The following is a 91,107-nucleotide window of genomic DNA, read 5'->3' as shown; positions in this document are numbered from 1 at the left end:
ACCGCATGCTTATTCTACAACAAAGGGAGTTTTTTTGTCCTTTTCAACGCTAAAGCTTTTTTCGCTCCACCGGCACAGCCGGTGGTTGTTTGAACAAAACAAAAGAAGGCATGGAGCAGGAATAAAACCTGTTCCATGCCTTCTTAATACGCTATTTTAGCAATACTTCTTCTTTAATTCTTCCAGTAAATTGAGATACGTTTCTTGTACATTAGCCTGCTGTGCCTCTTTTTCAAAAGCAACGACTCGTTCATCAACCGATTTTAGAATCTCTTCTGTCAAATTCTTCTCGGCATAAGTGTACACAATCTGATTCTCTTTATCAATATGGCGCTGAAGAAGATTGGCATAACCCATGGCTTCCGCAATAATATTGACCTTACCCATCGTATCCGAATTCTCTTTGTAGTGGTTCAAAGCATTTTCCAGCTCGGACATATGCAGCCTCCCAAGATCATGCTCAACTAGCATTCCATGTTGGATGAGGTTCACGCCAATCTGGCCCAGATGCTGTGTCATCTCCTGAAACAGAATCTGTTCTTCCTTGCCATGATGGTGCTTGTCAGCATAATTGCGGGCAAATGAAATCATATTACGAAAATCACCGTCGTTTACCTTCTGCCCCTCCAGAATACCGCAGCACGCTTTCCGGATGACCGTAAGCAGCTCTAAAATATGGTCGTGTTCCTCTACCATTAATTCTACGCTGTACATATCGTCAGTCCTTTCTTATTTCAAAACGTCCGTTCTCACCGGCAAATACCAAGCCGCTTTCGGCTAACAGCCCTTGTATCATGCGCTTACGAAGTGCATAGTATACAGCTGCGTCTCCCTCTGCCTGCTCCCAGAACTCACGGTGCAGGCACTGGGTTTGCTGCCAAACAACAATGTCCTTTTCGTTTTCGAGCAATTGATTGACATGGTCGCAGGGCATACCATCGAGTAAGGTATTGTTTAGAAGCTGAAACGCTTCTGAAGCATCCAGTCTTTCTTCCGGTGCATTATTCTTACCAAAGTGAAACGAAATTTCTTCCAACTGGGCGATACGGGTCGCATCCTCTTTAAGAAGCTCTGTGACCAATACGGCAAGCCTTGCTTCTTCTACATGGATTTTTTGCTGAAGCCAACCATGAATATTCCCTTGGTCAATGCTATCCTCGAGTGGGCGCAAATCGGCAGCGCCGCAGTCTGCATCCAGTTTTTCCGCTAAATCGCCCCAAGCATTTTCTTTTGCTGAGCTCAAAATGCTCTGAATCCATTTCTCCTGAAATTGAATTTTACCGTATAACCAATGATGAATTGGGCCTAAAAAAGCACTCATAAGATATCCTTTCTAAAAAAGAGGGCCGCGAACGAAACGCACTTCGCGATCTTTCACAGCCCCCTTGCTTATTGTATTATTTATCTGGAAATTCGCTCATTCAGCTGGCCAAGAACCATTTTGGGGTCCATACCATGCACCATGCAAGCATCTGCAAGGGATTCCATCTGCGAAGACGGGCAGCCCAGGCAGTGCATACCGCACTCCATAAGAACGGGAGCAGCATCGGGATACTGGCGGAGAATTTCACCGATGAGCATATCTTCTGTAACAGCGGGGCTGATTGCCGCACCCTCACCAAAGAACAGCTCCAAATCGTCCTCTACGCTGCCAATACCGGCAATGCCGAAGTTCTCAACTAGTACCTTTGCCACATTCGGGGAAAGGAAAGCCGGGAGCGTGGGTCCGAGGTGAATATCCTTAACACCAAGGTGCAGCAGAGCCAACAGTACGATAACCGCTTTCTGCTCGTACCAAGCAATGTTGTATACGATTGGCAGGTCGTTAATGTCATCCAGACCAAATACTTCTTTCAGCTTAAGTGCGATGACCGCCAACGAATAGGAGTCGTTGCACTGACCAGCGTCCAGCACGCGGGGAATACCGCCAATGTCGCCGAGAGCAAGCTTGTTGTATTTATATTTTGCACAGCCGGCAGTTAAAATAACGGCATCCTTCGGCAGTGCTCTGGCAAAATCGGTGTAGTAATTTCTGGATTTTGCACGACCGTCACAGCCCGCCATAACCACAAACTTCTTAATAGCACCAGATTTTACTGCGTCTACTACGGCGTCTGCCAATGCAAGCACCTGGTTGTGTGCAAAGCCGCCAATGATTTCGCCGCGCTCAATCTCAGCAGGGGATGCGCAGTTCTTAGCGTGCTCAATAATTGCGGAGAAATCCTTCTCCTCGCCAATCTCACCGCCAATGTGCTTACAACCCGGGAATCCGGCTGCACCAGTGGTGTAAAGGCGATCTTTGTAACTGTCCTTCGGCGGTACAATACAGTTGGTGGTCATCAGAATCGGGCCATTAAAGCTCTGGAATTCTTCGTTTTGCTTCCACCAGGCATTGCCGTAGTTGCCAACAAAGTGAGAGTATTTTTTAAATGCAGGGTAATAGTGAGCCGGAAGCATTTCGGAATGGGTGTAAACATCCACACCGGTGCCCTCGGTCTGCTTGAGAAGCATTTCTAAATCGCGCAGGTCATGGCCGGAGACCAAGATACCGGGACGCAATCCAACGCCAATGTTAACCTTGGTAATCTCAGGGTTGCCATAAGCAGAGGTGTTGGCTTCATCGAGAAGAGCCATACCCTTAACGCCGTACTCACCGGTTTCCAGTGTCAACGCAATCAAATCGTTTACGGACAAAGAATCGTCGAGCGTTTTTGCCAATGCTTTTTGCAGGAATCCGTCAACCTCACCGTCGTCCTTAAGCAGAACGTTAGCGTGCTTGCTGTAAGCAGAAAGACCCTTTAAGCCGTAGGTAATCAGCTCACGCAGACTGCGAACGTCTTCGTCCTTGGTAGACAAAACGCCAACCTCTGCAGCCTTTGCGGCAAACTCATCCCGGTTGGAAGAACTCCAGCTTGCTGCTGCCGGAAGAACCTCCGGATGTGTAACCTGACCCAACAGCTCCTGTTTTTTTGCCAATGTATTGAAAATGCGTTCAACAATCGCATCTTCGTCAAAGTTCGCATTGGTAATGGTTGCGAACAGATTGAGTGTAATTAAGTGGTTTACATCAGAAGAGACTTCTTTGCCCTCGGCACGAAGCTGTGTGGTAACAGCAGATATGCCCTTTGTTACATAAACCAAAAGATCCTGCATGCCAGAAACTTCTGCGTTTTTACCGCATACACCTACCTGAGTACACCCGGTGCAGCCAGCGGTCTCCTGACACTGATAACAAAACATTTTATTTTCCATGAAAGTAATCCTCCTTCATTCTCGCTCATAGCCTCTCGGCCTTTCGATGTACTCATCATACCAATCAATATAAAAAAAATCCGTAACCGTGGTTACGGATTTATAAATTTATAAATTATTTTGCAATTTTTCAAAATTAATAATTTTCATTCTTCGTTTTTCAATTTTTAATATGCCCTCATCCTGCATTTTCATCAGCTCTCTGGATAAAGACGGCCGCGCCGTATTCATAAAGTCTGCAAGTTCTTCCCGATTCATGGAGAGAGTCACCCAACCATCTGGGGATGAATTTTGCAGCAACACCCTCGCAATCTTCTGCCGAAGAGTGGCGCAGGAGACAATTTGCAGCTTGCGATTTAAAAAATATGCTTTTTGCGCAAGAATCGAGAGCATGTTTGAAATCATCTTCGTATGGTAATCGCAGTCTTTGCCACAGCTATGGTACATAAATTCTTTTGGTATATGAAGAACCTTAGCAGAACTCACTGCTTGTGCATAGTGGTCATACTCATGCTTGTTTAAAAACAAGAACACCTCACCAAACAAATCGCCGGGTTGGTCAAGTGTTGCAACTATACTGCGCTTCCCAGAGCTGGAATCATTGCCTACTACCACAGCACCCTCTACAAGAACTAAAAGCTTACGTGGTACATCGTGCTGGCGAAAAATAAGCTCGTCCTTTTCATAATGTACAATTTCAGAACCACTGCATTTCAGGCAGCTTTCAATATCACTTTCGGTCATTTCAAAAAATAAAGGGCTTTTTTTCAGTTGAGATATCATATGTCATCTCCTCTCCCTGTTCTATGAGATCGTCTTTTTTAAATTAAAGATGCGATACGGGTATTATAATTTAGTATAACAGAAATACCCTTCCTACAGAATCTGTTTTCACAATAATAACGTGCCACATCACAATGTAGATGTTCCCGCTTTTAAAAGATGCCCCCTCCCCTTACCAACTGGTATGGGGCGAAAGTATAAGTACATTGCAGATTCCTTTAAAATCAGATATGATGGAAAGGGGTGGTAAAATGGAAAAATTAGTAGAACAAATTAAGGAATTCTCTTTGTTTGATGGAATGATTCCCGAGGATATTGCGGCCGTTTTGCACTGCATTGGCCATAGTGTTAAAACGTATAACAAAGGAGAATTCATCTCCCTTACCAGCGAACAAGTGAAGTGGGTTGGGATTCCTTTGAATGGTTCTGTGCAAATGCTCAAAGAGGATTTATGGGGCGACCGGGTGATTCTGGCGTTTATTACGCCGGGGCAAATTTTCGGCGAAACCTTTGCCTGCAATAAAGATACCGTTTCTACCGTATCTTTTTTGTCAGCAGAAGCTACACGTATATTATTCCTGCCATTTCATCAGGTATTAACCTCCTGTGGTCGTTCCTGTGCTTACCACCATAGGCTGATTGAAAATATGGTTACATTGATTGCAGACAAAAATTTTCAACTGATGGAGAAAATCGAGATTATATCAAAGAAAAGTCTACGCGCAAAAATACTCACTTACCTTGGGCAAGAGGCACGCCGCCACGGTAGCCTGCAATTTCAAACGTCATTTGGGCGCGTTGCAATGGCAGAATACCTTGGAGCCGACCGAAGTGCGCTAACTCGTGAGTTGCTCAACATGAAGCGGGACGGGCTCATCGACTTTTATAAAAACTCTTTTCAGATACTTGAACCAAAAGCGTTTCACTAGTTTAAAACTATTGTTTTTGACTTATTCCTTTAATCTTTCTTGGTAGAGTCTAAGCATATCGGACATGCTATATTTTAATATCAGACCATGTCCGGGTGCGATAATCTGAATAGGCAGTTTTTTTATATCATTAATAACACTTTTTTCTTGGTATGAAGCTTTAGAAAACACTGCTTTGTAGTAATCCTCCGCTGCCTCTATCAGGCGGTCTAGAGGGTAATCACGGTCAATGGGCGGCTCTGCGGCAGCATACTGGCCAAACAAATCATTTGAAAACAATGTTCTATGATTCTCCCAAAAGGTAACTATATTATCGTCCCAATGGAGGCCCGGTGTTTCTTGAAAACGAAAATACTGTTCCCCTATTTGAATATTATCGCCAGTTTTTACAACATGGTAGTCTGCTTCAGGCAAAATTGCAAGTAGCCGCTCGCGGCATTTTTCAGAACAATAGATTGGCGTATGAGAGTGTGCTGCAAGCACTGCCGGCAATGCCCCGCTGTGATCCTCTTCGGAATGATTCATAATAATTGCATCCAGCTGTTTTTCGCCTATTGCGTGTTCGACTTCTTCCAAGAGCAAAGCAGCCGACCGTTCCGGTAGAGTATCAATTAGGATATTCTTGCTGCCGGTAATGAGGTAGGATAAAAAAGAAAACTCTTTGTCTGGCTTTATAATTGTTTTACCTATTGTACGGCATTGATTTGAGATTAAGTAATTCATTGATATTCCCTCCTTCTTTGTTTTAATTGAAACAGAAAATGTTATAACAAGATGTTGCGTGTGCAACATCTTCCAAAATATAACTTTAGTATAATTACATTATTCCAAACTCTAATTGACACAATACAAATCGAAAGGTAGACATTCACAAATGAACTGGAGGTACTCATATGGGAAAGAAATTAACGGAAAAAGTAAGCTGGGTTGGTAAGGTTGACTGGGAGCTAATGAAATTCCACGGTGATGAGTATTCCACACATAAAGGGTCATCCTACAACTCCTATTTGGTTCGTGACCAAAAAACGGTGTTGATAGACACCGTTTGGCAGCCCTTTGATAAAGAATTTGTTTCTCGCTTAAAACAGGAAATTGATTTAAATAAAATAGATTACATTGTAATGAACCATAATGAAGTAGACCACAGCGGTGCGCTGCCGGAGTTAATGCGGGAAATACCCAATACGCCAATCTACTGTACGGCAAACGGAGCTAAGATTATAAAAGGCCACTATCATCAAGAATGGAATTTTGTGATTGTAAAAACAGGCGATACGCTTGACATTGGCGACAGCAAGCTAGTTTTTGTTGAAGCGCCTATGCTCCATTGGCCAGACACCATGTTTACCTATATGACAGGCGAAAATATTTTATTTAGTAATGATGCATTTGGCCAGCACTACGCTACCGAGTCTTTATATAACGATACGGTAGATCAAGCAGAGCTGTTTAAGGAAGCTCTAAAGTACTATGCCAATATTCTTACTCCATTTAGTAAATTTGTTGCGAAAAAGATTCATGAGGTGTTGGATTTAAACCTTCCGATAAATTTAATCTGCCCCAGCCATGGTGTGATTTGGAAAACAAACCCCACCGGAATTGTGGAGCAGTACCTGAAATGGGCAGACAATTACCAAGAAAATCAGGTCACACTGGTATATGACAGCATGTGGAACTCTACCCGCAAAATGGCGGAGGCCATCGCGCTTGGTATTTGTGATACAGACCCAAGCATCACAGTAAAGCTTATGAACTCAGCAAAAGAAGATAAAAATGATATTCTTTCAGAAGTATTCCGTTCCAAAGCGATTTTAATTGGCTCTTCTACCATTAATAATGGTTATTTGTACTCCATTGGCGGCATACTGGAAATGATGAAAGGTCTAAAATTCAAAAACAAACGTGCTGCCGCTTTTGGCAGCTACGGTTGGAGCGGCGAGGCTGTAAAACAACTGACCGAAGGTCTTGAGAAATGTGGTTTCGAGGTAGTAAATCCCGGACACAGAGCATTATGGGTACCTGGTGAGGACGAGCTTGCAAGCTGTCGGGAATACGGCAGACAATTTACGGCATCTCTTTCCTAATTTCCTATTTTGCAACACATCCATTTTTCACTAAAGGAGGATTATTATGAGTGCTGAAATCAATAACAGGGAATACCGCCAAAAAGTGCTAAAGGAATTGATTACTCAGCTTCACGATGGCAAAAGTGTAGATGAGGTAAAAGACCAATTTGCTGAAGTGTTCGGTAATGTTTCTGCGGAAGAAATTGCTCAGGCAGAACAAGCTTTGATTCAAAACGGATTACCTGTGAGTGAAATACAGCGTCTGTGCGACGTTCACGCGGCTGTATTTAAAGGCTCTATTGAAGAAATTCACCAACCCTCCGATCCCGCTAAAATACCAGGTCATCCAGTGAATTTGTTATGGAGAGAAAATCGAGCTCTGGAAAAGTTGATGAAAGAAATGCGTACCAAACTTGCTTTCGGTAACACACCCAGTGACTTAAAGGAACTCCTTACAAAATTGATGGAAATTGATTTGCATTACAGCAAAAAGGAAAATCTACTGTTTCCCTATTTAGAACAGTATGGGATTACCGCTCCCCCAAAAGTAATGTGGGGTGTGGATGATGAAATTCGGGATGAGCTAAAGGATATTCGTAAGCAGCTTGATACCGCTTCTGCGGAGCAGCTAAAGCCCCGCTTAGAAGCCCTCTTTAACCGAGTGGAAGAAATGATTTTTAAAGAGGAAAACATCCTCTTCCCTATGCTCACAGAAAACCTGACGCAGGATGAGTGGAAAGTGATTGCGGGTGAAGTGCCTGAAATCGGGTTGTGCTTGATTGATAACGTTCCCATTTGGAAGCCTGCCGCAGAAAGCAAACCACAAGAAGAGCTAAAAAAGGAAGCTGGCCCCGGGGTTATTACCCTCCCCACGGGTGTGTTAAAAACAGAAGAGCTCGTACGTATGCTCGACACACTCCCAATCGACATTACCTTTGTGGATAAGGATGATACTGTAAAATACTTTTCACAGGGTTCGGAACGTGTTTTCCCACGTACTAAATCCATTATTGGCCGAAAGGTTTCGAACTGCCATCCCCCTGCCAGTGTTCATATTGTAGAACAGTTGGTAAAGGATTTTCGAGATGGACGTAAGGATCAAGAAGATTTTTGGATTAAGATGGGCGAGAAATATATTCTCATTCGTTATTTTGCTGTTCGCAGTGAAACAGGCGAATTTATGGGAGTTCTAGAGGTCACACAAAACATTCGCCCCATACAAGAAATAACCGGAGAAAAACGTCTGGTGGAAGACACCGCTAACCATTAATAGAAAGGCGGCTTATGATGAGCGCTTATTTAAAAAATATTGAATTTGAAAAAGCACTGGAGCTATCATCTTTGGTGCAATACCAGCAAGGACAAGTGGTGAGCAGAACCCTTGCGCAAAACCCAGCAGTGAGCATCACACTCTTCTCATTTGATAAGGGAGAGGAAATCAGCACCCATTCTTCTGACGGTGACGCTATGCTTACTGTATTGGAGGGTGATGCTCAAATTACCATTGGAGGTAAGGTGCATTCTGTTTCACAGGGACAAACAATCGTAATGCCTGCAGGAATCCCTCATGCTGTTGCAGCAGAAAATCCTTTTAAAATGCTGCTAACCGTAGTCTTTCCTTACCCAAGAGGCTAAAATTTTTAATAGCTTTCTTTTAATAGCTTTCTTAGTATAAAAAGGGGCGGTCAATGACCGCTCCTTTTTGCTGTTTCAGTTTAGAATTAATTATCTAATTAAATAACATAAAAACATGTAACCCATGTTGTAAAAGCAACCGACAAATATTCTTTTACCAATTACAATGATACCATAGTTTCCCAACTGGAGAGTTTAAGGAGGAAAAAGAATATGAGTAATTTAGATATGTTGGAAAAGCAGCATGAAGAAGTTTCGATTCTAATTCATAATATTAATCATCTGGCTTCAAAGGGTCTAGAAGATAGCGCAAAGGAGATAGCATTCCAAATCAATGCCTTATCCGGTAAATTAAAAATGCACTTGATGTCTGAGGACAAATTTTTATATCCGTCACTTACACAGAGCAGTAACTCAACGATTCGCAATATTGCAAATGCTTTTCAGAAAGAAATGGGAAGTCTTGCCGAACTGTTCTTAGTTTTTTCTCAAAAATATAATATTGCTATGAAAATAACGGAAAACAAAGTATCTTTTCTTTCGGAAAGCAAACAGATTTTTGAAAAGATTGAATCCAGAATGAAAAAGGAAGATATTCACCTTTACCCTCTTTTAAAATAATAAACGGGCATAAAAAACATCTCACGAGCAGCTTCGTACTGTTCTGTGAGATGTTTTCACTTATATATTCTTATCTAAAACATTTTTTTCAAGTACGCATCAGCTTTTTCATTCCCTCTTCAATTCCATCAATAGTAAGCGGGAACATTGGAAAAATGCTTGCAATCAAATCGTAGCTATGGCTCCAATACTCTCCCCACTCCGGTCGGTCACTGGGGTTAAGCCACACAGAGTATCGAAAGCGATTTTGAATCTGGTAGAGCCACTCCACACCACTGGAGGGCTTCTCTTCACCTCCATAATATTTGCCAACTATCTCATGAGGTGCCATTTGCGCATCCCCTACAAAAATCACTTTGTAGTCGCTCGAGAGATTTGATAAAACCCAATCTGTCGATACTGAATTTCTGGGGTCGATAATGGGTGTTGTGTAGAGCTTTGAATAAATACAATTGTGAAAATAGTACACCTTTAGGTCATGAAAATTGGTTTTGCTTACGGACTGAAACAAGGCTGACGTTAGTTGTGAATAGTAATCCATTGAGCCACCGGAATCTATAAAGAGTAGCACTTTTACTGCATTCTTGCGTGGTTTTCGGTAGCGCACAGTAAGCATACCCGCATGCTGCGCGGTATCTTCAATGGTGTTATCCACATCAAACTCCGTTTCAGCAGAGTTTACAATGCCGGTATACTGCCGCAAACGGCGAAGTGCAACTTGAAAATGGCGCAAATCCAGAGTCGTATCTTCACGAAAATCACGAAAACGTCGTTCACCCGCTACCCGTATTGCCGTTCGGTATTTACTGCTGCCGCCTACACGGATTCCCCTTGGGGAAAGACCGTTATTGCCGAAAACAGACATGCCGCGTGTACCAATCCAATATCTGCCGCCATTGTGCGCACTTGTTTGCTCATTCAATCGTTCCCGGAACATTTTCTCAATTTCTTCCTCTGACAGAGATTGGTTGAGCAATTCCTGTTCCTCATCAAACATCCCCGCGGGAATATCGCGGCTACTAAGCCAATCAAGGAGTTCTTGTGAGACCTCTTCTTCAAAAGGAACATCTTTAAAATACAAGAGGAAGAGCTGATCAAAACGGTCGAAGTCAGCTTCCGTTTTCACCAGCAATGCTCTGCAAAGATGATAAAAACCGGTAAATTCGGAACCGTGCAGGCCTTGATTTAGTGCCTCCATTAATGTCATCCATTCCGTGAGCGATACCTTTAAGCCATTGCTTCGCAACAGGTATAAAAAATCTGCAAACATGCACTCACCGCCAGTTCATACGTAGAGTGTCCATGTCTTCATTCTTTTTGAGAAGCACGCCCAAATACGGCATTTCTTTGACCAAGCGATCCGGGTTCATGCCGCCATGAATTAGTGCACGAATCCAATCGATTACCTCACTGGTAGAGGGCTTCTTTTTAATTTGGGGAAGGGAGCGAATACGGTAAAACGCTTTTAGAACTTGGGAGAGCAAATGCTCATCCAGCTCCGGGAAATGAACCCGAACAATTTCTGCTAACAGCTCTTGATTCGGGAATTCAATATAATGAAAGACGCAACGGCGCAGGAACGCATCCGGCAGTTCTTTTTCTGCATTAGAGGTAATAATCACGACTGGGCGGTGCTTTGCCTGAATCGTTTGTCCGGTCTCGGGAATATAGAACTCCATTCGGTCAAGCTCCCATAATAAATCGTTGGGGAACTCTAAGTCTGCCTTATCAATTTCATCAATGAGCAGAACAACCTGTTTATCAGACGAGAAGGCCTCACCCATTTTTCCCAGCTTTACATATTTTTCAATATGATCGACACCCTCATTGCCGAACTGGCTATCGTAAAGCCGCTGAACTACATCGTAAACATACAAGCCATCCTGCGCCTTGGTTGTTGACTTAATATTCCAAATAATCATTTCTTGGTTCAGTGCGTCGGATACGGCTTTAGCAAGCATCGTCTTACCAGTTCCCGGCTCCCCTTTGATGAGCAGTGGTTTTTCCAGTGCAACGGCAATGTTCACTGCCTGCATCAATTCCTCCGACGCAACATAATTCATGCTTCCTTTAAACTCTCTCATTTTTTACCTCTCTGTGATTTAGTATCGTTGCACGTATACAAAAATACGCTTTCAACAAATTTTTGTATACGGTAAAAGTGCTTGATTGCTCTTTTCCGTGTGCGGTTCGCTCTATCATACCATTTATTCAGACAAAAATCAGTAAACAAAAGCAAAATAGAGAAAATGCCACCATGAAGGTTTGATCCCTTCGATGGCGGCACTCCCCCTATGGACTTTTTAAAAGGACTTTGCCAATCAGCAATTATTGGCAAAAAGGAAATAACACTTATCTTCCGGATGAGTGATTTTTTATAGAGTAAAAGGATTCATAACAAAAACTGTAGGAGTTAGAATTATTCTTCGTCCATTCCATCTTTGAAGAACTCACCAAACAATTCTTTATTGCTCGGCATATCCTCCGGCAGCGGACGAGCAACCCAAGTGGTATTCATGTAATGCTTAAGGGCAATGTTCTCTGAAACAATGTTGCCTCCCCAAGTGCCGCAGCCCATGGAAGACGTTGGCGGCATACCGTTCGTGGCGGAACCCGAGTTACCCTTGTTGTTCGGCTGGCGAACCATAATACGGGAAACCGGTGCAGCCAAACCCAAACGGTGAATATGCTCATCGTTCCAAGAGTAAATTCCGCAAGAGTGACCTTTACCGCCAACCTCAAAAATAGCACGCATCATGTCCAGTGCGTTTTCAAACTCACCTTCATATTTAAACAGAGTAAGCAGTGTGGTTAATTTTTCACTGGAGAAGAAGTGTTCTTTGCCAATGTTTTCTTTTCCCCCGCCAACAACTGCAATTAATTTGCGGTCTTCGGGAATTTCAAATCCAGCAGCCTGAGCCAATTTCTGAGGGCTGATGGCAACTGTATTGGGCAGGCGATGGCCTACTTCATCCCACATCACATTCTTCAGCTTCTCTGTTTCTTCCGCATTGGCAATGTATGCGCCTTCTTCAACAAGTGCCTTCACAAAGCCATCATAAACAGACTCATGAATCACCAAGTTGCCGTCGCAGGAGCAGCCTGAGCCGAAGTCTGAGGTTTTGGAGATACGAGAATTTGTTGCGGCTTCTCTCTGGCGTTCCGGTGTGTTTGCTGTATCATCTATGATTACGGTAGCATTACCTGCACCTGAACCAAACGCAGGTACACCGGAGGAATAAGCGGATTTTACCATGGGACGGCCGCCAGTAGCAATTACCAAATCACAGCGTTTCATCAGTTCCTGTGTTAAGGCAATGCTGGGCTCCTGAATGCCCTGAATAATATCTGCAGGAGCACCCTCACGAACCAAGGCCTCACGGATAATATCAATACACTTATTGGTAACCTTCTTTGCACGGGGGTGGGGAGAGCAAATCAATACATCTCTCGCCTTAATTGCATAAACAATCTGACCCGCTGGAGTCAGGCAAGGGTTGGTGGTAGGTACCAGAGTTGCAATAACACCCACTGGCTTTGCATACTTTACCAAACCTTTTTCTGGAAGCTCTTCAATAATTCCCACGCTCTTGTTCCGCAGGCAATCACGAAGAATCAACTTGATTTTGTTGCGCTTATTTCTTTTACTTACCTTGTCGCCCAGCCCAGTCTCATCAACTGCTTCATCACAAATCGGTGCCCAAACCTTCATGTCGCAAACAGCAGCGGCTACTGCCTGGCACAGGCGGTCAACCCGCTCTTGGTCATAAGTAGCAATTACTTCTGCGGCCGCTCTTGCACGGGCAACCATTTCTTCTAACGCTTGAATTTGTTCAGTAGATACTTCTTTGGCCATTATTACAATCTCCTCACTAAACAGTTTTATTGTGTGGGAAAAGCTGTTTCTGTTTCTATTGTAAAACCCTTTCTGAGTGAAGTCCAATACCAGGTTTCTTTATTCTTATAGAAACCATCTATTAAATCTGCAAATAGAATCAAAAAACTACAAATTGCGCACAAATAAAGCGAATTTTCATTCGCTTTTTCTCAATCAGTCATGCTATAATAGAAAAAGGACTAAAACATTCGCCCGAGGCGAGTATTTTTTGTTGTACCTATTCAACTAGTTTATAAGAATTACAGATAAATGGAATGTTTTTATCATATCTTCCTTAAGAGGTTAGAAAGGATTGGTTCCAATGACACTGTTACAATTACAGTATTTTAAGGCTTTGGCGCAAATACTTCATTATACAAAAGCTGCCAAAGAGCTGCATATAGCCCAGCCCAGTTTAAGCTATTCCATCAATGAGTTGGAAAAAGAGCTTGGGGTAAAGCTATTTGATAAAGAGAATCGAAAGATTCGTTTAACGCCCTACGGAGAACAATTTCTTACCTATGTTGACCGCGTTCTCATGTTGTTAGATGAAGGTGTTCAAGTTCTGCACCAAATGGCGGGCTCCGCCTTACAGGTGGTTAAGCTCGGTTATTTTCATTCCATCTCAACTTCTTTAATACCTTCCATCATGTCGGGAATTTACAGTCAAGAAGAAAACCGAGGGGTGCGTTTTCAATTTTTGGAGGGTACTTCCTTTGATATTTTAAGTCAACTAAAAAAGGGAGAACTTGACTTAGCCTTCTGCATGCACCTTGATGAAGCAGTAGAGTCATTACCCATTCTAAAACAGCCGCTGTACTTAACCGTACCAAGCAACCATCCGCTTGCAGAACGAAGCTTTGTTACATTTGAAGATTTTGCACAAGAACCCATTGTTATGCTAGAAAAATCCAGCAGCTTAAGAGCGCAAATGGATCAAGTATACAGCCAGCACAGCCTTGTGCCAAACATTGTGTTCGAGGTTCGCGAATGCAATGCTGCACTGCAATATGTTGCACTTCGATTTGGTATTTCCGTACTTCCCCATGTACCGGCAATGGAAAACGAAAAGGTATCTGTGATACCGATTGCAGATGAAAAACAGGCCTTTGCTAGAACCGTTTACCTTTCATGGGCAAAAAACAGACCGCTCTCCCCCGCTGCCCAAAGGTCTAAAAACTACATTTTAGAGCATTACGCGCAATTGCAATCTTGAAATATAATATATACTTAAATTAGGGAACCGCTTCAACAGGCAGGTTCCCTAATCTTTTACTGTACGAAATAAGAAAATAGGCTTAATTATTTCTATTTATGCGATTTGGAATGGCTAGGTGCTACATACTGTCCATTTTCCTTGCGAATCAGCTTACCCTCGCGAACCAGTTCATTCGGTGTGTAAATATCGTTAATATTCCAGCAACCAGGAGTTGGAACAACAATATTTTCCATCGGAGCTTCAACGAGGAATGGTTTTTGTGCGGCGATTGCCTTTTCCAGAGCTGGCTTAAATTCTTCAGCAGATTTCACGCAAATGGATTCAACCCCATAAGCTTTTGCTACTTCAGCCCAGGAGGGACTGTACGATTCACCATCCGGAGTATAAAATACGGTTCCAAAGTTTGTTTGATAGTTTGCTTTCTCAAGGCCTGCAATCGTACCAAAGGCAGAGTTATTCATAACAACCCACACGCAGTTAATCCCTTTTTCTACCGCAGTAGCCAAACAGGAGGGATTCACACCAAACCCGCCATCACCGGTAAGTGTCAGGCAAACCTTATCCGGTGCAGCCAACTTACCACCAAGAACAGCGGAGGCACCAAAGCCCATATTGGCAAGCCCAGAGGTATGGTGGATGGTACCGGGCACGGTGATATCAAATTGCTGTGCCACACCATTCTTATTCCAGCCAACATCTGTAAAGATAACGGCATCTTCCGGCAGAACTTCCTTAACATCCTTTAAGATACGCTGTGGCGTCATCGGGAAGCGACTGTCGTTAGAGATTGTCTCGTTCTGCCGTTTAAACTCCGCTTTAGAGAGTGCAATGCTATCACGAAGCTCGGGGTGCTTTTTCCCCTCAGGGCAAATTTTGATTACTTCATCTAAAATCTGTATAAGACCCAGCTTTAAGTCGCCGACTGCTCCAATTTCAACCGGATAGTTGCGGCCGATTTCACTTGGTTCAATATCAATTTGCAGGAACGCGGTCTTATCCGGGTCAAAGGTAACACCCTGATACCAGCTTGAGCTATCCGCTTCTGCAAAACGAGTACCTAAGCCCAGAATAACATCGGCATTTGCCGTAAGAGAATGTGTAAATTCCATGCCCCAGAAACCCGTTTGCCCAACCATTAGCGGGTGCTGGTCAGAGATACAACCGTGTGCCATGAGTGTACGGGATACGGGAATGTCCAAATGCTCTGCCAAGGCAGCCAGTTCTTGGGATGCCTGCGCCAATAATATACCACCGCCTGCGTGCAGAATTGGGTGCTCCGCTTCTACCAGCTTTGCCGCAATCGCTTTCGCTGCATTGGGGTCAAGCGCGGGGCGCATGGTTAAATGATTGTCCTTATAGGTTCGAGCCCACAACTCCTCTTCCATTTCTCTGGAGAACATATCCATGGGGATATCAATTAGTACCGGGCCGGGCCGGCCTGTTTCAGCAAGGCGGAAAGCCTTATCGAGTATGTAAGGCAAAGCCTCTACATCATCTACACGCCAAGCTCGCTTAACCACTGGTTCCAAAATACGATATTGAGTTGCATCTCCGTGCATGTTTACTTCTTGATGGGGGTGCCTTCCAAAGTAATAGCTGGGAACGTCACCTGCGATGACAACCATAGGAATGGAATCAAACGCTGCGTTAGCCACGCCTGTAAGCACATTGGTAAGACCGGGCCCTAAGTGACACATAACAACAGACGCTTTATGGGTAATACGGGCATATCCGTCCGCTGCTGTGGACGCAATCGCCTCATGTCGGTTAGAGATAAACCGTATTTTCTCACTACGGGAGAGAGCATCCAGCATTCCAATAACGGTATGACCGCACAGACCAAATACATGTTCTACATCCCTGCGTTCCAAATAATTTACAATAAGGTCGGATACCAGCTTTTTACTCATAAAATATGCCTCCTTAAAGAATCGAGATTGTATTACGATCGTTGGAACATATCAATACATCTTTTCAGCTCATCAGGAACGGAAGCACAGACTCGTATGCAACTAAATCAAATAATACTTGGCCCATTGTGTGCCAAAAACTGGTCAAACATCTTCCCACTGCGAACGAGAAAATCGCGAAAATATTCCGCCGCCGGAGGGATGTACCGGTTTTTGTTCCACATTAAGTAAATATCTCTTTGATACAGTTTATTGGCAATAGGAATAATACTCGTATTGTTCGGCGTACCACCCAATGGATACGGTACAATTGCTACTCCTCTGTTTGCCGCCACCAAGCCGTATACGATTACGTCCTGAGGTGTTTCCATGACAATATTCGGGTGAATATTGAGCTCGTGAAAAACTTGTTTGTTATAATGATGTAATTGTGACAACTCATCGAAATCTATGAAATTTTCTTGATCCAACTCTTTTAAATCCACACTTTTTTGCCGTGCCAAACGGTGACCCGACGGCACCAGCAAAACAAGCTGGTGAGTACCCAGGTGAACGTGTTCCACCTGCGGATTATCAATTTTGGTAGCTAAAAGCAAATCTACTTTACCTGCTAAAAGCTGTTCTTGAAGATTAAAAAAGCTTTCTTGACCAAGTTGAAAGCGCACATTCAACCGGTTCGTGTCGGACAAATAGCGCACGATCAAATTTGGAACAAATTGCGCTAAAGAAGGAAAACTGGCAATTGTAACGGTTCCGGAATTGGGATTAATATAATCCTTTAGTGTAGAAATCCCGTTTTCTAGCGTTTCAATTGTCTTTTGTACATAAGGGAGAAACAGTTCTCCGTATTTTGTCAATTTAATACTGCGACCTTTGCGAACGAAAAGCTTTACATTCAGCTCTTCCTCTAATTCCTGTATCGCATGACTTAAATTCGATTGACTTACATATAGTTTTTCCGCCGCCCGTGTATAGTGTTCTAATTCTGCGATTGTTCGAAAATAGTACAGCTGCCTAAGGTTCATAACGCACCTCCTTCACTTTTAAATGAACCACAGCATTGTTATAAAAACTATTATCGGGTATGGCGTTGAAATTGTCTACTTGTTTTATGTGCAACTGGTCCTAATTACAGAACCTATCACTTTCTATTACATGTGTGAAGAAGCCGTAAAATCAAAGTCCGGGCGGGTGCAGGCAGATATGCACCCGCTCGGCTACTCGTATACAATAATCAAAAATTTGCTTCTATTTACTCTTCTTGTGATGTGTTATTTAATAATTCCAAATAGCTGTAAGAATGCGACCACACCTAGTGAAACCATTGTCACACTGCTTAGCAAAGTAAGTGTGAACCAAAGAGGCTTTAAGCGGTACTCTTTGGGAAGACTCTTTTTCTCTGTCCAAAGCATTAACAAACCAACCAGACCAATTCCAAATACGCTGCCAATCACTGTTGCAATCTGGAGAAGGAAGGTATAAGTAATGTTGGTCCATGCCAGAAGGATACCACCAAACACACAGAAAATTGCTACACCAATACGTGTTTTGAACTTATTCTCTTCTTTTTGAATCGCTGGGAAAGTGGGAGAGAAGCAAGCACGGAACGTTGCAGGATAAACCTGTGTGCTCAGTGCAATAATTCCACCGAAGAATGCGCAGAAAATGGCGAGTTTGTAAAGGGATACCAGAGCAGGTGAAATTACGGCAAAGAAGTTCGCCTGATTTTGAATGATTTGGTCATTGGAAGGAACAATCTGCATTCCATTTGTCCCCAATACTACGCTACCCAAAACCATAAAGATCGTTCCAACTAGCCAAACGGCTGTGAAAGAGGATATGTTATCAATTTTAACCGCCTTCAGCCAACCTTTGGCGTCCGAAACCGTAGCTTCGTCACTGGGCAATGGAACTTCTTCTTTACCAGAGAGGTTTTTCAACGTTTGCTGAATTTCGGAAATGTTTTCGTTACCATACATTCCCCATTTTTTCTCGCTAACAGTACCAATATATCCAAGGTAATCTTGGCATCCACCGCCGAGAATTCCAACTGCGCTAACAATTTCAAGCAGAATCGGGCTGGAAAGTGCCTGCGGTGCTTTTTCCTGAACCCAATCAGGATACTGAGAAGGAACGGTTGGAATAAGACCCTGCGCCATTGCAATCCAGTCCGGTCTTGAACCGAAAACTGCCAAAAGCGCAAACACAACCAAAATTAAAATTATGACTGTGGATACCTTCTCAATCTTTTCATAATCAAAAAACACAAAGAGGAAAGCTACAATAGACCATAGCGTACCACACAGAACGGTATAAGTAGTGTCTATTCCAAAAGTCCAGCAGGACCATTGGCCAAGAACCTTTATAAAGCCGCTGATAGAGGATGGGATGGCAATAGCGGCAACAATGCCAAGGAAGATTGCCATCCAGTTTTTCGGACCAGGGATGATTTGCCCCCAACGTACCGTTGGATGAACACCAGTTAAAGTTGCGTATTTGGAGCCCGTGTACACAACACAGCCTTTCATAAATGCGCACACTACAAAGGTCCATAAAAGGGAAAAACCAAATAAGGCACCTTCACGGCTCGCGAAAAAGATTTCTCCATTGCCAATGGATGCTGAAGCAACCACAATACCAGGCCCAAGGTAGCGAAGTAAATCCTTGAATTTACCCTCTTTTAGTTTTGAGTCGGCCACGGGCATTTCTAAGGCAACCGATTTGACTTTAGATTCTGTCATTCTAATACTCCTTTTCATGTACTGAAATATGCCTATCCTACACAGGCTTAGAAGCGAACTAACAATTATAAAATTTGAGATTCATTTTAGTTTTTCAATGTCAGTTCGTTTCTAATATCGAATTAATATCTCCATACTAACGAAATAAAAAGAGGTTTATCATGTGCTTCTTTAAATGAGTTTAGAAATCACTTTTCTATCACTCAGATTACAAGCACACCTGTTACCCAAGCGGTAAATACTACAACCAGATTTGATACCACCATGATTGGCACTCCCATTTTAATAAACCCATCTACATCGTCAATTTGCAGCAGGTTGCACCCTACATAAGTGGCGGAGTTAAACGGTGTAACGCTAGTTGCAAGTGCAAGGTTGCAGAGGAAGGGAGCGATCACGTATAGAGCCGGAATGCCAAAACTTGCACCAATGCTGATAAAGAGCGGGTACATGGCATTAAACACTTGGAATGGTACAAAACGGATGATGACAACACACAACAGTAAGAAGATGATATGTACGTACTTTAATAAGAACGAAGGCACAACACCTACCATTAGTCTTGCTAAATCACTTATCATACTTACGCCGCCTTCAGGAGTTGCATTGAAAATGGCAATGTAAACCGAAATGGCAGACAGCATAATTATGACATTCAGAAACATAAACGCCGTTTTATTCCATATTTCTCCAAAATTGTTTGGGTAATTTGTCATCGCCATTATGACAGAAGCCATAATAAATACGAGATAACCCGGATACTGCAACACGGTAAGCGCTAGCATCGCAACAAGAAAAATCACCAGATTCAACCAGAACAATTGAGGTCTTGCGTTCGGCTTTTCTTCGTTATGCGTAATTACTGCTTCACCAGAATCACTTACCTGTATACCCAGTGAGCCATATTCTTTTTTGTGCTTGTAAGCAAAATAAATCCATTGCAAAATAATTGCAGGAATAAAGCAAATTCCCCAGGGGATGGCTGCCTTACTTAACTCCATTGGGTCAAGGTTTGAAGCCGCCGCTGTGTAGATAACACCGATTCCCCATGGCAAAAAGCCAACTGCACCACAAGCGGTTTGGCATAATATAAATGCCGCGCCTTTATTAAACTTAAATTTACGATATAACGGCAGCATCAAAGGGAAGCAAAGAAGATAAACCGTGCTGAAATTGGCAGTAAGGTAACCAATCATGCCAATGATCGTTGTCATAATCATGATAATGGCAACATTCATTTTTTTACCGAGAATGGAAATCAGTTTGTTGATGATAATATCAAACATTCCGCTTTCATTGACCATGAAGAAATAGATGTTACCAAACAACAGCAGAAAACCAGCTGACTGCATGATAGAACCAAGCTGTTTTAGAATAATCCCACCTAAATCTTTTACAGAAATGCCTAATAGTAAGCCGCACACTACTGGAATCACAAACAGTGCAAAATTCATAGGAACCTTTTTAGTAAGAATTGCTGCTAGAACCAAAACAATCATAATGAGTGCTAGTATGCCTGGAGACATGGATTCTTCCTCCTTCAATATTGCGTAATAGCTATGTTTTTTTCGTCTATCTAAATAAAAAATAAAAGCAGCAATAAGAATAATAGCACCTATTTTGTTTTTCAGGATAACATTAAGCCATTACGCTTTGCAGTAGCTCCGCAGCCAAATAATCTACTGTTGTTTGCAGCCTCTTTTCGTTTGCGGGTAAAGAAGTAAAACTATGATTTCCCTCTTCAACCAAGATTAGCTCTGCTTTATCTCCATACACATTTAAATACTTTTCAGAATTTTCCACAGGGCATATTTCATCTTTATCTCCGTGAATCAACAACACCTTTTTGTCATATCCGCCCGCCAGCTTATAAAAATCAAGGTTCACTGCATCGTCGTAAAAGCATCTGCCAAGTTTCATACCACCAATGTCAGCATACCCTTTTACAAAAATATCCGAAATATCAATGCCTTTTACGCGCATTTTCTTCACGTCATCAATTGAATTGGTTGCCGGGCAGCAAAGGCATAAGGTCTGAATTAGGTCTTTTTTACGGGCGGCTACTGCACTGGCAATTGCGCCGCCAAGACTGATGCCGAACAAACCAATACGACTGGTGTCAACTTCATCTAAGCTGGCAGCAAAATCTACAATTGCGCAACCATCTTCAATATGATTCGAAATTGTAACATCTACAAATTCCCCGTCACTCTCTCCGCACCCATAAAAATCAAATCGCAGGCTGGCAATATTGTTTTTAGCCAGCATTCTTGAGAGCCTCGTTAAGGAGTAATTCATTGCATTTCGGTCCCCACCAAAGCCATGCAAGATTATTGCAATTGGTGGTTTTTCGCTGGTGTTGTCTGGCATGTGAAACATTCCGCGCAGTGTATAGCCGTCCTTTACAAACTCGACATATTTTTCCATCATTCTTCCTCCTTTTATATAATGATTTAATGACTACCCTATGCTTATGTTACTTTTCTAATTCCGACAATTTTCGCTTCTAAAAAATGAAATTAATCTTAACTTCATAAATTATTTAAAAAATTCCCGCAAGTAGGAGTTATTGTGACTACCTGCTTACTGCCGCAACTAGGGGAACTTTTTTTTCGGAAGTGATGCGAATCAATTCCTGTCGCATAGCATCCACTGGTGCTTTTACTCCGCTCCAAAGTTCAATTTGTGCGATGCCTTGATACAAAGACATCCCTAAGCCGTTGAGAATTCGGCACCCTTTTTCTTCCGCATCGAGAAGGAACTGTGTTTTCTCCGGGTTATAGCACGCATCAAAATAAAATTGACTTAGCTGTATGTATTCTGTCGGCATAGGGCTGCAGCCCACACTGTCCCCCATACCTACTCCGCTGGCGTTCATCACAACATCACAAGCAGAAAGCTTGGAGAAATCTTCATGGTGAACAAATTCTGCAACCGGTGCAAAGTTCGAGTTAATGTCTGCCACCAATGCTTTCGCGCAAGGCTCAAATGAATCGGTTATATAAATCTTTCTGGCACCATGGTAGGCTAACACCGAGCACATCGCACGGCCGGCTCCACCGCCACCAAAACAATAAAAAACACTTTGGTCTACCTTTATACCGCCTTCCTGCGTTAAGGAGGTATAAAATCCAATACCATCTGTGTTATAGCCAATAAGCTTACCTTCTGGCGTTTTTACAACGGTGTTGCAGGCTCCCATTTTCTGGCACAGCGGGTCTAATTCATCCAAATAGCGCAACACACGAACTTTATTTGGTTTCGTAACGGCAAACCCTGCAAAATTCATATACCGCAAACCATTCACAATATCGCCCAAATGCTCTTTATCCGCTTCGGTATAGAAATAAACCATATTTAGTCCTGCCGCTTGATACCCTACATTCTGCATTTGAGCTGCAAAGGACTGTGAAAGCGGAGTGCCGATGAGTGTAACCATTTTCGTATCGATGTTAATATTCATTCTTGAAACCTCATTTCTACTATGTATTCCACAGTCACACGTTCGTAAACAGTGCTTTCGCTGTTTGCAGACAGCGTGCAGCGTGCCCTTGTACACCCAAGTTTAGAATTTGATTCGTATTTGGTAATTCAATTGAGCAAGGATTTTCTGGCAGTGCTTTCAGCAGCCCTTTTAAATTAACCTCTCCCTCACCACAATAAGCGCGGCCTTCCCGTACCACTTCCACAATCTTGGATTGTTCTGGATTTTTAGGGCAGTCGCAAAGGTGGATTAAACCAAAGCGTTCGGGATTGATTTTTTCAATGTCTTCTGGGGTTACCCCATCCCAATGAACATAAATCATATCCATTAGAATTTTTAGATTTGCTGCATTTACTTGATCTTGAATTGCTATCGTATCTTTTAATGTTGTTAAGCTGGATACAATTGGGAACTCCAAATTAATCGTCATCCCATATTGTGCCGCTTGCTCACAAATCTTGCCGTAGCAATCTACCGCATAAGAAAAATCCTTCGTCCAAACGCTGGACAAAATCTGTGTGGCGCCAAGTTCGGCACCCTTTTCAAATGCTCCACGGTAGTCCGTAGGTAAATCTTCTCTTACACGAACCAGTTCTATATCCAAAAGGCCAATATCGTAATCTTTTAATGCCTGCCGAATCTTTTGGTATAACTGGTTATCTTTTTCCAAGCAAACTTGTGGTTCGCTACAGAGCCCCATCGGGATTGTTCTCAAACTTACAAAATCATACCCTGTAGCTTTTGCGACTTTAATTTGTTCCACGGGTTCAATACCCGGTATTGTAAGATAAGCAAGTGAAAACTGTACAGCCATTTATGAACCCCCTTCATTACGTCACGGTAATATATCTAAGTTTCCTATCATCTGTAATAGATTTTATATGCAAATCACTTATAAAGTCTAATGCTTAATATCTATTGAATCAGAAATATATTTCATAGTTCACAGCTCTTGACTTCTTTAGTTTTTGTTGAATTTTAATAACAAACGAACATACATACATACAAATTCAATAGTAAATCAATGCTATTTTATAAATTTATAGATAATTTATCATTTATAAATGTGCCTGTTTTTCATGATTGGCTTAAAGCTATTAATCCCTTCTATCATTTCATACAAATAATGTATTGGATTCTTCTGCTTGATTTCGATTAAGATAATGGAGGAAACTCTTTCAATTGATTTCAAACGTAATCACTTTCTTTTGAAATTAAGGGAAACAAATAATTAGGAGGTAGTAAAACATGATGAATTTACCTTCCTCTATTTCTTTGTGTGAGGTTGGACTGCGGGACGGTCTGCAAAATGAAAAAACAATTCTTACAATGGAAGAAAAACTGGAACTGCTCCGTGGGTTAGTCGACGCGGGGTTTAAAGTGATTGAGGTTGGCTCTTTTATGCACCCAAAAGCAGTGCCCCAAATGGCGGATACCGACGAACTGTATAAAGCCATAGGCACAGTACCCGGCGTGGAACTACGGGCTTTAATCCCCAATTTAAGAGGTGTACAGCGTGCCGTTTCATGTGGGTGTAAAAAGGTAAAGCTAAACGTTTCTGCTAGTCGGCAGCACAATTTAAAAAATCTCAATATGTTGCCGCAAGAGAGTGTGGCTGGGTTTGCTCCCTGTGTACAAGCCGCCAAGGAAAATGGAATTGAAATTTCAGGCTCCATCTCTATGCCTTTTGCATCTCCTTGGGAGGGGCGCATTCCTTTAGAGGATGTAGATGCAATTATTAAGGCATACTTAGCGGTTGGTATTACTGAAATTTCGTTGTCAGACACCTCTGGAATGGCTGTACCTAATCAGGTATATAACATGTGTTCATATGTAAAAGAGAAATACCCGCAACTTAGCTGGTGGCTTCACTTTCATAACACACGCGGCCTTGCTATGGCGAATATACTTGCGGCAATGGAAGCCGGTATGATCCAATTCGACAGCTCGTTCGGTGGTTTGGGTGGTTGTCCCTTTGTACCGGGAGCGGCCGGCAATATTTCGACTGAAGATGTGATTCATATGTGCGATGAATCTGGAATTTCCACCGGAATCGATATTGTTAAGGTAATAGAACTCTCACGAAAACTTCAACAGCTATTAAAGCACGATACAGACAGCTACATTCTGCGTGCTGGTCGTTCCAGTGACCTTCTCCAGTCTCAGGCGAATTAAAATACGCATTCCTTTACTTACCTATAAGTTTCACTTCCAATATAATCACTCATATGTGGATGTCGCTAAATAGCTAATGATAGTTATTAGCGGCATCTTCCCCATTCCCGTTAAAAAGAGGGTGCAGATCCACACAAGTGGATCTGCACCCTCTTTTTAACGTATCGGCTATACTGCATTAATCATTCCACTTACAACTAATCTCTTTTTTGCGCATAAAAATATAATTCTAGTAATTGTATGCTTGACATACAATATTAAATTTAATAAACTAGTAACAAAGTTAGATATAGCTAACATCAAACTAATAGATATTGCTTTTTATTCTAAAGGAATATGAATGGGAGAGATAAAACATGAATCACGCTTCTGAACCAGGCTATTTGCGGTATTATACCATGCTGGAGCAATACCAGCAGACTCAAATTCTATTTACTGCATTGCGGTTAAACCTTTTTACTCACATGAGTGATTGGATAAGTGCGCAGCAAATCGCCGCTAAAACTGGTTACAATGAATCTACATTAAAACATTTCTTATTGTCACTTAGTGCGCTAGGATTTTTAGAGGGAGATGGAGATTCCTACCGTAATACTTCCGATTCTCAAGATTTTTTTAGTAAAGACTCTCCCCATTTTATTGGAGAAACCTTACTGTTTCGGGAAAAAATGACCTCACTGGAACATTTAGACCAATTCATTACCGGGGAAATAAAACGCACTTCCAGCTATGATTTTGCAAAGCTGGCTCAGGTAACAGCACCTGAAATGTATGCAACCGGACGTGTAAATTCATTTTTAGAAGAAGTAAAACAATTATTTCCTGACCAGACAACTCCTGCAAAGGTACTTGATTTGGGCGGAGGCTCTGGAATTTTGGCTATGGAATTTGCAAAACTGTTCCCTAACAGCACCGCAGTCGTATTTGAGCACCCTGCTGTAGCGGTGGCGAGTAGAGAGATACTTCAAGAGCACAATGCGCCCGAAAACGTATCTGTAATAGAAGGGGATTTTAAACAAGATTCTTTTGGCGGCCCATACGATTTGCTGATTGCTTCCGGCGTATTGGATTTTGCAGCAGATAATCTATCGCAATTTCTCCAAAAAACAGCAGATGCTCTTTCTCCAAATGGCTATTTATTGATAATCGGGCAGCTTTCAAATAATCAGGAGCAGCCACCTCAGCGATTAGTTAGCTGGTTAACAGGCCGCCTCAATGGATTACAACTTGCACCTTCCGGTTCTGATGTTGAAAGCACACTAAAAAAAGCAGGGGTAATCAGGCTACGGGAAGTCAGTGCCGGAAGATTCCGAGGACTACTATACCAAAAGGGGAAATCCTGCAATGAATGAGCTACCAAATGAGATTGTTCAATCTTTCATAAACCTTACAGAAAAAATAGCAAACAGTAAAACCAATGTTTTAAACTTTGGCAGTGAGGATATGACTTTTTACCGCGGCGAAATTCATATCATACAAATGATCGGTGATTCCCCAGGCACTTTTAGCTCTGAAATCGCAAGGAAGTTTGGCATTACGAGAGCAGTAGTGCATAAAACACTTTTAAAGCTCGAGGAAGGCAAGCTTGTGCTTAAACAGCCGGATGATACCGACAAAAAGCGAGTACGCCTATTTCTATCAGAAAAGGGTATACAAGCTTATCACCTTCACCGAGAATACCATAATACACATGATAAAGCACTGTTCGAATATATCGACAATTTAGACCAAGCTCAATTAGAGGCAATTAACGGTTTTCTAATCCGTGCAAATCTATTGATTGAAAACCATGCATAGCGCATATTTAGGCAACAAATACATTCATATTTTACTAATACCCCTTCAAATTTAATTGTTATAAAAGCACAGGCTAGCCTTTGATAGAGCACAAGGCTAGCCTGTGTTTTTATGTTTATATCCCATGAAAAGTAGTGCAAAAACAGATCGTTTTCTTCTTCACATGCTTGTATAAAAGAACATAGTATATTTCATGTACCGACACCTGTGTAAAGGAGGCGATCTTTTGGTAACCTTAAGCTATCTTCACATTTTATACATTACACTATTATTCGTTATGCTCTGTCTCATGGCCTTTCGCAAAAGCATTGTACTACCTTGCATCGCTGGTATACTCATTGTAGGCAGCTTTGCAACCCAAAGTGTAATTGGCGGTGTACAATCACTGTTTCACTCTTTAGTCTGGACGGGCAAGGAGTTCTGGAGCATTATTGCTGTAATATCGATCGTAGTAGCAATGTCCAAATCCCTTTCCGCACTCGGAGCAGATTCCTTAATGGTTCGCCCGTTTGTCCGATACATGAAAAACAGGAGCGTCACCTTTCTTCTGCTCGGTTTTGCCATGTTTGCTGTTTCTATCTGTTTGTGGCCTTCGCCGGCAGTCGCTCTTGTAGGGGCTGTTATCCTACCTCTTGCGCTTGAAACGGGCATACCCGTTGTATGGGCTGCTGTGGCGATGAATCTATTCGGTCACGGTATGGCACTATCGGGAGATTTTTTCATACAGGGTGCACCAACCATAACTGCGAAAGCGGCAGATACAACCGTAGGTGCTTTAATTCAAGAAAGCTTTGTACTTTGGGCTGTGATGGCCGTTGTTACCGCCACAATAGCTTTTATTATGTTCCGGCGTGATATTCGAAATCTCCCACCGGTAACAGTCGATCGTTCTGCTATTCAAGTAGAAAAAGCAAAACCTGCGGCAGTGGTAATTGCTATCGCTACCCCTTCTATGTTTTTGTTAGACGTTGTACTCATGCTAATTTTTAAATTGCAGGGCAGCGATGCCACAGCACTCGTAGGTGGAACCGCACTTGTTATATTGGTTGCAGCCACTTGCCTGAACGGTGGTATTATAAACGCATTCGAAAAAGTCATAGACCACTTAAAAGAGGGCTTTGGCTTTGGTATTGATATATTTACTCCTGTCATCTTCATCGCAGGTTTCTTCTTTCTCGGTGGGGAAGACTGTGCAAAAGATGTACTGGGAGCTCAAACCGGCATTATGAACGACATTGGTCTCTATCTTGCTCAAAACGCTCCTATGTCTCGTATACCCGTTGTACTTGCGGAAGCACTTGCAGGATTTGTAACGGGGCTTGATGGCTCCGGATTCTCCGGCTTACCCATTGTTGGTACAACAGCGGCTACTTTTGCGCAGGCATTGCCTGTAAACAAAGAAATGCTTGCTGCTCTTGGTCAAATTGTCACTATTTGGGTGGACGGCGGTACACTCATACCGTGGGCGGTAATTCCCGTTGCGGCTATTTGCGGTGTACGTCCTGAAGAATTGGTTCAAAAAAATCTCATTCCTGTGTTTTCTGGCCTCGCTGCTACCATTATCGTTGCCTGCTTCCTTGTATAATAGTATGATATGTTTAATCAAAAAAGCCACCGATACATCGGTGGCTTTTTTCTATTAAGAAATGATTGTAATAAAGGAATCGATTCGACGCAAGTTAGTTACCGTGCTGTTTTTATGCGATGGATCCCCTATTCCATTTCATCAACGGCAGTCTGACCAGCAATTCGTCCGAACGTAAAAATATCCGTTAACGCATTTCCGCCAAGGCGGTTACCAGCATGAATCCCACCAGCAACTTCGCCAGCGGCATAAAGATGTTTAATCGGCTGGTCATTTTCGTCTAATACTCGAGCTTTGGTATCGATTTTAAGCCCACCCATAGTATGATGAACGGCCGGCTTTCTAGGGGTCGCATAGAACGGAGCCTTCTCCACTTTTAAGCTAAACGTATCCTTATGGAACTCCGGGTCAAAGCCTTTCTCAACATATGAATTGTATTTCTCTACGGTGTCTTTCAGGGTTGCAGGATCCATACCGACTTTAACTGCCAGTTCTTCAATGGTATCCGCTCTGAACAAGGTACCTGCTTCTACCTGACGGTCTATTTTTTCCTGACTTGTATTTGCCGCTGTTTTCTTGATTTCATCATCAGCGATTAAATAGAACAAACCGCCCTGATCAATTGCAGCCTTTGTTAAAACATCACGTCCAGAAAACTCATTAATAAATCGCTTTCCCTCTCGATTGACGATTACAAAGTTCTCAGGCGGTACCTGAAGTCCACTAAACAACTCGCCGGTTTCCGGGTCAGAAACGGGCATCATTTGAGTAAATCCCATGCCAACCAATGCTGCTCCTACTGTTTTACCAAGCACAATTCCATCACCTGTCATGGCGTAGGAATTGGTGGTTCTTATATTGTCATCAATATTACTCCAGTACGTGTTGTATTCTTTTAACATCTTAGTATTGGCACCAAAACCGCCACTCGCAAGAACCACAGATTTCGCATGAATCGTAATTTTCTGACCATTCACACCCGTTGCTATGACTCCTTTAATTTCACCGTTCTCTAGGATAAAATTCTTGACAGGGCTGTCGGTAATAATCTGACCGGAATGCTCTTCAACATATTTCGTAAGAGAAAGAATAAATGCAGTACCATAGCTTTTCACGGGTTTATGACCGCGGCGCCAAAGTGCACCAACCGGAGCGAAAACGATACTTTTATCGAACTCAACACCTATCTTCTCCAACCAATTTACGCTTTCTAAGGCTCTATCCGTCAGAATCTTTACCAGGTCATACTGACCATAGATGGTGTTCCCATTTAAGTCTGTTCGTTTGCCTCCAAAATAGGTCTGCATTCTGTGTAGGAGAGGCGAATCGAATAAATGACCCTTTTGAGCGCCAAACTTTTTTTGGTAGGCAGCAAATTCATCTTTCAGTGCGCGGAAGTCCTCCAGATATTCTGCATGAATCTCGCTCTCACCTATATCAAGCAACGCCTCAATCGTGTGTCTTTCTCCGGGATTCTCATCAAATTTGCTCTGCCACTCTGGGTCTGCGGCATTCACAGGACCGCCGGAACGAATGGTATTTCCACCCACTGCCGGATATTTTTCAAGAACAATTACACTAGAACCATTCTGTAACGCGGTGGCAGCTGCACTTAAGCCAGCACCGCCTCCGCCTACAACGACTATATCGCAAGTGTATTCTTCGTCTTTTCTAATACGGCTACTGGCAGGCTTCGGACGTCTTTTAAGAATATCAGGGTTCACGCCGGCAAGCTTCACTGCTTTGGCGACACCATCGATGACTGCATTGCTGGTTTCCGAAGCACCGGAGAGAGCATCCACATTTAAAGTCTGACCCTCCAATATTTTATCTGGTATTCTTACAAAAACCACATCGGCAATGCCTTCTGTTTCGCCCTCGGTATCTATCTTTATACTTTCGATTCTCTTCTCGCTAAACGATACTTTCATTGGAAGACTGCCGCTGTGACCGATTGCATTTACCTCATATTCACCCGGTTCAAAAGAAAATTCCTCTTCCTCATTCAGCTGATTTGCAAGTTTAGCAAAACGCATGAACCGCAGGAAGCATATTTCCAGAAAATCTATCGTTCCCTCATTGTTTAGATTTCCTGCTTCATCGAACGCCTGATTGGCACTGCTAAGTAAGAACTCATAACCCGGCATTACATTGGCGTCCACACCCGGTGCATCCAGAATCTGACGAAGATGCAGCTGTGCGCGAGAGGAACCCTGCGTGCCAAGGGAGGCACCAACAATCATAACCGGTTTACCGGCAAATGGATGAAGATCAAAGCTTAACCATTCAATCAGGCTTTTCAGACCGGATGGGATGGAATGGTTATATTCTGGAGTAGCTATAATCACACCATCACTTGCAGTAATCTTATCATTGAACAGCTGCAATACGTCACCGTAAGACTGATTATCAGACTGATTAAACATAGGAACATCTGTAATCTCAAGTATTTCAATCTCTGCCTTTGAATCAAATTTCTTTTTCATAAACTGAAGGAGTTTACGATTATAAGATTTTTTTGCATTTGTTCCAACAATCGCTATAAATTTCATAAATATTAGTCCTCCTTCTCTTGCCAAGCATATTTTTTAACTTTTTTATTCTGAACTTTTTCTTCCAGAAGCTTAGATGTGATATTGGTAAACAGAACAAATTCTCTGAAGGTTTCATCCAGCTCTGAAACCTTTTCCGAGTAAATAAGATTACCAGAATTATCGAATGCACTTTGTGATTTTTCTAAAAGAAACTCACTGCTTGGCATAATTCTAGCAGCAATCTCAGGAGAATCCAGAATTTGCCTAAGGTGCGCCTGTGCTCTGGAGGAACCTAGAATACCATAGGATGCTCCCACGATTAAAACCGGCTTATCCGTAAGTGCCTGACTGGTGTAACTAATCCATTCAAGAGCACTTTTTAATACTGCGGGTATCGCATGGTCGTATTCTGGGGTTGCTATGATGACTCCATCCGCTTTCAAAATTAGATTCGATAACTCTGCAACCTTTTCAGGAACCTCTGAATCTTCCGGTTCCATAAAGGCGGGTAAATCCTTAATTTCAAATAACTCGATCTCTGCCTCCTCTGAAAAATGCCTTTGCATAAATTGAAGCAGCATACGATTCGTTGACACATCTGAATTCGTGCCTACGATAGCTAAATATCTCATAGTAATCCCCTTCCTATTGATTAATTTCTCACAGTTGTCACAATATTTTTGATATTATTTTAACACGTAATATCTATTTTATCTAATAGTAATTTATTGAACTTCCATTACAGATTTGTTATAATCAGAAAAAACGAAACGTAATAAGCTTTTCTAAAGGATGGAATGAAATGTCTAAAATCGGTTCTCAGGAAATTTTATATTACATTGATGCTATTTTAAAATACAGCAATTATAGCAAAGCTGCGAAATCACTTTATATTTCTCAGCCATATTTAACGCAGATTATTAAAAGAGTCGAAAGTGAATTGGACTGCGAACTGATTACTCGTAATAAACTCCCTTATCGTTTAACGGAGCAAGGCAAGCTCTATTACCAGTATTTGACTTCCTTAGAAAACAACTATTCAAAGCTGCTAAAAAACCTATCTGATCTTTCTCATAGTGATACGGTTATAAAGATCGGTGTACTCCCTAGCCTTGGCACCTACCTTTTACCACTTTTTATACCGCAGTTTCTTGGCAGGCACCCAAACTGCAGAATTGAATTGACTGAGGTTTTGCCAGAGAAAAGCGAGAAACTCATTCAAAATAATGAACTGGACTTCTGGCTAGGACAAAACTCAAGAAACATTTCGCCATACTTAAGCTCGGTTAGCTGGGGAAGGCACCAGTATTGGGCTGTAATACCGCGCTGCTGCGATCTCTACCAGAAAGATGTCGCTATGATTCCTGAATCTACAATTGATATAAGTAAAATCTTATGTCAAAGATTGGTGCTCACATCGAAGGGTTCTGCAATAAGAAGACAGATTGACCATCTGCTTAATGTGTATAAGGTAGAGCCCAATATTATAATCGAAAGCACTGAAATCTATACTGCGCTTAATTTGGCCACCAATAATTTAGGCCTGACGATTATCCCCGAAAGTATCTATGTTAAGGAATGCCCGTCGGATTACAATATCTACCCCATTCCCATAGATGAACTGAGCTTAGATTATTTTATCGCATATCCCAGTGAAAGAACCCTATCCGATATTGATAATGACCTCATCCATACCTTCTTATCTCACGGGCAGAACCATACCGATATAGGAGATTTCAATGACTGAATTTACAAAGATCATTCATCTTATGGGAACAAAAATCACTCTTTATATCAAGGGAACAAATGCGGAAGAACTGGCGCAAAAAGCAGAAGACATGCTGGTTCATTACAATAAAATCTTTAGTGCCAACAGCGATCACTCACAGCTAGCCATTCTTAAAAAAATGGCTGCAATCGCTCCGCACAAGGTAGAGGATGAGCTGTACAACCTGATTAAAATAGGGAAGAAACATAGTTTATGTGAAAATTCTTATTTAAATATCGCAATAGGTCCCTTAATCAAGCTATGGAGCATTGGATTTAAAGAGGCACATGTGCCAGAGAAAGAAGCAATTGAAAACACATTGGAGCTTTTAAAACCAGAAAATATTCAGCTGGATGACGATAAAAAAACGATCTATCTTTCAAAAAAAGGAATGGAGATTGACCTTGGAGCCATAGCCAAAGGGTATTTCGCGGACAAAGTGATGGAGTTTTTTAAGAAACAGGGAGCTACCTCCGCTATGGTAGATATGGGTGGAAATGTTCTCGTTTTTGGAGAATCACCATCCGAAGGCGGCAACTGGAAAGTTGGAATACAAAATCCATTCTTACCAAGAGGAAATGCGGTAGCACTTGTCAAAATCAGAAATCAATCTGTTGTCACCTCGGGAATATATGAAAGAGTTCTTGCAAAAGGAGATCGGAAATACCACCATATATTCAATAGCAAAACAGGCTACCCAATTGAAAGCAACATTGCTTCTTTCACTGTAATTGCGGACAGCTCACTGGACTGCGATATTTATACCACTAAACTATTTGGATTGGATGCAACCTCAATCATTCAGAAAGTGAATAAAATGAAAGAAATGGGTGCTATTGTAATTACTGTGGATGGCAAATTAGCTTATACCGATAATCTCATCGGAAAAATAGCTCATCTGACTCACGGGTAATAAGCATGTAAGAAAGCCAGCATCGAAAGACGCTGGCTTTCTTATTTCTTTTTTCCCTGCCTGGATGAGACCCAAACGGCTCACATTGCTGCCACCAATGCCCTATTTCTGCGATGCCAACGTTGCACACTTTTGCGTTTCCGGTGACTATTATTTTAATATCGTTCACCGTTGCATTATAAAACAGTTCCATTTTTCTTATATTTTTATCTTCGTCTTTATCACTGAACAGTAACAACTCTTCCCTGTTAGCAATAATCGTAACAGAGCCCTTATATTCTTCGCCGTCAGGAATACCGCATTTGGCATAGATCCATGGATTATTCTAGACATAAACGAAGTGAGTGGAACCGCATCAATCACTGATGAATTGGTACCCTTTACCGTGCAAGGCGAAAAATAAACTCCTACTTTTAATTTGTTTAGCAGCAGAGGTGGTACAAGTAAGGAGTAACTATTCTATGTTGATTTTCAACAGGCCTTAAATCTGTTATATCTTAGATTTCTTGTTTGTTAAGAATAAAGTTGGAATGAATAATACAAAGCTATTGTGCGACTGCCCTTGTTCATGAAAAAAGCCACAGGGTATTAACCCTATGACTTTTCATCATTATTTATATATTTGTTTGTTCTGTTATATATATCCGACCAATTTAAATAGAAAAAAAGCCACAAGGCATTATCCTTGTGGCTTTTTCTAATGGTGGAGAATAGCGGGATCGAACCGCTGACCTCCTGCATGCCATGCAGGCGCTCTCCCAGCTGAGCTAATCCCCCATAGGCTGCTCTGCAAAAAACACTGTTTTTCGCTGAACTGCCTGACTATAATATCATGATATACCCAAAAATGCAAGTACTTTTTCAAAAATAATGTCTTTTTATGTATTCTTGATTATATCTAGGCTATATTAAAATTTACAAGAACAACTCCGGCTCAGCCCGACGAGTAAAGCCTTCTTCCAATTCATGCTGGTGATATAGATACCCTTCATCCGTATAGTACTTGGCACCTTGGGGGCATTTCTTAATACAAGCACCGCATTTAATACAGATGCCAGTAAATACGCTAACATCCTCAAAAGAAATTGAGCCCATCGGACATACCTGTGCACAAACCTTACAATCATTGCAAGCTGTACTGGTTTGAGGCTTCACTTTTCGAATATCTACCGGGGTGCCTTTTCTGTCTCTCGGCTGATAATACCCTCGATATGGGTACGCAACTCCCTCTACCTCAATGAGAGGCAACTCTTCTTTAGCAAGCAGTTTTTCAGCAATACGATGCCCAAAGTCCACTGCCAACGAATAATCTTGCGCGTCCGGTCTTCCGGCAGCCAACACACGAGAAAAAGAATGCTCACCAATAAAAGCGGCGGCTGCAATGGGATAAAAGCCTGCTTTATGTAACAAATCGCGAAGTTCAATCAAGGCATCATCATAATTACGGTTGCCATATAGCACCACTGGAACAGCCATGGCTTGATTCCCCTGCAACGTGTCCAAAAATTTTAATAGAACATTTGGCACTCGTCCTGCGTATACTGGAGTCCCGAAAATCACCAAATCGTCTTTTTCAAATACCAGGGGACACTCCCGGTCTTTGGGTAGGGTAAAATCTTCACAGCTTACAGGCAAGCCTAATTTCTCCCCCACTGCCTGCGCTATTTTCTTTACTGTTTTTTCTGTCGTACCCGTGGCACTAAAAAACACTGCCTTTATTTTTTTAACCTCACACATTTTCCTCGCTCCTTTTTATGTAAATTTTATCTTCCACACTCTCACGCCCATTATACCATATTTAATAATTGTGTTTTACCGAACTGTAAATTTTATATATTAAAAGCTTAATAAAATAATTATATCATACCATTTTAACTTTCTGCTTTTACCATTCGAATTAACTAATCTGTTTTTTGTAACTATTTTATTATTCTTTTCCAGTTCTAATTATTGAGTGATGAATAAGCCTATAAATTTCGGGGTAAAATTTTATACATACTATCTAAATAGTGAAAAGGAGGTTTTTGAATGGGTATACTTGCTTGGGTAATTATTGGTGCTTTAGCCGGTTGGATTGCAAGTAAATTTATGGATACAGATGCCTCAATGGGTGCATTTGCTAACATCGTAGTAGGTATTGTTGGCGCCATGATTGGCGGATTTATAATGAACATGCTCGGTGGAGTTGGAATTACCGGATTTAACCTGTGGAGCCTACTTGTCTCTGTCATTGGTTCCGTTATTCTATTGTGGATTTTAAGAATGTTCAAAAACCGTTAACACACAAGTAAAAACTTTGAATAAAGAGCAAGTAAGGAGCAAACGGAGGAATTCCGGATGCTCCTTACTTGTTTTATCTTAGCTTAATTTGTTAGTGAAACTCAAGTTTTTTATACATCATTCTAAATAATTAAGCTTCATTTTCTATGATAGAAGATTGGTTTTTATGCCAAATCATGGTAAGATAGAATTATTATTTTACTTATATTTTAGATTCATTATAGGAGGTATTAACATGTTTTCTGAACTGTTGAGGAAAAACCCGACTCTCTCCCTGTACCCAGTTACGCATGAATCTTTTTGTCAATATGGGCAAATTATTACTGAATACGATTTTTCTCCCTGGCTTCAAACAATGGAGGGAATCGCAGTTCCCGATTCCGGTAACGTCTATGTAGCGGATGAACCGAAGCTTTCACACACACCGTTGGCTGACTCTGTACAAGAAAGATTAAACGGCTCTATGCCAATTCAAGTTGGTTATTGCAATGGTAACGGCAGCCAGTTAAACGCATTGGAGTACCATAAAACACCGGAATTAAATCTTGCTGTAACCGATCTTGTTCTATTACTTGCAGATATACGTGATATTGAAAATAATACACTCAACACTGCTTCGGTAAAGGGTTATTATCTACCCGCAGGAACTGCATGTGAGCTCTATGGAACAACACTTCACTTTGCTCCCTGCAAGGTAAACGATGAAGGCTTTCAGTGCGTAGTGGTATTACCCAAAGGAATCAACCAACCCCTTGATCACCTGCCCGCAAACGCAGAAGGAGAAGAAAAACTGCTGTGGATGCAGGGAAAATGGCTTATCGCTCACCCAGAAAGTGAATTGGCTAAAAAAGGAGCGTTTGCCGGCTTAACCGGAGTGAATCTCTCAGTTCAATATTAAAAACTTTGTATTATTTTACATTTAGATTTTTTTTAAATCAGAGTTGAAAAACTATAACGTTATAGTTATCCATATAAAAACAAAGTGATAATAAGCGTCTAAAATAACAAAGAGAAGCCAGTGGCTTCTCTTTGTTATTTTGCATTTGAATGTACCGATCTGATAAAACTATAATCTCACACCTAATATCTAACAGCATGGTAACGCAACCAACGAGGCTATTATTAGGTAATCATTACATATACAAAGGCCGGTAATAGATATGCAGATATAATATCGTAAACTCCATGTGCAATAATGAGAGGAGTGATGCTCTTTCTCTTCGAAACAAAAAAATAGGTACATAGAATGATTGTATTCAATGTTATATTGAAGGCTTCACCAAACACAAAGCGAACTGGAGGCCAGTGAATCATATAGAAAATGATACCGTTTAAAAGAATTACAATTATTTTATGATTAGTAATCTCCAAGGATTTGTGTAGAATAAATCCACGCACCATAAGCTCTTCAGTAAATCCCACGCAAAAAATACAGTAAAGAGACATTATACCAATATGTATCCAATTGGGTGGTGATGCAAACATCTTGTAATCCATACCCATCAAAATCAGAGGAATTTGTTGAACAATAAACATTAATATTCCTATAAGAATACCAAATACAATTTCTTTTAAAGTTATACCTTTGAGTCCGATACTGCTCAACGGTCTCTTTTCTATTTTGACAACGTAGAAAAGAATTATGGAAGCGACTAAAAGATAAAATACAACTCCGGTCCATAATCCATCAATCTTTAATACTTGCCCCACCCAATTATTAGAAACACTCAGAAGCAAAACTATAAAATAGCAAGCTATTATTTCGATTCCTGCCCTCATTCTTGAGCTGTTTGAATCAGTCATATTCTTTTTTTATACCTCCTTTATTGTTTTCGATTATTATATTACCATATTATTCCTACCTCTGCCATGCTTGTTATTCTCCTCCCCTCTATTGAAAGGAAAAACGCTCGGTGTTTTATAGACTTAGCAATAGCAGAAGATCAATTGAACTATTATTTAAGTGTTTAACGGTTTACCCTTTTTATTCAATCTCTTGTTTATATTACGGGCGCTTTGCTACATAAAAATGCCGCCCTGGCACAATAGTGCCGGGGCGGTCAATTGTACTATAGAATTAGAACAAGCCGGAGATACGGCCGTTTTCATCTACATCAATGTTCTCAGAAGAGGGCTTCTTCGGCAAGCCGGGCATGGTCATTACATCGCCGGTAAGAGCAACGATAAAGCCTGCACCAGCGGAAACCTTTAGGTTTCTAACAATAATCTCAAAGCCTTCGGGAGCGCCCAGAGATTTTGCATCGTCAGTAAAGCTGTACTGCGTTTTTGCCATGCAAATCGGCAGGTTGCCAAAGCCAAGCTGCTCAAGCTGCTCTGCCTGCTTTGCAGCAGGTCCGGTCAGCACTGCACGGCTGCCGTGGTATACCTTCTGTACGATTGCATTGAGCTTATCTTTAATCGAAATATCAGCATCGTAAACATAGCTGAAGTTGTTGGGCTGCTCGCAAAGGCGAACCACTTCTTCTGCCAGCTCAACTGCACCAGCGCCACCCTTAGCCCATACTTCACTGAGAGCAACCTCAACACCTAGCTCTTTGCACTTGGTGCGAATCAGCTCTAGCTCAGCTTCGGTATCAGTGGGGAAACGGTTGATGGCAACTACGCAGGGCAGGCCATATACCTTAGTAACGTTTTCAACATGGCGAAGCAGGTTGGGCATACCATTCTCAAGAGCTACGAGGTTCTCGTTGTTCAGGTCAGCCTTAGCAACGCCACCGTGATGCTTCAGTGCACGAGCAGTTGCAACAATAACAACTGCACTGGGAGCAATACCAGCCATACGGCATTTAATATCGAGGAACTTCTCAGCGCCCAAGTCAGCACCGAAGCCTGCCTCAGTAACTGCGTACTCGCTGAGCTTCATTGCCATACGGGTAGCCATGAGAGAGTTGCAGCCATGAGCAATGTTCGCGAAGGGACCACCGTGGATAAAGGCAGGAGTGCCTTCCAGAGTCTGTACCAAGTTCGGCTTAACAGCATCCTTCAGCAGTGCGCACATTGCACCCTGTGCCTTAAGCTGGCCGGCGGTAACGGGCTCATTGTCATAGTTATAGCCAATAATCATTTTGCCAAGTCTATCTTTCATATCTGTAATGGAAGAAGAGAGGCACAGAACAGCCATAATCTCAGAAGCAACGGTGATGTCGTAGCTGTCTTCACGAGTAAAGCCGTTGGTGCGCGGGCCAAGGCCATTAATAATGCTGCGCAGCTGGCGGTCATTCATATCTACAACGCGCTTCCAAGTAATACGCTTGGGGTCAATGCGCAGCTCGTTGCCCTGGTAAATGTGGTTGTCAATCAAAGCAGCCATCAGGTTGTTTGCAGCGCCAATTGCGTGAAAATCGCCTGTAAAGTGCAGGTTGATGTCCTCCATAGGAACAACCTGAGCATATCCGCCGCCTGCCGCGCCGCCCTTAACACCGAAAACCGGGCCGAGGGAAGGCTCACGCAGAGCAACAATTGCCTTTTTGCCAATGCGGCGAAGGCCATCTGTAAGGCCAACGCTTGTAGTGGTTTTACCCTCACCAGCGGGGGTGGGGTTAATTGCGGTTACAAGAATCAACTTACCGTTCGGTTTGTCAGCCAAATCACTGAGAAGCTTATAATCTACCTTTGCCTTACCGCGACCATACACCTCTAAGTATTTCTCATCGACGCCTGCGGTTTTTGCAATTTCACGAATGTCTTTTGCTTCGTACTGCTGTGCAATTTCAATATCAGATAAAAAGCCCATTGTTATAATTCCTCCTGATTCTTAGTTAATTCGGCCACCGAACGCCTTCCTGCCCGCCACTCGCGACCCACCCAGTGTTCGAAACCAGTCTTTATTCCAAAATACCACACCGCTTACCACGTTACAATAAGCAAATTACCGTAAAGCGTCCAATTTGACGATTATAAGACGTAAAACCCCATCATTAACAGACGCTAAAGAGAGCAAATAACCAGCTGGAATGCAGCTTAAGCGATAAATCAGTGTGTTTGGCACCAATTGTTTGGTGCAGAACCCTTGCGTCGAAAACAAAAGAGTACTGCATTTATTTACTGCGCGAATAGGACGGAAAATAAATCCTTCCGGTTTGCTTAAAATAAAAAGATACCTAAATTTGAACTATTCAATGAATGAATCACAATTCAAAAGACACCTGCGCTACCATTATGCGTACAGCAGTATTTCCCACTCCTCGAATTTTTACTCGCAATGCTACATCTTCACCTGCAATTTCTACCCGTGCAGCATCAAACGAAGAAAGAGAGACGCTTTTTTCTTCTACCGATATATTAGCATCCCCTTGAATACACCAGCACAACCATATATTACGTGCACCTGCAGTATTTTCACAGCATATCTCAGCCGACTGCCCAGCACCAACAATGAGTGCATAGGAATTCCCGCAGCATACACCCTTACGTGTCATTAGGTTGTAGTCTATTACTTTCCCTTCGCTGCGAGTGTTCCACGCGCCGTCAAATGCGTCACATTCCAAGGCATGTAAAACCACCGGTATTTCATTTTCATTATAATATAGTTTTAGTTCCCCCTCAATGGGTGCGATAATACGCTCGTAATCCGGCAAAGAAGTAAAAACAGATTCCTCCAACTCCACAGTGGCAGAGCTTAAGCGAAAATGAAAATCACGGTCCGCATACAATGCTCCGGGCGGGTCAATAATAATTTGGGTCGTTTTTCCACCTGACCAATCACTTACAATATAGTCTTTCGATTTAATTTTTTCTAGTTTAGTCATATAAACTCACTCTCCTTCTAAAAAGCGCTTCAAATAAAGACGGTTTTCTTACACTATATCCGCTCTCTCGTCTAATAAACGTCATAAAGAGGTATACACCTCTTAAAAAAACGATTTGGGTGGTTGCACTTGCCGAAATCTTCTATTATGATTGTCATATAGCAGATTCCGCTGCCGGATTCCCGTTTTCAGCGCGGATACATCCAAACATAAAAATTCAAAATAAGAAACGGAGCCGATCATTATGATGAACAAAATTTTGGAATGTGTACCAAACTTCAGCGAAGGACGCGACCTGGATAAGGTTGAGAAAATCGTCTCCTCATTCCGCGGTAAAGAAAATGTTAAGCTGCTTGATTACAGCACCGATAAAGACCATAACCGCTGCGTTGTCACTGTAGTTGGCGAACCTGAAGCCCTGCGTGATGCAGTGATCGAGGCCATTGGCGTTGCCACCGAGCTAATCGACATGACCAAGCACGAGGGCCAACACCCCCGCATGGGCGCAACCGACGTTGTTCCCTTCATCCCTGTTCGCAACTGCACAGTTGACGAAGCAAGCGAAATTGCCAAACAGGTTGGCGCTGCAATTGCTGAGAAATTCGGCGTACCGAACTTCTTATATGAAAAGACTGCTTCTGCTCCCCACCGTGAAAACCTCTCCGAGATCCGCAAGGGCCAGTTCGAAGGAATGGCTGAGAAATTGAAGGATCCCAAATGGACTCCCGACTTTGGCCCTGCACAGATTCACCCCACCGCTGGTGTAACTGCTGTTGGCGCTCGTATGCCTCTAGTTGCTTTTAACATTAACCTCGACACCCCAAACCTTGAAATTGCTAACCAGATCGCTCGTAAGGTGCGCTTCATTGGCGGCGGTTTCCGTTATGTTAAGGCTATGGGCGTTATGCTCGAAGACCGCAACATCGCTCAGGTATCTATGAACCTGACTGACTACACCAAATCTGCTGTATACCGTGTATTTGAGACCGTTAAAATGGAAGCTCGCCGTTACGGTGTAAATGTGGTTGGCAGTGAAGTAATCGGTCTTGTTCCCATGGCTGCTCTGGTTGACTGCGCTGAGTATTACCTGCAGATTGAAAACTTTAACATGGAGCAGGTTCTTGAAACCCGCCTGTAAGCAATAACTGGGAGGTTACAAACCAATGGAAATGAAAGATATGACCCTTGAGGTCTTTTGTGCCACTACTGCATCTAACGAGCCTGCCCCCGGCGGCGGAAGTGTTGCCGCTCTAGCTGGCGCACTGGCTGCCTCTTTGTCTGAAATGGTTGCTCAGCTCACCATCGGCAAAAAAGGCTATGAAGAAGTTGTGGATGAAATGAAAGCAATTGTTCCCGAAGCCGCTGCTCTTCGCACCGCGCTTTTGGATGAAATCACCCGTGACAGTACTTCCTTTAACGCATATATGGAAGCAATGACTCTGCCGAAGGATACGGACGAGCAGAAAGAAGTACGCAGAAACGCAATGCAGGAAGCTTTGAAAAAAGCTGCTGAAGTACCGCTGCACGTAGCTGTAACTGCTGCTAAAATTATGCCGATGGCTGCAACGATGGTGAAAAAGGGTAACTCCAATGCTGTAACCGATGGCTTGGTTGCTGCAATGATGACCCGTACTGCAGTTTTGGGCGCACTGCTCAATGTGAAAATCAACTTAGGCTCCATTAAAGATGAAGCCTATGTGGCTCAGATGAATGTTAAAATTCATGAGATTGAAACTGCTATTATCCGTGACGAGGCCGCTGTTTTGGCGGAATCGCCTCTGAAATAAGTTTACTAGCACAATCCTTTACTTTTATCACATAAAGAAGCGGCCGGAATTTTTCCGGTCGCTTCTTCGCATATAAAATAAATTACAGCTAGAATCGACCTACCTTAACGCTATTTCTGTCATAGGAACTCAAAATTGAAATGAACCTAACTTCAATTGAATAGAATCGAGTTTAGTTTAACGTAATCCAGAAGAAATCGCAATCCCTCTTCTCATGTTCACATACTGCTCAAAGAGGATGAGAAGCCTTTTCTTCTTCCATTTATAATTGAATAAAATTGCTCTTATCATTATCTTTCTTTTTCGAAGTTCATTTTGTTAAACCATTCGTTTCTCAAGTAAGAACCTGTCACTATAAGTCTAGTTTTTGTGAAAGCTGCATGCTTTTCTAAGTCTTTCATCTCTCAAAAGGGGAAGCCAGCCTACCCTATTTATCTACCCTAGTTCCTGATTCATTTGAAATTTAGAAAGGAATTCATCAAAACATGTTGTGATCTACAATACCCAATAATTGGAAATAAGACTATCTTATCGCCATAAAAATCATTAAAACTTGCTGCTAAATCAATTTGTTTTTGACTGATATAATATAATTCTCTTAAATCACTATGTTATTATTTTAGCAGTTAATCGAGCATCACTTGCAAAAACCTAGATTATATGCAGTTTTTCATTAATGAGTTAGTTAATTATATACGCCCTTATTGATATTAAAAGCTTGTTTTTTTTAACCTGCTAACACCTCTTAATAGCCCTAACTTGTTTTATAGGTATATCCTCAATAAATCGCCAACATTCGCTTGTATTTTCTATTTTTTTGACGTATTTTGAATTTTGAGACGGAAATTTATGGCAATTTGTAACTTTTAAAAGACGCCATAATATGTTGATAAAAGATACTATTTGAATAAAACAAGACAAAAATTCAAGCATACTGCCATTTCTGCTGTTTGTTATCTTATTAGCATGATAAAATAACATCTTATTTCCGTCTTATAAAAATAGACAATTAAAGCCTAACTTCAAGTCTTGATTTAAGAAATATCTTATCTTAAAAACGACAAACTATATAACATAATGGTTATACAAATATCCAAATCGATTCATTCGCGATATGGAACATGGTTCTTTTTTCATATTTTTTTGCAGTTGATAGACTTCTAAAATTCATTTTATAATATTGTCATTTCACTTTATTAATTTAACGATTTAATTAGATGATTGAATGACAAAATAAACTATTAAAGCAATTTTAGAATATTTCCTCTATTTTTCTTCTATTAAAAAGTGCGTTTTTTGATTCTTAAGTAGAAGTAATCATCAGCTGCATAATTCTTCAGAGCCCGCATTCCATCTGGTATTTCTCTCATTTTTGGGGTGTAAAAAGTATGAAAGCAAAATAACAACTTCTTTCTGTTAATCAATATTTTCAATTTTTTTATATCAAACCTCTTCTCTTTTGTATCTTTTCCCCGTAAAATAGGAATGAAAGTATTTTAAAAGCTTTTCTTTATACCGTAATCTTGGTATCTTCTCGCTGAAACTTTCTCTGGTAGAATGCTTTTCATCATTTCTTGCCATCAGCATTATTTTAACTGAGATTACCTCTTTACTGGATTGCAGTCTAAATATAGCAATTTTTGCAGGCTGTTTATCGCAAAGGCAGAAGAACTTAGTTAGACGTTTCTTTGACATGCAAAGTTGTATAATCTGGTCAAAGTTCAGCAAGTGATTTGTGTGTGAGTTGCAAGTGAATCAAAATGGTAAAAGGAGATTGTACATTATGAAAACAGTAATTTTGACCGGCCAGGATTTGACCCTGGAAGAATTTGCGCTGGTTTGCCGCGAGGACGTGCCTGTTGCGTTATCTGAACAAGCAAAACAGAACATCATTGAATCCCGCAAGGTAGTAGACCAGATTCTTGATGAGAACCGCGTTGTATACGGCGTAACCACTGGCTTTGGTAAATTCAGCGATGTTGTCATCAGCAACGACGAATGCAAGCTGCTGCAAAAGAACCTTATTATTACCCATGCAGTTGGCGCTGGTAACCCCTTCCCCCGTGCTGCGGCTCGCGGAATGCTGCTGCTGCGTATCAATAATATGGCTAAGGGCTTTTCCGGCATCCGTATGGAAGTTGTTGATGTTCTGGTTGATATGCTCAATAAGGGTGTTACTCCTCAAATTCCAGAGAAAGGCTCTTTAGGCGCTTCTGGCGACTTGGCTCCTCTTTCCCACATGGTTCTACCCATGATTGGTCTTGGCAAAGCAGAATACAAGGGTGAGATCCTAGACGGTGCAGAAGCAATGAAGCGCGCTGGCATCAATGTAATTGAACTAAGCGCAAAAGAAGGCTTGGCACTAATCAACGGTACACAAGCTATGACCTCTACCGGCGCTTTGACCGTATACGATGCACTTGAGCTACTAAAGGTTGCAGACGTTGCCGCTGCTCTGAGCTTTGAAGCACACAACGGCGTAACCGATGCTTTGGATGAGCGTATCCACGTTATTCGCCCCCACAAAGGCCAGCTCGATACTGCCAAGATTCTCAAGCAGCTGCTCAAAGGCAGCAACAACACCACTCGCCAGGGCGAAATTCGCGTTCAGGATGCTTACTCCCTGCGCTGCGTACCGCAGATTCATGGAGCCAGCAAAGACGCGATTAACTTCATTAAGCAGAAGGTTGAAATTGAGATTAATTCCGTTACCGATAACCCAATCATTCTGAAGGATACCATGGAAGGCATTTCTGGTGGTAACTTCCACGGCCAGCCCATGGCTCTTCCCTTCGACTTCTTGGGAATTGCAGTCGCTGAGCTCGCTAACGTTTCTGAGCGCCGCATTGAACGTCTCGTAAACCCCGCATTGAGCGGCCTTCCCGCTTTCCTCACCAAAGATGGCGGCGTAAACTCTGGTTTTATGATTGTTCAGTACTCCGCTGCTGCTCTGGTTTCTGAAAATAAAGTTCTGGCTCACCCCGCCAGTGTTGACAGCATTCCTTCTTCCGCTAACCAGGAAGACCATGTTAGCATGGGTACCATCGCAGCTCGTAAAGCTCGCGATATTCTGTCTAACGCTCGCCGTGTATTGGCAATGGAGCTGATGTGCGCTTGCCAGGCAATCGATATGCGTGGCGATAAGGGCATGGGTGTAGGCACAAAGCCTGCTTACGAGACCATTCGTGCTTTGGTTTCTAAGCTGGAAGAAGACCGCCCGCTCTATGAGGATATTAACCTCTGCGAAAGCACCATTATCGATGGCAGCCTGATCGCTAACGTTGAGAAAGGCGCATCTGCAATCGAGCTGTAATTATTCGCTCTAGTTTCTTTAAAGATGGAACCGAACACCACTGTCATTCCGATTCTCTGCAAAAAGCCTCTTACAACAGAGACGGCGTACCCATTTTGAAGCGTGGAAGAAAATATGCGTTACGTTGCCTAAAACTATTTTGCCTTGGGAATCAACCTAGGGAATGAGCGGTGTTCGGTTTTTCTTAACCCCCCCACATATTCGTGCGGATGGCTCTTTGAGCAAAGCGATTTCATAGCATACACAAATAAACGCAACGAAAGGAGAAATGAAGCGCAATATTCCGCTGTGTTTGCTCTCCGGTACGTTTTCAGCAACACCGGACCTGAGAAAGCAATTTTTTCTCAGGTTGTGCTCTATGAATCGTGTTACCTGCTAATTGGGCTTGGCATAAAAGAGGGGATTAATAACTGTATGGTAATACAGGGTTTCCCTTACCCAAAACAAGAGGAGGTTATTTTATGGTATTAACAAACCCGGTACTTATTGCCGTTGTTGTTCTGCTTGTCCTGTGCTTTATGAGAGTTAACGTTTTACTTGCTCTGTTTGCTTCTGCTGTTACCGCTGGTGTAGTTGCAGGTATGGGCGTTCCCGCAACAATGACAACTTTTATTAAAGGTATTGGCGAAGACCCGGAAACAGCCCTGTCTTATGTGATGCTCGGCGGATTAGCCGCGACCATCAGCTACACAGGTGTTTCTGACATTTTGGCAGTTAAAATCGCCAAGCTGGTTAATGGTAAGTCACTGGTATTTGTATTTTTCCTTGGTTTTATTTCTTGCTTCTCGCAGAACCTGATTCCAGTTCACATTGCGTTCATTCCGATTCTGATCCCCCCGCTGCTAATCGTTATGAACAAAATGAAGATTGACAGAAGAGCCGTTGCTTGCGCACTTGCGTTTGGTCTGCGTGCTCCTTATGTTGCAATTCCTGCTGGTTTCGGTCTTATTTACCACGGTATTATTGCAAACAACGTAACTAAGAACGGCATGACTATTGATAAAATGGATGTGTGGCGTTATACATGGCCTCTCGGCATTGCAATGCTCATTGGCTTCGTGCTGGTTGTATTATTCCTATATCGCAAACCCAGAGAGTACAAGAACATTGAAGGTTTCGCGGTTGATCTGGATACTGTTGACACCAAAATGACCTTTAAGCACGTCTCTGCAATTGTTGCAGCTGTTGTTACTTTGGTTATTCAGCTGGTATTTGGTTCACTGCCTTTGGGCGCTCTGGTTGGTTTGGCTATCATGTTTATTACCAAAGCAGTTGCGTGGAAAGACATGGATAAGATCATGGACGAAGGCGTTCAGCTCATGGGCTTCATCGCATTCGTTATGCTGGCTTCCAACGGCTTTAGTGCCGTTCTCCGCGACAGCGGTGGTGTGGACCAGTTAATTCAGAGCTCCTTGGGCTTCATTGGCGACAACAAGTTCGTCGGCGCACTCATCATGATGCTCGTTGGTATGTTTATTGTTATGGGTACTGGTACTTCTTTTGGTACTGTTCCTGTTCTGGCGGTTCTGTATGTACCGCTTTGCGCATCACTGGGCTTCAGCATTGGCGCAACCACATTGTTGATTGCCGCTGCTGCTACCATCGGCGACACTGGCTCACCCGTTTCCGATACTACACTCGGACCGACGGCTGGACTCAACGCAGACGGACAGCACGATCATATTTGGGATACTTGTGTTCCAACGTTTATTGCATCCGATATTCCGATTTTCGCACTTGCACTTGTTGCACCTTTCATTATGTAATCGGAATTCATCTAAACAGAAGAGCCATGGAAGAATTCTTCCATGGCTCTTTTCTTTTTATAATTTTTAGACTTTTATTTTCAGAGTTGCTTTTAATTAATCTTTTCTTTATAATAACCTATCCATCTCTTCTAAAAATATAATATGTTAAAAGAGATAGATAATTACAGCCCGTAGAACGGAACGATTAACTGTATATCTGCAAACAGAAATCCACCGGTATAACTGGTGGATTTCTTATTAACTCTCTTTAAACTTCCGGCCTGAAATCATCAGCAATCATAAAAAAATAAAGTGAATTATTTCTTTTCCATCAGTTCAACGTCCAAACCTTCCAAAACACGGTTCATGGTGCGAACAGCACACATTTTACCGCACATGGAGCAGCTATGCTGGTCTTCCGGTGGAACACTCTCAAAATAGTCTCTTGCTTTTTCACCGTCGAGTGCCAGTTTAAAAGTTTCTTCCCAATCCAGCTTTCTTCTTGTTTCACTGATTTGAAAATCGGCCTCACGAGCATGTGGAATGCCTTTTGCAATATCTGCCGCATGAGCCGCAATTTTTGAGGCAACGATACCTTCCTTTACATCTGACAAATCGGGTAAACGCAAATGTTCTGCTGGCGTTACATAGCAGAGAAAATCCGCACCGTTGGCAGCTGCAATTGCTCCGCCAATCGCAGAGGTAATATGGTCGTATCCAGGTGCAATATCTGTTACAAGTGGGCCAAGCACATAAAACGGTGCACCGTGGCACAAGCGTTTTTCCAGCTTCATGTTTGCTGCAATTTCATCCATTGCCATGTGGCCAGGACCCTCTACCAAAACCTGCACACCACGCTCCCAAGCACGCTTGGTCAAATATCCCAGCTCAGTCAGCTCGGCAATCTGAGAAGCGTCTGTTGCGTCTGCAATGCTCCCTGGGCGCAGAGCGTCACCAAGGCTAATGGTTACATCATATTCGTGCAAAATCTCAAGCAGCTCGTCGTAGTGCTCGTAAAACGGGTTTTCGTTCCCCGTCATCTTCATCCATGCAAATAACAGCGAGCCACCGCGCGAAACTATATTCATCTGGCGCCGCTCCCGCATGAAAATTTCGACCGCACGGCGATTGAGCCCCGCGTGAATCGTCATAAAATCCACGCCCTCTTCCGCATGTGCACGAACCACTCTAAGAAAATCCTGTGCGGTTATTTCTTTCAGGTCTTTTTCTAAGTAACCTACTGCGTCATAAATCGGCACCGTGCCGATCATCGCGGGGGAGGTTTCAATCAGCTTCTGTCGAAAGGTATGTGTTTTGCCGTAATTGCTCAAATCCATAATCGCTTCTGCCCCAAAGCGTTCCGCAAGCCGAACCTTTTCCATTTCAACCTGATAATCCACGCAGTCTCCAGATACACCAAGGTTTACATTGATTTTTGTGCGAAGCCCTTGTCCTACACCATACGGATGCAAAGAGGTATGCCGAATATTCGCAGGAATAACTACCTTACCCTCTGCTACTAATGCTAAAAGCTCCTGTTCGCTTTTATACTCTTCCTGCGCCACCTGCCGCAGCTCTTTTGTGACAATACCTTGACGGGCAGATTCCATTTGCGTGTAATGATTCATTGATTTACCCTCTTTCTTCCTTTAATCCTTGTTGGTACAAATCGTAAAAATGGTGAGTTGGCCCACAGCCTTTCCCAATTTGCAGGGAATGACGGATTGCGGTTGTAACATACTCTTTGGCTCTTTTTACGGCTTCTTCCATGGAATAGCCCAAAGCCAAATTACTGGCAATTGCAGAAGAATAAGTACAGCCTGTACCATGGGTGTTTTTCGTATGGATTCGTTCCTCACAAAAGCGATAAAACTGTTCGCCATCAAACAAAATATCGAGCGCGTCCCCCTCTGCATGACCTCCCTTTATCAAAACATTTTTAGCGCCCATCGCATAGATTTCTTTGGCTGCTCTCTCCATATCTTCTGGTGTGCGAATTGCTGTACCTGTAATCGTCTCGGCCTCGGGGATATTCGGCGTAAGCAAGTCTGCCAGTGGCAAAATCTCACGAATCAGTGTACCCATGGAATCTGGCTGCATGAGTGGGCACCCGTTTTTTGCTAGCATCACCGGGTCAATTACCACGTTTTTCGGCTGGTATTCCCGCAGCTTTTTTCCAACTGCAAGCATACAGTCCGATTTAGACAACATCCCCACCTTTACGGCATCTGTTCCAATATCTTGGAATACGGCATCAATTTGTTTTGCAATCATATCTGGGGTAATGTCCTGCACGTCGATTACCTCGCTCGTGTTTTCAGCTACAACAGACACAATGACACTCATTCCAAAGGTACCATGGGCGGAAAACGTTTTCAGGTCTGCCTGAATTCCTGCTCCGCCACTGCAATCAGAGCCCGCTATGGTTAATAGCTTTTTCATTTTGTTCCCCTTTCTTTACATAAAAAGGGATGCCGCCAACTGGCAAGCATCCTTTAGATCGATGTTTCGCTTCCCTACGCCAGTGTTAACTAACAGGTTCAAAGGGTCAGGTTCTAACCTTCTCAACTCCAAAGAGTCCCCCCGCAACAGATTCAATTGTAAAATAAAAAGTGCTTTCCTTTGTGAGGAAAGCACAGATTCATTCATACTCCGTTTGCTTCCCTGCGCCAGTATTAACTGACAGGTTCAAAGGGTCAGGTTTTAACCTTCTCAACTCCGAAGAGTCCCCCCGCAATGTATTCGATTGCTATAACGTTAGCACGAAATTTCTTTTGTGTCAATACTACAAACATACTTGCTAAGAAAAACAGGAGGAATTAGCCCCATATTTCTTTTGCAATTTCTTGTACCAATTGCAGCTTTGCCCACTGTTCTTCTTCCGTAACCTTATTGCCCTCTTCGGTAGAAGCAAACCCGCACTGCGGGCTCAGGCACAAACGGTCAAGCGGCACAAACTGCTCTGCTTCGCGGATGCGCTTGATGATCGTTTCCTTGTCCTCTAGCTTGGGAGATTTGGTTGTAATAAGGCCTAGTACGACCAGCTTATTGGCACTAAGGTATTGCAGTGGCTCAAAACCGCCGGAGCGTTCATCATCAAATTCTAAATAATAGGCGTGTACGTTCTCATTTGCAAACAGCTCTTCGGCAACAGCCGCATAGCCACCGCTGGCTGCCCATGTGGAGTGATAATTACCGCGGCAAACATGAGTGGTAAGAATCAAATCTTCGGGCAAATTTGCGATTGCTGCATTATTGAGGCGAATATACAGCTTCTTTAGCTCGTCTGCGCTGGCAGTGCCGTTTGTTCTGGTAGCCCAATATTTTGCGTCGCAGAGCATGCCCCATGTGCAATCGTCAAGCTGAAGATTGCGGCATCCCTCTTTGTAAAGCGCCAAAATAAAGTCGTGATATGCTTGTGCCAAATCGCGATATAGGTCTTCACGATTTGGGTAAACAGCATTGAGGTGCTGTTCGTTTTCACCACGTACCAGCTCCGCTAAAAACTGCGCCGGAGCAGGAATGGTTTGACGAGCGATTGCTCTATCGCCTACCATTTCTTTTAAGAAATGGTAATGTGCTAAGAACGGATGATCTACAAAACGGATTTTACCAACCACTCTTGCCGAATCTGCTCTGGTTTCTTCCCCGTGGAACAGGTACCCACGCCCCATCGTTACACGGTCGATTCCATCAAAGCCCCACATAAAATCAAGGTGCCAATAACTGCGGCGGAATTCGCCGTCTGTAATCGCCAATAAACCAACCTCTAATTCTTTTTCAACGAGCTCACGAATACAACCGTTCTCTACCTCGGTTAGTGCTTCTTTGCTTAAGCTGCCCTCTTCAAACTGTTTTCTAGCATTTTTTAGGCGTTCTGGTCTCAAAAAGCTACCTACAATGTCAGCTCTAAAGGGTGCGTGCTTTCTCTCGGTAAGGCTCATTCGGAATCTCCCTTTCTTATGTGAAATGATGAATAATATATCAAAGTATTTTACTCTGGAATGCTGACAGTATAACACAGATTTTAGCATCTGAATAATTCATATGTTTTGTGACTGGATATAGAATAAAACTATAACCAATATTTTTATGTACGCAAAAATATTCACCGTACAATAAAATAGGCCTGCCAAGAGATGATTTTCACACTCACTTGGCAGGCAGGTCATATAAATTTTATAAATCAGGAAGCTCTACAACACACTCGTCAAAGAATTTAACTGGGCCGCCCATGCGGCATGCGGTAACTTTTCCGTTTGAAACAGTGGCGGACGCCTCAATCACACCGCCGGGCTGCTGCAGCGTGAATCGGCGTGTGCCCTCCCCCATTTGTAGTGCCAAAAAAACACCAACAGCCATGGAACCGCTCCCACAACTGCTTTCCCAAATCAGGGAATCGGTTTCACAAACATACACAACCGGAACCATCTTTTCTCCGTTTAGGAACATAATACCATATGCGCTGGCATCAGCGGCAGCACGCACCTCTTTTAACAGCCCGCGAACAAATTCTTCCTCTTTCTTTTCTCCCGGAACAATGGTATGAACGATACCATCAAAACAAACGACTGGGTACTCTTGGTCAAGATACGAAACCGAGCAGATGGAAACCGGAAGCGGCATTTCCGTTTCACATCGGCTTTCCTCTTGGTCTACCTGAACGGTAAGCGGATGCTGTGCCCCACTGATTTCTACCGTGACCGTTTCCGGATTTCCCGGCAGAAGCATACTAAGCAGGTACCCGTAGCTGCGGGTCGCGTTACCACAGAATTCGCCGCCCATCATTTGAATACGACCCTGTCCACCCATGCGCGGCGACACCTGAAAGGCTACCTGCTCGGCGTGGAATTTTTCCATAGACAAAAGCTTTGCTGCAATGGCAGCATACTGCTTTGATGGTACCTTGCTCATTACAAAAATCGTGATATTACCTGCGGGATCGGCTACTCTGATCGAAAGTTTCACTCAAAAGCTCCTTTCCTGCATACCAATATTTTACTGGTATGGTTTGTCTATTATAGCATATCACGATTACGTCTTATTTGCGTTTAAACTATCGCATCCGCAACCTCCAAAGGCAGGTGCAGCTCATAGGCTCCCGGCAAGTGACCCATGTATTTTTCCGCATTTTCGCAGCAGGCCTCAAAGCCCTCCGGTATCTCCTCTGCAAATTCTTCGGGGTAGTTTTTAATGAGTATCGCTTTAATGCGCTCCAAAATACCCAATGACATGGGAGAAGCCAACATTTGTGCATGGTGCACCGCTTCTGCAAGCAATACCTTCGAGTCCTTAAAGTTGCCTTCTGCCGCATACAAAAGCGCGCAATACGATTTCGTAATACCGCGTCCTACCAGAATGCTTGAAGAATCGTACAGTTTATTCGCGGTAAAGAAACGATCTGCCGCTTGCTCCTTTTTCCCCATCGCTAGCAGTGCGCGAGCCTGATTGGAATAAAACGTTGGGTTTTTGGGGAATTTACGGTCGCTGCAAATATCCAAAGCACGATCATAATACTCTAAAGAGCGTTCAAAATTCTGTTGCTTGCGCTCAACTTCACCCAAATAATTATAGCAGGCAGCCAGATTGAGTACATAGTTCTGCGCGTCCAAAGAAGCGGATTCAAAACGATTAATTGCTTGATTGAGCTGTTCGCGGCTCTCATCGTAACGGCCGCACATGAGTAGATACAACCCATACAGACGGCACTCAATCGCATACTCAATGCCAAAGCGGTTTGCCTTTGCAATCTCCATACTTTTTACAATGTTTTCGCGCATCAACTCGTTTTCCCCTACCTGAATCCCGTAGAAGGTAAGCTGGCGCAGGCAAGCAATATGAATTTGCGGGTGATCCTCCAAATAATCGGCATGTGTAAGGCTGCGATGGATTGCATCCAATCCCTTTTTGTACTGACCCTGCGAAATGCAGTACTTACCAATAACAAGGTATAGCCAAGTTTCCATCTCTGCAAAATCCAATACATTCGGCTGGTAATTGTAAAGGCGAATTAGCTCTGCTGTAAGTTCATCAAAATACTTGGTCAATTGCTTTGGTGCTTTCAGAGCAGAATCCTTCTGCAACTGCAAAATGGGGTACAGTTCATAATTAAAGCGGGAATAGTCAGATAGGCTTAAAATCTTATATTGCAATACCTTTGCGTCATTTCCAGCCTGCGCATAATGATAAATGACACGCTGGTACCAGCTATTGTTGCGAACCAGTTCCTGCGCTTGCTCATAATAATTGGCCACACGGGCATGAAGCAGCCTGCGCTTAGAGGGGGATAGCTGAGAATGTACAAAATCCTGCATTTTCGCATGGCGGAACTGAAAGCGAATCTGCCCATCCGAGACTCTTTCACGAATAAGGCTCTTTTGCTTAAGATCATCCGTCAATTCAATAATTTCAAGCGTGTTACGATTAAAAATATATTCAATGATGTCGAGCGTAATCGATTCCGGGCAAACGGAAATCGTATCCAGAAGCTGACGAGAATCAGTGGAAAGCTCTTCCAAACGCGCGAGTAGAATATCCTGCGGATTCGTTGGCATATGGCCTCCGGCGGCGGCAGAATCCTGGGTTAAATAACTCATTAGCAAATCGAGGAAAAAGCCGTTACCCTCTGAATCTTGATAAATATGGCGGATGATTTGGTCATTGAGCGCATCTGGCCCCAAACGATCCACTAAAATATCCTTTACTACTTGCTCGCTAAAGGGCTCGAGCAAAAGCTGAGTTGCAAATTTTTCACGCAGTAGCGCATTGAGCTGCTTTTGCAGCTGTGGCGTTTGCACATCTAGGCAGGTGCAAATGCACATAATATTGGGGTTTCTCTCTCGAATGATGAGTGAGAGAAGCTCCAGGCTAAGATTGTCCATAAACTGAATGTTATCAAAAAATAGGATAATAGGAGTCTCTTCCCCAACGAGAGAAAATAACTTGAGGACGCTGTTCCGCGTAGTGCGGTAGTTATAAGAAACCATAATATCTTCCGGTACTTGCACCGAAAGTGGATGGTTGCCAAACAGGGGGAAAAGCGTATTAATATGGTTCATGTAGTTCGCAGGAACCGAAATGTTATGGCTGCGGATATGTTGGTCTAATTGCAGCATAATGGTATTCCATGGCTGGAGGATAAATTCTCTCTCCTCCTGAAAGCAAATGGTTTTGAGTACTATGCAGGAATCCTCACCGATACTGTCAAAAAAGTGATTAATTAAGTACGTTTTTCCAACCCCGTTGTCTCCCAAAACAAAAATATCAGTAGGAGTGCCGAGCAAAAACGACCGGTACGATTTCATTAGATACTGCATTTCTTCCTTGCGGCCAATGACATGAACCATCGGCTGCTCGGGTTCTTCGGTGCTCGACTGCGTCCAGCCGCTGAGAAGGTCGCGGTGCAGCTGAGAAAGCTCGGCGCATGGCGCAATGCGAAGCTCCGTATTGAGTAACTTACTAATGTTTTGGTATACCTTAATTCCTTTATAATAAAGGCCATTTCTATGGTAACATTCCATCATAAGCTGATAGACACGCTCATCTAAGGGGTCTTTCTTCACATATTTCGCAAACAGCGTTTCCGTTTCCGAAACATCCTTGCCCGCAGCTTGAATCATACTGTCGAAAAGCTGGCGGAGATAATACTCCTTAAGCTCGGTTCGTTCCATATCCAGCCAGTTTTCAAATACATCTGCGTTTTTCAGGCTAAAGCCTTGCATCAGTTCACCGTCGCACAATGAAAAATCATGGTTTTTCATAAAATTATCGTAATCAATATCATAGCTTAACTCAGGGTTAAGCGTAAGAAGGTGTTTTTTAGGAGAAACTATTAACTCTAAATTAAATGTCTTTTTAATGGTATACAATGTGTGGCGCAAATTTTTCTTTGCCACCTGAGAGTCATCGGAATCCCACAGCAAATTTGCGGCCTGTTCCCTCGAAATCGTCTTCTTTAAAGCCAAGCAATACAGCAAGGCCTCTGCTTTTTTAAACGGTAGCAATACCTGCTGCCCGTCTAACAATACTCTGGGGGTCTGTAAAAGCTGAAAAGAAATAGTCGGCATAAGGAAAACCCTCTTTCTCATAATCAACAAAAAAACGGAGTGTATTGAATAATTTTTATACTATGAATTTTATTATACACGAACTTTCAAAAAAAAGCATCTATGAATTCACTTTTTTTTAAAAGATACCTGCCTATTATAGACGTTATTTAGACATTGCTGTGTTAGTATGTATTTGCAAAGGAGGTTCTACCATATGAACAATTTTGAGATCGGTAATGCTATGACAATCAAACTTGACCCGGTTCTTCCGGAATATCCCACCTTTAAAGAGGGAGTTCGCCGCGCACCGAAGCGTGAGTTGACCTTGAACGAAAGAGAGATCAAACTCGCGCTGAAGAATGCACTGCGTTATGTTCCTGAAGAGCTCCATGAGCAGCTTGCTCCTGAGTTTCTGGATGAACTGATGACACACGGCCGCATTTACGGCTATCGCTTCATGCCGAAGGAGCGCATCTACGGTAAGCCCATCGACGAATATAAGGGCAACTGTGTAGAGGGTAAAGCGTTCCAGGTAATGATCGACAACAACCTTGACCATGCTGTTTCTTTGTACCCCTATGAATTGGTCACCTATGGCGAGACCGGCCAGGTCTGCCAGAATTGGATGCAGTACCAGTTGATGAAAAAATATCTGGAAGCGCTGACTGACGAACAGACGCTTGTTATGATGTCTGGTCACCCGATGGGTCTGTTTAAATCTCACAAGACAAGCCCTCGCGTAATCATCACCAACGGACTAATGATCGGTATGTTCGACAACCCGCACGACTGGGCGAAAGCTACAGCGATGGGTGTTTCTAGCTACGGCCAGATGACTGCTGGCGGCTGGATGTATATTGGACCGCAAGGCATTGTTCACGGTACCTTCAATACCCTGCTCAACGCAGGCCGTAAGGTTCTGGGCATTGCACAGGACGGCGATTTGAGAGGCCACCTGTTTGTTACCTCCGGCCTTGGCGGCATGAGCGGCGCTCAGCCCAAAGCTATCGAGATTGCAGGCGGTGTTGGCATCGTAGCTGAGGTGGATGCTTCCCGTATTGAAACACGCCACAGCCAGGGCTGGGTAGGCAAGGTAGCCGAAACTCTGGAAGACGCTTTTGCCTGGGCACAGGAAGCGATGGAGAAGAAAGAAGTTCTTTCCATTGCATACCACGGCAATATTGTAGATTTGCTGCAATACGCTGTGGATAACAATATTAAGATTGAACTGCTGTCTGACCAAACCTCTTGCCACGTTCCTTACGACGGCGGCTACTGCCCGCAGGGTATGACCTTTGAGGAGCGTACCGAAATGCTTGACAAGGATAAGGATGCTTTCTGCAAGAAGGTTGACGAATCTTTGATTAAGCACTATCATTTAGTAAAAACGCTGGTAGAGCGCGGCTCTTACTTCTTCGATTACGGTAACGCATTTATGAAGGCTGTTTTCGATGCCGGCGCAAAAGATATTGCAAAAAATGGTGTAGACACAAGCGAAGGCTTTATCTTCCCCTCCTACGTGGAAGACATTATGGGCCCGATGCTGTTCGACTACGGTTATGGCCCGTTCCGCTGGTGCTGCCTCTCCGGCAAGCCGGAGGACCTGCATAAGACCGATTTGGCGGCTATGTCTGTTATTGACCCGAACCGCCGCGGCGCAGACCGTGATAACTATATTTGGATTCGTGACGCGGAGAAGAACAAGCTGGTTGTTGGTACGCAGTGCCGCATTCTGTACCAGGATGCTCTGGGCCGCCGAGACATCGCTCTGAAGTTTAACGAGATGGTTCGCAATGGCGAAATCGGCCCTGTTATGCTTGGCCGTGACCACCACGACACCGGCGGAACCGATTCTCCCTTCCGTGAGACCTCCAACATTTACGATGGCAGTAACGTAACCGCTGATATGGCGATTCATTGCTACGCCGGTAACGCAGCACGCGGCATGAGCCTCATTGCTCTGCACAACGGCGGCGGTGTTGGTATCAGCAAATCCATCAATGGTGGCTTTGGTATGGTGCTTGACGGCAGTGAGCGCGTAGATGCAATTCTGGAAGCTTCCATTCCGTGGGATACCATGATTGGTGTTGCCAGAAGAAGCTGGGCTCGTTGTGAGCACTCTATTGAAACCGTTGCGGAATACAACGAAATCCGTGAGGGTCAGGATTATATCACCATGCCCTTTATCGCTTCGGATGATTTAATAAATAAAGCTTACGATAAAATCGTGAAATAAGAAACCGGAGGAACCAATCATGAGCAAAAAACTGATCTGCCATGCTGCAGAGCTGGTCACTTGCGCCGGAAAAGGACCGAAATACGGAAAAGATATGTCCGATATCGGAATCATTCATGACGGTGCTGTATTCATCGATGGCGACAAAATCGTTGCTGTTGGTACAACCGAGCAGCTTAAGCAACAATTTAGCGGAGTTGACTACGAAATCATCGACGCAACAGGCAAAACGGTTTTGCCAGGATTTGTGGATTCTCACACTCACTTTGTTTTTGGCGGTTACCGCGCGGATGAATTTTCTTGGCGCTTAAAGGGCGACAGCTACATGTCCATTATGGAACGCGGCGGCGGAATTAATGCGTCTGTTACGAAAACCCGCGCGGCTACACTGGAAGAACTGGTAGAGGTTGGCCGTGATCGGCTGGACTGCATGCTGGAGTTCGGTGTAACCACTGTTGAAGGAAAAAGCGGATACGGCCTTGACAAAGATACGGAGATTAAACAGCTTCGTGCTATGAAAGAGCTGAATCGTTCCCATTGTGTGGATGTTGTCTCCACTTTTATGGGCCCGCACAGTGTTCTGCCGGAATACAAAGGCCGTGAGCGTGATTTCATTGATTTCCTGCTTCATGAAGTAATGCCTTTGGTCAAAGAAGAAAACCTTGCTGAATTTGCAGATATTTTCACAGAGCAGAACGTTTTCTCTGTTGAGGATTCCCGCTACTATATGACAGAGGCAAAGAAGATGGGCTTTAAGCTCAAGATTCATGCCGATGAAATTGTTCAGCTTGGTGGCGCAGAGCTTGCTGCCGAAATGGGCGCAATATCTGCTGAGCATCTTCTGCAAAGCTCAGACAAAGGCATTGCCGATATGGCAAAGGCTGGCGTAATCTGTAACGTTTTGCCCTGCACCGCGTTTTGCCTCAAAGAGCCCTACGCTAAGGCTCGCAAAATGATTGATGAAGGTGCAGCAGTAGCTCTGGGCAGCGACCTGAATCCTGGTAGCTGTTTTACCAATTCGATTCCTCTGATGATTGCTCTTGGCTGCATTTATATGGGTCTGTCGATTGAGGAGGTTATCACTGCTCTTACCATTAACGGCGCCGCCGCGGTAGACAGAGCAGACAAAATTGGTAGCATTCAGCCTGGCAAACAGGCCGATGTCATCTTCTTAAAATACCCTTCCATTCATTTTATGCCCTACCACACTGCTATTAACCTGGTCGAAACCGTTATAAAAAACGGTGAGATCGTCCATAAACGGTAACCCTCTCCTATAAAGTGAAAAACTCGGCGGAGCGACAATCTGCCTGCTGCTCCGCCGAACTTTTTCTCTAAATCCTCTTAAACTTTCTAAATTTGCTAATACGTTCATGCACAAATTGGTGCTTGACTTCTGCCATGGAGCAACATTTTCCCGGGTTTTTTGGCGGCCGGAATACCCGCCAAAGAACGGTAGTGATGTTGCTCCTCCTTTATACCTAGAACCCAATTCCCAAAATTGTATAGTAGCCTCTCCCCTGCTACATTTTTTAAACCGCCGGTAAAGCCGGTGTTTTTTAATATGTAGGAATAGCCAGCGCGTACTGTCGTGAACAAAACAACTACTTTAATGACAGCTCTTTCGTACTATAACGGAAAGATCATGCAATTTAGGATAGAAAAAGGCAGCCCCGCTGGTCTGCTGGCTGCCTTTTTCTGTGAGTTATTTTATGGTTTATGGTAAAAAGTTCTTGTACGCTAAATTAAATCATTCGTTTTCGCGGCTTTTCTTAATCTGCTCTTCAATATGACCCATGGTGTGCAGCATCATAAGTGCGCCGAGACGAACTGTAATTCCGGAAGGGTCAAACGAAGGAGCGATTTCTACCAAATCTGCCGCGACGATACGGCCCATTTTGGCCACCCCGGAAATGATGTCACACACCTGGTCAAACAGTAGGCCGCCGGGATACGGCGACGCCACGCCTGGAGCTATCGACATATCGAAACCATCAATGTCAACGGTAATATAATAATTTTTTGCTTTCGGCACTCTGGCAAGAACACCCTCTACACCAATATTATTGGCTTCACGAGAAGAGATAAGAACGCTGCCATAAGCCTTAGCATCCTCAAAATCCGTTTTTTTACTGCTGCCAATTCCACGCAGACCAATCTGAATCATGGGGCCAATGTGCTTCATTTCAGACAAACGGCGCATTGGGCTGCCGTTGCCGTAACGAAGCGGGCCTACATGGTCGTTCCAGTCTAAGTGCGCGTCAAACTGTACTACACAGATTTCTTCGCCAAGCTCTTCGAGTGCTTTACCTACCGGTGCACTAATCGAATGGTCGCCGCCAAGTATAATCGGCACTGCTCCACGCTTGACAATTCCACGCACACCGTCTACAATAGCGTCGAAAGTATGCTGCGGGTCTGCTTGCAAAATATCAGCGTCACCGCAATCCACAATCTTTAAAGGAGCAGCCAAACGCTGGCAATCGTGTTCAAAATCGTAATAACCAGTTTCGCCACGGCTATACTGAGTGGAAGCCTCTCGAATACGACGCGGGCCTAATCGGGCGCCGCTCATATACCCTACGGCGAAATCAACAGGTGCACCCATAACAGCAATGTCTGCATCTAGTTGCTCAAGATCAGTGCATATGGGGTATTTGCCAAATGAGCATATTCCGGTGATGGGAAGGTTTAAACGTTGCTGCATTAAGTGTTCCTCCTGTTAATCGTTCCAAATTTTAGTTGTTATTTTTGTAAGCTCTTCTGAACTTGTATTAATTATAGCATTAAAAATGAGAATCTGTACAGTGAGCTCGTTTTGTGTTATAATCCATTTGCTTAAATTTGTTCGGTAAAGTGTGTTTTTCACTTAACAAAATGTTTGCGCGAAAAAGGAGCCGGCTTCCATGGACCAAACCGATATAAAAATAATGAATATTCTACAGGTAGACTGCAAAACACCAATGCGAGAGATTGGGCGCCAGGTTGGCTTAACTGCACCCGCTGTTTCGGAACGTATCGCACAGCTGCGCGATTCCGGTGCGATTCGTGCCTTTCGTGCTAAACTGAATTTTGCAGCGGCGGGCAAAAAGCTTTCCGCCTATATAATGATAAACGTGCCGCCGGACACGTATACAAGGTTTTGTACTTTTACACAGGAGAACCCTGCCATTACAGAGCATCACCATATTATCGGGCCTTACAATGCACTGCTGAAGATACACGTTACCGATTCGGAAGAGCTGGAAAGTCAACTTACTGAAATTCGTGCTTTTGGCATGTCTCAAACCGCAGTGGTGCTGAAAAGTTATTTTGATCAAAAACCTTTGCCAGAATAAAAGATTCAATTTAAAAAGCGTAATTACCATGACTTTCTAGTGGTTCTTGCGCTTTTTTATTATTTTACCCTGTTTTAGACAAAATATCTGCTTATAATTCTTATAAGGATGGTTTAACCCAATTGCTCTGCGTTACAATTGCACCGAAAGCTGTGCCGAATTTAGGCGCCGTATCCACTGGAACGGCAGCTTGAATCACACACTTTCCATATTATAAGCGCATTTTGCGCAAATTTTTGCGCCGCATCCCCCAAAAGAGCGGCAGTAAGGAGAAAAAAATGCAAACAAGTACCAAAGCCCTATCCCAACCATCCTTTAGCGCACTACGGCTTACGTTGATGGGAATGATGATTGCCCTAACCGTCATTCTGCTCAACACACCACTGGGAGTCATCACACTCCCCATGATTCGCATTACAATCGCCCATATGCCAATCCTCATAACCGCAATACTCTTCGGTTTAACAGAAGGGTTAATTGTTGGCTTTGCGTTTGGCGCATGCACCCTATTCATCGCCTTAACTTCACCAGTATCTATTTTAGACCCCTTTTTCGTTAATCCGTTGGTTTCCATTCTTCCCCGTGTTCTTATCCCGGTTACTACATATTACTGCTATCAAGGGCTGCAAAAGCTGTTGCCAGCTTTCCGTGGAAAAGATACTATCTCGGTAACAGTTAGCTTGGCAATTGGCAATTTAACAAACACCTTTGGTGTTTATGCCATGTTGTACCTGTTATACGCTTCCCAAATACTGGAAAAGACCGGTACCCCTGCTCTCAATTTAATTCTTGGTCTAATTTCAACCTCTACCGTAATTAAATGCGTAGGTATTATGCTAATTGGCACTCCCTTGATTTTATCTTTGCAAAAAGCCATGAAGCACTTGCTACGCTAAACATAGAATCGCTATATAAAGACTTATATTTAAAAAAAGAAGAGATAAGGGCCGTGGATTCGTTTGTTCCACGGCTCTTATCTCTTCTTTCGCTTTAACATCGTTTTTGCTTGTTTAAATACATAAGATGGTCAATTTTAGTTAAAAAGGATGATGCTGTTAATTGATCATTCTTGGCAAAACACTCCGAGCCAATTGTGAGACTGATTTTATATGGTACCAATTTCTTTTCATTAAAAGAATCCACGTTTTGATACAGCCGCTGGAGTAAATCGTTCAGCTCTCGCGGGTTTAAAATTTCTAAAACAATTACAAATTCATCACCGCCATAGCGCGATATAAAATCGCGGCGACGAAAGGTTTTTCGTAGAATCTTTGCCACATGACGCAGTGCTTGGTCACCGCTGTCGTGCCCATAAACATCGTTAATTTTTTTGAAGGAGTCCAAGTCAATCATCATACCCGCCAGCAAATGCTTATCTCTGCTTTTCACTTTAACAGAAAGGTGATGGTCTAAATAGCGGCGGTTGAATAGCCCTGTTAAATAGTCAGTTCTAAGCTGGTCGTTCTGAATATTAATATACAAGAGTAAAATAGACAAGGTGGTAAACGCCCAAATTAATACCCCACTTGGCATAATAAGTTGAATGAACGCACCCACTGCGGGAAAAAAACCAAATAAAAAAAGATTAATGAACTCCTTACCATTTAAACGTTTACGGTGACCCGCTAACAGTATACTAGTAAGAACAACATAGAAAATACATATCAATAATAGGAGCAATACGTATTTCCCCCGATGATAAACATTGTACTCATCAAAAACAAAATAGATATTACCGAATATGCTAATAAAAGATAAAACAAAGTTTATAGCAATTGGAATTATCAAATATGGTAATAACTTTTGAATTCGAGGCCAGCTTCCATAAATATAAAAATCCACATACAAATACCAAATCAAACAGATGATAGGGTTGAGTGAATTATATATGACCATAATTAGAATAGATAAAAAGCGAAAGCTAAACCCTGGCCTTCCATCGAGAAGCCACATTAACGTATCTAAAAAAATCATAACTCCAACGGAACAAATAATGGTTAGAAAAAGCCTCTGATCCGGGTAATACTGGCGATCTTGCCGATATACATTTCGAAATACTAAAATCAATACAATAAGAGCATAACAATTTAGCTCAAGATATTGAACAATCAGATTCACTGGAATGACGACCCCTTCCAGGCAAATTCATACTGTTTTTTATCTCATATAAAAAACAGTAAAGCGTTTACTTTTTATAATATGATAATAACAGTTTCATACAAATATTGCAAATGAATTTGCGCAAATTATGTGAATAACATATAAAAAGTCAGTCTTAATAATGGTTTTTAAGAATTTATGCACAAAAATTTTAAACTTGCATGCCCTTAAAGTGCCTTTTTTGTTTTAGATTCATTAATGGCTTTGATATTTAAGGTTGACAAAAGCAGAGCTTACCACTATGATTTAAAACATACATGATTTATATGATATTGTTCTTTTCTTCGTCACTAATAAAAATCCAACCTATAATAAAATCCAAATGCTGAAAATAGCTAATCTAAAAAAGAGGTGTCACCATGCTTACAAACAAAGAACGCTTAATCCAGCAATTTACTGATCTCATCCACATTAACAGCCCTTCTCTAGGGGAACGGCAAATGGCCGATTACCTAACAAATGAGTTAATTACTTTGGGTCTTACCGTAGAGGAGGACGACGCAGGTAAACAATTAGGCGGTAACTGTGGAAATCTATATGCGTTTTTAGAGGGTGACAGCAGCTTACCTCCCATTTTACTTTGTTCTCATATGGATACCGTTGAACCCTCTACAGGGAAGAAAGCAATTTTAGAGGACGGCGTTTTCCACAGTGATGGAACTACCATTTTAGGAGCGGACGATTGCTCTGGAACTGCGGCTATTCTCGAAACACTCCGTGTTATTCAGGAGCAGAACCTAACGCATCGCCCCATAGAGGTTCTATTTACCATCGCAGAAGAAATTTACTGCAAGGGCTCAAAGCATTTTGATTTTTCAAAGATTCACTCCAAAGAAGCCTTTGTCCTCGATTATTCCGGCCCAACAGGCGTTGCTGCCTCAAAAGCTCCAACGATTCTCTTTTTCAATGTAGCGGTTCACGGGCTTGCATCTCATGCTGGCTTTGCTCCGCAGACGGGAATCCACGCCATACAGGCAGCATCAAAGGCGATTGCCTGCTTGAAGCTTGGGCAAATTGATTCTGAAACTACTCTGAATATTGGCACCATACATGGTGGAAGCGGGAACAATGTGATTCCCGATCTCTGCACAGTCACTGGTGAAATTCGAAGCTATTCCCATGAGACAGCAATCTCTTTGGCAGAAGAGGTACATAAACAGTTTGAGAATGCCGCCGTTGAAATTGGAGCAAAGGTAGAATTTGAAAAAAGCTTTGCATGCCGTGCCTATGAGGTTGCGAATCATCATCCCATTGTAAGTCATTTTAAAAAGGCTTGCCTAAAACTTAATGTAACTCCTGCCTTAGAAAAAACTTTTGGGGGCAGTGACAATAATGTCTTTGTCGAAAATGGAATCACGGGGCTGGTCGTGGCCAGCGCAATGTACCAGTGCCATTCGCTCAACGAATACGCACCTGTAAACGAATTGATTCAGCTGGCCGAGCTAACGCGGCTGCTAGTAACTCTAGAAGATTGAGAGAATCCTATTTATGAAAAATCCGCTGAATTACCAAACCACAGAATATGATTGCGGCCCTACTACACTGCTCAATGCCCTTAGCTATTTGTTCCGGCGGGAGGAAATCCCGCCGGATATTATAAAACATATTATGCTTTACTGCTTGGACTCCTACAATGGAAAAGGCGAATTCGGCAAAAACGGAACATCTCGCATGGCTATGATGTTTTTAAGCGACTGGCTGAACCAGTTTGGTAAGGTGAAGAAATTTCCCATCCATTGTGATTACCTAACTGGGCACGAAGTGTGCATTCACCAGAACAGCAAAATTGTTTCTGCTCTTCAGCAAGGTGGCGCAGTGGTTGTTCGGCTGCGATATGGCTACTGGCATTATGTACTTTTAACAGACGATAATAAAGATAGTATTTCTCTATTTGACCCTTACTACCGTAAAAAGCCCTTTCAAGTAGATGGCATTGATATAATAACGGACATGCCTTTTAGCCAAAATCGCCGTGTAGCCAATGTGCTTTTAAACAATTCTGGAAAAGGCCCCTATGCACTTGGCCCCATCGATACCAGAGAAGCTATCTTATTCTTTAATACCGAAACACAAAAAACGCCAACCAAAACCATTGAGTATTTTATTTGATATAATAAAAATCTGAGCTTCCTCTTCTCTATTTAATAATTGAAATGTATTCTTACTATATTATTCACCCACAAAAGAGCCTTGTTTCTTTTTTAGAAACAAGGCTCTTACATGTAGTATTCGGTTTTACAGATTTCTTCCATCCGAAGCCCATTCCGGCATAGCGGATTTTTGCTCCATTAACGTACGAATATGCCCCACATATACATAGCGGAACATCAGCAAACTTGCCGCTAGAGAAAATACTTCTGCTATTGGGAACGAATACCAAACGGATTCCAATGAAAAATGAGCCAGTAAATATGCTGCGGGCAACAGCACAATCATTTGGCGCAGCAAAGAAATCGCAAGGCTGTATATCCCTTTTCCCAGCGCCTGAAATACCGTACTAAATGTAATGCCAATGGCGGCAGGAATAAAGCAAAGGCTAATAATGCGCAAGGCAGGTACACCAATGTGTATCATTTCAGGGGATGCCTCAAAGATAAGGAGCAGCTGCTTTGGGTACACCCAGAAAAGGAATACACCCGCAGCCATAATCAGCGAGCTTACCACAAGGCCAATGCGAATGGCTTTTACCATTCTGTCTTTCTTTTTTGCACCATAATTATACCCTAAGATTGGCATCATACCCTGCATGAGGCCAAATACCGGCATAAACACAAACGATTGCAGCTTAAAATAAATGCCAAACAGCGTCACTGCCGTATCGGTAAAGCGAACAAGAATGAGGTTCATCCCCATTACCATGACCGATGCAATGGACTGCATAATAATTGTAGGAATACCCACAGCATAAATTTCACGTACTATTTTAAAATCAAAGTGAAACTTTCGAAAGCTCACTTTCACTTCATGTCTTTTCTTCAGCAAAACAGTCAAGGATACCATCATGGCAATGCACTGCGCAATTACGTTAGCAATTGCCGCACCCGGTACCCCCATTGCAGGAACACCAAACCAACCAAAGATGAAAATCGGGTCTAAAATCAGGCTGGTTAATGCACCAATTAGTTGGAATACCATGGGATAAATCATATTGCCGGTAGCCTGCAACGTTTTTTCTACATTGAATTCAACAAATACCCCAAAGGAAAAAATGCAAATGATTTGAACAAATCTTGTTCCGTCTTCTATTACCGTTTGGTCGGTTGAAAATCCTTCAATAAACTGGCGTGCAAAAAAGAAACCAAACAGTGCAAAGATAATCCAGTTTACGAAAGCAAGCAAAATGCCGTGTGTTGCTGCACTGCTTGCATCGTCCCTACGGCCTTCGCCAAGGCGGCGTGAAACAAGTGAGTTAATACCAACACCGGTTCCGATACCAAAAGCAACGAGCAATGTCTGAATGGGAAATGCCAACGATACCGCATTTAGGGCTTCCTCACTAATTTTCGCAACAAAATAACTATCAACAATATTATAAAGAGCCTGAACCATCATGGAGAACATGGCGGGCACAGCCATACCGGCAATAAGCCCTCCTACCGATGCGGTTCCCATTTTATTTTCTTTTAAATCGCTATTTAATATTTGCATGTATACACTCCTGGAAGACGTTATCTTTTTTAAAACCGCTCAGAGAAATAAAGCCATTCCCCCTACCCTATTACCTTTTTTTGGCAGTAATCACAGGGAATCCACTTTACTTCTAGACCTGTCTATGTTATAATTTTAGTTCACAATATGAATGATGGGAGGTTGTCAGTTTGAGTAACGAAAACGGAAAAGAGAACACCACAAATTTCCCCACCTACCGCGGAAAGCCTCTAGTTCGTTGCGGAGATGTGCTTTATTATGGAAGCATGAAAGATAAGTATGTGGTAAAATTAGAAATCAAGAGCAAAAAACGTGTGCTGGATATGGATGTTGCCGATAAAGTCGGCATTCAGTTAATGTATACCAACCCCGACATTCGTGCCCGCAAACAAATTGTTAAATCCAGTGAAAAAGAGGGGCTTTATCTGGCAATGGATATTGCCGACGCTTGGCTTCAGAGGGCTCTCTCAGAATAAGCCGATTGTACCCATATGTACACCCAAATGCAATAAAACATTTGAAACCGCCGGGAATGCTCCCGGCGGCTTTTTTTCTCTTAAATGCATTTTACACTAGCTTTAAGACTTTTGAATTTTACCAATATCGCGGCGGTAGTGAGCACCCTCAAAATGAATTCCCGAAACCGCTTTATATGCTTTTTCCAGCGCTTCTTCCAAAGTACTGCCCGTAGCAGTTACACCCAGTACACGGCCACCGTTTGTTACAAGCTCTTCTCCGTGAAGCGCTGTACCCGCATGGTATACTGTTGCACCCTCTACTTGTGCCTCTTCATTCAACCCGCTAAGTACCAATCCTTTTTGGTACTGCGCAGGGTAACCGCCAGAGGCCATTACCACACAGGCAGCCGCCTGCTGCGACCACTCAATCTGCTGCTGCTCTAATCGCTCATCGATAACCGCTTCCATAATCTCGAGCAAATCGCTCTTCAGGCGAGGCAAAACCACCTGTGTTTCCGGGTCACCAAAGCGGGCGTTATACTCAATCACGCGCGGACCCTTGGGAGTGAGCATCAGTCCAAAATACAAGCAACCTTTAAAGGGATGCCCCTCTGCATTCATCGCCTCGATGGTAGGCAGGAAAATGGTCTCCATACACTCACGAGCGGTTTCTTCATCGTAAAACGGATTGGGGCTGATGGTTCCCATTCCGCCGGTATTGGCACCCTCGTCGTTATCCAGAGCGCGCTTATGGTCTTTGGATGATACCATGGGCCGCACGCACTTGCCATCTGTAAAGGCCAGCACCGAAACCTCCGGCCCGGTAAGGAACTCTTCGAGCACGATGCGGCTGCCGGAGTCCCCAAATATTTTATCTTCCATCATAGAGCGAACTGCCTGCTCGGCCTCGGCGTAATCCTGCGCGATAACAACGCCTTTACCCAGAGCAAGCCCATCCGCTTTAATCACAACCGGGTAGCTGTTCTCACGGCGAATCTCAGAAAGTGCGGCCTCCGGCTCGGTAAATACTTGGTACCCCGCCGTAGGAATGTTGTACTTCTCCATCAGATTTTTGGAGAACACCTTGCTCGCCTCAATTTGTGCCGCTGCCTTATGCGGGCCAAATGCACGAATTCCAACCGCCTCAAGGGCGTCTACCATTCCGGCTGCAAGAGGGTCATCCGGTGCAACAACCACCAAATCAACCTGATTTGCTTTTGCAAACTCAACGACTCCTGGAATATCTGTTACCTTTATATCCACACATTCTGCGTCATGGGCAATACCGCCATTGCCGGGCGCACACCAAATTTTTGTAAGCTTGGGGCTTTCTTTCAGCTTGCGCACCAACGCATGCTCGCGACCGCCGCCGCCAATTACCAGTACCTTCATATTTTCACACGCTCCTGTTTTAAACTCATGACAAACAGCCATCGGTCCTCCTCACAGTGCAGAGGAGCCCATGCTTATAGGGTGTTAGGACGATTAGTGGTGGAACAACCGTATGCCGGTAAATGCCATGGCGATGCCATATTTATTGCAGGTTTCAATTACATTATCGTCGCGAATGGAACCGCCGGGCTGTGCAATATATGATACACCGCTGCGGTGAGCACGCTCAATATTATCGCCAAAGGGGAAGAATGCGTCAGAACCAAGCGATACGCCCGTAATGCCGGAAAGGTAACGGCGCTTTTCTTCACGGGTGAGCGGTGCGGGGCATTCGGTAAAGAATTGCTGCCAAATGCCATCTGCCAATACATCCTCTGCGTCGTCCGAAAGGTATACATCGATGGTATTGTCACGATCCGGGCGGCGAATGTCCGCACGGAAGGGCAACCCAAGCACCTGCGGGTGCTGGCGCAAATGCCACAAATCTGCCTTACCGCCTGCTAACCGAGTGCAGTGAATACGAGACTGCTGCCCGGCGCCCACGCCGATGGCCTGTCCATCCTTGGCGTAGCACACAGAGTTCGACTGCGTATATTTAAGGGTAATTAAAGCCACCAAGAGGTCGCGCTTTGCTTCCGGTGTAAACTCCTTGCAATCGGTAGCAAAGTTTGTAAGCAGAGCTTCATCAATCACTGCGTTATTCCTACCCTGTTCAAAGGTGATTCCAAATACATCCTTGTGCTCAACAGGTGCGGGAATGTAATCTTGGTTTATCTGTATTACACTATAATTGCCCTTGCGCTTTGTTTTCAGAATTTCTAGCGCTTCTTTCGAATAGCTGGGCGCTATCACACCGTCGGATACCTCACGCGAGATAAGCTGGGCGGTCTGCGCATCGCATTCATCCGAAAGAGCGATCCAATCCCCATAAGAAGACATACGGTCTGCTCCGCGGGCTCTGGCATACGCACAAGCCAGCGGAGAAAGATCTAAGTCATCTACAAAGCAGCTTTTCTTCAGCTCGGGAGACATTGGTACGGCAACTGCCGCACCGGCGGGGCTAACGTGCTTAAAGGATGCTGCCGCAGGAAGACCCGTTGCCGCTTTCAGCTCTTTGACTAACTGCCAACTATTGAGTGCATCCAGAAAATTAATGTAACCCGGCCTGCCGTTGAGCACTGTAACCGGCAGCTCACCGCCGTCCTCGCGATAAATTCGAGAGGGTGTTTGGTTGGGATTGCAGCCGTATTTAAGCATCAGTTCCATTATGTTTGCCTCCCCTTAGTGATTCTTATTGATAATTCGGGACTCTGTTTCGCCGTTCGACAGACGAATGCGGCGGGTGAACAACGAAACCCGATTCTCTGTGTTAAGAGAGTTCCAAACCTGCTGGGTAAACTCCTCCAGCTCCTGTGGAACTTGAACACAAACCGGCTCACCCTCAAAGGACGGAATGGGGCTTCCGTCGCAGCGGTAAGTATGAATGAGGTGCCCCTGCCCGCTTGCTGGGGTTTCATATTCAAAGAACATGCGCTGAGCCGAGGAAGGATTGCCCCCAGCACTTTTTAAGATGGACAAACGATAGGCAAATTCGGTACTAGCATTCATCCAGCCGGAAATACGGGGTGTAAAATTCGGTTCATCCGGTTCGAAGGTGCGGCTTCTCAGTGCATCCTCAAAGGTTTCGCCACGGCGCAGGTAATCATGTACGGTATCAGTTTGGTCGCCATTTGTTACAATCACCTCAGAGCCAATCACGCGCACCGGAGAATAAATAATCAGCGACGGGTCAGATAGCTTGGAAGGGTCAAACGCTTGTGTACGCAGCCCGTCACCGTCGCGTACAAACACGCGGTTGCGGCTGTTTTCACTGCGCCCCATAATAAAATAGGCAATTAAGGCATGTGTGCCCTCTGGTGTTTTGCCCAGAATAATTCCGCGCCCGGGGTACCCATTGCCCATAAGGGCCTGTTCTATCGTTTTGGTTGTCATTTGGCATCCTCCCGTTGTTCCATATTCATTTGTATCACGCGGTTACCGGCAACCGAAAGCCGGCCTTCGCAGAACATCGCCACAGCGCGGGGTAGGATTTTCCATTCCGCCTGCTCCATCACTCGCTTTTGCAGTGTTTCTGGCGTGTCATCGTCCTGAATTTCTACTGCTTGCTGAAGAATAATTGGCCCGCCGTCGCACACCTCATTTACAAAGTGAACGGTTGCCCCTGTTACACGCACGCCGCGCTCCAAAGCGGCACGGTGAACGCGTTGGCCAAAGAAGCCCTCCCCACAAAACGAGGGGATTAACGAGGGGTGAATATTCATCATTCGATTGCGGTAGCGACCGATTACCTCATCCCCAATTATCGTCATAAAGCCGGCAAGCACCACCAAATCTGCCTGATAGCGCTCCAAGAGCATTAACAGGGCGTGGTCATAAGCGGGCTGGCTTTCAAAATCACCCCGGCGCAGAACCTCACCCGCTATCCCTGCCTGCTCGGCACGGGTAAGGGCGTACGCATCTGCTCTGCTGGAAATGACGCACGAAAGCCGCCCACCGGGGATTTCTCCCCGGCGTTCGGCATCTATTAAAGCCTGCAGGTTGGTTCCCCCACCGGAAACCAGCACCACAATATTCAGCATAGAACAACACCCTCCGTGCCCTGCTCCACCTGACCGATCACATATACTGTTTCGCCCGCCTCACGCAGTAAGGCGGCAGCCTTATCTGCTTCCTCACGAGAAACAACGATGCACATGCCAACACCCATATTAAAGGTATTAAACATATCGTGCTCCGGAATGTTCCCAACAGACTGCAGTAAATGGAAAATCGGCAGAGAAGGCAACGCGGCTTTCTCAATTTTGGCGGTCATTCCCTCTTTCATCATACGGGGTATATTTTCATAGAAGCCACCACCAGTGATGTGTGAAACCGCCTTTACGTTACAGTTCTTTTGTAAATTCAGAACAGATTTTACATATATCTTCGTAGGGGTGAGGAGCTCTTCTCCCAGTGTTCTGCCCAGCTCTTCTACGTGGCGTTCTACATTCCCAGTTTCCAAACGGAACACCTTGCGCACCAGAGAGAAACCGTTGGAATGCACACCAGAGGAGGCAAGACCCAAAATAACATCTCCGGTCTGCATCTGCGAGCCGTCAATAATTTTCGAACGGTCTACCATTCCTACACAGAAGCCGGCCAAATCGTATTCGTCCTCGGGGTAAAAACCGGGCATTTCGGCTGTCTCGCCACCAACCAATGCACAGCCAGACTGCACGCAGCCCTCCGCCACACCGGCAACAATTTTCTCAATTTTTTCCGGCTGGTTTTTCCCCACCGCCAGATAATCGAGGAAAAACAGTGGCTGCGCGCCGCCGCAGATAACATCGTTTACACACATGGCAACGCAGTCAATGCCAATGGTATCGTGGCGATCCATCAAAAAAGCGAGTCGCAGCTTTGTTCCTACACCGTCCGTACCAGAAACAAGCACAGGCTCCTTCATCCCGGTTAAATCGGGACAAAACAGTCCCCCAAAACCACCCAAACCAGACAAAACACCAGGTGTGGTTGTTCTGGCAACATGGCTTTTCATTAACTCTACCGCACGGTACCCAGCGGTTACGTCTACCCCCGCTGCTTTATAGCTTTCGCTAAAACTTTTCATACCCTTCCCCCTACTTTTTATATCCTAAAACAAAATGAATTACAGAGCATTCACTGCCGCCTGAATGGCATCGTCTTTCTTGGTAACTTCCTCCGCCATTTTCTGCTTCATCTGCTCCAGCTTTTCGGCCAAAACATCATCCGAAAGAGAAAGCATTTGAATTGCCAGCAAAGCCGCATTGTCTGCCCCATCTATCGCAACAGTTGCAACCGGCACGCCACTGGGCATTTGCACGGTAGCAAGCAGAGCGTCAAGACCATCGAGCGTGGAACACTTAATCGGAATCCCAATTACGGGGAGTGTGGTGTGTGCCGCAAGCACGCCTGCAAGATGCGCCGCCTTGCCTGCTGCAGCAATAATAACGCCAAAGCCCTCTGCTCTCGCATTTGTTGCGAACTCCGCCGCCATTAGCGGTGTTCGATGCGCCGACATTACATGCACCTCAGTGGGTACCTCATATGCTTTGAGCCGCTTAATTGCGGCGGAAACAACCGCAAAATCACTGTCACTGCCCATAATAACCGCAACCTTTTTTCCGCTTGACATGAAACAGCACTCCTTTTTTCAAATCATAATACTTGATGCCTCTACTGCCAGAATAAAAAAGCAAAAAGCAGACCACACCCAAATGGGTGCAGTCTGCCCTGTTTAATCAGAAGCCCGGTTTTGTCCGGCATATTTTTTCAGACTGGTGAAAATCAACACAACCGATTTCATGCCTTTCCCTCCGGTCTCTCCTGAGTAATCCATCCCTTTCAGTTTAGGTTAAAAACAAGTAAAATGCAATAGACGCAGCCTCAAAAATCATAAGTTCGTAAGGTTATCATGAGCTTTTCTTTTGAATTAACAGCTATTTTGTCTATTTTGCGCGCTCTTATTTTTCATCCTGCGGATCGCCCGTGAAAAGTTCTTTCATGGATGTTGCAAGACCGGCCAAACCCTGTATTTCGGAAGGAATAATAATCTTAGTTGCCTTACCGTCAGCTGCTTTTTCAAACGCTTCCAGCCCCTTTAGGGCAATCACGCGGTCACTGGGAGCTGCGGCGTTTAGTAGCTTAAGGCTGTCTGCCAATGCTTCCTGAACCGATAGAATTGCCTTTGCTTCACCTTCCGCCTCCAGAATATGAGCCTGCTTCTGTGCATCCGCAGCAAGAATAACTGCTTCCTTCTGTCCTTCCGCAATCAAAATCGCGCTGCGCTTCTGGCCTTCTGCATCCAAAATAATGGCGCGGCGGTCACGCTCTGCCTTCATCTGCTTCTCCATGGAATCCTGAATCGCAGGCGGCGGCAAAATGTTTTTAAGCTCAACACGGTTTACCTTAATACCCCAAGCATCTGTTGCTTCATCCAGAACAACACGAATTTTCGTATTGATTACATCACGAGAAGTCAGTGTGGTATCCAGCTCCAGCTCACCAATAATATTACGCAAAGTGGTGGCGCTCAGGTTCTCAATTGCAGAAATTGGGCGCTCTACGCCATAGGTGTAGAGCTTGGGGTCTGTAATTTGAAAATAGACCACGGTATCAATCTGCATAGTTACGTTATCTTTTGTAATAACGGGCTGAGGGGGGAAATCAATAACCTGTTCTTTTAAAGACACCTTTTTCGAAATACGATCCAAAAACGGAATCTTTACGTGCAAGCCGGTTTCCCACGTTGCGTGGTAGGCGCCAAGGCGCTCCAAAACATAGGAATGCGCCTGCGGTACAATCTTAATGTTAGAAATAATAACAATAAGAACAATTAAAATGAGCGTAGCAAAAACAATCCATCCCATAAGGTAACCTCCTCTAAAATATAGCTTTAAACTTCAGGTTCTACAATCAGTTTTACACCTTCAATACGCAGCACCTGAATATTACTTCCTTCTGTAATTAGCTCTCCGCTTTCCGAACGGGCAGACCAAACACTGCCCATTACCGTAACCTGGCCCACACCTTTTTCGTTATTTATTTCGCTTATTACAATACCAGATTTGCCAATATAGCGGCCAGCATTGGTGTCTACCCGTTTACTGTTGAGCAATTTTTTAACTAAGGGGCGGGTAATTGCAAGTGTAAGCGTAGTTACAATTGCAAACGTACCGGTTTGAATCCAAATGGGCGCGCCCAAAAGGTTTGCGATAAGCGCCGCAATACCGCCTACTACCATCCAAATAGAAACCAATTGCACCGTTACAGCCTCTAAAATAGCTGCGCCTACAATTACTGCTAGCCAAATAAAGGGATAATATGCCTCCATTGTAACACCTCCCGAAGAGTATGAAGCTGAAAGCCAGCTTCTTACGTGGAAAAGCACCCTATTTCCACAAAGGCACTTTCCTTTGCTTTCTTACATTGTTATGGTTTTAGTTTACCATAAATGCTCTTTGAAAGCAAATTTCAGCATTGATACCATTCGGGAATACCATCAAAATATTTCTACTTTGTTTGTAATTTCCGTCTTTTTCACCGCTTTTATTCTGAAATAGAAAAAAGAATGCATTTTTAGTCAGCCGCATGAGAAGAGCCAGTGGTTTGGTTTTCTCTCATTTGCAGCTTACGGTAGCTCTCCGTTACTTCGTTTATAAATTCCTGTTCAACCTCAGTAAGCTTTGTATTGCGCTTTGTAATAATGCCAAATAGTATTTGCTCCGAACAGTTCATTAGTGGAACTGAAACGACTCCATACAATGAATTTTGGTCTGTAAAAGCAGAAATTCCAATGGTAAAAAAACCACCAGTAGAAATTAGATTCATTTGCTCAGCACGATCATTTACATATACAATCCGCGAAGAATCGTTTAAATCAAGATGAAGATTCTCTGTGGTGATATGGTAAATAAAATCCTCAAACTGCCCTAAGTAGCGCACAAAACCATAATTCTTTAGCTCGGTAATATCAATACTGCGGTTACCGTCAAGCAGCTCGTGGTCACTAGAGATACATACATAAGGCAAAAATGTTGCCAACGGTCGGAACTCCAACTCTTTATTTTCAAAAAGCTTTTGCATCATATTTTCATCATGAGATGCAAAATGTATAACACCTACATTCGAGCTGCCATTGATTACATCTTCGATTACATTCATGGTGGAGTCTTCATTTAAACGGTACGAATAATGCTCCAAATCCCAGTAGCGGCAACAAACGCGGTTAAAACACTCCGCCGTATGCGAAAACTTTGTCATAGAGATGCTCATAATGCTCTTGTCTGATTGAATCTCACTCGTTAGTTTTTTTAGGTTATCTATTTCTTTTAAGATTACCTCACAGTGCTTTAAGTATTCTTTTCCGTTTTTAGTAAGAACACATCCTTGTTTGGTACGCTGAAACAGCTCGAAGCCGGCTTCCTCCTCCACCTCTTTTATAATGTGGCTGAGGTGTGGCTGAGATACATACATAACCTTGGCCGCCTGATTAATGGAGCCATAGGCCGCAACAGCCTGAAAGTATTTTAAATACTTTATTTCCAACAAAAGCTCCTCCTTTTTCATACCCTCGTTCATCATAGAACAAATATTCAAATAAATAATATTGAATTAGAAAAATATAAAATAAAAATAACAATTATGACGAATTTTATTAATTAAAATATCTTTTATAATATACTCTTTTGTAAAGATACCATAAAAAGATTGCACTTATGTATTCTTCCTTATAGGAATTCGCGATAAGCGCTATCATGATTTAGTATTACCAAATATTACCTAGTTGTGCTAATATAATAATATTCCATAAAAAACAGTTCAGTCAAGGGGTAATTTTATGTTGATGGCACAATCAGTGGATTCTATTTTACAAGATGCATTGATTTACGGCAGAAAATATCTCTCAAGCGGAAAGGTTGCCAATTATATACCGGAGCTTGCCAAAGCAGACCCATGCCACTTGGGAGTCTGCCTGATGCTGCCGGATGGCAGCACTTACCAAGCGGGTGATTTTCAGCTTCCGTTTACCATGCAAAGCATAGCAAAAACCTTTTCACTCATACTCGCACTAAAAACAGCAGGTTACGAAACAGTCTTTAGTAAGGTGGGAATGGAACCAACAGGAGACTGTTTTGACAGCATTGTGCAGCTCGAAACCAAACAGCTCCCTCCATTTAATCCCATGATTAATGCAGGAGCAATCGTAACCGTTAGCTGCATTAATCTGCAAGACCCTTTTGAGGAATTCCTTTCGCTCGTTCGCCAACTTTGTTTTCGCGATACCATTGCGTTAAACGAATCGGTCTACCTTTCAGAAAAACGAACCGGAATGCGGAACCGTTCTATTGCGTATCTTCTGCAAAGTGACCAAATACTGGAGGGAGACCCCGAACAGGTTCTAGACCAGTATTTTCGTATGTGCTCGGTAGAGGTAACTACTGAGGATTTGGCCAGATACGGATTAATACTAGCAAACGATGGCTTTGACCCCATTACCGGCACACAAATGCTGGAGGAATGGATTGTACGTATTGTAAAAACATTGATGCTAACCTGCGGTATGTACGATGAATCTGGCGAATTCGCCGTAAAGGCAGGAATCCCATCCAAAAGCGGAGTAGGAGGTGGGATTGTAGCGGCAACCGAACAAGGCATAGGAATCGCAACCTACGGGCCGGTTCTTAACCAAAAAGGGAACAGCATTGGTGGAACACACATGCTGGAGTATCTCTCTGGCAAAATGAATCTGCATTCTTTTGCAAGCAAAACATACACTGCGGTGTAAATTAAAGGGGTAATAATATGAGTGTTTTTGCGGAACAACTGAATCAACTACTTAACACAACCAATGGCTTTTTGTATGGCAGCGTACTACTAGTTTTACTTCTCTTTACTGGCATATACTTTTCCATACGCACTCGCATCGTTCAATTCCGAATGGCAAGAGAAGGAATTCGCCTTTTATTTCAAGACAACGATAACAAGGAATCTGTTTCTGGTTTTCAGGCACTGATGGTCTCATGCGCCTCGCGCTTGGGTGTTGGCAACATTACTGGTGTAGCGTCAGCCATCATTCTGGGAGGCCCGGGAGCTATTTTCTGGATGTGGATGACAGCGGCTTTGGGCGGCGCCTCTGCCTTTGTGGAAAGCACACTAGCACAGCTTTATAAGGTAAGAACGCCGGAAGGCGGCTTTCAAGGAGGCCCCTCGTACTACCTAGTAAAAATATTCAAGCGCCGCTGGGTAGGCGTGGTGTTTGCAGTCTCTTTAATTATCACCTTCTCCTATGGCTTCCAAATGCTGCAAGCGAATGCGGTAACCGCTTCTTTGCAGCGCAATTTTGGGAATTCACCGTGGGTAGCCTATGGCTCCGCCATTATTATGACTCTTCTCACTGCCTACGCAGTATTTGGCGGGCAAAAAATTATTGCAAAGGTATCAGAAGTAATTGTACCAATTATGGCTGTTGGCTTTTTGCTCGTAAGCTTAGCCGTTATTTTCTTGAATGTACAGAGACTTCCCCATGTGTTCGGCCAAATTTTCGCTATGGCATTTAACTTTGAATCCGTTAGCGGTGGTTTTTCAGGTACTGCAATCTCCATCGGCCTGCGCCGTGGTTTGTATTCAAATGAAGCCGGTATGGGTAGTGCGCCCAACGCTGCCGGTACCGTAGACGACACGCACCCTGCAAAGCAAGGGCTGGTTCAAATGCTGGCAGTACATATTGATACCCTTATTCTTTGCACGGCCACAGCCCTTCTCATTCTATGCCCCGGCGTTTCTTGGGATGGAAAAGACGGGAGCTACGCCATGCCCTTGGTACAGGCGGCGGTTGAATCACAGTTTGGTGCATTCGGTCTTTGGTTTGTTTCCATTTCGGTATTCTTCTTTGCGTTTGGTACTATCATAGGTAATGTGTATTATGTGGAAACCAATGTGTATTATATCTGGCACCGTTCCCCCTCTACATTGTTCCGCTTGAGCATTGTGGCTGCGGTTTGCATTGGCTGTCTGATGACCGCAGAGCTGGCTTGGAACGTAGCAGATTTTACAATGGCAATCATGGTTCTATTTAACTTTCCCGCTTTGATGATTTTGGCCAATACTGCAATTAAGGTGTTAAAGGACTACGAGTCGCAGAAAAAACAAGGCAAAGAACATATTTATTTCTACGCGCCCAGTATTGGAATTCACGATACGGACTGCTGGAATGTAAATCGAGAAGCCCTGCCAGAATCTGAACCGGTAGAATCAACTTTAAAAGGATAATAGAAAAACATTCCCTTTTATTTAAACGTGTTATTTACTGCTTATTGTAGACTAAAAGCTCCTATAACAATAGAGATAGCAAAAGGCAAGGGCATAAGCCTTCGCCTTTTGCTATTTCTTAACCTGATTTCATTTATCATGAAAGATCTGGGTGAATCGACTCTTGTATTTCTTTCGAAATTTCTCGGGTTCGTTTCACACCGTTACATAATGCAGTCTCAAAGGATTCTCCAATTGAGAGACTGTTGATAATTGCTTCGGTAACACCTCCCTTTGTAATCATTTTCTCAATATATTGATTCTTTTCCATATCAGTTTTAAAATCCGGTAAAATACTTGCCGCCCATTGATAAAGCTCTGTAAATAAAGGATATTCCGATTGAATCGCATTCAGGGAACTTTGAATATCAACTTGGCCAATTTTTAATAGTGCAGCAGGCAAACACACTCCAGCAGTAAAAACATCCAAATCCGTTTCACTTGCACTCTTCACGTATTCGAGATTCATACCTTGCAATAACTGCTTTAATAGATCATGTTCTGGAAACATAGACGCAACACCATTGTCCTGTGCTATGGTGTCAGGGCCGCTAAACATCATTCGGTAAACAGGAGTATCCAATACAGAATGAATAAAATCGATGGATACACCTGCCATACAGGAGACAATCAGGGTCTTTTCCGGTACTACTATTTTTTCCAGTTCCAAAATATCTTGAGGACGAATTGTAATCAATACAATACCAGCTTGCTCAAATATCATTTGATTCGTTGTAAGATTTTGCAACAAACCCGCCGCTCTTAGATTTTCAAGAGTCTTCTGGCTTCCTCTGCTTGAAATCAAAAGGTTTTCTCTCTCTAGCCCATGTTTCAAAAGCGACTGAGCAATCGATTGTCCTAGATGCCCACAACCAACAATTCCTATTTTGAAGCGACTCAGCAATTGTATATTTGATTCTCCCATCGTGTTTTCTCTCCATTTCGTTATATATTCTATTTGAAAGTAATTCTATAAATAGAATATTTTTTCATCTGTTTTTGAACGCTTATTACATTGGTCAGTCTTCATTTTCAAATATAAATATAAGTAAAAAGGTGATACCTTTTGGTATCACCTTTTTTAAATACAAGTGCTCGATATTAGTACATACCGCCCATGCCGCCGTCAGCAGGCATTGCGGGAGCAGCAACCGGCTCCTTCTTATCTGCCACCAAGGATTCGGTGGTCAGAATCATAGCAGCGATAGAAGCGGCATTCTGCAGAGCGGAACGAGATACCTTTGTAGGATCTACGATACCCTGTGTAATCATGTCGCCGTATTCCTGAGTGAGTGCGTTAAAGCCATAGCCAACCTTATTCTCTCTCTTCAGGTTTTCAACAATAACAGAACCTTCGAGGCCTGCGTTTGCAGCAATCTGGCGCAGGGGCTCTTCCAAAGCCTTCAGAACAATCTGCACACCGGTCTTTTCGTCGCCGGTTACAGTTTCCATTAGCTTCTGTACGGGAGAAATTGCATTGATAAGGGCAACGCCGCCGCCGGCTACAATGCCTTCTTCCACAGCTGCCTTGGTAGCTGCCAGAGCATCTTCAATACGCAGCTTCTTATCTTTCATCTCTACTTCGGTAGCAGCACCAACCTTGATGACTGCAACACCGCCAGCAAGCTTTGCAAGGCGCTCTTGCAGCTTCTCACGGTCGAAGTCGGAGGTAGTGGTTTCAAGCTGAGAACGAATCTGAGCAACTCTGTCTTTGATTTCATTCGAGTCGCCTGCACCGTCAACAATGATGGTGTTTTCTTTATCAACCTTCACCTGGCGAGCACGACCTAACTGAGCAATGGTGGTATCCTTCAGCTCGAGACCAAGCTCTTCGGAGATAACCTGACCACCGGTTAAAACCGCGATGTCGCGAAGCATTTCTTTTCTTCTGTCGCCAAAGCCGGGAGCCTTTACGCCAACGCAGGTAAAGGTGCCACGCAGCTTATTGAGAATCAAAGTGGTGAGAGCCTCACCCTCAATGTCCTCAGCAATCATAACGAGCTTTTTGCCAGACTGTACGATGCTCTCGAGCAGGGGCAGAATCTCCTGAATGTTGGAAATCTTCTTATCGGTAATGAGGATATAAGCATCATCGATAACGGCTTCCATCTTATTGGTATCGGTAACCATATAAGGGGTGATGTAGCCACGGTCAAACTGCATGCCCTCTACAACCTCAGAGTATGTTTCAGCAGTTTTAGACTCTTCAACGGTAATAACTCCGTCGGCGCTTACTTTCTCCATTGCTTCTGCAATCAGCTTACCAATATACTCATCTGCAGAAGAAACGGTTGCAACTCTGGCAATATCTTCAGAGCCAGTAACCTTCTTAGAATTGTGGATAACAGCCTCAACCGCTGTATCAACTGCCTTCTGAATGCCTTTGCGCAGAATCATGGGGTTTGCACCGGCAGCCAGATTCTTCATGCCCTCGCGAACCAAAGCCTGTGCAAGCAGGGTAGCGGTAGTGGTACCGTCACCGGCTACGTCGTTGGTTTTGATTGCAACTTCTTTTACAAGCTGAGCGCCCATGTTCTCAAAGGGATCCTCAAGCTCAATTTCTTTTGCAATGGTTACACCATCGTTAGTGATGAGGGGAGCACCAAACTTTTTATCGAGCACTACGTTGCGGCCTTTCGGTCCCAAGGTAATCTTAACGGTATCGGCCAGCTGGTTCACGCCGCTCATCAGAGCTTTTCTGGCTTCTACATCAAAAATAATCTGCTTTGCCATACTGTATTCCTCCTAAATTTAAATATCAAAATGATAAATCATTCCACAACAGCAAGAATATCGGACTGCCGTACAATGGTGTACTCTTCACCGTCGATTTTCACTTCTGTTCCGGCATATTTGCTGCTGATGACCTTATCGCCCACCTTAACGTACATGGTAACTTCTTTGCCGTCTACCATACCGCCGGGGCCAACCGCGATAACAGCCGCGATTTGGGGCTTCTCTTTTGCGGAGCCAGCAAGCAGGATACCGCTTTTTGTGGTTTCCTCTGCTTCTTCCATTTTAATCAGAACTCTGTCGGAAAGTGGTTTGATCGTCATTTCCTATTTCCTCCTTATAAAAAATCTAAATGATTGATTTGGTTTAGCACTCAATATCCTCGAGTGCTAAGACTTATTTTATCCGTTGCTTCCATAAAAATCAAGAGGTTTTTTCCTAAAAACGGGAATTTCATAATTTTTTTACAATTGCTTGTCCCCTAATGAGTTTAGCTTTCCTCTCAAATTTTTCCTGATTCATTTAAAGGCAAATAAAGCCTCCGGCCTAGCTAGTAAGAGACCACAGAATTAATAACAACTAAATCTGAACTTTGATGTAGATTGCATTTTTCAACCAAAAGTTGTAAAGTATTATAATTATAAAGCATTAAGTAACAACAACTTAGTTTTATTTACTTAAAAATTCAGGAGGAGCTATTCTATGTTTAAACTATTAGACGAAAGTTATGACAAGGTTATTCAAAGTGTTTATTTGACTGCTACTGCTGATTATGATTTTGCATTGAAAAAACTTGTTCCATTGATAGATAAACTGGATTTTCAAAGAAATCCATTACGTAAGTCGTTTTATAGTAGACTTGAAAACGATATAGTTAATGGGTGTATTATGCCCTTTTTAACTATTGCAATTAAAAAAGATATTAGTAAGGATAAATTACCTTTTTATACGGACGATAATATTGAATATTTTTTACAACTGCTTGATAACGCTTTCGTTTTGGATGGTATTCAACGTCTTAACACGTTAAAGCGTGTTGCATCAATGCCAGATTTTGATTCATCTAGGCCAATATATTTTAATGTTTTGATATGTGGTTCAATGGATAAATTATTGTATCGTATGGTTACATTAAATAATGGTCAAAAGCCTATGACAGCAAGACACCAAATAGAAGTTTTGGCAAATAATATATTCGACTTTGATAATCTTTCTATTATTTCTGTTACAGAAAAACAAAATAAATTAAGTAAAAAGTTATCTAATGAAGCTACTATGAATAAAGAAAATTTAATAAAAGCATATATCGCATACATAAGTGCCTCAGTTAATATCGATAACCAAAAAATAATTGAGTCCAAGATGGACGAACTTATTACTGATCAAATCATGGACTCCAATATTACGAAGAGAGAAACTCAATATCACGATATAATAAGTTATGTGAGTGGATGTATGGAGAATACTTTTCTAAAAAATTGGTTTAAAACCCCTAATAATTTTATAGGTTTTTCTGCAGCTATGTCCAGTCAATTTGAAGAAATACGTAATACTCCTCATGACGAACTTGTGAATTCATTAATATTATTTGAAAATGCATTTTCATCTATCGATGTTTCAAAAATAAAATTAGGAATGGCTCGAAGACGTATGGTGAAATACTTCTTTGAAAACTATGAGAAGTTATCTGTTATGGATAATAATAGATTGCTTGACAAAATTTCAATGGAGATATAATAACATGAAGATGCGAAATGTAGGGATATATGAATATCAAGAACGATTTTCAGACTCAAAACAAGATAAATTGCCATTATCTATGCAATTACCTACAGCAACGAATGAAGCACTCTTGCTTCGTGTTCTGTTAGGTCAAATAGATTTTAAAAAAAATTCTGGAGCTTTGACTAAGCCAAGAGCTAATTATTTACTTCTTCCTTATGCTTCAACAGGTACCATTACTTATAGTGCCATTAGCGATATATTTAGTAATAGTGATAATCAAATAGATATAATTGAAAACAAAGAAATTATTGATAAGTATTTTACTCAAAATCGTCGTAATCACGATGTTCATGAAAAAGTATTATTTGAAATTTCTAATTATTTTATCAATCAACACCAATCACCAATAACTGCATTCGCACACTTATATAGATGTCTTGAATATATATCCTATAGCTTTCCGATGCTGTATGCAGCGAAATCAAGGAATTATAAAGGGAGCTTTCAAGACCTTAAAAAGTTTTTTTCTGGCGATACTGCCAGTGAGCTTAAATTTTTTCAAAAATTTCTTAAAGTATTATTCGATGATGAAACAACCACACTAAGTTATAAATTTGAAACTAATCTTTCCTTAAGTAATTCGTTGGATTATTTGATAAGTGATTGTTCTCGAGTTTATACTAGGGTTCCTTATGTAATAGAAAATGGTATACTAGAAGTCACATTTGAAAATGTACTTGACTTTTTTATTACTACGAGAAATCGATTTTTTCATATGCTAATTGGTCAAGGCCAAGAAAACTTTAGTTCAAATAATTATGATATTAGTGAGTATTTCTGCTCAATAAATCCTTGCATGTTAAATTGGCTATCAATAATAATTCAAAAAATCACAATATATGGTTTTTATTCTTCATTAACAGATTCGTAGAATATGACTATACTATACCACAAATCATCTTCATGACTTGAAACGCTAAATTTTATATTAAAAATATTTACTCTATTCTCGGAACTCCAAGCATTAAACGTTTTCTCTACATTAGCCAAATTAGGATAAGAAATTATTTTAATTAAGCTCATCTTCCGTCCACCTTTTTATTAAAATTGTATTATATAGTATGTCCAATTAATAAAAAAAATGTCTGAGGAATAATAAATGTCAACTAATTAAACATCCCTGGTGTAAATGCGAGAGTAATTCGCCGTCGCTGCTGACATTTCAATCAAACAGCCGGTGCTTGTCTTGCGATAAAAGGGCAGGATTTCATATGAAATCCTGCCCTTTTACAATTCTTATTTACGCTTTAAAGTAACTAAACAGCTGGCATTTAATCATGCCGTTGTATAGCTTGCGGCGCTTGTCCGCCGGGCGGCCAAAGCAGCCTTCAAAGGTTTCATCCGGACTGATGATGTGGTAGCTCCAGCCACGCTTGGGTAAAAAGTGCTTACCCATTTCTCGGTAAAGTTCTTCGGCCTCGCTTAAATCGAGCAGGCGCTCACCGTAAGGGGGGTTGCAAATCACACAGCCACGCTCTCTATCCTCTGCAAAATCGCGAATGTCGCGTTTTTCTGCACGAACGTGAGCAATAACGCCTGCTTTCTTTGCATTTTCCAGTGTTAGCGCAACGGCGGCGCCATCAATGTCGTAGCCGGTGGCGAGGAATGTGCTGTCGCGCTTTACCAAATCCTGTGCGCGTGCTTTCTCCTGAACCCATACACTTTCGTCAATTCCCTTCCAGCTTTGTGCCGCGAAGGAACGCTGCAGGCCGGGCGCAATGTTCATGGCAAGCAAAGCGGATTCAATGAGAATGGTGCCCGAACCGCAAAACGGGTCGTACACGTGGGAATCCGGCCAAAGGCGAGCAAGCTTAGCCATTGTTGCCGCAAGCGTTTCTTTAATCGGCGCTTCTGCCGCATTGGGGCGGTAACCGCGCTTATGCAAGCCCACACCGCTTGTGTCGAGCATGACACTAACTGTGTCTTTTAAAATGAGGAACTGTACCTGATACATATCGCCGGATTCCTCAAACCACGGCACACGGTATTTCAGCTTTAGGCGTTCCACAATGGCCTTTTTGATGATAGACTGGCAGTCCGGAACGCTGGAAAGCTGCGAGCTAAGCGAACGCCCCTTTACCGGGAAGCGATCCTTTTTGTCGATCCACTGTTCCCAAGGCAATGCCTTCACCCCTTGGAAAAGCTGCTCAAAGGTGACGGCACGGAACGTGCCAAGCAGCACGAGCACACGCTCGCTATAACGGGAGCAAATGTTTGCCCGCGCCAGTATTTCGGGGCTGCCCGCAAAAACCACACGCCCGTTTTGCGGCTCTACCTGCTGCGCACCCATGTCTCGCAGTTCTTCCGCCACGAGGCCTTCTACGCCAAGCAGGCATGGGCATACCAGTTGAAATTGATCCATTGTGTTTCTCTCCGTATTCTGAAAAAGTATAGTAATAAACTCTAAAACAAGATACCAGCACCCGCCACAACTGGCGAAATGCTCTCTGCTATCTGTTATTCCATAAAGAAACGGGCAAGTATTTTACTTCTTACCCGAGAAATAAAACGGAGGCCGCAGTCTAATACGGCCCCCGCTGACTCACTCTATTATTCCACGTCTGGCTCTAATAAACCGTAATCACCGTTTTTGCGCTGATATACTACGTTAATTTCACCCGTAGTACCGTTGCGGAACATGTAAAACTGATGCCCCAACAGGTTCATCTGCAAAATTGCCTCTTCCAAAGTAAGAGGTTTTACGGGGAAGTGCTTGGTACGAACAACGCGGTATTCATCGTCTTCTGCTGCTGATGCAGGCTCAGCCTCCTCAGGGATTTCCAACACGAGCTGATCCAGTGCCGCAGAATGAATCTGCTTGTCCAAACGAGTCTTGTTTTTGCGAATCTGACGCCCCAATGCGCTAACAACCTGATCCAGCGCATCGTTCATTTCAAAATCGGTAGCTTCTGCACGATAAATCATGCCTTTGCTCCGGATGGTGATTTCAACCGTCTGGCGGTTACGCTCCAACGTTACCACCACATGAGCATCTGCGTCTTCATCAAAAATCTTGTCAAAGCGAGAGAGCTTTTTTGTTGCTAGGTTCTTAAAATGATCTTTCAGTGTTACCTTACGTCCAGTAATTGTGATATTCATGTACGCATCTCCTTTGCAAATGGAAATCGCTGAGTTTTCGGAACAAATTCCTGAAAATTCACCCGAACTCTCTGAATGTATTATAACATAACTACTGAAAAAATAGAAGTAGTTCGACACGAAATGATTATTTTTTTATGTGTAAATTACCAAATATAAATTGCTGTTAGAACAAACCACTTTATAAAAGTAATCATTATATCATTAAAATAATAATAATCGCTGTTTTATTTACCCTATATTAGCACCACTACATTCCTAATATTACTTGTATACGGTACCGCATATCCGGTTCAGTTTTAAATGGTCTTTTCTGCTCTCAATTGCTTATATTAAAGTAATCTAGATAGTTATTTTTTTATGTCGAGTCACATGGCAGCCCACGTTAACCGCTACCGGCAAACCGGCAATGTGGGTTGCAAAGGTCTCTATATTTACCGCCAGTGCAGTTACGTTACCGCCAAACCCTTGCGGGCCAACGTTGAGCTCATTTACCGCTTTGAGCATACTTTCCTCTAGCTCCCGATAAAACGGGTCGGGATTCGGCTCATCGAGCGGGCGGCAAAGCGCTTTTTTCGCCAGCTGAGCGCAATATTCAAAATCGCCGCCGATTCCAACGCCCAGCACTACGGGCGGGCAAGGATTTCCGCCTGCAAGGCGGACGGTTTCAGTTACAAAGTCAATCATCTGCTGCGGCCCAGCGGCAGGTGTCATCATTTTCAAGCGGCTCATATTTTCACTGCCAAAGCCTTTGGGGCAGGCAGTAAGGGTTACGCGGTCACCTGGTACAATACGGGTATGCAGTACAGCTGGTGTATTATCCTCTGTATTGATTCGCCGAAGCGGGTCACCCACAACGGACAAGCGAAGCAAGCCTTCCACATAGCCGCGGCGAACACCCTCATTTACAGCGTCTTCAAACGAACCGCCGGTGAGATGAACCTCCTGGCCTATCTCTGCAAACACAACTGCCATACCGGTATCCTGGCAAATCGGCAGATTCAAGCGCCTTGCGGCATCTAGGTTTTCGCACAAATCCTCTAATATAGACTTCCCAAGCGGGTTGCTTTCTTTTTGAACCGAGCAGCGGATGCAGCTCTCCAAATCGCCGGACAGCTCACGGTTCGCTTCAATGAACATGTTGCACAACTCGTCGCTAATGAGGGAAACGGAAACCTCTCTCATATCATTCCAACTCCTTTTATCGCACCCAATAGGCACGCACAAACCGTAATTTTAAAGAACACGCCTGCCGGAAACAAACACCATCTCGGGTTTTGTGCTAATTTGCAGTGGGTCTTCACGGAAAATCGAAAAATCAGCATCCTTACCCTGCTCTAATGAGCCAACACGGTCATCAATACGGCAAATACGCGCCGCGTTAATAGTAATTGCACGAAGCGCCTCTTCTCGGCTTAACCCTTCACGAACCGCTAAACCGGCGCAAACCGGCAGGTACTGAATCGGAATTACTGGATGGTCGGTCACAATTGTGATTCGAACCTTGTTCTCTGCCAAAATACCGGGGCATGCGGGAGTCAGATTTTTCAGCTCTGGTTTCGAACGGTCGCACAAAATGGGGCCGCACAATACCGGAACATCTTCCTCCGCCAAGTCCTCAGCAATGAGGTGGCCGTCTGTTCCATGCACAATCACATAATTGAGCCCAAATTCGCGCCCTAAGCGCATAGCGGTAAAAATATCGTCTGCACGGTGGGCATGAAAATGTACCGGAAGCTCCCCTTTCAATACAGGGATAAGCGCCTCACATTTGATGTCGTATTCCGGAGGGTCTATTTCTTCATCCTCACGAGAAAGCTCCAAATCCTCCAAATAGCGGCGAGTCTTAAAGAGTTCTTCTCGAATCAAAGCAGCCGTTGCCATTCGGGTAGAGGGCGTTTGGCTCTTGCTGTGGTAAATGGATTTTGGATTCTCACCCAATGCCATTTTCATTGCCACAGGTGCCTGTACCAGCATATTATCAATGCGCCGTCCCGCCGTTTTAATTGCAGCAAGCTGCCCTCCAATGGGGTTCGCACTGCCCGGGCCAGTAACAACGGTGGTAATACCCGCGGCACAGGCTTCCTCAAAGCAGCGGTCCAAAGGATTCACAGCATCAATACCCCGCAAATGCGGCGTAACCGGGTCGGTATCCTCATTGCCGTCATCCCCTTCAAATGCCAAACCATCTTCCCACATGCCGAGATGCGTGTGAGCATCGATAAAGCCGGGGTACACGCAAGCACCCTCCGCATCAATCACTTCTTCCCCCTCGGCTGCCGGTGCGGGCATCGCGCCCACGGCGGCTATTTTGCCATCACGTACAAGTAAATAACCGTTGGAAATCGGCTCGCCAGCCATTGTAAAAATCATTGCATTTTGAATTAGCATGTATTCACTCCTAATACGGGCTAATGCCCGAACACATATTTTCGCACAAAAAGGCGGAGTGTAACCACTCCGCCTAAGACCGTCGAGAAAGTCGCACAACTGCAAAACCGAACCGTGGCTTTGCCTTCCTGCGCTGGCTGTATCAAACAAGCGCTCGTTACAAACACAAGTATGCCCAATTTCAATCACTTGCGATATGTATTTTATGAGGCTTTACAGGGGTTCTTATCGAGAAGAGCCACCATGCTTTGTAAAGCCGCCGCGCTTGGAATCCATGCACCTTTTGAGGTCGGTCATCTTTTCATCACTAGATTGCTTGAACCGAGACATCATTTCCTCAAAGCTGGATGCTTCCGGTTTTTTGCTGGCCTGCCACTCATAGTTGCCCGGCCGGCCGGCGGGACGTGGCCCGGAGGGACGCGGCGCATAACGACGAACGGCCGGTCCGTTGTCGCGAGGCGGCGGCGGAACAGCCTTTTTCATAGAAAGACTCACTTTACCATCATCGCTGATGCTCAGCACCTTCACCTTGACCATCTGATTTTCCGTTACATAGTCTCGGATTTCTTTCACGAAGGTTGGAGCTACCTCAGAAATATGAACCATCCCGGTTTTGCCTTCGGGAAGCTCTACAAAAGCACCAAATTTTGTAATCCCAGTAACCTTTCCTTCAAGAATTGTTCCTACCTCAAGTTGCATACAGTAATAATATCCTCCTCTTAAATTCAGAGCCGTTTAATTCCCCGCAATATTTACAAAAACACGTTCGCCGGGCTTGGCATAATCGAGCCCTTCCCGCACTACGCGCTCTATGTACTCGTCGCTAACTCCGCTTCCCGAAGATAAGCCGTGCTTAATATCTTCGTTTTTGATTTCTTGAATTGTAATCTGCTGCTTTAATTCGGCAAGCTGACGTTTTCGTTCACTAATCTGCATTTGCTGATTCACAAGAGCAACTGCTATGTAAATGGCAAAAACAAAAATCGCAAATCGCAGCAAAAAGCTTTTCTTTTCCTTTTTTGCTTTCAGCACCCTCATAAAGTCAAACAGCCTCCCTCTTCGCAGTCCGCAATAATGGGGTAAATTCAAAATCTATATAGCTGATTATACACTATTTGGCGGGGAGGTTTCAAGCGGTTTTTTTCTTTTCTTGCGAAATCTTCCGAAATTTAAAGGTTTTGCTATCACTTTCCCAATTTTTATGCAAAAATTTTTAACTCGGCGGAATACCCAACAAAACAAGCGCCCAACTGGTTGAAAAAACCAGCGCATCAGAAAGTTCTTTATTGCTTTTAGAATTCGTAGCAAAAGCTTTGCCAAACGAAACGTAATTTCGCCTAGCGTGAGAAAATAGACGCACATGCCGATTGCCTCACCCGCCAGCAAATAAAACCGAATTTCTCCCCAATTAACTGCAAGAGCCAAAAGGAAGCTGGCTACCGCTGCAACAAAGCAAACAAAAATATCTTGCCAAATCACTTGGCGTTTTTCACTGCGTGCAAATACACGATATATGCGAAATACATCGTAAAATGCACCGAGTACAAAACCAACCGCCAGAGCAATTAAAAAGCCCTGGCCTTGCTCCTCCAGAGTAAGACCCAACGTGTATCACCCCGCTATCGGAACATCTTTGAGAATAGGCCGCCCCCGCTGCTCTGCTTTTGGTCGGTATAGGTTACAGAAGAGATCTCTCCCGTAATGGTAAGCTCCCCTGTTTCGGTATTGAGCTTGCCAATTTGCAAATTGCGGCCGCGAATTACAATTTCGCCTAAATCTGTATAGGCTACCACTGTTTGATCGTCAAAGCTGTCTACATTCGAAACTCCAGTTGCCGTGAGTGATTTTCTGTTATCCACAATCAGGCTATGAGGCGTATGCACCGTTTTGGCTGCTGGCTTTTTGTCTTCCGCCATGATCGTTCCCTCCCGATAGTATAGATTATCACCGTTCCGCGTACCTTGCGATTTTGACCCATAAATAATAATAGGCAAAGAACTTGGTTTTAGCAGCGGATGGACTATTCTACATATATGCGCGCAGAGAGGGACATATTCTAGACAAAGCTTAGGAAAGCGCCTCATACATTTCGGCGGCTTCTCCCTTAGGGGCAAATTCACTTACGCGAACGACTCGTACCTTGAGTGTACGCGCACCAAGCTGCAGCTCGATTAAATCGCCCTCTTTCACTTCGTAAGAGGCTCTTGCCACTTTGTCGTTTACCATAACTCGGCCTGCATCGCACGCTTCATTCGCAATGGTGCGGCGCTTAATTAAGCGAGATACTTTTAAGTATTTATCTAACCTCATGAAAGTTATTCCTTTCTTATCTTTTAAAAAGATTCTTATAAAAAACAAACCTTTTATTCACAAACAAACCTTATGAAGATAATACAAAAGGCTACGGCAAACGCTTAACGCCTGTCCGCAGCCTTCTAATTCATAAATAGAATTATTTATCGGTAGCATCCTTAAATGCTTTACCAGCTTTGAAAGCCGGAATTTTGGACGCAGGGATTGTAATGGGGGAATTGGTTCTGGGGTCACGGCCTTGTCTTTCATTGCGAGAGCGAACTTCGAATGTACCAAAGCCAACCAGCTGTACTTTCTCTTCGCTTGCTACGGTCTCAATAATCACGTCGATCATTGCGTTTACTGCGCTGTCGGCATCCTTCTTGGAAATAGCGGCTTTTTCTGCCACTGCAGAAATCAATTCTGTTTTGTTCATAAGATTTGTTACCTCCA

80 protein-coding genes, 1 tRNA gene and 2 riboswitches are annotated in these 91,107 nt (G+C 43.3%); of the genes, 29 read left to right on the top strand and 52 right to left on the bottom strand.

Going from position 1 to position 91,107, the window contains the following annotated elements; genetic code table 11:
• Positions 1 to 156: 156 nt before the first annotated feature.
• From E7L17_RS08170 to E7L17_RS08155, 4 genes are all read right to left on the bottom strand, one after another.
• Positions 157 to 714 carry a hemerythrin domain-containing protein gene (locus E7L17_RS08170; protein WP_316322764.1) on the bottom strand — a complete coding sequence of 186 codons (558 nt, stop codon included), beginning with the start codon at positions 712 to 714 and terminating at the stop codon, positions 157 to 159.
• 4 nt (positions 715 to 718) lie between these two features.
• Positions 719 to 1,321 (bottom strand): hypothetical protein, encoded by a 603-nt coding sequence (locus E7L17_RS08165; RefSeq protein ID WP_316322763.1) that lies wholly within the window; start codon positions 1,319 to 1,321, stop codon positions 719 to 721.
• Between the two features lie 80 nt (positions 1,322 to 1,401).
• Positions 1,402 to 3,252, bottom strand: a complete 1,851-nt coding sequence (hcp, locus tag E7L17_RS08160; protein WP_316322762.1) for a hydroxylamine reductase — start codon at positions 3,250 to 3,252, stop codon at positions 1,402 to 1,404.
• Between the two features lie 108 nt (positions 3,253 to 3,360).
• Positions 3,361 to 4,035: a Crp/Fnr family transcriptional regulator gene (locus tag E7L17_RS08155; RefSeq protein WP_316322761.1), complete on the bottom strand. Its 675-nt coding sequence runs from the start codon at positions 4,033 to 4,035 to the stop codon at positions 3,361 to 3,363.
• 251 nt (positions 4,036 to 4,286) lie between these two features.
• Between E7L17_RS08155 and E7L17_RS08150 the strand changes: the two genes are divergently transcribed.
• The gene (locus E7L17_RS08150) at positions 4,287 to 4,964 is read left to right on the top strand and encodes a Crp/Fnr family transcriptional regulator (RefSeq protein ID WP_316322760.1); all 678 of its coding nucleotides are present in this window, start codon (positions 4,287 to 4,289) and stop codon (positions 4,962 to 4,964) included.
• A 21-nt stretch (positions 4,965 to 4,985) separates the two neighbouring features.
• Here E7L17_RS08150 and E7L17_RS08145 read toward each other — a convergent pair whose 3' ends face one another.
• A complete protein-coding gene (locus tag E7L17_RS08145) occupies positions 4,986 to 5,687 on the bottom strand; it encodes an FprA family A-type flavoprotein (RefSeq protein WP_316322759.1) in 702 nt (233 codons plus the stop codon).
• Positions 5,688 to 5,857: 170 nt separating this feature from the next.
• Between E7L17_RS08145 and E7L17_RS08140 the strand changes: the two genes are divergently transcribed.
• The 4 genes from E7L17_RS08140 (at position 5,858) to E7L17_RS08125 (ending at position 9,286) form a co-directional block, all read left to right on the top strand.
• Positions 5,858 to 7,048: an anaerobic nitric oxide reductase flavorubredoxin gene (locus E7L17_RS08140; protein WP_316322758.1), complete on the top strand. Its 1,191-nt coding sequence runs from the start codon at positions 5,858 to 5,860 to the stop codon at positions 7,046 to 7,048.
• Between the two features lie 46 nt (positions 7,049 to 7,094).
• Complete coding sequence (locus E7L17_RS08135) at positions 7,095 to 8,300, top strand: DUF438 domain-containing protein (protein ID WP_316322757.1); 1,206 nt, start codon at positions 7,095 to 7,097, stop codon at positions 8,298 to 8,300.
• Positions 8,301 to 8,314: 14 nt separating this feature from the next.
• Positions 8,315 to 8,665, top strand: a complete 351-nt coding sequence (locus E7L17_RS08130) for a cupin domain-containing protein (protein ID WP_316322756.1) — start codon at positions 8,315 to 8,317, stop codon at positions 8,663 to 8,665.
• A 213-nt stretch (positions 8,666 to 8,878) separates the two neighbouring features.
• The gene (locus E7L17_RS08125) at positions 8,879 to 9,286 is read left to right on the top strand and encodes a hemerythrin domain-containing protein (RefSeq protein ID WP_316322755.1); all 408 of its coding nucleotides are present in this window, start codon (positions 8,879 to 8,881) and stop codon (positions 9,284 to 9,286) included.
• An 88-nt stretch (positions 9,287 to 9,374) separates the two neighbouring features.
• Here E7L17_RS08125 and E7L17_RS08120 read toward each other — a convergent pair whose 3' ends face one another.
• The 3 genes from E7L17_RS08120 to E7L17_RS08110 form a co-directional block, all read right to left on the bottom strand.
• Positions 9,375 to 10,556 carry a vWA domain-containing protein gene (locus tag E7L17_RS08120; RefSeq protein ID WP_316322754.1) on the bottom strand — a complete coding sequence of 394 codons (1,182 nt, stop codon included), beginning with the start codon at positions 10,554 to 10,556 and terminating at the stop codon, positions 9,375 to 9,377.
• Positions 10,557 to 10,560: 4 nt separating this feature from the next.
• The gene (locus tag E7L17_RS08115; protein WP_316322753.1) at positions 10,561 to 11,370 is read right to left on the bottom strand and encodes a MoxR family ATPase; all 810 of its coding nucleotides are present in this window, start codon (positions 11,368 to 11,370) and stop codon (positions 10,561 to 10,563) included.
• 335 nt (positions 11,371 to 11,705) lie between these two features.
• Complete coding sequence (locus E7L17_RS08110; protein ID WP_316322752.1) at positions 11,706 to 13,142, bottom strand: aldehyde dehydrogenase family protein; 1,437 nt, start codon at positions 13,140 to 13,142, stop codon at positions 11,706 to 11,708.
• Between the two features lie 343 nt (positions 13,143 to 13,485).
• On the opposite strand from E7L17_RS08110, the gene E7L17_RS08105 reads away from it, so the two are divergent.
• Complete coding sequence (locus tag E7L17_RS08105; RefSeq protein ID WP_316322751.1) at positions 13,486 to 14,379, top strand: LysR family transcriptional regulator; 894 nt, start codon at positions 13,486 to 13,488, stop codon at positions 14,377 to 14,379.
• 92 nt (positions 14,380 to 14,471) lie between these two features.
• Here the strand turns inward: E7L17_RS08105 and E7L17_RS08100 are convergent, their stop codons facing one another.
• The 7 genes from E7L17_RS08100 to E7L17_RS08070 form a co-directional block, all read right to left on the bottom strand.
• Positions 14,472 to 16,292, bottom strand: a complete 1,821-nt coding sequence (locus E7L17_RS08100) for a thiamine pyrophosphate-binding protein (RefSeq protein WP_316322750.1) — start codon at positions 16,290 to 16,292, stop codon at positions 14,472 to 14,474.
• 107 nt (positions 16,293 to 16,399) lie between these two features.
• The gene (locus E7L17_RS08095; RefSeq protein WP_316322749.1) at positions 16,400 to 17,317 is read right to left on the bottom strand and encodes a LysR family transcriptional regulator; all 918 of its coding nucleotides are present in this window, start codon (positions 17,315 to 17,317) and stop codon (positions 16,400 to 16,402) included.
• A gap of 246 nt (positions 17,318 to 17,563) precedes the next feature.
• Positions 17,564 to 19,033 (bottom strand): Nramp family divalent metal transporter, encoded by a 1,470-nt coding sequence (locus tag E7L17_RS08090; RefSeq protein ID WP_316322748.1) that lies wholly within the window; start codon positions 19,031 to 19,033, stop codon positions 17,564 to 17,566.
• Positions 19,034 to 19,236: 203 nt separating this feature from the next.
• Positions 19,237 to 20,559 carry an SLC13 family permease gene (locus E7L17_RS08085; protein WP_316322747.1) on the bottom strand — a complete coding sequence of 441 codons (1,323 nt, stop codon included), beginning with the start codon at positions 20,557 to 20,559 and terminating at the stop codon, positions 19,237 to 19,239.
• A gap of 112 nt (positions 20,560 to 20,671) precedes the next feature.
• Complete coding sequence (locus E7L17_RS08080; RefSeq protein ID WP_316322746.1) at positions 20,672 to 21,463, bottom strand: alpha/beta hydrolase; 792 nt, start codon at positions 21,461 to 21,463, stop codon at positions 20,672 to 20,674.
• Positions 21,464 to 21,608: 145 nt separating this feature from the next.
• Positions 21,609 to 22,496 (bottom strand): shikimate dehydrogenase, encoded by an 888-nt coding sequence (locus E7L17_RS08075; protein WP_316322745.1) that lies wholly within the window; start codon positions 22,494 to 22,496, stop codon positions 21,609 to 21,611.
• Positions 22,497 to 22,530: 34 nt separating this feature from the next.
• Positions 22,531 to 23,331, bottom strand: a complete 801-nt coding sequence (locus E7L17_RS08070; protein WP_316322744.1) for a sugar phosphate isomerase/epimerase family protein — start codon at positions 23,329 to 23,331, stop codon at positions 22,531 to 22,533.
• Positions 23,332 to 23,765: 434 nt separating this feature from the next.
• Here E7L17_RS08070 and E7L17_RS08065 point away from each other — a divergent pair, with 434 nt between their 5' ends.
• The 4 genes from E7L17_RS08065 to E7L17_RS08050 all read left to right on the top strand — a co-directional run bounded on the left by E7L17_RS08065 (position 23,766) and on the right by E7L17_RS08050 (position 28,074).
• Positions 23,766 to 24,692, top strand: coding sequence for a hydroxymethylglutaryl-CoA lyase (locus E7L17_RS08065; RefSeq protein WP_410470654.1), 927 nt, complete (start codon positions 23,766 to 23,768; stop codon positions 24,690 to 24,692).
• Positions 24,693 to 25,048: 356 nt separating this feature from the next.
• Complete coding sequence (locus E7L17_RS08060) at positions 25,049 to 26,044, top strand: methyltransferase (protein WP_316322743.1); 996 nt, start codon at positions 25,049 to 25,051, stop codon at positions 26,042 to 26,044.
• On the top strand, positions 26,037 to 26,489 hold the full coding sequence (locus E7L17_RS08055) for a MarR family winged helix-turn-helix transcriptional regulator (protein WP_316322742.1): 453 nt from the start codon (positions 26,037 to 26,039) through the stop codon (positions 26,487 to 26,489). The genes E7L17_RS08060 and E7L17_RS08055 overlap by 8 nt, the downstream gene beginning before the upstream one ends.
• Positions 26,490 to 26,715: 226 nt before the next feature.
• Positions 26,716 to 28,074, top strand: a complete 1,359-nt coding sequence (locus E7L17_RS08050; protein ID WP_316322741.1) for a hypothetical protein — start codon at positions 26,716 to 26,718, stop codon at positions 28,072 to 28,074.
• A gap of 128 nt (positions 28,075 to 28,202) precedes the next feature.
• Here E7L17_RS08050 and E7L17_RS08045 read toward each other — a convergent pair whose 3' ends face one another.
• Positions 28,203 to 30,626 carry a flavocytochrome c gene (locus E7L17_RS08045; RefSeq protein ID WP_316322740.1) on the bottom strand — a complete coding sequence of 808 codons (2,424 nt, stop codon included), beginning with the start codon at positions 30,624 to 30,626 and terminating at the stop codon, positions 28,203 to 28,205.
• 5 nt (positions 30,627 to 30,631) lie between these two features.
• Positions 30,632 to 31,240, bottom strand: coding sequence for an NADPH-dependent FMN reductase (locus tag E7L17_RS08040; RefSeq protein ID WP_316322739.1), 609 nt, complete (start codon positions 31,238 to 31,240; stop codon positions 30,632 to 30,634).
• Positions 31,241 to 31,410: 170 nt separating this feature from the next.
• Here E7L17_RS08040 and E7L17_RS08035 point away from each other — a divergent pair, with 170 nt between their 5' ends.
• A complete protein-coding gene (locus E7L17_RS08035; protein ID WP_316322738.1) occupies positions 31,411 to 32,355 on the top strand; it encodes a LysR family transcriptional regulator in 945 nt (314 codons plus the stop codon).
• Positions 32,348 to 33,289 carry an FAD:protein FMN transferase gene (locus tag E7L17_RS08030; protein ID WP_316322737.1) on the top strand — a complete coding sequence of 314 codons (942 nt, stop codon included), beginning with the start codon at positions 32,348 to 32,350 and terminating at the stop codon, positions 33,287 to 33,289. Before E7L17_RS08035 ends, E7L17_RS08030 begins: the two co-directional genes overlap by 8 nt.
• A gap of 701 nt (positions 33,290 to 33,990) precedes the next feature.
• On the opposite strand, the gene E7L17_RS08025 is transcribed toward E7L17_RS08030, so the two are convergent.
• Positions 33,991 to 34,066, bottom strand: a tRNA-Ala gene (locus tag E7L17_RS08025).
• 138 nt (positions 34,067 to 34,204) lie between these two features.
• Positions 34,205 to 35,026 carry an EFR1 family ferrodoxin gene (locus E7L17_RS08020; protein WP_316322736.1) on the bottom strand — a complete coding sequence of 274 codons (822 nt, stop codon included), beginning with the start codon at positions 35,024 to 35,026 and terminating at the stop codon, positions 34,205 to 34,207.
• Between the two features lie 291 nt (positions 35,027 to 35,317).
• Between E7L17_RS08020 and E7L17_RS08015 the strand changes: the two genes are divergently transcribed.
• Both E7L17_RS08015 and E7L17_RS08010 read left to right on the top strand, forming a co-directional pair.
• The gene (locus tag E7L17_RS08015) at positions 35,318 to 35,569 is read left to right on the top strand and encodes a GlsB/YeaQ/YmgE family stress response membrane protein (RefSeq protein WP_316322735.1); all 252 of its coding nucleotides are present in this window, start codon (positions 35,318 to 35,320) and stop codon (positions 35,567 to 35,569) included.
• 235 nt (positions 35,570 to 35,804) lie between these two features.
• Positions 35,805 to 36,467, top strand: a complete 663-nt coding sequence (locus E7L17_RS08010; protein ID WP_316322734.1) for a DUF4867 family protein — start codon at positions 35,805 to 35,807, stop codon at positions 36,465 to 36,467.
• Positions 36,468 to 36,691: 224 nt separating this feature from the next.
• Here E7L17_RS08010 and E7L17_RS08005 read toward each other — a convergent pair whose 3' ends face one another.
• The 3 genes from E7L17_RS08005 to E7L17_RS07995 form a co-directional block, all read right to left on the bottom strand.
• On the bottom strand, positions 36,692 to 37,372 hold the full coding sequence (locus E7L17_RS08005) for a CPBP family intramembrane glutamic endopeptidase (RefSeq protein WP_316322733.1): 681 nt from the start codon (positions 37,370 to 37,372) through the stop codon (positions 36,692 to 36,694).
• Positions 37,373 to 37,646: 274 nt separating this feature from the next.
• Entirely contained in the window at positions 37,647 to 39,323 is a 1,677-nt protein-coding gene (locus E7L17_RS08000) for a formate--tetrahydrofolate ligase (RefSeq protein WP_316322732.1), read from the bottom strand.
• Between the two features lie 394 nt (positions 39,324 to 39,717).
• Positions 39,718 to 40,338, bottom strand: a complete 621-nt coding sequence (locus tag E7L17_RS07995; protein WP_316322731.1) for a HutD family protein — start codon at positions 40,336 to 40,338, stop codon at positions 39,718 to 39,720.
• 244 nt (positions 40,339 to 40,582) lie between these two features.
• On the opposite strand from E7L17_RS07995, the gene ftcD reads away from it, so the two are divergent.
• The 4 genes from ftcD (at position 40,583) to E7L17_RS07975 (ending at position 47,204) form a co-directional block, all read left to right on the top strand.
• Entirely contained in the window at positions 40,583 to 41,476 is an 894-nt protein-coding gene (ftcD, locus tag E7L17_RS07990) for a glutamate formimidoyltransferase (protein ID WP_316322730.1), read from the top strand.
• 25 nt (positions 41,477 to 41,501) lie between these two features.
• Positions 41,502 to 42,125, top strand: a complete 624-nt coding sequence (locus E7L17_RS07985; RefSeq protein WP_316322729.1) for a cyclodeaminase/cyclohydrolase family protein — start codon at positions 41,502 to 41,504, stop codon at positions 42,123 to 42,125.
• Positions 42,126 to 43,908: 1,783 nt separating this feature from the next.
• Positions 43,909 to 45,438, top strand: coding sequence for a histidine ammonia-lyase (gene hutH / locus E7L17_RS07980; RefSeq protein ID WP_316322728.1), 1,530 nt, complete (start codon positions 43,909 to 43,911; stop codon positions 45,436 to 45,438).
• Positions 45,439 to 45,899: 461 nt separating this feature from the next.
• Positions 45,900 to 47,204: a Na+/H+ antiporter NhaC family protein gene (locus tag E7L17_RS07975; RefSeq protein WP_316322727.1), complete on the top strand. Its 1,305-nt coding sequence runs from the start codon at positions 45,900 to 45,902 to the stop codon at positions 47,202 to 47,204.
• A gap of 299 nt (positions 47,205 to 47,503) precedes the next feature.
• Here E7L17_RS07975 and thiC read toward each other — a convergent pair whose 3' ends face one another.
• From thiC to E7L17_RS07950, 5 genes are all read right to left on the bottom strand, one after another.
• Positions 47,504 to 48,814, bottom strand: coding sequence for a phosphomethylpyrimidine synthase ThiC (thiC, locus tag E7L17_RS07970; protein WP_316322726.1), 1,311 nt, complete (start codon positions 48,812 to 48,814; stop codon positions 47,504 to 47,506).
• 4 nt (positions 48,815 to 48,818) lie between these two features.
• Positions 48,819 to 49,628, bottom strand: a complete 810-nt coding sequence (gene thiD, locus E7L17_RS07965; protein ID WP_316322725.1) for a bifunctional hydroxymethylpyrimidine kinase/phosphomethylpyrimidine kinase — start codon at positions 49,626 to 49,628, stop codon at positions 48,819 to 48,821.
• A gap of 53 nt (positions 49,629 to 49,681) precedes the next feature.
• A riboswitch (TPP riboswitch) is annotated at positions 49,682 to 49,781 on the bottom strand.
• A gap of 48 nt (positions 49,782 to 49,829) precedes the next feature.
• A riboswitch (TPP riboswitch) is annotated at positions 49,830 to 49,929 on the bottom strand.
• A gap of 76 nt (positions 49,930 to 50,005) precedes the next feature.
• Complete coding sequence (locus tag E7L17_RS07960; protein ID WP_316322724.1) at positions 50,006 to 51,130, bottom strand: 5-methyltetrahydropteroyltriglutamate--homocysteine S-methyltransferase; 1,125 nt, start codon at positions 51,128 to 51,130, stop codon at positions 50,006 to 50,008.
• A 235-nt stretch (positions 51,131 to 51,365) separates the two neighbouring features.
• A complete protein-coding gene (locus tag E7L17_RS07955; RefSeq protein ID WP_316322723.1) occupies positions 51,366 to 52,154 on the bottom strand; it encodes a hypothetical protein in 789 nt (262 codons plus the stop codon).
• An 83-nt stretch (positions 52,155 to 52,237) separates the two neighbouring features.
• Positions 52,238 to 55,252: an AAA family ATPase gene (locus E7L17_RS07950; RefSeq protein WP_316322722.1), complete on the bottom strand. Its 3,015-nt coding sequence runs from the start codon at positions 55,250 to 55,252 to the stop codon at positions 52,238 to 52,240.
• A gap of 196 nt (positions 55,253 to 55,448) precedes the next feature.
• Here E7L17_RS07950 and E7L17_RS07945 point away from each other — a divergent pair, with 196 nt between their 5' ends.
• Together E7L17_RS07945 and hutI are read left to right on the top strand one after the other, a co-directional pair.
• Entirely contained in the window at positions 55,449 to 57,470 is a 2,022-nt protein-coding gene (locus tag E7L17_RS07945) for a urocanate hydratase (protein WP_316322721.1), read from the top strand.
• Between the two features lie 19 nt (positions 57,471 to 57,489).
• Positions 57,490 to 58,737: an imidazolonepropionase gene (gene hutI, locus E7L17_RS07940; protein WP_316322720.1), complete on the top strand. Its 1,248-nt coding sequence runs from the start codon at positions 57,490 to 57,492 to the stop codon at positions 58,735 to 58,737.
• Positions 58,738 to 59,220: 483 nt separating this feature from the next.
• On the opposite strand, the gene E7L17_RS07935 is transcribed toward hutI, so the two are convergent.
• The gene (locus tag E7L17_RS07935) at positions 59,221 to 60,177 is read right to left on the bottom strand and encodes an agmatinase (protein ID WP_316322719.1); all 957 of its coding nucleotides are present in this window, start codon (positions 60,175 to 60,177) and stop codon (positions 59,221 to 59,223) included.
• A 199-nt stretch (positions 60,178 to 60,376) separates the two neighbouring features.
• On the opposite strand from E7L17_RS07935, the gene E7L17_RS07930 reads away from it, so the two are divergent.
• Positions 60,377 to 60,808, top strand: a complete 432-nt coding sequence (locus E7L17_RS07930; protein ID WP_316322718.1) for an Lrp/AsnC family transcriptional regulator — start codon at positions 60,377 to 60,379, stop codon at positions 60,806 to 60,808.
• Between the two features lie 278 nt (positions 60,809 to 61,086).
• Entirely contained in the window at positions 61,087 to 61,704 is a 618-nt protein-coding gene (locus E7L17_RS07925; protein WP_316322717.1) for an ECF transporter S component, read from the top strand.
• Between the two features lie 94 nt (positions 61,705 to 61,798).
• Here E7L17_RS07925 and E7L17_RS07920 read toward each other — a convergent pair whose 3' ends face one another.
• Positions 61,799 to 62,926: a GGDEF domain-containing protein gene (locus tag E7L17_RS07920; protein WP_316322716.1), complete on the bottom strand. Its 1,128-nt coding sequence runs from the start codon at positions 62,924 to 62,926 to the stop codon at positions 61,799 to 61,801.
• A gap of 401 nt (positions 62,927 to 63,327) precedes the next feature.
• Between E7L17_RS07920 and E7L17_RS07915 the strand changes: the two genes are divergently transcribed.
• Together E7L17_RS07915 and E7L17_RS07910 are read left to right on the top strand one after the other, a co-directional pair.
• Positions 63,328 to 64,443 carry a M20/M25/M40 family metallo-hydrolase gene (locus E7L17_RS07915; RefSeq protein WP_316322715.1) on the top strand — a complete coding sequence of 372 codons (1,116 nt, stop codon included), beginning with the start codon at positions 63,328 to 63,330 and terminating at the stop codon, positions 64,441 to 64,443.
• A 13-nt stretch (positions 64,444 to 64,456) separates the two neighbouring features.
• Complete coding sequence (locus E7L17_RS07910) at positions 64,457 to 65,077, top strand: peptidase C39 (protein WP_316322714.1); 621 nt, start codon at positions 64,457 to 64,459, stop codon at positions 65,075 to 65,077.
• 126 nt (positions 65,078 to 65,203) lie between these two features.
• Here the strand turns inward: E7L17_RS07910 and E7L17_RS07905 are convergent, their stop codons facing one another.
• Positions 65,204 to 66,616, bottom strand: coding sequence for an MATE family efflux transporter (locus E7L17_RS07905; protein ID WP_316322713.1), 1,413 nt, complete (start codon positions 66,614 to 66,616; stop codon positions 65,204 to 65,206).
• A 170-nt stretch (positions 66,617 to 66,786) separates the two neighbouring features.
• On the opposite strand from E7L17_RS07905, the gene E7L17_RS07900 reads away from it, so the two are divergent.
• Positions 66,787 to 67,092: a hypothetical protein gene (locus E7L17_RS07900; protein WP_085833056.1), complete on the top strand. Its 306-nt coding sequence runs from the start codon at positions 66,787 to 66,789 to the stop codon at positions 67,090 to 67,092.
• A 102-nt stretch (positions 67,093 to 67,194) separates the two neighbouring features.
• Here the strand turns inward: E7L17_RS07900 and purD are convergent, their stop codons facing one another.
• From purD to E7L17_RS07855, 9 genes are all read right to left on the bottom strand, one after another.
• A complete protein-coding gene (purD, locus tag E7L17_RS07895; protein ID WP_316322768.1) occupies positions 67,195 to 68,466 on the bottom strand; it encodes a phosphoribosylamine--glycine ligase in 1,272 nt (423 codons plus the stop codon).
• Between the two features lie 93 nt (positions 68,467 to 68,559).
• Positions 68,560 to 69,732 (bottom strand): phosphoribosylaminoimidazolecarboxamide formyltransferase, encoded by a 1,173-nt coding sequence (locus tag E7L17_RS07890; RefSeq protein WP_316322712.1) that lies wholly within the window; start codon positions 69,730 to 69,732, stop codon positions 68,560 to 68,562.
• A gap of 15 nt (positions 69,733 to 69,747) precedes the next feature.
• Positions 69,748 to 70,458, bottom strand: coding sequence for an IMP cyclohydrolase (locus tag E7L17_RS07885; protein WP_316322711.1), 711 nt, complete (start codon positions 70,456 to 70,458; stop codon positions 69,748 to 69,750).
• The gene (gene purN / locus E7L17_RS07880; RefSeq protein ID WP_316322710.1) at positions 70,455 to 71,105 is read right to left on the bottom strand and encodes a phosphoribosylglycinamide formyltransferase; all 651 of its coding nucleotides are present in this window, start codon (positions 71,103 to 71,105) and stop codon (positions 70,455 to 70,457) included. Before purN ends, E7L17_RS07885 begins: the two co-directional genes overlap by 4 nt.
• Positions 71,099 to 72,133: a phosphoribosylformylglycinamidine cyclo-ligase gene (purM, locus tag E7L17_RS07875; RefSeq protein WP_316322709.1), complete on the bottom strand. Its 1,035-nt coding sequence runs from the start codon at positions 72,131 to 72,133 to the stop codon at positions 71,099 to 71,101. Before purM ends, purN begins: the two co-directional genes overlap by 7 nt.
• Before the next feature lie 39 nt (positions 72,134 to 72,172).
• Complete coding sequence (gene purE / locus E7L17_RS07870) at positions 72,173 to 72,679, bottom strand: 5-(carboxyamino)imidazole ribonucleotide mutase (RefSeq protein ID WP_316322708.1); 507 nt, start codon at positions 72,677 to 72,679, stop codon at positions 72,173 to 72,175.
• A gap of 328 nt (positions 72,680 to 73,007) precedes the next feature.
• The gene (locus E7L17_RS07865) at positions 73,008 to 73,913 is read right to left on the bottom strand and encodes an SPFH domain-containing protein (RefSeq protein ID WP_316322707.1); all 906 of its coding nucleotides are present in this window, start codon (positions 73,911 to 73,913) and stop codon (positions 73,008 to 73,010) included.
• Between the two features lie 26 nt (positions 73,914 to 73,939).
• Positions 73,940 to 74,377, bottom strand: coding sequence for an NfeD family protein (locus tag E7L17_RS07860; protein WP_316322706.1), 438 nt, complete (start codon positions 74,375 to 74,377; stop codon positions 73,940 to 73,942).
• 245 nt (positions 74,378 to 74,622) lie between these two features.
• Positions 74,623 to 75,591: a LysR family transcriptional regulator gene (locus E7L17_RS07855; RefSeq protein WP_316322705.1), complete on the bottom strand. Its 969-nt coding sequence runs from the start codon at positions 75,589 to 75,591 to the stop codon at positions 74,623 to 74,625.
• 310 nt (positions 75,592 to 75,901) lie between these two features.
• Between E7L17_RS07855 and glsA the strand changes: the two genes are divergently transcribed.
• Together glsA and E7L17_RS07845 are read left to right on the top strand one after the other, a co-directional pair.
• Positions 75,902 to 76,831 (top strand): glutaminase A, encoded by a 930-nt coding sequence (glsA, locus tag E7L17_RS07850; protein WP_410470655.1) that lies wholly within the window; start codon positions 75,902 to 75,904, stop codon positions 76,829 to 76,831.
• Positions 76,832 to 76,848: 17 nt separating this feature from the next.
• Positions 76,849 to 78,315, top strand: coding sequence for an alanine/glycine:cation symporter family protein (locus tag E7L17_RS07845; RefSeq protein ID WP_316322703.1), 1,467 nt, complete (start codon positions 76,849 to 76,851; stop codon positions 78,313 to 78,315).
• Between the two features lie 136 nt (positions 78,316 to 78,451).
• Here E7L17_RS07845 and E7L17_RS07840 read toward each other — a convergent pair whose 3' ends face one another.
• The 3 genes from E7L17_RS07840 to groES all read right to left on the bottom strand — a co-directional run bounded on the left by E7L17_RS07840 (position 78,452) and on the right by groES (position 81,410).
• The gene (locus tag E7L17_RS07840) at positions 78,452 to 79,279 is read right to left on the bottom strand and encodes a pyrroline-5-carboxylate reductase family protein (protein ID WP_316322702.1); all 828 of its coding nucleotides are present in this window, start codon (positions 79,277 to 79,279) and stop codon (positions 78,452 to 78,454) included.
• Between the two features lie 176 nt (positions 79,280 to 79,455).
• The gene (gene groL / locus E7L17_RS07835) at positions 79,456 to 81,087 is read right to left on the bottom strand and encodes a chaperonin GroEL (protein WP_316322701.1); all 1,632 of its coding nucleotides are present in this window, start codon (positions 81,085 to 81,087) and stop codon (positions 79,456 to 79,458) included.
• Positions 81,088 to 81,125: 38 nt separating this feature from the next.
• Entirely contained in the window at positions 81,126 to 81,410 is a 285-nt protein-coding gene (gene groES / locus E7L17_RS07830) for a co-chaperone GroES (protein ID WP_085833043.1), read from the bottom strand.
• A 379-nt stretch (positions 81,411 to 81,789) separates the two neighbouring features.
• Between groES and E7L17_RS07825 the strand changes: the two genes are divergently transcribed.
• Together E7L17_RS07825 and E7L17_RS07820 are read left to right on the top strand one after the other, a co-directional pair.
• Positions 81,790 to 82,824 carry a hypothetical protein gene (locus E7L17_RS07825; protein ID WP_316322700.1) on the top strand — a complete coding sequence of 345 codons (1,035 nt, stop codon included), beginning with the start codon at positions 81,790 to 81,792 and terminating at the stop codon, positions 82,822 to 82,824.
• Positions 82,825 to 82,828: 4 nt separating this feature from the next.
• Entirely contained in the window at positions 82,829 to 83,743 is a 915-nt protein-coding gene (locus E7L17_RS07820; protein WP_316322699.1) for a hypothetical protein, read from the top strand.
• Between the two features lie 369 nt (positions 83,744 to 84,112).
• On the opposite strand, the gene E7L17_RS07815 is transcribed toward E7L17_RS07820, so the two are convergent.
• From E7L17_RS07815 to E7L17_RS07770, 10 genes are all read right to left on the bottom strand, one after another.
• A complete protein-coding gene (locus E7L17_RS07815; protein WP_316322698.1) occupies positions 84,113 to 85,234 on the bottom strand; it encodes a class I SAM-dependent RNA methyltransferase in 1,122 nt (373 codons plus the stop codon).
• A 188-nt stretch (positions 85,235 to 85,422) separates the two neighbouring features.
• A complete protein-coding gene (gene hpf, locus E7L17_RS07810) occupies positions 85,423 to 85,971 on the bottom strand; it encodes a ribosome hibernation-promoting factor, HPF/YfiA family (RefSeq protein WP_316322697.1) in 549 nt (182 codons plus the stop codon).
• A gap of 342 nt (positions 85,972 to 86,313) precedes the next feature.
• Entirely contained in the window at positions 86,314 to 87,156 is an 843-nt protein-coding gene (locus tag E7L17_RS07805; RefSeq protein WP_316322696.1) for a fumarate hydratase, read from the bottom strand.
• Between the two features lie 51 nt (positions 87,157 to 87,207).
• Entirely contained in the window at positions 87,208 to 88,362 is a 1,155-nt protein-coding gene (locus E7L17_RS07800) for an amidohydrolase (protein ID WP_316322695.1), read from the bottom strand.
• Positions 88,363 to 88,587: 225 nt separating this feature from the next.
• A complete protein-coding gene (locus E7L17_RS07795; protein WP_316322694.1) occupies positions 88,588 to 89,061 on the bottom strand; it encodes a S1 RNA-binding domain-containing protein in 474 nt (157 codons plus the stop codon).
• 36 nt (positions 89,062 to 89,097) lie between these two features.
• Positions 89,098 to 89,400, bottom strand: coding sequence for an FtsB family cell division protein (locus E7L17_RS07790; RefSeq protein WP_316322693.1), 303 nt, complete (start codon positions 89,398 to 89,400; stop codon positions 89,098 to 89,100).
• Between the two features lie 66 nt (positions 89,401 to 89,466).
• On the bottom strand, positions 89,467 to 89,967 hold the full coding sequence (gene yabQ / locus E7L17_RS07785) for a spore cortex biosynthesis protein YabQ (protein ID WP_316322692.1): 501 nt from the start codon (positions 89,965 to 89,967) through the stop codon (positions 89,467 to 89,469).
• A 14-nt stretch (positions 89,968 to 89,981) separates the two neighbouring features.
• Positions 89,982 to 90,278, bottom strand: coding sequence for a sporulation protein YabP (gene yabP, locus E7L17_RS07780; RefSeq protein WP_085833035.1), 297 nt, complete (start codon positions 90,276 to 90,278; stop codon positions 89,982 to 89,984).
• Between the two features lie 151 nt (positions 90,279 to 90,429).
• The gene (locus E7L17_RS07775; protein WP_316322691.1) at positions 90,430 to 90,672 is read right to left on the bottom strand and encodes an RNA-binding S4 domain-containing protein; all 243 of its coding nucleotides are present in this window, start codon (positions 90,670 to 90,672) and stop codon (positions 90,430 to 90,432) included.
• A gap of 142 nt (positions 90,673 to 90,814) precedes the next feature.
• A complete protein-coding gene (locus E7L17_RS07770) occupies positions 90,815 to 91,090 on the bottom strand; it encodes an HU family DNA-binding protein (RefSeq protein ID WP_085833033.1) in 276 nt (91 codons plus the stop codon).
• Positions 91,091 to 91,107: the final 17 nt, after the last annotated feature.

Source organism: Clostridium sp., from assembly GCF_032576335.1.
Lineage (GTDB): Bacteria > Bacillota > Clostridia > Oscillospirales > Acutalibacteraceae > Faecalispora.
Note: the sequence above shows the minus strand (reverse complement) of the source record. Positions and strands in the feature narration are given on the sequence as shown.

Coding starts and splice junctions, on each gene's coding strand:
- E7L17_RS08170 (WP_316322764.1), bottom strand. CDS start 714: ATGTACAGCGTAGAATTAATGGTAGAGGAACACGACCATATTTTAGAG.
- E7L17_RS08165 (WP_316322763.1), bottom strand. CDS start 1,321: ATGAGTGCTTTTTTAGGCCCAATTCATCATTGGTTATACGGTAAAATT.
- hcp (WP_316322762.1), bottom strand. CDS start 3,252: ATGGAAAATAAAATGTTTTGTTATCAGTGTCAGGAGACCGCTGGCTGC.
- E7L17_RS08155 (WP_316322761.1), bottom strand. CDS start 4,035: ATGATATCTCAACTGAAAAAAAGCCCTTTATTTTTTGAAATGACCGAA.
- E7L17_RS08150 (WP_316322760.1), top strand. CDS start 4,287: ATGGAAAAATTAGTAGAACAAATTAAGGAATTCTCTTTGTTTGATGGA.
- E7L17_RS08145 (WP_316322759.1), bottom strand. CDS start 5,687: ATGAATTACTTAATCTCAAATCAATGCCGTACAATAGGTAAAACAATT.
- E7L17_RS08140 (WP_316322758.1), top strand. CDS start 5,858: ATGGGAAAGAAATTAACGGAAAAAGTAAGCTGGGTTGGTAAGGTTGAC.
- E7L17_RS08135 (WP_316322757.1), top strand. CDS start 7,095: ATGAGTGCTGAAATCAATAACAGGGAATACCGCCAAAAAGTGCTAAAG.
- E7L17_RS08130 (WP_316322756.1), top strand. CDS start 8,315: ATGATGAGCGCTTATTTAAAAAATATTGAATTTGAAAAAGCACTGGAG.
- E7L17_RS08125 (WP_316322755.1), top strand. CDS start 8,879: ATGAGTAATTTAGATATGTTGGAAAAGCAGCATGAAGAAGTTTCGATT.
- E7L17_RS08120 (WP_316322754.1), bottom strand. CDS start 10,556: ATGTTTGCAGATTTTTTATACCTGTTGCGAAGCAATGGCTTAAAGGTA.
- E7L17_RS08115 (WP_316322753.1), bottom strand. CDS start 11,370: ATGAGAGAGTTTAAAGGAAGCATGAATTATGTTGCGTCGGAGGAATTG.
- E7L17_RS08110 (WP_316322752.1), bottom strand. CDS start 13,142: ATGGCCAAAGAAGTATCTACTGAACAAATTCAAGCGTTAGAAGAAATG.
- E7L17_RS08105 (WP_316322751.1), top strand. CDS start 13,486: ATGACACTGTTACAATTACAGTATTTTAAGGCTTTGGCGCAAATACTT.
- E7L17_RS08100 (WP_316322750.1), bottom strand. CDS start 16,292: ATGAGTAAAAAGCTGGTATCCGACCTTATTGTAAATTATTTGGAACGC.
- E7L17_RS08095 (WP_316322749.1), bottom strand. CDS start 17,317: ATGAACCTTAGGCAGCTGTACTATTTTCGAACAATCGCAGAATTAGAA.
- E7L17_RS08090 (WP_316322748.1), bottom strand. CDS start 19,033: ATGACAGAATCTAAAGTCAAATCGGTTGCCTTAGAAATGCCCGTGGCC.
- E7L17_RS08085 (WP_316322747.1), bottom strand. CDS start 20,559: ATGTCTCCAGGCATACTAGCACTCATTATGATTGTTTTGGTTCTAGCA.
- E7L17_RS08080 (WP_316322746.1), bottom strand. CDS start 21,463: ATGATGGAAAAATATGTCGAGTTTGTAAAGGACGGCTATACACTGCGC.
- E7L17_RS08075 (WP_316322745.1), bottom strand. CDS start 22,496: ATGAATATTAACATCGATACGAAAATGGTTACACTCATCGGCACTCCG.
- E7L17_RS08070 (WP_316322744.1), bottom strand. CDS start 23,331: ATGGCTGTACAGTTTTCACTTGCTTATCTTACAATACCGGGTATTGAA.
- E7L17_RS08065 (WP_410470654.1), top strand. CDS start 23,766: ATGATGAATTTACCTTCCTCTATTTCTTTGTGTGAGGTTGGACTGCGG.
- E7L17_RS08060 (WP_316322743.1), top strand. CDS start 25,049: ATGAATCACGCTTCTGAACCAGGCTATTTGCGGTATTATACCATGCTG.
- E7L17_RS08055 (WP_316322742.1), top strand. CDS start 26,037: ATGAATGAGCTACCAAATGAGATTGTTCAATCTTTCATAAACCTTACA.
- E7L17_RS08045 (WP_316322740.1), bottom strand. CDS start 30,626: ATGAAATTTATAGCGATTGTTGGAACAAATGCAAAAAAATCTTATAAT.
- E7L17_RS08040 (WP_316322739.1), bottom strand. CDS start 31,240: ATGAGATATTTAGCTATCGTAGGCACGAATTCAGATGTGTCAACGAAT.
- E7L17_RS08035 (WP_316322738.1), top strand. CDS start 31,411: ATGTCTAAAATCGGTTCTCAGGAAATTTTATATTACATTGATGCTATT.
- E7L17_RS08030 (WP_316322737.1), top strand. CDS start 32,348: ATGACTGAATTTACAAAGATCATTCATCTTATGGGAACAAAAATCACT.
- E7L17_RS08020 (WP_316322736.1), bottom strand. CDS start 35,026: ATGTGTGAGGTTAAAAAAATAAAGGCAGTGTTTTTTAGTGCCACGGGT.
- E7L17_RS08015 (WP_316322735.1), top strand. CDS start 35,318: ATGGGTATACTTGCTTGGGTAATTATTGGTGCTTTAGCCGGTTGGATT.
- E7L17_RS08010 (WP_316322734.1), top strand. CDS start 35,805: ATGTTTTCTGAACTGTTGAGGAAAAACCCGACTCTCTCCCTGTACCCA.
- E7L17_RS08005 (WP_316322733.1), bottom strand. CDS start 37,372: ATGACTGATTCAAACAGCTCAAGAATGAGGGCAGGAATCGAAATAATA.
- E7L17_RS08000 (WP_316322732.1), bottom strand. CDS start 39,323: ATGGGCTTTTTATCTGATATTGAAATTGCACAGCAGTACGAAGCAAAA.
- E7L17_RS07995 (WP_316322731.1), bottom strand. CDS start 40,338: ATGACTAAACTAGAAAAAATTAAATCGAAAGACTATATTGTAAGTGAT.
- ftcD (WP_316322730.1), top strand. CDS start 40,583: ATGATGAACAAAATTTTGGAATGTGTACCAAACTTCAGCGAAGGACGC.
- E7L17_RS07985 (WP_316322729.1), top strand. CDS start 41,502: ATGGAAATGAAAGATATGACCCTTGAGGTCTTTTGTGCCACTACTGCA.
- hutH (WP_316322728.1), top strand. CDS start 43,909: ATGAAAACAGTAATTTTGACCGGCCAGGATTTGACCCTGGAAGAATTT.
- E7L17_RS07975 (WP_316322727.1), top strand. CDS start 45,900: ATGGTATTAACAAACCCGGTACTTATTGCCGTTGTTGTTCTGCTTGTC.
- thiC (WP_316322726.1), bottom strand. CDS start 48,814: ATGAATCATTACACGCAAATGGAATCTGCCCGTCAAGGTATTGTCACA.
- thiD (WP_316322725.1), bottom strand. CDS start 49,628: ATGAAAAAGCTATTAACCATAGCGGGCTCTGATTGCAGTGGCGGAGCA.
- E7L17_RS07960 (WP_316322724.1), bottom strand. CDS start 51,130: ATGAGCCTTACCGAGAGAAAGCACGCACCCTTTAGAGCTGACATTGTA.
- E7L17_RS07950 (WP_316322722.1), bottom strand. CDS start 55,252: ATGCCGACTATTTCTTTTCAGCTTTTACAGACCCCCAGAGTATTGTTA.
- E7L17_RS07945 (WP_316322721.1), top strand. CDS start 55,449: ATGAACAATTTTGAGATCGGTAATGCTATGACAATCAAACTTGACCCG.
- hutI (WP_316322720.1), top strand. CDS start 57,490: ATGAGCAAAAAACTGATCTGCCATGCTGCAGAGCTGGTCACTTGCGCC.
- E7L17_RS07935 (WP_316322719.1), bottom strand. CDS start 60,177: ATGCAGCAACGTTTAAACCTTCCCATCACCGGAATATGCTCATTTGGC.
- E7L17_RS07930 (WP_316322718.1), top strand. CDS start 60,377: ATGGACCAAACCGATATAAAAATAATGAATATTCTACAGGTAGACTGC.
- E7L17_RS07925 (WP_316322717.1), top strand. CDS start 61,087: ATGCAAACAAGTACCAAAGCCCTATCCCAACCATCCTTTAGCGCACTA.
- E7L17_RS07915 (WP_316322715.1), top strand. CDS start 63,328: ATGCTTACAAACAAAGAACGCTTAATCCAGCAATTTACTGATCTCATC.
- E7L17_RS07910 (WP_316322714.1), top strand. CDS start 64,457: ATGAAAAATCCGCTGAATTACCAAACCACAGAATATGATTGCGGCCCT.
- E7L17_RS07905 (WP_316322713.1), bottom strand. CDS start 66,616: ATGCAAATATTAAATAGCGATTTAAAAGAAAATAAAATGGGAACCGCA.
- purD (WP_316322768.1), bottom strand. CDS start 68,466: ATGAAGGTACTGGTAATTGGCGGCGGCGGTCGCGAGCATGCGTTGGTG.
- E7L17_RS07890 (WP_316322712.1), bottom strand. CDS start 69,732: ATGGAACTGATGCTTAAATACGGCTGCAATCCCAACCAAACACCCTCT.
- E7L17_RS07885 (WP_316322711.1), bottom strand. CDS start 70,458: ATGACAACCAAAACGATAGAACAGGCCCTTATGGGCAATGGGTACCCC.
- purN (WP_316322710.1), bottom strand. CDS start 71,105: ATGCTGAATATTGTGGTGCTGGTTTCCGGTGGGGGAACCAACCTGCAG.
- purM (WP_316322709.1), bottom strand. CDS start 72,133: ATGAAAAGTTTTAGCGAAAGCTATAAAGCAGCGGGGGTAGACGTAACC.
- purE (WP_316322708.1), bottom strand. CDS start 72,679: ATGTCAAGCGGAAAAAAGGTTGCGGTTATTATGGGCAGTGACAGTGAT.
- E7L17_RS07865 (WP_316322707.1), bottom strand. CDS start 73,913: ATGGGATGGATTGTTTTTGCTACGCTCATTTTAATTGTTCTTATTGTT.
- E7L17_RS07860 (WP_316322706.1), bottom strand. CDS start 74,377: ATGGAGGCATATTATCCCTTTATTTGGCTAGCAGTAATTGTAGGCGCA.
- E7L17_RS07845 (WP_316322703.1), top strand. CDS start 76,849: ATGAGTGTTTTTGCGGAACAACTGAATCAACTACTTAACACAACCAAT.
- E7L17_RS07840 (WP_316322702.1), bottom strand. CDS start 79,279: ATGGGAGAATCAAATATACAATTGCTGAGTCGCTTCAAAATAGGAATT.
- groL (WP_316322701.1), bottom strand. CDS start 81,087: ATGGCAAAGCAGATTATTTTTGATGTAGAAGCCAGAAAAGCTCTGATG.
- groES (WP_085833043.1), bottom strand. CDS start 81,410: ATGACGATCAAACCACTTTCCGACAGAGTTCTGATTAAAATGGAAGAA.
- E7L17_RS07825 (WP_316322700.1), top strand. CDS start 81,790: ATGTTTAAACTATTAGACGAAAGTTATGACAAGGTTATTCAAAGTGTT.
- E7L17_RS07820 (WP_316322699.1), top strand. CDS start 82,829: ATGAAGATGCGAAATGTAGGGATATATGAATATCAAGAACGATTTTCA.
- E7L17_RS07815 (WP_316322698.1), bottom strand. CDS start 85,234: ATGGATCAATTTCAACTGGTATGCCCATGCCTGCTTGGCGTAGAAGGC.
- hpf (WP_316322697.1), bottom strand. CDS start 85,971: ATGAATATCACAATTACTGGACGTAAGGTAACACTGAAAGATCATTTT.
- E7L17_RS07805 (WP_316322696.1), bottom strand. CDS start 87,156: ATGAGAGAGGTTTCCGTTTCCCTCATTAGCGACGAGTTGTGCAACATG.
- E7L17_RS07800 (WP_316322695.1), bottom strand. CDS start 88,362: ATGCTAATTCAAAATGCAATGATTTTTACAATGGCTGGCGAGCCGATT.
- E7L17_RS07795 (WP_316322694.1), bottom strand. CDS start 89,061: ATGCAACTTGAGGTAGGAACAATTCTTGAAGGAAAGGTTACTGGGATT.
- E7L17_RS07790 (WP_316322693.1), bottom strand. CDS start 89,400: ATGAGGGTGCTGAAAGCAAAAAAGGAAAAGAAAAGCTTTTTGCTGCGA.
- yabP (WP_085833035.1), bottom strand. CDS start 90,278: ATGGCGGAAGACAAAAAGCCAGCAGCCAAAACGGTGCATACGCCTCAT.
- E7L17_RS07775 (WP_316322691.1), bottom strand. CDS start 90,672: ATGAGGTTAGATAAATACTTAAAAGTATCTCGCTTAATTAAGCGCCGC.
- E7L17_RS07770 (WP_085833033.1), bottom strand. CDS start 91,090: ATGAACAAAACAGAATTGATTTCTGCAGTGGCAGAAAAAGCCGCTATT.